The sequence below is a fragment of the Polaromonas sp. genome, from assembly GCF_049790275.1.
Lineage (GTDB): Bacteria > Pseudomonadota > Gammaproteobacteria > Burkholderiales > Burkholderiaceae_C > Polaromonas.
Genome location: NZ_JBAQYR010000088.1, coordinates 1 through 101,967, shown reverse-complemented (window position 1 = coordinate 101,967; position 101,967 = coordinate 1). Strand labels below are relative to the sequence as shown.

The 101,967-nt window shown below is 62.4% G+C and carries 94 protein-coding genes, 1 tRNA gene and 2 pseudogenes; 44 read left to right on the top strand and 53 right to left on the bottom strand.

The window, feature by feature from the left end:
- A pseudogene (locus WA904_RS12105) lies at window positions 1-351 on the bottom strand (hypothetical protein); the annotation flags it as partial.
- A gap of 88 nt (window positions 352-439) precedes the next feature.
- On the bottom strand, window positions 440-1,012 hold the full coding sequence (locus WA904_RS12100) for a DUF3455 domain-containing protein (protein WP_425197369.1): 573 nt from the start codon (window positions 1,010-1,012) through the stop codon (window positions 440-442).
- 197 nt (window positions 1,013-1,209) lie between these two features.
- On the opposite strand from WA904_RS12100, the gene WA904_RS12095 reads away from it, so the two are divergent.
- The 7 genes from WA904_RS12095 (at window position 1,210) to WA904_RS12065 (ending at window position 5,983) form a co-directional block, all read left to right on the top strand.
- Window positions 1,210-1,809: an RNA polymerase sigma factor gene (locus WA904_RS12095; RefSeq protein ID WP_425197368.1), complete on the top strand. Its 600-nt coding sequence runs from the start codon at window positions 1,210-1,212 to the stop codon at window positions 1,807-1,809.
- On the top strand, window positions 1,806-2,549 hold the full coding sequence (locus WA904_RS12090; protein ID WP_425197366.1) for an anti-sigma factor: 744 nt from the start codon (window positions 1,806-1,808) through the stop codon (window positions 2,547-2,549). Before WA904_RS12095 ends, WA904_RS12090 begins: the two co-directional genes overlap by 4 nt.
- Before the next feature lie 40 nt (window positions 2,550-2,589).
- Window positions 2,590-3,354 carry an alpha/beta hydrolase gene (locus WA904_RS12085; protein ID WP_425197370.1) on the top strand — a complete coding sequence of 255 codons (765 nt, stop codon included), beginning with the start codon at window positions 2,590-2,592 and terminating at the stop codon, window positions 3,352-3,354.
- A gap of 185 nt (window positions 3,355-3,539) precedes the next feature.
- On the top strand, window positions 3,540-3,998 hold the full coding sequence (locus WA904_RS12080) for a tetratricopeptide repeat protein (RefSeq protein WP_425197365.1): 459 nt from the start codon (window positions 3,540-3,542) through the stop codon (window positions 3,996-3,998).
- A gap of 76 nt (window positions 3,999-4,074) precedes the next feature.
- Window positions 4,075-4,755, top strand: coding sequence for a cupredoxin domain-containing protein (locus WA904_RS12075; protein ID WP_425197364.1), 681 nt, complete (start codon window positions 4,075-4,077; stop codon window positions 4,753-4,755).
- Window positions 4,756-4,819: 64 nt separating this feature from the next.
- On the top strand, window positions 4,820-5,122 hold the full coding sequence (locus tag WA904_RS12070; protein ID WP_425197363.1) for a hypothetical protein: 303 nt from the start codon (window positions 4,820-4,822) through the stop codon (window positions 5,120-5,122).
- A 15-nt stretch (window positions 5,123-5,137) separates the two neighbouring features.
- The gene (locus tag WA904_RS12065) at window positions 5,138-5,983 is read left to right on the top strand and encodes an enoyl-CoA hydratase-related protein (RefSeq protein ID WP_425197362.1); all 846 of its coding nucleotides are present in this window, start codon (window positions 5,138-5,140) and stop codon (window positions 5,981-5,983) included.
- Window positions 5,984-6,044: 61 nt separating this feature from the next.
- Here WA904_RS12065 and queF read toward each other — a convergent pair whose 3' ends face one another.
- The 7 genes from queF to WA904_RS12030 form a co-directional block, all read right to left on the bottom strand.
- Complete coding sequence (gene queF, locus WA904_RS12060) at window positions 6,045-6,872, bottom strand: NADPH-dependent 7-cyano-7-deazaguanine reductase QueF (RefSeq protein ID WP_425197361.1); 828 nt, start codon at window positions 6,870-6,872, stop codon at window positions 6,045-6,047.
- Window positions 6,869-7,771 (bottom strand): alpha/beta fold hydrolase, encoded by a 903-nt coding sequence (locus WA904_RS12055; RefSeq protein WP_425197360.1) that lies wholly within the window; start codon window positions 7,769-7,771, stop codon window positions 6,869-6,871. Before WA904_RS12055 ends, queF begins: the two co-directional genes overlap by 4 nt.
- A gap of 138 nt (window positions 7,772-7,909) precedes the next feature.
- On the bottom strand, window positions 7,910-8,734 hold the full coding sequence (locus tag WA904_RS12050) for a 2OG-Fe(II) oxygenase (protein WP_425197359.1): 825 nt from the start codon (window positions 8,732-8,734) through the stop codon (window positions 7,910-7,912).
- 3 nt (window positions 8,735-8,737) lie between these two features.
- Window positions 8,738-9,514, bottom strand: coding sequence for a peroxide stress protein YaaA (gene yaaA, locus WA904_RS12045; RefSeq protein ID WP_425197358.1), 777 nt, complete (start codon window positions 9,512-9,514; stop codon window positions 8,738-8,740).
- A 97-nt stretch (window positions 9,515-9,611) separates the two neighbouring features.
- On the bottom strand, window positions 9,612-10,202 hold the full coding sequence (locus WA904_RS12040) for a DUF3501 family protein (RefSeq protein WP_425197357.1): 591 nt from the start codon (window positions 10,200-10,202) through the stop codon (window positions 9,612-9,614).
- A 17-nt stretch (window positions 10,203-10,219) separates the two neighbouring features.
- Window positions 10,220-11,569: a (Fe-S)-binding protein gene (locus WA904_RS12035; protein ID WP_425197356.1), complete on the bottom strand. Its 1,350-nt coding sequence runs from the start codon at window positions 11,567-11,569 to the stop codon at window positions 10,220-10,222.
- A 212-nt stretch (window positions 11,570-11,781) separates the two neighbouring features.
- Complete coding sequence (locus WA904_RS12030) at window positions 11,782-12,204, bottom strand: rubrerythrin family protein (RefSeq protein WP_077593639.1); 423 nt, start codon at window positions 12,202-12,204, stop codon at window positions 11,782-11,784.
- A gap of 306 nt (window positions 12,205-12,510) precedes the next feature.
- Between WA904_RS12030 and WA904_RS12025 the strand changes: the two genes are divergently transcribed.
- The 4 genes from WA904_RS12025 to WA904_RS12010 all read left to right on the top strand — a co-directional run bounded on the left by WA904_RS12025 (window position 12,511) and on the right by WA904_RS12010 (window position 18,206).
- On the top strand, window positions 12,511-13,158 hold the full coding sequence (locus WA904_RS12025) for a VOC family protein (RefSeq protein WP_425197355.1): 648 nt from the start codon (window positions 12,511-12,513) through the stop codon (window positions 13,156-13,158).
- A gap of 95 nt (window positions 13,159-13,253) precedes the next feature.
- On the top strand, window positions 13,254-14,978 hold the full coding sequence (locus WA904_RS12020; RefSeq protein WP_425197354.1) for an FAD-dependent oxidoreductase: 1,725 nt from the start codon (window positions 13,254-13,256) through the stop codon (window positions 14,976-14,978).
- 17 nt (window positions 14,979-14,995) lie between these two features.
- Entirely contained in the window at window positions 14,996-15,205 is a 210-nt protein-coding gene (locus WA904_RS12015; protein ID WP_425197353.1) for a DUF2783 domain-containing protein, read from the top strand.
- A gap of 94 nt (window positions 15,206-15,299) precedes the next feature.
- Complete coding sequence (locus WA904_RS12010) at window positions 15,300-18,206, top strand: valine--tRNA ligase (RefSeq protein WP_425197352.1); 2,907 nt, start codon at window positions 15,300-15,302, stop codon at window positions 18,204-18,206.
- Between the two features lie 130 nt (window positions 18,207-18,336).
- On the opposite strand, the gene WA904_RS12005 is transcribed toward WA904_RS12010, so the two are convergent.
- Entirely contained in the window at window positions 18,337-19,356 is a 1,020-nt protein-coding gene (locus tag WA904_RS12005; protein WP_425197351.1) for an NAD(P)-dependent oxidoreductase, read from the bottom strand.
- A 92-nt stretch (window positions 19,357-19,448) separates the two neighbouring features.
- On the opposite strand from WA904_RS12005, the gene galU reads away from it, so the two are divergent.
- Window positions 19,449-20,378: a UTP--glucose-1-phosphate uridylyltransferase GalU gene (gene galU, locus WA904_RS12000; protein WP_425197350.1), complete on the top strand. Its 930-nt coding sequence runs from the start codon at window positions 19,449-19,451 to the stop codon at window positions 20,376-20,378.
- 21 nt (window positions 20,379-20,399) lie between these two features.
- On the opposite strand, the gene WA904_RS11995 is transcribed toward galU, so the two are convergent.
- From WA904_RS11995 to WA904_RS11980, 4 genes are all read right to left on the bottom strand, one after another.
- Window positions 20,400-20,627 (bottom strand): sulfurtransferase TusA family protein, encoded by a 228-nt coding sequence (locus WA904_RS11995; RefSeq protein WP_348065616.1) that lies wholly within the window; start codon window positions 20,625-20,627, stop codon window positions 20,400-20,402.
- A gap of 238 nt (window positions 20,628-20,865) precedes the next feature.
- Entirely contained in the window at window positions 20,866-21,438 is a 573-nt protein-coding gene (locus WA904_RS11990; protein ID WP_425197349.1) for a hypothetical protein, read from the bottom strand.
- 69 nt (window positions 21,439-21,507) lie between these two features.
- Window positions 21,508-21,729: a CsbD family protein gene (locus WA904_RS11985; RefSeq protein ID WP_425197348.1), complete on the bottom strand. Its 222-nt coding sequence runs from the start codon at window positions 21,727-21,729 to the stop codon at window positions 21,508-21,510.
- 179 nt (window positions 21,730-21,908) lie between these two features.
- A complete protein-coding gene (locus WA904_RS11980) occupies window positions 21,909-23,519 on the bottom strand; it encodes an ABC transporter permease (RefSeq protein ID WP_425197347.1) in 1,611 nt (536 codons plus the stop codon).
- A gap of 115 nt (window positions 23,520-23,634) precedes the next feature.
- Between WA904_RS11980 and WA904_RS11975 the strand changes: the two genes are divergently transcribed.
- Window positions 23,635-24,699: an ABC transporter ATP-binding protein gene (locus WA904_RS11975; protein WP_425197346.1), complete on the top strand. Its 1,065-nt coding sequence runs from the start codon at window positions 23,635-23,637 to the stop codon at window positions 24,697-24,699.
- Window positions 24,700-24,715: 16 nt separating this feature from the next.
- Here WA904_RS11975 and WA904_RS11970 read toward each other — a convergent pair whose 3' ends face one another.
- The 6 genes from WA904_RS11970 to WA904_RS11945 are packed head-to-tail and all read right to left on the bottom strand — an operon-like array spanning window position 24,716 to window position 29,334.
- Window positions 24,716-25,459 carry a lysophospholipid acyltransferase family protein gene (locus tag WA904_RS11970; RefSeq protein ID WP_425197345.1) on the bottom strand — a complete coding sequence of 248 codons (744 nt, stop codon included), beginning with the start codon at window positions 25,457-25,459 and terminating at the stop codon, window positions 24,716-24,718.
- Between the two features lie 5 nt (window positions 25,460-25,464).
- On the bottom strand, window positions 25,465-26,757 hold the full coding sequence (locus WA904_RS11965; protein ID WP_425197344.1) for a dihydroorotase: 1,293 nt from the start codon (window positions 26,755-26,757) through the stop codon (window positions 25,465-25,467).
- Window positions 26,758-26,803: 46 nt separating this feature from the next.
- Window positions 26,804-27,766: an aspartate carbamoyltransferase catalytic subunit gene (locus WA904_RS11960; protein ID WP_425197343.1), complete on the bottom strand. Its 963-nt coding sequence runs from the start codon at window positions 27,764-27,766 to the stop codon at window positions 26,804-26,806.
- 58 nt (window positions 27,767-27,824) lie between these two features.
- Window positions 27,825-28,337: a bifunctional pyr operon transcriptional regulator/uracil phosphoribosyltransferase PyrR gene (gene pyrR, locus WA904_RS11955; RefSeq protein ID WP_425197342.1), complete on the bottom strand. Its 513-nt coding sequence runs from the start codon at window positions 28,335-28,337 to the stop codon at window positions 27,825-27,827.
- Complete coding sequence (gene ruvX / locus WA904_RS11950) at window positions 28,334-28,747, bottom strand: Holliday junction resolvase RuvX (protein ID WP_425197341.1); 414 nt, start codon at window positions 28,745-28,747, stop codon at window positions 28,334-28,336. The genes pyrR and ruvX overlap by 4 nt, the downstream gene beginning before the upstream one ends.
- Entirely contained in the window at window positions 28,747-29,334 is a 588-nt protein-coding gene (locus WA904_RS11945) for a YqgE/AlgH family protein (RefSeq protein ID WP_425197340.1), read from the bottom strand. The genes ruvX and WA904_RS11945 overlap by 1 nt, the downstream gene beginning before the upstream one ends.
- Window positions 29,335-29,442: 108 nt before the next feature.
- Here WA904_RS11945 and WA904_RS11940 point away from each other — a divergent pair, with 108 nt between their 5' ends.
- A complete protein-coding gene (locus WA904_RS11940) occupies window positions 29,443-30,927 on the top strand; it encodes a cryptochrome/photolyase family protein (protein ID WP_425197339.1) in 1,485 nt (494 codons plus the stop codon).
- A gap of 86 nt (window positions 30,928-31,013) precedes the next feature.
- On the opposite strand, the gene WA904_RS11935 is transcribed toward WA904_RS11940, so the two are convergent.
- The 6 genes from WA904_RS11935 to WA904_RS11910 form a co-directional block, all read right to left on the bottom strand.
- Window positions 31,014-37,094 carry an Hpt domain-containing protein gene (locus tag WA904_RS11935; RefSeq protein WP_425197338.1) on the bottom strand — a complete coding sequence of 2,027 codons (6,081 nt, stop codon included), beginning with the start codon at window positions 37,092-37,094 and terminating at the stop codon, window positions 31,014-31,016.
- A gap of 57 nt (window positions 37,095-37,151) precedes the next feature.
- Window positions 37,152-39,398, bottom strand: coding sequence for a methyl-accepting chemotaxis protein (locus WA904_RS11930; protein ID WP_425197337.1), 2,247 nt, complete (start codon window positions 39,396-39,398; stop codon window positions 37,152-37,154).
- A 33-nt stretch (window positions 39,399-39,431) separates the two neighbouring features.
- Complete coding sequence (locus tag WA904_RS11925; protein WP_425197336.1) at window positions 39,432-39,962, bottom strand: chemotaxis protein CheW; 531 nt, start codon at window positions 39,960-39,962, stop codon at window positions 39,432-39,434.
- A 23-nt stretch (window positions 39,963-39,985) separates the two neighbouring features.
- A complete protein-coding gene (locus WA904_RS11920; protein ID WP_348065588.1) occupies window positions 39,986-40,351 on the bottom strand; it encodes a response regulator transcription factor in 366 nt (121 codons plus the stop codon).
- Window positions 40,351-40,749 (bottom strand): response regulator, encoded by a 399-nt coding sequence (locus tag WA904_RS11915; protein ID WP_096699843.1) that lies wholly within the window; start codon window positions 40,747-40,749, stop codon window positions 40,351-40,353. Before WA904_RS11915 ends, WA904_RS11920 begins: the two co-directional genes overlap by 1 nt.
- Before the next feature lie 78 nt (window positions 40,750-40,827).
- Window positions 40,828-40,989, bottom strand: coding sequence for a rubredoxin (locus tag WA904_RS11910; RefSeq protein WP_170954847.1), 162 nt, complete (start codon window positions 40,987-40,989; stop codon window positions 40,828-40,830).
- Between the two features lie 95 nt (window positions 40,990-41,084).
- Between WA904_RS11910 and thiD the strand changes: the two genes are divergently transcribed.
- Together thiD and hemL are read left to right on the top strand one after the other, a co-directional pair.
- A complete protein-coding gene (gene thiD, locus WA904_RS11905; protein ID WP_425197335.1) occupies window positions 41,085-42,044 on the top strand; it encodes a bifunctional hydroxymethylpyrimidine kinase/phosphomethylpyrimidine kinase in 960 nt (319 codons plus the stop codon).
- On the top strand, window positions 42,028-43,350 hold the full coding sequence (gene hemL / locus WA904_RS11900; RefSeq protein WP_425197334.1) for a glutamate-1-semialdehyde 2,1-aminomutase: 1,323 nt from the start codon (window positions 42,028-42,030) through the stop codon (window positions 43,348-43,350). The genes thiD and hemL overlap by 17 nt, the downstream gene beginning before the upstream one ends.
- Window positions 43,351-43,475: 125 nt before the next feature.
- Here hemL and WA904_RS11895 read toward each other — a convergent pair whose 3' ends face one another.
- The 4 genes from WA904_RS11895 to dusB are packed head-to-tail and all read right to left on the bottom strand — an operon-like array spanning window position 43,476 to window position 46,813.
- Entirely contained in the window at window positions 43,476-43,871 is a 396-nt protein-coding gene (locus WA904_RS11895; RefSeq protein ID WP_425197333.1) for a YccF domain-containing protein, read from the bottom strand.
- A 27-nt stretch (window positions 43,872-43,898) separates the two neighbouring features.
- Window positions 43,899-45,470 (bottom strand): bifunctional phosphoribosylaminoimidazolecarboxamide formyltransferase/IMP cyclohydrolase, encoded by a 1,572-nt coding sequence (gene purH, locus WA904_RS11890; protein ID WP_425197332.1) that lies wholly within the window; start codon window positions 45,468-45,470, stop codon window positions 43,899-43,901.
- 39 nt (window positions 45,471-45,509) lie between these two features.
- Window positions 45,510-45,746 carry a Fis family transcriptional regulator gene (locus tag WA904_RS11885; RefSeq protein ID WP_007864972.1) on the bottom strand — a complete coding sequence of 79 codons (237 nt, stop codon included), beginning with the start codon at window positions 45,744-45,746 and terminating at the stop codon, window positions 45,510-45,512.
- Window positions 45,743-46,813 (bottom strand): tRNA dihydrouridine synthase DusB, encoded by a 1,071-nt coding sequence (dusB, locus tag WA904_RS11880; RefSeq protein ID WP_425197331.1) that lies wholly within the window; start codon window positions 46,811-46,813, stop codon window positions 45,743-45,745. Before dusB ends, WA904_RS11885 begins: the two co-directional genes overlap by 4 nt.
- Window positions 46,814-46,961: 148 nt before the next feature.
- On the opposite strand from dusB, the gene WA904_RS11875 reads away from it, so the two are divergent.
- Window positions 46,962-47,444: a YqaA family protein gene (locus tag WA904_RS11875; RefSeq protein ID WP_425197330.1), complete on the top strand. Its 483-nt coding sequence runs from the start codon at window positions 46,962-46,964 to the stop codon at window positions 47,442-47,444.
- Window positions 47,445-47,568: 124 nt separating this feature from the next.
- Here WA904_RS11875 and WA904_RS11870 read toward each other — a convergent pair whose 3' ends face one another.
- Together WA904_RS11870 and ychF are read right to left on the bottom strand one after the other, a co-directional pair.
- Complete coding sequence (locus WA904_RS11870; RefSeq protein WP_425197329.1) at window positions 47,569-48,318, bottom strand: rRNA pseudouridine synthase; 750 nt, start codon at window positions 48,316-48,318, stop codon at window positions 47,569-47,571.
- Between the two features lie 118 nt (window positions 48,319-48,436).
- On the bottom strand, window positions 48,437-49,528 hold the full coding sequence (gene ychF / locus WA904_RS11865) for a redox-regulated ATPase YchF (RefSeq protein WP_425197328.1): 1,092 nt from the start codon (window positions 49,526-49,528) through the stop codon (window positions 48,437-48,439).
- Between the two features lie 31 nt (window positions 49,529-49,559).
- Between ychF and WA904_RS11860 the strand changes: the two genes are divergently transcribed.
- Entirely contained in the window at window positions 49,560-51,368 is a 1,809-nt protein-coding gene (locus WA904_RS11860; RefSeq protein WP_425197327.1) for a sensor domain-containing diguanylate cyclase, read from the top strand.
- Here the strand turns inward: WA904_RS11860 and WA904_RS11855 are convergent.
- Window positions 51,353-52,261: an MOSC domain-containing protein gene (locus WA904_RS11855; RefSeq protein ID WP_425197326.1), complete on the bottom strand. Its 909-nt coding sequence runs from the start codon at window positions 52,259-52,261 to the stop codon at window positions 51,353-51,355. The genes WA904_RS11860 and WA904_RS11855 overlap by 16 nt on opposite strands.
- A gap of 77 nt (window positions 52,262-52,338) precedes the next feature.
- Between WA904_RS11855 and WA904_RS11850 the strand changes: the two genes are divergently transcribed.
- From WA904_RS11850 to WA904_RS11840, 3 genes are all read left to right on the top strand, one after another.
- A complete protein-coding gene (locus tag WA904_RS11850; protein ID WP_425197325.1) occupies window positions 52,339-53,475 on the top strand; it encodes an FAD-dependent monooxygenase in 1,137 nt (378 codons plus the stop codon).
- A gap of 42 nt (window positions 53,476-53,517) precedes the next feature.
- The gene (locus WA904_RS11845; RefSeq protein WP_425197324.1) at window positions 53,518-54,234 is read left to right on the top strand and encodes a DsbC family protein; all 717 of its coding nucleotides are present in this window, start codon (window positions 53,518-53,520) and stop codon (window positions 54,232-54,234) included.
- A gap of 151 nt (window positions 54,235-54,385) precedes the next feature.
- Window positions 54,386-56,206: a M61 family metallopeptidase gene (locus tag WA904_RS11840; RefSeq protein WP_425197323.1), complete on the top strand. Its 1,821-nt coding sequence runs from the start codon at window positions 54,386-54,388 to the stop codon at window positions 56,204-56,206.
- Between the two features lie 21 nt (window positions 56,207-56,227).
- On the opposite strand, the gene WA904_RS11835 is transcribed toward WA904_RS11840, so the two are convergent.
- The 4 genes from WA904_RS11835 to WA904_RS11820 form a co-directional block, all read right to left on the bottom strand.
- Window positions 56,228-56,740: a hypothetical protein gene (locus tag WA904_RS11835; RefSeq protein WP_425197322.1), complete on the bottom strand. Its 513-nt coding sequence runs from the start codon at window positions 56,738-56,740 to the stop codon at window positions 56,228-56,230.
- Window positions 56,741-56,850: 110 nt separating this feature from the next.
- Window positions 56,851-58,143, bottom strand: a complete 1,293-nt coding sequence (paaK, locus tag WA904_RS11830; protein WP_425197321.1) for a phenylacetate--CoA ligase PaaK — start codon at window positions 58,141-58,143, stop codon at window positions 56,851-56,853.
- Window positions 58,140-58,586, bottom strand: coding sequence for a hydroxyphenylacetyl-CoA thioesterase PaaI (gene paaI / locus WA904_RS11825; protein WP_425197320.1), 447 nt, complete (start codon window positions 58,584-58,586; stop codon window positions 58,140-58,142). The genes paaK and paaI overlap by 4 nt, the downstream gene beginning before the upstream one ends.
- Window positions 58,587-59,402 (bottom strand): enoyl-CoA hydratase-related protein, encoded by an 816-nt coding sequence (locus WA904_RS11820; protein WP_425197319.1) that lies wholly within the window; start codon window positions 59,400-59,402, stop codon window positions 58,587-58,589.
- A 111-nt stretch (window positions 59,403-59,513) separates the two neighbouring features.
- Here WA904_RS11820 and WA904_RS11815 point away from each other — a divergent pair, with 111 nt between their 5' ends.
- From WA904_RS11815 to mdoH, 9 genes are all read left to right on the top strand, one after another.
- Window positions 59,514-60,290 (top strand): enoyl-CoA hydratase, encoded by a 777-nt coding sequence (locus WA904_RS11815; RefSeq protein ID WP_425197318.1) that lies wholly within the window; start codon window positions 59,514-59,516, stop codon window positions 60,288-60,290.
- 175 nt (window positions 60,291-60,465) lie between these two features.
- Window positions 60,466-60,542 (top strand) — tRNA-Met (locus WA904_RS11810).
- 69 nt (window positions 60,543-60,611) lie between these two features.
- Window positions 60,612-61,079 (top strand): hypothetical protein, encoded by a 468-nt coding sequence (locus tag WA904_RS11805; RefSeq protein WP_425197317.1) that lies wholly within the window; start codon window positions 60,612-60,614, stop codon window positions 61,077-61,079.
- Between the two features lie 79 nt (window positions 61,080-61,158).
- Window positions 61,159-62,505: a tRNA (N6-isopentenyl adenosine(37)-C2)-methylthiotransferase MiaB gene (gene miaB, locus WA904_RS11800; RefSeq protein WP_425197316.1), complete on the top strand. Its 1,347-nt coding sequence runs from the start codon at window positions 61,159-61,161 to the stop codon at window positions 62,503-62,505.
- Window positions 62,506-62,541: 36 nt separating this feature from the next.
- Window positions 62,542-63,963 (top strand): ATP-binding protein, encoded by a 1,422-nt coding sequence (locus tag WA904_RS11795; protein WP_425197315.1) that lies wholly within the window; start codon window positions 62,542-62,544, stop codon window positions 63,961-63,963.
- Entirely contained in the window at window positions 63,947-64,579 is a 633-nt protein-coding gene (locus WA904_RS11790; RefSeq protein WP_425197314.1) for a hypothetical protein, read from the top strand. The genes WA904_RS11795 and WA904_RS11790 overlap by 17 nt, the downstream gene beginning before the upstream one ends.
- Window positions 64,576-65,994 (top strand): sigma 54-interacting transcriptional regulator, encoded by a 1,419-nt coding sequence (locus tag WA904_RS11785; RefSeq protein ID WP_425197313.1) that lies wholly within the window; start codon window positions 64,576-64,578, stop codon window positions 65,992-65,994. The genes WA904_RS11790 and WA904_RS11785 overlap by 4 nt, the downstream gene beginning before the upstream one ends.
- Window positions 65,995-66,155: 161 nt before the next feature.
- On the top strand, window positions 66,156-67,733 hold the full coding sequence (locus WA904_RS11780) for a glucan biosynthesis protein G (protein WP_425197312.1): 1,578 nt from the start codon (window positions 66,156-66,158) through the stop codon (window positions 67,731-67,733).
- The gene (gene mdoH / locus WA904_RS11775; protein WP_425197311.1) at window positions 67,709-69,706 is read left to right on the top strand and encodes a glucans biosynthesis glucosyltransferase MdoH; all 1,998 of its coding nucleotides are present in this window, start codon (window positions 67,709-67,711) and stop codon (window positions 69,704-69,706) included. Before WA904_RS11780 ends, mdoH begins: the two co-directional genes overlap by 25 nt.
- Before the next feature lie 101 nt (window positions 69,707-69,807).
- On the opposite strand, the gene ffh is transcribed toward mdoH, so the two are convergent.
- On the bottom strand, window positions 69,808-71,166 hold the full coding sequence (gene ffh / locus WA904_RS11770) for a signal recognition particle protein (RefSeq protein WP_425197310.1): 1,359 nt from the start codon (window positions 71,164-71,166) through the stop codon (window positions 69,808-69,810).
- Window positions 71,167-71,242: 76 nt separating this feature from the next.
- On the opposite strand from ffh, the gene WA904_RS11765 reads away from it, so the two are divergent.
- The 9 genes from WA904_RS11765 to WA904_RS11725 all read left to right on the top strand — a co-directional run bounded on the left by WA904_RS11765 (window position 71,243) and on the right by WA904_RS11725 (window position 81,297).
- Window positions 71,243-72,043: a cytochrome C assembly family protein gene (locus WA904_RS11765; protein ID WP_425197309.1), complete on the top strand. Its 801-nt coding sequence runs from the start codon at window positions 71,243-71,245 to the stop codon at window positions 72,041-72,043.
- The gene (locus WA904_RS11760) at window positions 72,040-72,279 is read left to right on the top strand and encodes a PP0621 family protein (protein ID WP_425197308.1); all 240 of its coding nucleotides are present in this window, start codon (window positions 72,040-72,042) and stop codon (window positions 72,277-72,279) included. The genes WA904_RS11765 and WA904_RS11760 overlap by 4 nt, the downstream gene beginning before the upstream one ends.
- Window positions 72,276-74,006, top strand: coding sequence for an ATP-binding protein (locus WA904_RS11755; protein ID WP_425197307.1), 1,731 nt, complete (start codon window positions 72,276-72,278; stop codon window positions 74,004-74,006). Before WA904_RS11760 ends, WA904_RS11755 begins: the two co-directional genes overlap by 4 nt.
- Before the next feature lie 15 nt (window positions 74,007-74,021).
- Window positions 74,022-75,413, top strand: coding sequence for a sigma-54-dependent transcriptional regulator (locus WA904_RS11750; protein ID WP_425197306.1), 1,392 nt, complete (start codon window positions 74,022-74,024; stop codon window positions 75,411-75,413).
- Window positions 75,400-75,987, top strand: a complete 588-nt coding sequence (gene ampD / locus WA904_RS11745; RefSeq protein ID WP_425197305.1) for a 1,6-anhydro-N-acetylmuramyl-L-alanine amidase AmpD — start codon at window positions 75,400-75,402, stop codon at window positions 75,985-75,987. The genes WA904_RS11750 and ampD overlap by 14 nt, the downstream gene beginning before the upstream one ends.
- Before the next feature lie 409 nt (window positions 75,988-76,396).
- On the top strand, window positions 76,397-79,303 hold the full coding sequence (locus WA904_RS11740) for a ribonucleoside-diphosphate reductase subunit alpha (RefSeq protein WP_425197304.1): 2,907 nt from the start codon (window positions 76,397-76,399) through the stop codon (window positions 79,301-79,303).
- A gap of 134 nt (window positions 79,304-79,437) precedes the next feature.
- The gene (locus WA904_RS11735) at window positions 79,438-80,643 is read left to right on the top strand and encodes a ribonucleotide-diphosphate reductase subunit beta (RefSeq protein ID WP_425197303.1); all 1,206 of its coding nucleotides are present in this window, start codon (window positions 79,438-79,440) and stop codon (window positions 80,641-80,643) included.
- A 37-nt stretch (window positions 80,644-80,680) separates the two neighbouring features.
- Window positions 80,681-80,815: a hypothetical protein gene (locus tag WA904_RS11730; protein ID WP_425197302.1), complete on the top strand. Its 135-nt coding sequence runs from the start codon at window positions 80,681-80,683 to the stop codon at window positions 80,813-80,815.
- Window positions 80,816-80,829: 14 nt separating this feature from the next.
- Complete coding sequence (locus WA904_RS11725) at window positions 80,830-81,297, top strand: histone H1-like DNA-binding protein (protein ID WP_296922388.1); 468 nt, start codon at window positions 80,830-80,832, stop codon at window positions 81,295-81,297.
- A 131-nt stretch (window positions 81,298-81,428) separates the two neighbouring features.
- Here the strand turns inward: WA904_RS11725 and WA904_RS11720 are convergent, their stop codons facing one another.
- From WA904_RS11720 to WA904_RS11685, 8 genes are all read right to left on the bottom strand, one after another.
- A complete protein-coding gene (locus WA904_RS11720) occupies window positions 81,429-82,331 on the bottom strand; it encodes a carbohydrate kinase family protein (RefSeq protein WP_425197301.1) in 903 nt (300 codons plus the stop codon).
- A 16-nt stretch (window positions 82,332-82,347) separates the two neighbouring features.
- Window positions 82,348-83,391: a DUF3426 domain-containing protein gene (locus tag WA904_RS11715; RefSeq protein WP_425197300.1), complete on the bottom strand. Its 1,044-nt coding sequence runs from the start codon at window positions 83,389-83,391 to the stop codon at window positions 82,348-82,350.
- 43 nt (window positions 83,392-83,434) lie between these two features.
- Window positions 83,435-84,325 (bottom strand): 50S ribosomal protein L11 methyltransferase, encoded by an 891-nt coding sequence (prmA, locus tag WA904_RS11710; RefSeq protein ID WP_425197299.1) that lies wholly within the window; start codon window positions 84,323-84,325, stop codon window positions 83,435-83,437.
- 146 nt (window positions 84,326-84,471) lie between these two features.
- A complete protein-coding gene (accC, locus tag WA904_RS11705; RefSeq protein ID WP_425197298.1) occupies window positions 84,472-85,821 on the bottom strand; it encodes an acetyl-CoA carboxylase biotin carboxylase subunit in 1,350 nt (449 codons plus the stop codon).
- A gap of 7 nt (window positions 85,822-85,828) precedes the next feature.
- Window positions 85,829-86,278, bottom strand: a complete 450-nt coding sequence (accB, locus tag WA904_RS11700; RefSeq protein ID WP_425197297.1) for an acetyl-CoA carboxylase biotin carboxyl carrier protein — start codon at window positions 86,276-86,278, stop codon at window positions 85,829-85,831.
- 146 nt (window positions 86,279-86,424) lie between these two features.
- Complete coding sequence (gene aroQ / locus WA904_RS11695) at window positions 86,425-86,868, bottom strand: type II 3-dehydroquinate dehydratase (RefSeq protein ID WP_425197296.1); 444 nt, start codon at window positions 86,866-86,868, stop codon at window positions 86,425-86,427.
- Window positions 86,869-86,956: 88 nt separating this feature from the next.
- Window positions 86,957-87,496, bottom strand: a complete 540-nt coding sequence (locus WA904_RS11690; RefSeq protein ID WP_425197295.1) for a TlpA family protein disulfide reductase — start codon at window positions 87,494-87,496, stop codon at window positions 86,957-86,959.
- Window positions 87,493-88,101, bottom strand: coding sequence for a hypothetical protein (locus WA904_RS11685; protein WP_425197294.1), 609 nt, complete (start codon window positions 88,099-88,101; stop codon window positions 87,493-87,495). The genes WA904_RS11690 and WA904_RS11685 overlap by 4 nt, the downstream gene beginning before the upstream one ends.
- A 235-nt stretch (window positions 88,102-88,336) precedes the next feature.
- On the opposite strand from WA904_RS11685, the gene mpl reads away from it, so the two are divergent.
- The gene (gene mpl, locus WA904_RS11680) at window positions 88,337-89,758 is read left to right on the top strand and encodes a UDP-N-acetylmuramate:L-alanyl-gamma-D-glutamyl-meso-diaminopimelate ligase (RefSeq protein ID WP_425197293.1); all 1,422 of its coding nucleotides are present in this window, start codon (window positions 88,337-88,339) and stop codon (window positions 89,756-89,758) included.
- 79 nt (window positions 89,759-89,837) lie between these two features.
- On the opposite strand, the gene WA904_RS11675 is transcribed toward mpl, so the two are convergent.
- The 7 genes from WA904_RS11675 to rodA all read right to left on the bottom strand — a co-directional run bounded on the left by WA904_RS11675 (window position 89,838) and on the right by rodA (window position 97,393).
- Window positions 89,838-90,149, bottom strand: a complete 312-nt coding sequence (locus WA904_RS11675; protein WP_425197292.1) for a hypothetical protein — start codon at window positions 90,147-90,149, stop codon at window positions 89,838-89,840.
- A gap of 104 nt (window positions 90,150-90,253) precedes the next feature.
- Window positions 90,254-91,282: a hypothetical protein gene (locus tag WA904_RS11670; RefSeq protein ID WP_425197291.1), complete on the bottom strand. Its 1,029-nt coding sequence runs from the start codon at window positions 91,280-91,282 to the stop codon at window positions 90,254-90,256.
- Between the two features lie 129 nt (window positions 91,283-91,411).
- The gene (locus WA904_RS11665) at window positions 91,412-92,536 is read right to left on the bottom strand and encodes a 3-deoxy-7-phosphoheptulonate synthase (protein ID WP_425197290.1); all 1,125 of its coding nucleotides are present in this window, start codon (window positions 92,534-92,536) and stop codon (window positions 91,412-91,414) included.
- 373 nt (window positions 92,537-92,909) lie between these two features.
- Entirely contained in the window at window positions 92,910-93,488 is a 579-nt protein-coding gene (locus WA904_RS11660) for a hypothetical protein (protein ID WP_425197289.1), read from the bottom strand.
- A 19-nt stretch (window positions 93,489-93,507) separates the two neighbouring features.
- A complete protein-coding gene (gene tldD, locus WA904_RS11655; protein ID WP_425197288.1) occupies window positions 93,508-95,046 on the bottom strand; it encodes a metalloprotease TldD in 1,539 nt (512 codons plus the stop codon).
- A 117-nt stretch (window positions 95,047-95,163) separates the two neighbouring features.
- A complete protein-coding gene (locus WA904_RS11650; protein WP_425197287.1) occupies window positions 95,164-96,036 on the bottom strand; it encodes an NAD(P)-dependent oxidoreductase in 873 nt (290 codons plus the stop codon).
- Window positions 96,037-96,238: 202 nt separating this feature from the next.
- Complete coding sequence (rodA, locus tag WA904_RS11645; RefSeq protein ID WP_425197286.1) at window positions 96,239-97,393, bottom strand: rod shape-determining protein RodA; 1,155 nt, start codon at window positions 97,391-97,393, stop codon at window positions 96,239-96,241.
- A 645-nt stretch (window positions 97,394-98,038) separates the two neighbouring features.
- Here rodA and WA904_RS11640 point away from each other — a divergent pair.
- The 4 genes and pseudogenes from WA904_RS11640 to aroE all read left to right on the top strand — a co-directional run.
- Window positions 98,039-98,623, top strand: a complete 585-nt coding sequence (locus tag WA904_RS11640) for a YqiA/YcfP family alpha/beta fold hydrolase (protein WP_425197285.1) — start codon at window positions 98,039-98,041, stop codon at window positions 98,621-98,623.
- Window positions 98,624-98,679: 56 nt separating this feature from the next.
- Window positions 98,680-100,737 carry a ribonuclease catalytic domain-containing protein gene (locus WA904_RS11635; RefSeq protein WP_425197284.1) on the top strand — a complete coding sequence of 686 codons (2,058 nt, stop codon included), beginning with the start codon at window positions 98,680-98,682 and terminating at the stop codon, window positions 100,735-100,737.
- 18 nt (window positions 100,738-100,755) lie between these two features.
- Window positions 100,756-101,604, top strand: coding sequence for an energy transducer TonB (locus tag WA904_RS11630; protein WP_425197283.1), 849 nt, complete (start codon window positions 100,756-100,758; stop codon window positions 101,602-101,604).
- Window positions 101,601-101,967, top strand: a pseudogene (aroE, locus tag WA904_RS11625) (shikimate dehydrogenase); the annotation flags it as partial. The gene WA904_RS11630 and the pseudogene aroE, both read left to right, overlap by 4 nt.

Sequence of the window (101,967 nt, the reverse complement as noted above, 5' to 3'; positions counted from 1 at the left end):
GTCCGGCACCGCGGCGTCGGCACCAGGCTCTGCGCCGGGCCGGCTGGGCTCGAACCCCTGTATCTGCTCGTTAACTCGCCAGTACACGCCGCTTACCAGGATGCCGTAACGCGCGGCCGCGTTCTGGCCGATCGCTGCGCCCAGGGTGACCAGTTGCCCGGGGCGGCCTTCGCGGTTGTGCATGAAGTCGGTGGAGAGATCCATCAGCACGGAGTACATGTGGCCGCGCCTGTCATTGCGCACCACGCGAAAGCGGTAACTTGCCGACAGGATGCCGTGGGCCTGCATGGTGACCTTGATGGCTTCATACAGCATCTCGCGCCGGAACTCCATGCGCTCGTCAAGGTTCATCTTGACAGGCGCAGTCTCCGGCCCGTCAGAGGCGGACTTTGAACGCTTCCCCGGGGTGAATAAATTTCTGAGTGCAGACATGCCGGTATCAGGGAAGAGTGGCGGTGAAGAAAACATAGTCTGCGGTGTAGCCTTCCCTGACACGTTTTCCCGCATCGGCCTGGGCTGCGCAGCCGCGCGCCGGTGCATTGCCGCCTTCGGTGTTAAGGCGCTGTACGCTGGTGATGCCGGCCATCCTGCCGCTGCCACCGGCTGATCTGGCGGACAGCAGCAACAGCGGAATATCGGCTGCACGCTCGCCATTGGCGCGGGCCTTGACGGTTCCCAGGGTTTTGCTGCCGTCCAGCGCCGTCCAGTTCGGGCCCGCACCGTGCGTGCCGACCTTCTCGTCTTTCTGGTTGAAAAGATCCGCTTCAGGCGCCACAAACACCCAGGCCCATCCGCCCTTTCCGTCGGCGCGGCATTCGTAGATCTGCGAGCCCACGGCGTGCCAGGTAAAAGCGACGCGTTCGTTGCCAGCCGGCTGGAGCGCGGCAGGCGCGGGCTTGCCTGCATCGGCAGGCCCGGCCGGCGAAGAAGCGCAGGCGCCGAGTAGGCCCGTACAAAGCATGGCCAGGACCATGCCCGAGCTGGAAAGCGGTGTTGCGAAAACAGATGTCATGACGATCTCCTGAAAAAAGTGAATTTGCAGACGGACAGGCAGGCCGTCCGGGAAATGCGGCCCGGCGCCGTGGCATGCAGCCGCCCTGCCTGCCCATGACAAACGCTGCGTTTGGCCAAGCGGATGCAGGAATCCAGATTTTTTTTGTGCGAAGCCGGGCGCTTGCCGCCATGGCAGAACTCCCTATACTCACCCGCATGAAACCGGACACCCCCAGCCTGGAAGCGTTGATTGCAGCTGCGGCGCAGGGCGACCATGCCTGCTTCGCCGAAGTCTATGAACGCACGCACCTGCATCTGTTTGGCGTTGCCGTCCGTATATTGGGTCAAGGACAGGCGGCCGAAGATGTGCTGCAAGAGGCGTATGTGAGCATCTGGAAAAGTGCCGGCAGCTACCGCAGCGAGGTAGGCGGGCAAACCATTCAACCCATGACGTGGCTCATCGCCATCGTCCGCAACAAGGCGCTGGACGCCTTGCGCGCCCGCACGCGCCGCCGCGAAAGCGAGCTGCCCGAGTCGGGCGACGTCGATGAAGACGACGTCCAGTCCGTCGGCAACCCGGCACCCAGCGCCATGCAATTGCTCGAACAGGCCAGCCAGGCCCTGCACATCGAAGGCTGCATGGGTGCGCTCGACGGCAGCTACCGGCAAAGCCTGGCCCTGGCGTATTACCAGGGTTTGAGCCACACCGAAGTGGCCGCGCAAATGGGCGCGCCGCTGGGCTCGGTGAAAGCCTGGATACGGCGCGGGCTGGAAAAGCTCAAGGGCTGCCTGGCGGCGCAGGGGGTGGTGGCATGAGATATACCAGCCCCGACCTGCTCGAGCACCTGGCCTCGTCTTATGTGCTGGGCACCCTGGGCGGCGGCGCGCGCCGCCGTTTTGAGCGGTTGCAGCGCGACCGCGCCGATGTGCGCGTGCGGGTCACGCAGTGGGAGGCACGGCTGGGCCAGCTCGCCGTGTCGGTGCCGGTGCACCAACCCTCACCCCGGGTATGGGCCGCAATCGCAGCGCGCACGCGGCCGGCAAAGTCGCAACACGCATCGCAGGCCAAAGCCGGCTGGCTGGGCTGGCTCAAGCCTGCAGGCTTTGGTGTGGGCGGCCTTGCCGCCGGTGTGATTGCCGCCAGCGTCCTGTTTGTGACGGCACCGGGCATTTTCATGTCCAGCGACCAGATCGCCATGCGCACCGGCGAAAAACTACCGCAAAGTTATGTGGGCCTGCTGACCGATGCCCAGGGCAACGGCAAGCTGCTGGTCAGCTCGCTGCGCCACGGAAAAACCATGACGGTCAAGGTCATCGGCCCGATCACCCCGCCGGCCGGCGGCACGCTGGTACTGTGGGCCGTGCCCGCCAGCGGCCCGGCCCTTGCACTGGGGCCCGTGCCCACCAGTGGGTCGGCGGTGTCCATGCTGCCCGACACCTCCGAGAAGCTGTTGTCCAAGGTCAGCAAGCTGGTGGTGACGCTGGAGACGAATGCGGCGGCTGCCGCCCCGAGCGGACCTGTGGTGTTCAGCGGCAACTGCGCCAAGTTGTGGTGAGCCGGACCGGACGCCGGTTTTTCAGCTGGCCTGCGAGCCGATGGTGCGAGTGATCACCCTACTCGCGGCGCTTGTGGTGCTGGGCTACCTGGCACTTTGCGCGGCGCTGTTTATATTTCAGCGTTCGCTGATTTATTACCCCCAACCCAGGTCCATGGGTACCGCCGCGACAACGCTCCATTTCAAAGTCACCGACGCAGACCTGGTGGTGACTGCCCGGCAAATGGCCAGCCCCAACGCCATCCTCTATTTCGGAGGCAATGCCGAAGACGTTTCGTCGAACCTGCAGTCTTTTTCGGCGGCATTTCCCGCACACGCCATTTACCTGCTCCACTACAGGGGCTACGGGGGAAGCACCGGAAGTCCAACAGAAAAAGCGATACAAAGCGACGCCCTGGCCCTGTTTGACCATGTCCGCAAGAAACACCCGAACGTCATGGTCATCGGCCGGAGTCTGGGTTCGGGTGTTGCCGTTCAGGTTGCAAGCCAAAGACCTGTTTCCCGTCTTGTGCTCGTCACGCCCTACAACAGCCTGCAGGAACTGGCCGTCCGTCAGTTCCCGTACTTCCCGGTCAAATGGCTGCTCACCGACAGGTTTGAGTCCGGGGAGTACGCGCCGCAGGTCACGGCACCCACTTTGCTCGTCACGGCCGAACACGACGAGGTCATTCCCATGTGGAGCTCGAGACAACTGTTTGCTCGCTTCAACCAAGGCTCAGCCAGATTTGAAATCCTGCCCGGAACGTCCCACAACACTGTCTCCATGAGTCCCCGGTACCTGGAGCTTCTGCAATCGATACTGTGAATCGGAAAGAAAGCAACTGCTTTGAACAATGATTGCGGAAGTGCCCTTCTCCTCGCTGCACGCGATAGCCGGCCGCGATTACAAATAAATTACAACTCCCCCTGCATCCGTTTTCTGGTTTCTTTCGTTTGTCTTAGGTGCTGATTTGCAGCGCATTTTTTCAACCGCTATCCAAGGAGCCCGACATGAACACTTTTTCCATCCGCAAACTGATTGCATTGCCGATCCTGGGCCTGGCTTTCGCCGGTGCTGCGCTGGCAGCCGATATCCAGACCACTCCTGTTGAAAACGCACGCCTTGACGATTTTGCTGCCGGCAAAAAAGCCATGGAAGCCAAAAAATGGGCCGAGGCTGCCAGCAGCTTCAGCAAGGTCGTCGCGCAGAACCCGAAGAACGCCGACGCCTACAACTACCTCGGTTATTCCAATCGCTGGATGGGCAAATACGACGAGGCTTTTGCCGCCTATGGCAAGGCGCTGGCGCTGGACCCGAAGCACCGCGGCGCGCTGGAGTACTCGGGCATTGCCTACCTGAAGACCGGCCAGAAAGCCCAGGCCGAAGCCCAGCTTGCCAAACTGCAGGCCATCTGCAGCAGCTGTGAAGAAACCGCCGACCTGGCCAAGGCGATTGCAGCCGCCAAATAAGCGCTCGCGGGTCCTGCCATCCCGTTCGAATCGGGATGGCGCCCTTCAGTCCCCCTTCACTGGCCGGAGAAAATTCATGACCTGCATCAAACCCCTGCCCCTGCTGCAATCCGCTCTTTTTTTGATAGCTGCTTGCGCTCTTTCCACAACGGCTGCAGCCGGAAATCTTGCAGTGTTGGTGCTTGACAAGGAAGGCAAGCCGGCGCCTGACGCCGTGGTGGTGGTGGTGCCGGCCAGCAAAACCGCTACGCCTAAAAATCCGCTGCCCAGCCAGGTCACGATTCACCAGGAAAAAATGCGATTTGTTCCGGCCGTCAGCCTGGTGGCCGTGGGCGCCAAAGCCCAGTTCATCAACAACGACCCCTGGGAACACCATGTGCGCGCTTCGGCTGCCGGTGCGGCCCAGTTCAATGCCGCGGCCAGCGGCGGTTTCGAGTTGCGCCTGGACGGCAAGCCCGAGGGCAAACCCGCCAAAACCGCAGAAGCCACTTTCAGCAAACCCGGCGCCGTGCTGCTGGGCTGCCACATCCACGGCTCCATGCGCGGGCATGTGTACGTGAGCGACTCCCCCTGGGCGGCACTGACCGGCACCGACGGCGTGGCGCAGCTGGAGCAGGTGCCCGAAGGCGCGGCACAGATCAGGGTGTGGCATGCCGACCAGCTGATCGACATTGCCCCGCAGGCCTATGCCGTGACGGCCTCACCCGGCAAGTTGACCCTGCAACTGGGCGTGGTGCCGCGCCGACGCCGGATCTAGACATCGGAAGACGTTGACAGCAACTTACTCAAAACTTACATTGAAGCCTCTGCACGGAGGCTTCATGGCGCACCCTTCAACTTCCCCGGCAAGCTGGCACCTCACCCTGGCAGGGCTGCAACGCATCAAGCAGTGGCACCTGAACCATCAAGGCAGCCATCCGCTGGAGCACCAGCTCTGGGACGCCGTGCTGACGCTGTGGGTCATGGGCTGGGTTGGCTGGTTGCCAGCCTTTGTGCTGGAAGTCCCGCTGGCTTACCCCTTGTGTCTGCTCGGCATGCTTGTGCCGCAGCTGTATGTGCGCTGGCGGGTACATGCCCATACCCGCGGCCGTCTCAGGTGCGACTGGCTGGAACTGGCACACTGAATTACATTGGCAGGCATGAACCCACTGACCTGCTTTTCCCTTTCCATCACCGACCACATCGCGCACCTGGTGCTCAACCGCCCAGAGGCGATGAACACCATGCACCCGACCTTCTGGCGCGAGCTTGATGAAGTGCTCACCCACATCCACAAGGCCGGCGATGCGCGTGTGCTGGTGATTTCCAGCACCGGCAAACATTTCAGTGCCGGCATGGCGCTGGAAACCTTCTCGGGCGCCATCGCCATGGACGACCAGAGCCCCGAAGGCCGCGCCGCGATCTTCGACCTGCTGGCCGACATGCAGGCCACCTTCACCAAGTTGGAAACCCTGCGCATACCGGTGATCGCGGCCATCCAGGGCGGCTGCATTGGCGGTGCGGTCGACATGGTGACCGCCTGCTGCCTGCGCTACGCAACGAGCGATGCTTTTTTCTGCATCCAGGAAATCAACATCGGCATGGTGGCCGACGTCGGCACCCTGCAACGCCTGCCCAAGCTGGTGCCGCTGGCGGTGGTCAAGGAGCTGGCCTACACCGGGCGGCGCCTCAGCGCGGCCAAGGCGCTGGGTTACGGCCTGGTCAACGAAGTCTTCGACTCACCCGAAGCCATGCTGGCTGGTGCGCTGCAATGCGCGAAAGAGATTGCCGCCAAACCGCCGGTGGCGATTTGGGGCACCAAGCAGGCGATTCACTATACCCGCGACCATTCGGTGGATGACGCGCTCAAGCAAATGGGCTGGCTGCAGGGCGCGATCTGGAGCAACCAGCATGTGCGTGAATCGGTGACAGCCATGAAGGAAAAGCGCGCGGGCGAGTTCAGCGCACTGCCGCCGCTCAAGTTCTTCAATGAAATCGGGCTTTAGCCCTTATCGTACGGGCGCAAGCAGCTATTGATTAGATAGCATCAGCGACGAGATGCGGCGCCTACTGCCGCGCCGTCCGGATATTCGCCGGCATGGGCTGCGGATAACTCGTGCGAAACGGGTTGATGTCCAGCCCGCCGCGCCGCGTGTAACGCGCGTAGACCGACAGCTTGAGCGGCCGGCAGCGTGTCCAGATGTCCATGAAGATGCGCTCCACGCATTGCTCATGGAACTCGTTGTGGTTGCGAAAACTCACGATGTACTGCAGCAGGCCTTCCTGGTCGATGGGTGCGCCGGCGTAGCTGATCTGCACGCTGCCCCAGTCGGGCTGGCCCGTGACCAGGCAGTTGCTCTTGAGCAGGTTGGACACCAGGGTTTCGGTGACCGGCGGCTCTTCGTGGTCGGCAAACAGCAGCTCGGGCGCCGGTGTGTAGTGCTGGCATTCGACGTCGAGCCGGTCCAGGTTCAGGCCGTCGAGTTCGTGCACGGGTTCCTGGTCAAACAGCTCCGGCCCCAGCGTCTTGACACCCACGCCCGCACCGACCACGGCGTTGAGGTCGGCGCGGATGCGCTCGCGCACTTCGCGGGCGTCCAGGAAACGCGTGCTGTTGAAGCTGCCCAGGTACAGCTTGAAGGACTTGCTCTCGACGATGTTGGGCGACTCGCAAGGCACGGTGATGTGCGCCAGCGCTACCTGCGGTTTGCCGCGCTGGTTGAGCCAGCTCAGCTCGAACACGGTCCACATGTCGGCGCCCAGGAAAGGCAACTGCTCGCCCAGGCCCAGCTCTTCGCGCTTGACGGCACGGGGGATGGGAAACAGCAGCGAGGCGTCGTACTGGTCAATGTAGGGCGTGGGCTTGCCCAGTTGTGATTTGTCAGGGGTGTTCATGATGTGGCCTCCGCGGCCTTGAGGTGGGGAATCAACGGCTCCAGCAAACGCTCGACCACACCTTTGGGCAGGTCGTGGCCCATGCCCTCGATGCCGATCAGGCGGGCGCCGGGAATGCGGCGCGCGGTGTCTTCCCCGCAAGCAAACGGTACCAGCGGGTCGGCCTTGCCATGCACCACCAGCGTGGGCAGGCACAGGCCTCCCAATTCCGCAGCGCGCCGGCTGTCGGCGGCGATGGCCACCATCTGCCGCACCGTGCCCGCGGGATGAAAACCTCGCCGTGCAGCCGACATGATGCGTTCACGCAGCTCGGCATCGTCCACCGGAAAACCCGGGCTGCCAATCGCCTTGAAGAGCCGGACGTAATGGTCCGTCACCGAGGAGATATCCTTGCCGTCCGGCCGGCTCATCAGCACGCGCATGACACGCGGCTCGGCCTGGGGCAGCCCGCGCGCGCCACTGGAGCTCATGACGCTGGTCAGGCTCAGCACACGTCCCGGGGCTGCCAGCGCCACCCGCTGCGCGATCATGCCGCCCATGCTGACACCCACCACATGCGCCTTCTGCACACCCAGCGCGTCCAGCACCGCCAGCGCATCGGCTGCCATGTCGTGCAGGCCATATGGTGCCTTCACGGCGAGCCCCAGCTTGTACTTGAGGCCTTCCCATACCAGGTTGGGATGGCCCAGGTGGTCGAATTTCTGCGACAGGCCGATGTCGCGGTTGTCCAGGCGAATCACGCGGTAGCCGGCGTCCACCAGTGCCTGTACCAGCGCCGGCGGCCAGGCCACCAACTGCATGCCCAGGCCCATGATGAGAAGAACCACGGGGCGGCCGGTCGTGTCGCCCTCATGGGTATCTTCGATTTCGATATCTATGCCGTTAGCTCTGATTTTCATAAAGGCATTATGAACACCCCTGTCAGCGCGAAGTAGACGGACTCCTCAGCAGGGGCCGCGGAACTGGCTTCGCCAGGCCGCAGGCGCCGCCCCCTTGAGGGGGGAACAGGCTACACGCAGTGAGCCTGGACGGGGGTGTTAAATGAACTGTTTTTCGCGCAGCCATTTGGTGGCCACCCATTTTTCCCCGGCCAGCACCGGCGCGCCGCCATGCAGGCTGAGCGTCGAGGCGTGCGGCTGGTCATAGCTAAAAAAAACCGCATGGCCGCGCTGTGGCGCCACTTCCAGGCCGACATCGGGGAAAACCGTCGCGCCGCCGGCTTCCGGCGCGCTGAGGTAAAGAATCAGGGTCGCCACCCGCTGGCCACCGCGCTGCAGGATGGTCGGTGTGCCCGGCTCGGCGGGGTCGAAGTAATCATAGTGCGGCTTGTATTCGGCACCCGGCAGGTACTGCAGCACCTGCAGGCCCTCCCCGTTTTCCACCGGCCAGTCCAGCAGGCGTGCCAGGCGCGCCTCGATGCGGTTCACCAGTTCATTTTCGCCGCGCGTGAAAAACATGCCGCGGCTGGTGCGGTCGTCGTTGAGTTCCTCACCGCCGGTCTTGACGGCCACGGTCAGCGAACGCGACAGGCGTGGCCTGGCGGCTTCCATCAAGGCGCTGCATTCGTCGTCGCCGAGTACATTGCCGAACACCACGATGTGCGGCTGGCTCATCTGCATCAGCACATCGACCTGCCGGTCGCCGGCGTCGATCCGCAGGGCAGAGCCCAGGACGGGCAGCGGCACCGGCACGGGTGCCTTCAAGGTGCCGGCGATGACGCCGCGTGCCACGTCGGTTTGCCAGCCTGCAGCGCGCATGGCCTTGAGCATGGTGGCGACCGAGTGACCCAGGCCAGCCTGCGTGCGCACCCAGGCCTGCACCTGGGGCGTCACGCGTTGGGGCTGGTCCGGGGAAAGGCGCATGGTTCAGTCGTTCTGGTGCCGGCGAAACACCAGCCGGTCCGGCCCAGACACCGCGGGCGCAAAACGATAACCTTCGGCCGCGAAGCCCTCGAGCTTCCGGACCGTGGCCAGCTTTTTCCCGATGGCGTAACGCGCCATCAGGCCGCGCGCGCGTTTGGCGTTGAAGCTGATGATCTTGTACTTGCCGCCCCTGTACTCCTCGAAGACGCAGCTGACCACGCGGGCCTTGAGCGCCTTGCGATCCACTGCCTTGAAATACTCCTCGCTGGCGAGGTTGACGATGACGGGCGAAGTGTCGGCTGCCGCGCGCTCGTTGAGGTAGCCGGCGATCTGCGCGCCCCAGAACTGGTAAAGGTTGCTGCCCTGCGCCGTGCCCAGGCGCGTTCCCATCTCCAGCCGGTAGGGCTGCATCAGGTCCAGCGGACGCAGCACGCCATACAGGCCACTTAGGATGCAGACGTGCTTCTGGGCCCAGTCGAGTTCTTTGGCCTTCAGGCTTTTCGCATCCAGCCCGCCATACACGTCGCCATTGAAGGCCAGCACCGCCTGCCGGGCATTCTTCTCGGTGAACTTCGGCGACCAGGCCTGGTAACGCGCCACATTCAGGCCGGCCAAAGTGTCCGAGAGCGACATCAGTTCGCTCACTTGCGCAGGTGTTTTCTCCCTGAGTACCTTGATCAGCTGGCTGGATTGTTTGACGAACAGGGGCTGGGTATGGGTGGCAACGTGGGGCGGTGTCTCGAAATCCAGGGACTTCGCGGGCGAGAGTAAAAAAAGCATGGAGGGTGCGCGCAGTGAAATAAGGCAATCCCCGACTTTACGACAGCGCGGCACCCCTGTGGCCGCTAGCGCCAGGCTAGCGCCAGGGGGTGCCTGTTCAGCGCAGGTCGCTCGCCAGCGAGGCCAGGGTTTCGGCGGGAATCGTCACATGCGCGGGGTAATAGGTGTGGTCGCAGCCGAGCTTGACGCTGGCACCGGCCTTGACCGCCGCACACATGACCGGGTTGAGCTCGAAGCGCACAAAATGCACGGCCGATGTCTTCTCGTCGTTTTCTCTAGCCATGTCTTCGTCCGCAATCGCATACACCCGGGCGCGGCCTTCGACCTCGACAAAGAGGTGGTCTTCCACACCGATCAACCGGGCCAGCTCGCGTTTGCGCTCGTTGACGTCGGGGTACTCGATCAGCATGGTCGCCTTCCAGTTGCTGCCCTCGGGCACCAGCGGCGCGTAGGCTTCAATTTCCTGGTCAATGGCCTCTGCCTCAAAGATTTTTTCGAGACGCAGCATTTCCTGGATCTGGTAGCGAATGCTGGTTTCGCTCTCGAACTGTACGTTGATGTGTTCGCCCAGATGCACGCTGCGCAGCTGGCGATGCGCCATGATGGCGGCCTTGTTTTCCTTGCGGTACTGGCTGTAGGCCTCCAGTGTCATGAGGCTGTCGCGGGTGATTTTTCCGGTGACTTGCATGGCGTTTCCTTTGGCGGCTACTTCAGTCCGTAGGCGGTACGGACCAGGGTCAGCGGGTGTTTCTGCGGCGGCGCCCCGAGCTGGTTGACCTCGAAACCCTGGGCGATGTGGTGGCCGCCCAGTGGACAGTCGCTGCTGATCACGTCGGGCAAGCCGCCATCCTTGTGATTGGCCATGGCCTTGAACAGTGGCTTGCCGATTTTCATGGCCTGCTGGTGATAGGGCACTTTCACGCCGAAGGTGCCGGCGTGGCCCGAGCAACGCTCGTGCGTGTGCACGCTGGTGCCCGGCACCATCTTGAGCATTTCCTCGGTTTTCTTGCCGATGTTCTGTACCCGGCCATGGCAGGGAATCTGGTAGCTGATCTTGCCCAGCGGCACCGGAAATTCGGTCTTGAGCAGGCCGTCTCGCTTGCGCGCCATCAGGTACTCGAACGGGTCCCACATGTGTTCCTTGACGAGCTGCACGTCGGCGTCGTCGGGGTACATCAGCGGTATCTCCTGCTTGAACATCAGGGTACAACTGGGCACGGCGCTCAGGATGGCAAAGCCCTCCCGCGCATAACGGGCCAGCACCGGAATGTTGGCCTCCTTGCTGGCGTTGACCGAGTCCAGGTCGCCAAGCTCCAGCTTGGGCATGCCGCAGCATTTTTCCTTTTCGACCAGCACGTAAGGCACTTCGTTGTGGTCCAGCACCTTGAGCAGGTCGTGGCCGATGCCGGGTTCGTTGTAGTTGATATAGCAGGTGGAATAAATCACTACCTTGCCGGGTGTCTTGGCGCCGTCTTTCACCGCGTGCGGCGGCGACTCCAGTGCGCCGGCGCGGAATTTTTTTGTCGCCAGCTCGGGCAGCCAGGCATTTTTGTCGACGCCCAATACTTTTTCCATCACGGCGCGGGCTGGCTTGGTTTTGTTCACCGCATTGGCCACCTGAACCACGATGGGAATGCCGGCAAACTGGCCGTGTACGTCGGTGGACGACAGGAATTTTTCACCCATGCCCACGTCGCCGTTCTTGAACTTGATGGCCTTGGCACGCAGCATGGTGTGCGGAAAGTCGAGGTTGAACTCGTGTGGCGGCACATAGGGGCACTTGGTCATGTAGCAGAGGTCGCACATGTAGCACTGGTCGACCACCTTCATGTAATCCTTCTTGTCCACACCGTCGACTTCGCCGGTCTTGCTTTCGTCGACCAGGTCGAACAGCGTGGGGAAGGCACCGCACAGGCTTACACAGCGCCGGCATCCATGGCAGATGTCGAAGATGCGCTCCATCTCATGAAGCGTCGCGTCTTCGTTGTAAAAGTCAGGGTTTTTCCAGTCGATGGCATGGCGCGTGGGCGCCTGCAGATTGCCTTCTGTTGCCATTGGCTTACCTCTTCTATGGGAGCTTTGGTGGGTGGGGCTTAGGAAAGAATTCGTTGAATGGAATTTTTACGTAAACCGCCACGCCTTGACGGCGTAGCGAGCGGGTGCAGGGCAAGGCGCGGGTGTCGGGCAACCGGAATGTGCTTAAGGCACATGAGGATTGCCCGAGCGGGACCCGCAACGCCGCCATGCGCCTGCGCAGTAGCCGGCTATCAGTCCACCAGTTCGGCGAGCGCCTTGGTATAGCGGTTCGCGTGCGAGCGCTCTGCCTTGGCCAGCGTTTCAAACCAGTCGGCCACTTCGTCATGGCCTTCGTCACGAGCGGTTTTGGCCATGCCGGGGTACATGTCGGTGTACTCGTGGGTCTCGCCTGCAACGGCGGATGCCAGGTTCTGGCGGGTGGCGCCGAAGGGCATGCCGGTGGCCGGGTCGCCGCACTGCTCGAGCCACTCGAGGTGGCCGTGTGCGTGGCCGGTTTCGCCTTCCGCGGTGGAGCGGAACAGCGCTGCGACATCAGGCTGGCCTTCAACGTCAGCCTTGTTTGCGAAATACAGATAACGGCGGTTGGCCTGTGATTCGCCGGCGAATGCGGCCTTCAGGTTTTCTTCCGTCTTGGAGCCTTTGAGAGCAGCCATGGAAATCTCCTTCGTGGTTGTAAAAGTCATGCATGCCCCGGCGTTTGTCGCCAAAGACCAGAACACCATAGCCCCATTGGAGGGCGAGGTCTAATTGCTTGGCTCAATATAAAAAGATGGAGAAAGCTATCAACTTGTTGCAATTGGTAATTATTCTGAACTCATCAGTGCCCATGCGGGGAGAGTGCAAGCTTGGCAGGGGTCAATCATTACGTTATAGTAAATGCATTATGAATAGGTGAATTTCAAATCCCAAAGTGTGGGGTTCGCAATGCACTGAAAACCCCTTCAAATCCGGAGATTGCCATGTCTGCCCTGATGAGTCCCCCCAGCCCGCTTTTTTCCGCCACATCCACGCTGCCGGCGCCGGCGCCCGTCCAGCAGTTGCACCACTACGCCTACCGCGCCAAAGATGCAGAGGAAACGCGGCACTTCTATGAAGACATCCTGGGCCTGCCGCTGTACCACATCATTCAGAGCGACCACGTGCCCAGTACTGGCGAGTACTGCCCCTACACCCACTTTTTCTTCCGCCTGCAGGACGGCTCTTTCATTGCGTTTTTCGACTTGGGCAATGACGAGGCGGCCCTGCCCTCACCGAACACGCCGCTGTGGGTCAACCACATCTCGTTTCGCGTCAACACGGTGGCCGACCTGGAAGCGATGAAAGCGCGGCTGGAGGCCGACGGCATCGAAGTGCTGGGCGTGACCGACCACCACATCTTCAAGAGCATCTACTTCTTCGACCCGAACGGTGTGCGCCTGGAGCTCACGGCGCAACTTGCCGATGAGTTCCAGATGCTGCAGGAGAGCAAAACCGCGCACGCCCGCCTGGCCGAGTGGACAGCGCGCAAGGAGCAGTGGCGCAAGGAAAAAGCCGCCGGCAAGGCGCTGGAAGCGCTCAAACCGCAGCAAAACGACAGGCCAGAAGTGGGCGGCAGGCCGGTGGCCTGAGCCGTACTTGCTCCCTATTTAATAGCTATTGGCGCCCGTCCCAAAAGGGCTGGAGCCACAAATCATTGATAAAACAAACGGGAAAGGCGCAAGCCATGCTGGAGACAAAAACCGCCTACACCCCATCGGCGTTCACCAACGGCTACGAGTTCACTCAGGGAGCGGGCTACGCCCTGCCTGAATACCCGTTTGTCGCGCCGTCCGAACTGAATTCGAAAGAAATCACACGCCACCCGGTCGTCATTGTGGGCGGCGGCATCACCGGCCTGAGCCTGGCCTGCGCGCTGGCACGTTACGGCGTCAAGGCCGTGCTGCTGGACGAAGACAACACCGTGGGCGTCAAGGGTGCCTCCTCGCGCGGCATTTGCTACACGCAGAAGTCGCTGGAGATCTTCCACCGGCTCGGCATCTACGAACGCATTGCCGCCAAGGGTGTGCAGTGGAGCGTAGGCCGCACCTTTGCAGGCAAGGACGAGGTGTACTCCTTTGACTTGCGCCAGCAAAGCAACTTCAACCTCTCGACCCAGCCGCCATTCATCAACATCCAGCAGTTCTACATCGAGGGTTACCTGGTCGAACGCATTTACGAGCTGGGCCATGTGGACCTGCGCTGGAAATCACGCGTGACCGGCTTCTCCCAGAACGCCGAAGCCGCCACGCTCACGGTGGAAACACCTGCCGGCAGCTACCAGATAGCAGCCGAACATGTGATTGACGCCAGCGGTTCGCACACGCCCTTTCACCAGTGGGCTGGTGCCACCATGCAGACCCGCAACGGCGACGACCGCTGGTGTATTGCCGACGTGCGTTTTTCCAAACATCCACCGGTCGAACGCCACACCTGGATCGAAGCGCCTTTCAACGAAAACCGTGCCGTCTGGCAACACCTGATGGCTGACGACGTCTGGCGCATCGACTACCAGATGGCGCCCAACGCCAACCCCGAAGAAGTCAGCCGTGAAGACGTGGTGCGCCAGCGCCTGCAGCGCCAGTTCGGCGCGGATGTCGAGGTCGAGATCGTCTGGGTCGGTCCCTACGCCTACCGCAGCCGCTGCCTGGACAAGCTGCGCCTGGGCCGGGTGTTTTTCATGGGTGACACGGCAAAAATAGTCAGCCCTTTCGGCGCGCGCGGCGGCAATACCGGCGTGGCCGATGCAGACAACCTGGCCTGGAAGCTGGCCGCCGTGCTGCGCGGCCGGGCCAGCCCAACACTGCTGGAGAGTTACAACGCAGAACGCCTGGAGGCCGCGCAACAAAACGTGCTGGTGACCAACCGCACCGCCCGCTTCCTGCGCCCCGCTGACGGCATGGAACGCTGCTTCCGCACCGCCGCCATTGGCCTGGCAAAGCAATACCCGTTCGCACGCGCACTGGTCAACACGGGTCGCATGGCAGTGGCCAACACCTACACCCAGTCCCGGATCTGCGAAAGCACGGGCGGGCAGTCGGTGCAAAACGTGGCTTTTCGCTGGGCGAACGGCGACCAGGGTTCGGTCAACGACCTGCTGCAGTGGGCCGATGGCGACCTGCTGGTGCTGGTGTTCGGGGAGCTCACGGCCACCGGCCTGGAACGTCTGCAGCGGCTCGCTGAGCACGCGCCTGTGCGCAGCGTACAAGTGCTGGCCCCGGACGACCCGGCGCAAGCGGTGGAACACCTGCGCGACATCAACGCCCGCGGCACCGGCCATTTGCAGGGCGCCTGCCATGTGTTTGGCCACGCCTGGGCCTTGCTGCGGCCGGACGGCTACCTGGCCGCCACCGGCGAGACGGTGGACGGCCAGTTGGTTGCCGCCGTTGAAAAGACCCTGGGCCTGCGTTAGTAGTCAGGATAAACATCATGAAAACCGAAACCGCCCTCAAAACCAGCGCCAACTTTCAGGATGCAGACGCGTTCTACGAATGCCTGCTCGACGCTCACCAGGGGCTGAGCCGCGAGCAGTCCGAGTTGCTCAACGCACGGCTGATCCTGATCCTGGCCAACCAGCTGGGCGACACGCAGTTGCTGCAGGCCTGCATTGCTGCGGCCCGGCAAGCCGAGCCCGCCTGACCGGTTTGGGGCGCCCGGCAGGCCGGTCGAATAAAATCGGGGGAGTTCCTCCAACCCAAGGCGGCATCCGAGCGATGCCGTTTTTCATTGCCCCATGACTGATTCCGCCAAGCCCACGCCCGCAGCCCTCGCCGCCGACACCCCGAGCGCACGGGTGACCGTTCCCACGCCGGGGCTGGACAGCCTGGCCAAATCCTTCGAACCCGCCGCCATCGAGCGCCAGTGGGCACCGCTGTGGGAAGCCAGCGGTTTGTACGAGCCGACGCTAGACGCCGCGAAACCCTCTTTTTCCATTCAGTTGCCGCCGCCCAATGTGACCGGCACCCTGCACATGGGCCACGCCTTCAATCAGACCATCATGGATTCGCTGACGCGTTACCACCGCATGCGCGGCCACAACACGCTGTGGGTGCCAGGCACCGACCACGCAGGCATTGCCACACAAATCGTCGTGGAGCGCAAGCTGCAGGGCGAAGGCAAAAGCCGGCATGACCTGGGCCGCGAAAAGTTTGCCGAAAAGGTGTGGGAGTGGAAGGAAGAGTCGGGCACCACCATCACGCGCCAGATGCGCCGCATGGGCGATTCGGTGGCCTGGAAGCATGAGTACTTCACGATGGACCCGAAGATGTCCAAAGTGGTCACCTCGACCTTTGTGCAGCTGTACGAACAGGGCCTGATCTACCGCGGCAAGCGTCTGGTCAACTGGGACCCAATCCTCAAATCCGCCGTGTCGGATCTGGAAGTTGAAAGCGAAGAGGAAGACGGTTTCCTCTGGCACATCTCTTACCCCTTGGTTGACGGCACCGGTTCGCTGACAGTCGCCACAACGCGTCCTGAAACCATGCTGGGCGACGTGGCGGTGATGGTGCATCCGGAAGATGAACGCTACAAGCACCTGATCGGCAAGTTCGTGAAGCTGCCGCTGTGCGACCGCGACATTCCGGTGATTGCCGATGACTACGTGGACAAGGCCTTCGGTACCGGCGTGGTGAAGGTCACGCCGGCGCACGACACCAATGACTATGCAGTCGGACAACGCCATCAGTTGCCCATGATCGGCGTGCTGACGCTCGACGCAGCCATCAACGACAACGCACCTGAGAAATACCGCGGCATGGACCGCTTCGTGGCACGCAAGGCTGTGGTGGCCGACCTCGAAGCCCAGGGCCTCCTGGTCGAAGTCAAAAAACACAAGCTCATGGTGCCGCGCTGCGCCCGCACCGGCCAGGTCATCGAGCCCATGTTGACCGACCAGTGGTTTGTTGCGATGACCAAGGTCAGCGACCAGGACCCCACGGGCAAGTCCATCGCACGAAAAGCGATTGACGCTGTCGAGAGCGGCGCGGTGAAGTTTGTCCCCGAGCAGTGGGTCAACACCTACAACCAGTGGATGGGCAACATCCAGGACTGGTGCATCTCGCGCCAGCTCTGGTGGGGCCACCAGATTCCGGCCTGGTACGACGAAGACGGCAAGGTGTACGTCGCGGAAAACGAAGCTGCAGCACAAGCACAGGCCCCGGGCAAAACCCTGCGCCGTGACGAAGACGTGCTCGACACCTGGTACTCGTCAGCGCTCGTGCCCTTCTCCTCACTGGGCTGGCCCGAGAAAACGAAAGAGCTGGATCTCTTTTTGCCGTCCAGCGTGCTCGTCACGGGCTACGACATCATCTTCTTCTGGGTCGCGCGGATGATCATGATGACCACGCATTTCACTGGCCAGGTGCCCTTCCACCATGTTTACATCCACGGCCTGGTGAAAGATGCGCAGGGCAAAAAAATGAGCAAGTCCGAAGGCAACGTGCTGGACCCGGTGGACCTGATCGATGGTATTGAACTGGCGCCGCTGCTCGACAAGCGCTCGCAAGGCCTGCGCAAACCGGAAACAGCGCCGCAAGTGCGCAAGAACACCGAAAAGGAATTTCCGGCGGGCATTCCAGCCTACGGCGCCGACGCGTTGCGTTTCACCTTTGCCTCGCTGGCCAGCCTGGGCCGCAGCATCAACTTTGACAGCAAGCGCTGCGAGGGCTACCGCAACTTCTGCAACAAGCTCTGGAATGCCACACGCTTCACGCTGATGAATTGCGAAGGCCAGGACTGCGGACTTGCCGAGCACACCAAGGAACAATGCGCACCCGGTGCCGAGTTCCACAACTACCTGACCTTCTCGCAGGCGGACCGCTGGATTTCATCGACGCTGCAACGTGTGGAAGCCGATGTGGCCAAAGGGTTTGCCGAGTACCGCCTCGACAACGTGGCCGGCAGCATTTACCAGTTTGTCTGGGACGAGTTCTGTGACTGGTACCTGGAGATTGCCAAGGTGCAGATCCAGAACGGCACGCCGGCCGAACAGCGCGCCACACGCCGCACACTGATCCGCACGCTGGAAGCCATCCTGCGCCTGGCGCATCCCGTGGTTCCTTTCATCACCGAAGAGCTGTGGCAAAAGGTTGCCCCGGTGGCGGGGCTGAAAAAAGGCGAGTACATCGGCCAGTCCGCTTACCCGCAAAGCCAGGCCGCCAAAATCGATGCGCAGGCCGAAGCGCATGTGGCCAAGCTCAAGACACTGGTGGACGCCTGCCGCAACCTGCGCGGCGAAATGAAGGTGTCGCCGGCCACGCGGCTGCCGCTGTTCGTGGTGGGCGACAGCGCCTTCATGAACCAGTCGGCGCCCGTGATCAAGGCGCTGGCCAAGCTCAGCGAAGTCAAGGTGTTTGAAAGCGAAGCCGAATGGGCCACTGCGGCCCAGGCGGCACCCGTCGCCGTAGTTGGCGAGGCACGCGTGTGCCTGCACATGGAAGTGGATGTTGCCGCAGAAAAAACGCGGCTGGGCAAGGAAGCGACCCGGCTGGAAGGCGAACTGGTCAAGGTCAAAGCCAAACTCGCCAACGAGGCTTTTGTGACCAAGGTGCCGCCGGCCGTGCTGGAGCAGGAACGCAAGCGCTTGACCGAGTTCACCGCGACGCTGGAAAAAATCCGCGAACAGTTGGCTCGGCTCAACTAAGACCACCCTGCCGAGCGCGGGGGATCCATTCAAGCAGGGGCCGCGGGTCCGGCTTGGCCGGCCCGCAGGCGCAGCGGCCCCCTCGGGGGGGCAGAGAGCTACACGCAGTGAGCGAACGTGGGGGCCACGTCTACCGGGCCACGAACTCCGGCTCAGACCACTGGGAAGGCGACACGGCGCCGGGCAACTCCAGGTCCATGGGGGCGCTGAGCACGGAATCTGCATTGCGCTGCCGCCCGGCCATGATGGCTTCATGCATGCGGTGCGCCACATACCAGCTCGAACGCAGGCGCGCCTCGCGGGTATGTGAACCCAGGCGCGGTGTGATGAACAGGTTTTTCAGCCCCCGAACGGGGGAGCCATCGCGCGTGAAGTTGTCCTCGGCGCCATCCAGGATGCAGGCCTCGATGCGGCCATCGCACAGGGCTGCCGCCAGAGCGGTTTCGTCAAACAGCGCACTGCGGCTGATGCCTACCCACAGCTGCCCGTGTTTACAGGCAGCCAGCAGCTTGTCGTTGACGAAACTGCGAAAACGGGCGGCGTACAGCATCTGCACCGACACCGCATCGGACTGGCTCACCAGTTCGGTCAGGGTCACGGGCTGAATGCGCAAACGCTCCCAGATGGGCGCGGTATGGTGGACCGCCGGGTCATAACCGATTAAACGCACGCCCAGGCCCGTCAGCATGCCCGCCAGCGTGTGCGCGGTCGGAGCCAGCCCCAGAATGCCCACCGTGCTGCCATGCAGCTCGCGGCCCATCTGGGTGGACGGATGGCGCTTGCCCATCAGCGCCGACACAACGCCGCGGCGATAGAGCAGCAGCAGGCTGCTCAGCAGGTATTCGGCGTTGGAGCGCACATTGGCACTGCTGGCATGGATGACCTTGATGCCGCGCTCCTTGCAAGCCTCCAAGTCGGTGTTGTCGGTCCCCACATGCAGCCGGCCAACCGCCTTGAGCTTGGGCATGAAGTCGAGGAATTCGCGGGTAACGACGGTTTGCCGCGGAAACACGATGCCGCGGCTCTTGTAGGCGGCCTTGCGCAGCACCACCAGATCGTCCGCCAGTTCGGGACGGTATTCCACGCTGTGCCGGGTTTCAAGCCAAGCCATAGCTTCTGGAACCAATGCATCAAGAAGTAAGATGTCCACGCAGCGCCCTTGTTTACTGTTATTCTTTTCTGTCCTGCTTCTGACAATGTGTCAGCAACGCAACACTCTAGCCCCATTCCCAACACACGTAAATGAAAAAAGTCACAACTTTAAAGAAGGCGGTTTTCCCGGTTGCTGGTCTTGGAACGCGGTTTTTGCCTGCCACCAAAGCCCAGCCCAAGGAAATGCTACCCGTCGTGGACAAGCCGCTGATCCAGTACGCGGTGGAAGAAGCCTACGCAGCTGGCATACGCCACATGATTTTTGTTACAGGACGCAATAAACGGGCCATCGAAGATCACTTCGATACTGCCTATGAACTTGAAACCGAGCTCGAGGCCGCCAAGAAGCACCACCTGTTGGAACTCGTCCGCTCCATGAACCCTGGCGACATGGATTTCTCCTATGTGCGCCAGCCGCGTTCACTGGGCTTGGGCCATGCAGTGCTGTGCGCCGAGCATCTGGTCGGCGACGAACCTTTTGCAGTCCTGCTGGCTGACGACCTGATGGTGGGCAAACCTCCGGTCCTGGCGCAAATGGCCGCCAAATTTGAGCAGATCCAGCAATCCATCCTGGCGGTGCAGGAAGTACCGCTGGAGCAAACCAGACGCTACGGTATCGTGGCCACGGAGCCCGTCGTCGACGGCCTGATGAAAGTCATCAAGATGGTGGAAAAGCCTGCGCCGGAAGTCGCGCCCTCACGCATGGGGGTGGCCGGGCGCTACATCCTGACGCCTGCCGTTTTCAGGCATATTCGCAGCCAGCCTACCGGCGTGGGAGGGGAAATCCAGCTCACCGACGGCATTGCGGGGCTGATGGCCGAGGAAGGTGTTTATGCCTACCAATACAGCGGCAAGCGGTATGACTGCGGCAGCAAGGAAGGCTTCCTGGAGGCCACGGTCGAGCTGGCCCTGCAACATTCCGAAGTGGGTGCTTATTTCAGGAACTACCTCGAAAACCTGCAGATCGGCTGGTCAGGCAAGGAACGCAGGAAAGAAAATCTGGTCGCCCTCAGCGATTAGGCCTGCTACCAGGGCGTCGCCTTAGCGGCGCTTGAGCACGTGGATGAAGTCGCCGCCCTCCGTCTGCTGCTCGACCAGTTCGTTGCCGGTCTGCTTGGCAAACGCCATGAAGTCGCGTGTCGAACCGGCGTCGGTCGAAACCACGCGGAGCAACTGACCGCTGCTCATCTCGGCCAGGGCCTTTTTGGCCTTCAGGATGGGCAAGGGGCAATTCAGCCCGCGGGTATCTAGCTCTTTGTCGATGTGCATGCGTGTGTCCTTGGATGCTGCGATTTTAAGCAGTTCCGGCGCATGCGGCTGCCCCACCTGGCCGTCCACCCTGCCTGCAACCAAATCACCATGTCGAACGCTATAAAAAATATAGCTGCCTGCGCTCGACAGATAAGGGTTAGAGGCCAATTTCACCAAGAAATAAAAAAAACCCGGCCCTGCGTGGCAGGTCCGGGAATTTGGCGAACGAGGGCAAACTTGCTGATTCCTGACAGTCTTACTTCATGCCGAACTTTGCCTTGGCGTCGTTCTGGCAAGCGTCCTTGGCATTGCCGGACATCGCATCGCAACGTTCCTTCGCTGCCTTGTATTGCGCGTCATTTTTGTCACTCGCCGCGTCTTTTTTGGCATCTGCCATGGCGCCGGCCTTGTCCTTATTGGCGTCGGCACTGGCCCTGCTGACCTTGGCATCCGCCTTGGCGGAAGTGCGGGCAGCCTTGGCGTCTTTCATGCACACATCCTTGGTGTTGCCCGCCATGTCGTCGCATTTTTCCTTGGCGAGTTCGTAGGCAGCGTCGGCTTTGGCATCAAGGACTTTCTGGTCCTGGCGTGGACCAGGCTTGTACTGGGCCTCCAGCTCGGCTTTGGCCACTTTTTCAGCGCCCTTGGCTTCAGCCTGGCAGATATCCTTGGCATTGGCGGACAAGGTAGCGCATTTTTCGCGGCTGGCCTTGTAGTCGGCTTCCACATGGTCTTTCTGCGCCTTGTACTCTTGCTTGGTCAGCGCCATCGCATTTCCGGCGAAGACGCAACTTGCCGCCAGCGTCAACATGATGAGTTTCGATTTCATGATGGTTTCCTCTTTGGATGAAGTTGATGTTTTGGAATGGATGCCGGCCCGGAACGAGCCAGGGCTCACTCAGTAGCGTTCGAAGAAATTGGTGGGATTGCGTTCCTGGAAAGCGTTGAGCTGCTTCTCGGCCTCGTCCCGGGCAATGCCGTGGCGTTCCTGGATGCGGCCGAGCAATTGGTCGCGCTTGCCGGCGATGATGTCGAGGTCATCGTCGGTGAGCTTGCCCCACTGTTCCTTGACTTTGCCCTTGAACTGCGTCCAGTTGCCTTCGATACGATCTTGGTTCATGGTGGCTCCTTGATATGGATGTATGCCGCATGAGTCGAACACCCCTGCGGCTGGGAACTCCAATCTAAAGCACCCGTTTCGCAGACGGGTAGGCACGCAGGGGCGGCAGGCGTAGGTGACTGCCTACAGCCGCGGAAGGCCTGGAACGCCCCTGAAAATGCGGGAGCTGCGCCTCTCTGCTAGCGCGTTCGCAATGAGCGCCCCAGCAACAGCACAGGCAGCAAACCCACCAGCACCAGGGCCAGCGCAGGCAGGGCCGCCTCGCCGAGCCGCTCGTCGCGGGCGAGCTGGTAGGTCACCACCGCCAGCGTGTCGCTGTTGAAAGGGCGCAGCACCAGGGTGGCAGGCAACTCCTTCATCACATCGACAAACACCAGTAAGGCAGCGGCACCCACGGACCGTTTGAGAAGAGGCCAATGCACCCTGGCCAGCAAACCGGTGCCGGTGACACCCAGCATGTGTGCGCTGTCATCAAAACTGGCAGGTATCCGCGAGTAGCCGCTTTGCACGGACTGCAGTGCCACCGCGGTGAAGCGCACGAGGTAAGCCCAGACAATGCCCAGCGCCGTCCCGGTGATCCAGTAGCCCGCGGACGTTTGAGGCGCCGCGGCCTGCAGCCAGCCCACAGGCAACAGCAGGCCGACCACGATGACCGCACCCGGCACCGCGTAGCCCAGGCTCGCCAGCTGCGCAGCAGCACGCGTCAGGAAGCGGGGCTGACGGCGCAAGGCAAAGCTCAAACCCAGCGCCACGCCGGTCGCCAGCACGGCACTCAGGCCGCCCAGACTCACGCTGTTCAGCGACCAGCGTGCAAACTGCGTCCACGGCAACTGGCCCCAACCGGCAATGAGCGGACGCAATATGAACAGCACCGGCAGGAAAAACCCGAGCGCTATCGGTAGCGCACACAAGGCCCACGCCAGACCGGCGCGCATGCCGCGCAAAGGAGCCGGCGCAGCATCCGCGGCACCGGCGCGTCCGCCGCGGCTGCCGGCAAACCGCATGCGCTTTTGCGCGTGGTGTTCGATCTTCAGCAAAACGGCCACGGTCAGCAGCAGCACCGTGGCCAGCTGGGCCGCTGCGAGGCGGTTGTCCATGGCCAGCCAGGCCTTGTAGATGCCGGCGGTGAAGGTCTGGATGCCGAAGTAGCTGGACACACCAAAGTCGGCCAGCGTCTCCATCAGCGCAAGCGCAACGCCAGCCGCCACAGCCGGCCGGGCCAACGGCAAGGCCACTTCGCGAATACGGCGCGGCAGGGGCGCGCCGAGCAGGCGGGCAGCTTCCATCAAATGCACCGCCCGCTCGGAAAGTGCGGTGCGCGCCAGCAGGTACACATAGGGATAAAGCGTGACCGTGAAAACCAGCACGGCCCCGCCCAGGCTGCGAATTTCAGGCAGTACCCGGCCTTCCAGCCCGAAGCCCGCACGCAGCCAGCCCTGCAAGGGCCCTGCGTATTGCAGGAAGTCGGTGTAGGCATAAGCTACCACATAGGCCGGCATGGCCAGCGGCAGCAGCAGCGCCCACGCAAAGAACCGCCGACCTGGAAACTCAAACAGCGTTACCGCACACGCCGTCCCCATGCCGACCAGCGCCACCCCCAAGCCCACGGCCAGGCACAGCAGCACGGAAGTGAAGGCGTATTCGGGCAGAACCGTTTGCAGCATCTCCCGCAGGATGGGCAGGGACTGGTTGTCCAGCTCCAGCCAGGACAGCATCACCGCCAGCACCGGCAGCGTGAGCACAGCCATCAGCAGAAACAGCAGGACAGGCGGGATGAGGCGACGAAGCATGAAGTCCAAAAAGAAGAGTGGCTTTTCGCCGATCAGGCCGGGTACCCATAACCGTTCGCACACCCGGCGACCGGGCGAGTGCAAATGAGAATTGTAAGCATCTACAATTGCAACCATGTTCCTGGAACTTTCCCACCTGGTGGTGCATTACGCGGGCCGCTCCGGCCCGGCCGTCAACGATGTATCGTTGGGCCTGCGCGCCGGGGAAATTGGCGTGTTGATCGGCCCTTCCGGCTGCGGAAAAACCACCCTGCTGCGAGCCGTGGCCGGCCTGGAGCGTGCCCAGGACGGCGCCATTTCGCTGGCACAGGAAGTCGTCAGCAGCGGCAAGCAGCATGTGCCTGCGGAACAGCGCCGCATCGGCATGGTGTTTCAGGACTACGCCCTGTTCCCGCACCTGGATGTGGGCCGCAACGTGGCTTTTGGCCTGGCACACCTCAAGCCTGCAGAGCGCCAGGAACGCGTCGGCGAGGTGCTGGAGATGGTCGGCCTCGGCAAGGCACAGAAACGTTTCCCGCATGAACTGTCAGGCGGCCAGCAACAACGCGTGGCCCTGGCACGCGCACTGGCCCCGAAGCCGCGCCTGCTGCTGCTGGACGAACCCTTTTCCAACCTGGACGTAGACCTGCGCGAACGCCTGGCGCATGAGGTGCGTGGTATTTTGAAACTGGCCGGTGCCACGGCGCTGTTCGTGACGCACGACCAGCTCGAGGCCTTTGCCATCGGTGACCGGATCGGCGTCATGCATGAAGGCCAGCTGCATCAGTGGGATGAGGCCTATGAGCTGTACCACCGGCCGGCAACCCGTTTTGTGGCCGACTTCATCGGGCATGGCGTCTTCACGCACGCCCAGATCACCCAGCGGGGCGACAACGTGGTGGTCCACACGGCCCTGGGCGATCTGAGCGATATGCTGGAATGCCCGCTGCCCAGCGCCTACCCCGATGGTTTGTGCGACGTGCTGCTGCGCGCCGATGACATCGTGCACGACGATGCCGCCCCGGTGAAAGCGCAGATTCTGCGCAAGGCCTTTCGCGGCTCGGAATTTTTATACACGCTTCAGCTCAAAAGCGGCGAAACCCTGATGGCACATGTGCCCTCGCACCACGACCATGCGCTTGGCGAATGGATAGGGATTCGCGCCGAGGTCGACCACGTCGTCACTTTCCGGCGCGACTAGCGTCGTCAGCAAGCTGTCAACGCCCCTCGCGCAGCAGACGCTCCACTTCCTTTTGCAGATCGGCCGCCCAGGTACGCCTGTCACGCCCCTGGCAACGCTGCGGTTCCCCGAAAACGACCTCCGCGCGCAGGTGACCGACATTCAGTGTTTCCCAGATCGACACGAAAATCGAATCATCATCGATATAGCGCGGTGCAAAACTGGTCTGCCCCGTACCGGCGTCCACGAAGCGCAGCGCCACCGGCTGCACCGGCGCGTCCGTCACGATGGCTGCCTGCAGCAAATTGGCATGAAAGGGTTTGAGCTTCGTGCCGTCGCCAGTTGTTCCTTCCGGAAAAACAGCGAGCACATCGCCAAGCTTCAACCGTTCGGCCATGTGATGGACGACGCGGTGTGCATCGCGCCGCGATTCGCGCTCGATGTACAGGGTACCCGCACCACCGGCGAGCGTGCCGACCAGCGGCCAGTGTTTGATGTCCGACTTGGAGATGAACCGGCAATAGCGCGAAGCATGCAACACCACAATGTCCAGCCAGGACAGGTGGTTGGCCACCAGAAGCCCCGGGCCGTCTGCCACGGGTGTCCCCCTGACAGCCAATTCGATGCCAACCAGCCTCAACATCGCCATCGCCCAGACCTGAACCCGTGCTTCCTTCGCAGGCTGTCCGAGCCGGGGAAACAGCGTCAGGATGGTCCATATGCCACCTGCAATATGCGCCAGGGCGCGCAACAGGCGACCTGCCGCCCTCACCTGCCGCATCCCGCTCAGGCCTCGTACGCGACTTGCCCGCCCACCAGCGTCCAGCGCACGCGGGCTGGCAGCTGGTAGCCGGAAAACGGCGTGTGTTTGCCCTGGCTGCGCAAGGTGTCGAGCTGGACTGTCCATTCGGACTGCGGGTCGAACACACAGACGTCAGCCACACCGCCCTTGACCAGTTGCCCGGCGCTGGCTTGAAAGCTGCCCAAGGCCCCGCCCAGTATCCGGGCCGGTTCGCTGGTCAGTACGGCCAGCGCGCGCGACAGGCCCACCCCGCTGTCCTCGCCCCATTTGCATGCCAGGCCCAGCAATAGCTCCAACCCGGTAGCGCCCGGTTCGGCCTCGGCGAAAGGAAGCGTCTTCGCATCAGCTTCGACCGGGGTGTGGTCAGATACCAGCGCGTCGATGGTGCCGTCAAGCAGTGCCTGGCGCAGCGCATCGCGGTCACGCTGCTGACGCAGCGGCGGATTCAGGCGCATGCGGCTGTCAAAGTAGCCAATATCGGTGTCGGTCAGGTGCAGGCTGTTGATGCTGACATCAGCGGTGACGCCCAGGCCATCTGCCTTCGCCTTGGCGAGCAGGGCCACGCCCGCCGCACTGCTGATGCGGCAGACGTGCACACGAGCACCGGTCACCCGCACCAGCTCGAACAGCGTATGCAGCGCAATGGTTTCAGCCACCACGGGAACACCACTCAGGCCCAGGCGGGTCGCCAGTGCGCCGCTGGCTGCCACGCCGCCCCCCAGCCAGCTGTCCTGCGGACGCAGCCAGACGGTGTAGCCAAAACTGGCGGCATATTGCAGGGCACGCAACAGCACCTGGGCGTTGGCCAGCGGCACTTCGGCCTGGCTGAACCCGACACAGCCGGCCTCCGTCAGCTCGACCATCTCCGTCAGCGCTTCGCCCTGCAAGGCACGCGTCAGCGCGCCCAGCGGAAATACCCGCGACTGGTGCAGCTTTTCGGCGCGGAACTTGAGCATCTCGACAAGTCCGGGCTCGTCGAGCACCGGGTCGGTGTCGGGCGGGCACACCAGGCTGGTGACGCCGCCGGCAACGGCCGCCGCGAGTTCGCTCTCGAGCATGCCCTCATGTTCGTAGCCGGGCTCGCGCAGGCGGGCTGACAGGTCTATCAGACCGGGCGCAACGATGCAACCCGTTGCATCGATGATGCGGTTGGGCGCAAAGTCAGAAACCGCATTTTTCAGCGACAGGATACGGCCGGCGGCAATCGCCACATCGCCCTTTTCGTCAAGGCCAGAGGCCGGATCAATGACGCGCCCGTTTTTAATGAGTATCTTCATGCTTTTTCTCCGGAGCGCGCAAAACGACAAGCGTGGGGGCTCATATTCATGCTTCGTTCCCGGCAACAATGCTCATCACCGCCATACGCACGGCGATACCAAAAGTGACCTGCGGCAGGATCACGCTTTGCGCGCCATCGACCACCGCTGAGTCGATTTCGACGCCGCGGTTGATCGGGCCGGGATGCATGACGATGGCGTCCGGTTTGGCCAGCTGCAGCTTCTCGTTGGTCAACCCAAAACTCTTGAAAAATTCGTGGCTGCTGGGCAGCAGGGCCCCAGACATGCGTTCGTTCTGGAGCCTGAGCATGATCACCACATCGGCTCCCTTGATGCCTTCCTCCAGGGTGTGGCACACGCGCACACCCATCTGTGCCATGTCGGCCGGCACCAGGGTTTTAGGACCGACGACCCGGACTTCCGGGCAGCCCAGCGTGGTCAATGCATGGATGTCAGAACGGGCAACGCGCGAGTGCAGCACATCACCGACAATCGCCACCGTCAGCTTGCTGAAGTCCTTTTTGTAGTGGCGGATGGTGTACATGTCCAGCAGGCCCTGGGTGGGGTGGGCATGGCGGCCATCGCCGGCATTGATCACATGGACATGCGGTGCCACGTGCTGGGCAATCAGGTAGGGCGCACCCGATTCGCTGTGGCGCACGACAAACAGGTCGGCCGCCATCGCACTCAGGTTGGAGATCGTGTCGAGCAGCGACTCGCCTTTGGAGGCCGACGACCGCGCAATGTCGAGATTGATCACATCGGCCGACAGCCGGGTGGCCGCAATCTCGAAGGTGGTGCGGGTGCGGGTGGAGTTTTCGAAGAAGAGATTGAAAACACTTTTGCCGCGCAGCAAAGGCACCTTTTTGACCTCGCGATCGCTGACGCTGACAAAATTGGCGGCGGTGTCCAGGATGTGCGTCAGGGTGGCTTTGGGCAGCCCCTCAATAGACAGCAGGTGAATCAGTTCACCGTTTTTGTTGAGCTGCGGGTTTCGTCGGTACAACACAATCAGGCCTTTCGCAGGACGACAGGAATGCAGGCGGAAAAACCGTCGGTGCGGGCGGTCATGGTGTCACCCCCTGCACCTGGAAGCTGAACCGGCCATCGTCACTGCGCGCCAGCGCCAATGACTGCGACGCCGGAAGCGCCACCCGGGCGGCGGCAAAGTCGGCCTGTATCGGCAACTCCCGACCGCCCCGGTCAACCAGCACCACCAGCTTGACGCTGGCCGGCCGGCCGTAGTCGAACAGCTCGTTGAGCACTGCGCGAATGGTGCGGCCGGTGTAAAGCACGTCGTCAAGCACGATCAGGTCGGCGCCGTTGACATCGAAAGGCAGCACGGTTTGGCCGCTGGCTGACAGGCCGCGCTGGGAAAAATCATCGCGATGCATGGCCGAAGACAGTGTGCCGGGTGCGTCGGTCAAGCCCAGGTCAGCGCACAGGCGTTCGGTCAGCCAGACGCCGCCGGAAGCCACTCCCACCAGCCTGGGCGGGTGGTCGTATGTTGTCAAAAGCTGGCGCATGTTGCGCAAGACCTCTTGGTAGAGCGCTTCGGCATCCAGGGTCAGGCTGGTCATGAAAGACTCCTTAAAAACTGCTCGAGGATTATGCAGGCAGACGCCGCATCCGCATCCGGGGCGCCCTGCGACAGGGCTTCGGTGGTGCTGTAGCGCTCATCGACCTCGAACACCTGCAAACCAAAACGGCCACGCAACTGGCGGGCGAACTTGCGGGCCCGTGCGGTGTTGTCATGACTGGCGCCATCCGGATGGAAGGGAATGCCGACCACCAGCGCATCAGGCTGCCATTCCCTGATTTTCAGGGCGATGGCCGGGAACCGGGCCTCACCTTCCGCGGCAATACTTCCCCGCGGTGTCGCGGTGCGCGTGAGCCGGTTTCCGGTGGCGACGCCGGTACGTTTGAGACCAAAATCAAAAGCGAGAAATGTTTGCAGCTCAGTGGTCACGGCGGGCCGGGCCACGTCCATCACGCGTGCCCTGCATCGGGCGACAGCATCCAGCTCTGCAGACCGAGCAGCAGGAGCGCCTTGTCATAGCGCTGCTCGACCGGGGTGTCGAAAATCAGCGACAGGTCGGCTTCCACGGTCAGCCAGCTGTTGTCTGAAATCTCGGACTCCAGCTGTCCCTGCCCCCAGGCCGAGTAACCGAGGGAGACAAACACCTTGCGCGGCCCGGCACCCGTCGAGAGGGCTTCCAGCACATCCTTGGAAGTGGTCATCTCCAGCCCGCCCGGAATCGTCATGGTCGAGGCGTACGCCGATTCGCTGCCTTCCAGCATGCATTCGTGGAGCACAAAGCCGCGCTCCGTCTGCACCGGCCCACCCTGGAACACCGGGGCGTCGGTCAGGTCGCCGCGCCGCAAAGGCAGCTCCACCTTGTCGAACAAGCCCTGAAGATTGATGTCGCTGGGCTTGTTGATCACCAACCCCAGTGCGCCGCGGTCACTGTGCTCGCACATGTAGACCACACTTTTTGCAAAAGCCTCATCATCCAGCCCGGGCATGGCAATCAGGAAGTGATGGGTAAGATTGATCGATGCAGAATCCATGGCCATGGGGCAATTTTACGCGTTGCCGGCCCATGCTGGGAGAAAAAGCCGCCGGCAATCAACGCCATGCCGGATGGCCGCAGCACCCATCGCCCCTCTGATGAACCCCGGCGCATGAACAGGAAATACAGCCATGGCCTGGTGTGGTTTCGACGCGACCTGCGCGTTGATGACCACGCAGCGCTTTACCACGCCCTCAAGGCATGCCGGCAGGTTTTTTGCGTTTTCGTGTTTGACCGCGACATTCTGGATGCGCTGCCGCGAGCTGACCGCCGGGTGGAGTTCATTCGCGAGTCGCTGGTGGATCTGGACCGGCAGCTGGCGGAACTGGCCCGTCCGCATGGGCGTTCCAACGTCGGCTTGATCGTGCAGCACGCCCGGGCAACGGAGGCCTTGCCTGCACTGGCGCGAGCACTGTCTGTCGACGCGGTATTTACCAATCACGACGATGAACCGCAGTCGCAGGCACGGGACGCTGTGGTCGCCAAGGCGCTGGCTGCGGATGGCAAGGCCTTTCACAGTTTCAAGGACCATGTCGTTTTTGAGCGCGAGGAAATCATGACACTGGGCGGCAAACCGTACAGTGTTTTCACGCCCTACCAAAACGCGTGGCTCAGGAAGGTGGACGACTTTTACCTCAAGGCCTACCCGGTGCAGCGTTACGCGCCCGCCCTAGCCGCCAGGCCCACGGCCTGCCGAATGGCCGTGCCTGCGCTGGTTGATATCGGTTTTGCGCAGACCAATTTTGCCAAGCTGAGGATTCCCACGGGCAGTCACGGCGGCATGCAGCTGCTGGACGACTTCATGACGCGCATTGACCAGTACCACGCCACGCGTGACTTCCCGGCGGTCAGGGGGCCGAGCTATCTGGGTGTGCATCTGCGCTTTGGCACGGTTTCCATCCGCCGGCTGGCGGCAGCGGCCCTGCAACTGCGGGACCAGGGAAATCCAGGAGCATCGGTCTGGCTCAGCGAACTGATCTGGCGCGATTTTTATGCGCAGATCCTGAGCAATTTTCCGCATGTGGCCGAACGCTCTTTCAAACCTGCCTACGACGCCATCGCCTGGGAACAGGAGCCGCGGGCCAGCACCCTGTTTCAGGCCTGGTGCAAGGGCCGGACGGGCTACCCGCTGATTGACGCCGCCATGGCTCAGATCAACCAGACCGGCTACATGCACAACCGTCTGCGCATGGTCACCGCCAGTTTTCTGGTGAAAGACCTGGGCATCGACTGGCGCCGGGGCGAAAAATATTTCGCCGAACAGCTCAACGATTTTGACCTGTCCGCCAACAACGGCGGCTGGCAATGGGCTTCCAGCAGTGGCTGCGATGCCCAACCTTATTTCCGCATCTTCAATCCGGTGAGCCAGAGCGAGAAATTCGATGCCGACGGAAAGTTCATCCGCAAATACCTGCCGCAGCTGGCCGGCCTGTCCGGAGCCAGCCTGCACAGCCCCTGGCTGGCCACACCCCTGGAGCTGGCTGGTGCCGGTGTTCGCCTGGGCGACAACTATCCTCTCCCCATCGTGCGGCATGACGAAGCACGGGCACTGACTCTGCAGCGATACGCACCCGTCAGAAAATCACCCGCGGGTTGACTTGCTCTTCTTTTAATAGCTGCTTGCGCCTATGCAGAAAGGGCTGAGGCCCGATTTTGCATAAAAATCCGGGCTTCCGCGCCGGACTAGGACACGGCGGCTTCTACGCTGCAGTAATGGCGAATCAGGCTGAGGAGCTCATCTTCGGCATAAGGCTTGCCCAAGTAGTGGTCAACACCCAATTCCTTCGCATGTTCGCGGTGCTTCTCAGCAATTCGCGACGTGATCATGATGATGGGCAGATCACTCAGGCGAACGTCGCCGCGGATGTTGCGCGCCAGGTCAAAGCCGTCCATGCGCGGCATTTCGATATCGGACAGGACCACCGTGGGACGCTCCTCCTGGAGTCGCTCAAGCGCCTGCAATCCATCGGCCGCCATGGACACGCGATAACCTTCACGCTGTAACAGGCGCTGCGTCACGCGGCGCACGGTGATGGAATCGTCAACCACCAAAATCAAGGGAATCTGGGGCGCCGCCGGCACCGGTGAGGAAACCGCCAAGCCCTGGCCATCCGTGGCGCCGGCTCCCGACTGCTCCAGCATGTGCGGTTCGGCACTGTCGGAACTCCAAGCGCGGGCTTGCTGGCCATAAACGAAAGCCAGAGCAACCGGGTTGTAGATGAGAACCACCGCGCCGGAAGCCAGCACGGACATACCCGCCAGACCTGGCAACCGCGACAGCTGCGGCCCGAGGTTTTTAACCACCACCTCCTGGTTGCCCAGAACTTCATCGACGTGCAACGCCAGCCGCTGGGCTGCACTGCGGAAAATAACCACCGGCGCGGTTTTGCCCTGCGGCTCGCTGCTCAGACGGGAAACCTGCAACAAGGCGCCGGCCCAGAAAAACGGAACGGCCTCACCCGCAACGTCCAGCACGCCGCTGTTGTAGGCCTGCTGCAAATCCTTCGCCGAGATCCGGCGCACGGTTTCAACCACGTTGGCCGGCACCCCCACGGAAGATCCGCCGGCACGCAGCATAACCACCTGCGTCACAGCCGTGGTCAGCGGCAGCACCAGCTTGAAATTGGTCCCCTTGCCGGCGACGGTGCTGGTTTCAATGCGGCCACCCAGCGCGTTGACCTCCGAGCGCACGACGTCCATGCCGATCCCGCGTCCGGACAATTCAGTCACCTGGGAGGCTGTGGAGAAGCCTGGCATGAAAATCATGTTGGCCGCTTCATCGTCATTGATCTGCTGGCCCGCGGCGAGCAGGCCTGAGGCCAGTGCTTTCTCCCGGATACGCGTCAGGTTGAGGCCGGCGCCGTCGTCCCGGAACTCCACAGACACGTCATTGCCCGACTGCTGCACGCTCACGGTGATCAGGCCGCTAGGATCTTTGCCCGCATCGGTGCGGGTCTGCATGTCTTCGATGCCGTGAGCCACGCAATTGCGCAGCAGGTGCTCGAATGCCGGCGTCATGCGGTCCAGCATGCCGCGGTCCATTTCAATGGTACCGCCCTGCAAGTCCAGCCGCACCTGCTTGCCGGTTTCCTTCGAAGCCAAGCGCACCACGCGGTAGAGACGTTCGGAAATGCCTTCAAATTCCACCATGCGGGTACGCAGCAGATCGCGCTGCAATTCGCGGGTCTGGCGCGCCTGGGCAATCAGATCATCCTCGGTGGCCTCCACCGTTCGCTGCAAGGTGCGCTGCACCGTCGCGACGTCATTGACCGACTCGGCCATCATGCGGGTCAGTTCCTGCACGCGCGTGAACCGGTCGAACTCCAGCGGATCAAAACCCAGCTGCGCCTCCTTGGCCTGCTGCAGGCGCGACTGCATCTGGGTTTCCGAGTGCAGTTCCACGTCACGCAGCTGTGCGCGCAAACGGTTCAGGTTGCCGCTCAGATCATTCAGCGAACCCCGTAGCTGGTTCAGCTCGGCTTCCAGCCGCGATCGTGTGATCATGACCTCGCCGGCCTGGTTGACCATGCGGTCCAGCAGCTGCGAGCGCACACGTATCGAGCCTGATGCCGCCGGACGCAAAGGCTGCAGGGCCGTGGCCTGGGCCATGGACATCATGACTTTGCGCGAACCCGGCTCGGCCGCAACAGCGGGCTCGGCCTGCGGCGTTGCGGCCGCCTCCAGGACATCCGCTGCCTCGACAGCAACAGGTGGAGACAGGGGAGCCAAGGGCTCCAGCGCCTGGGCCGTCTCGCCCGGATGGCGCAGGGCCTCAAAATTGGCCTGCATCGCATCAAAAGTAGTCAGCAGCGAGTCAAAGTTCTGTGAAGCGACCGCGTCGGAGCCCATATGCTCGATATCAGATTCGATCCTGTGGGCCATTTCCCCAAGCCGCATGGCACCCGCCAAGCGGGCACTGCCCTTGAGCGTATGCAGGGCCCGCAACACTTCATTGCGTGCGCCATGGTTGTCGGGACGCGCCGACCACTGTCGCAGGGCACCGCCCAATTGCGGCATCAGCTCAGAGCCCTCCTCCTCAAAAATCGGAAACAGGTCCGGATCGATCATGTCAACCGCATCGATCTCGTCATCCACGTCTTCATTGAAAGCGGAAGGGGCGGGCGCTGTGGCCGCCGCAGGTGCAACCGGAGGCTGTGCCATGAAAGCGGCTGGCGTAACTGGAACCGCCGCCGTCGGCACGACCGGAGCGGGGGGCGGGTTCACAGTGACTTGGGCTGTCACCGACAAAGGGCGTCCCTGTGGAGGAACAGAGGTGGCCACAGGGGCAGGCGGAACGCTGGCAGCCACCGCAGGTGCTTCAACAGCCAGCGATGCGCTCCGGTCTGGCACGGCATCCTGGCTATCGATGTCCAAGGCGATTTCGTTGCCTTCGTCGGAGAAATCGATCTCGCGCAGTGCCTGCAGGATGGCCGGGTCGGGTTGTTTGAGGAAACCGGCTGCAAACTGATGCAGCAGGCGTCGGATGTCTTCGGCTGCGTTGATGAAGAGCTGGCTGTGCCTGCCACCGCCCTGTCCATGCAGGACTCGCGTCTGCTGCAGGGCGTTCTCAAGTGCACGCGCCATTTCAGACAACGCTTCAAATCCGACCGTCGCCGAGCTACCGGCCAGGGAATGGGTCAACGCCAGGGTGGAGTCCCCGATGGGGTGGTCCGTCTCCATCGTCCACTCCGTCACCTCCGTGACCAGACGCCGGGACCATTCATCGGCTTCATTCAGGTAGACGTTGTAGAGGGGAATGCCAATGCGCAAGGAACCAATCACCTTGACCTGTTCGTCCCCGGCGGCTTCTCCCGATGCGGAATCTTCGAAAGCCACCTCCTCCAGTACGGGGGCCGCAGCACGCACTTGGGTGGGTTCTGACGCAGAAAAATCAAAAATTTCCACATCCAGCGGCGATGCGGCCGAGGCCGACGGCACTGGGGAAACGACGCCTGTGCTGGCAGGCTGGTTCAGAAAATGCGCATCAAAGTCACTGGCCGACAACTCCACCGGATCAGCTGCCGTGGCAGGGGCCAGATCGGGAAGATCCAGCTCGAACATGGCCACAGGAGGAGCCGGCACTGCCGCAGGTGCATTGGCACCGGGCTGCGACAAGGCTGCCAGGCTCTCGAAGTCTATGCCCTGTATTTCAGCCAGCGGCGGCTCCTGAGGCGCGGAAGGCGCTTCGACAACAGACGCTGCGGGTTCGAACACAAAATCCAGGTCCGGCTCCGACGCCTGGGATGCAGGCTCCTGCGCCGTTACAACCGGCGCAACCGGACTCTGGATCGGAATGAAGCGTCCTTCCGTTCGCATGGCATCGGCACTTGCACGAAACACCGACGACGTCCAAGACGTTTCGCGGTTCGCTGCGATATCCTCGATCCAGGCGGCAAACCCGTCCATCGCCTGTACACACAGCGTGCGAAATTCGTCATTCGAAGGTTTTTGCTCCGCCAACCAGCCATTGAGCATTTGCTCCATGGACCATGCCGCTTCACCGAATTCATTGAGCCCGACCATGCGAGAGCTACCCTTGAGCGTGTGGAAGGCCCGGCGCAGTATCGTGAGTTCCCCGATATCCCCGGGTTCGATAGCCAGCGCAGCAAGCGCCGACTGGGCATGGCCGGCGACCTCGCGCGCTTCCTCCAGAAAGATATCGCGCAGATCGTCTTCTTCAAAGTCGTCCGCACCAGCGGTTGAGCCCGCAGGCACCGCTTCAGGCATCGCTGCCGGCGCGGCCGCTGCCACTAGATCGGTCAAGGTACCGGCATTGGCCTGGGGGCTCTGGGTGGTCACGGCCAACGCAGCGTCACGGGCAGTCTGAGCCAGAACGGGCTGATCCGCCAGGGCTGCATGGGTTGCCAGAACGTCCAGTTTGACACTGAGGTTCTCGGCGGAATCACCTGCCTGCGCGTCCTGGACAACCGAAAGTACCTCTTGAGACAGTTCATTGTTGACCGTCACTGCCGCAGCGGCATCCTGCGCCGTGTGAATGCGCCCCATCAAGGGTTTGAGTTCTCCCTTGAGGTCGTCGTATACAAAAAGCTTTTTCGCCAGCGCCGGCTGGTAATTCAGCATGTCGATCAGGAAGCTCAGGGCGCCAAGGTTATTGCCCAACTGCTCGAATGTCCCGGCAGAACGCGCCAGCTGCTCGTCAACTTCGGTCACAAGCATTTGCTCAACGCTCTCGCGCATGCGCAAGACAGCCTGGGAAGCCTGATCCAGACCCAGGACGGACAGCACACCGCGCATCTGCGATAACTGGCCGGGCACTGCGGCGAGGGCCGTTTTTTCCTGTGGATTGCGGAAAAACACGTCCAGCGATTTTTCAAGCTCACTCAGGGAAATACGCAGTTCACCCACGACACTGCCCATGGTCTGCTTGTCGCTGACACGCCGGTACAACTCTTCCATCCAGGGCTCAAGTGGCTGGGCTTCGCCGCCACTTCGGGCGCTGTCGAGCCGCTGGGCCAAGCGTGCCGTCCGGGAGGCCAATTGCGGGTCACTGGGATCGAGGTCATCAAAAGCAGCCTCGAGATAAAGCACGGCCGTAGCCACCTCCAGCGCCAACTCGATGGGAGGCGCCTGGCCGGAACGAACCGTCGCCTCAATGACTTGTGACAACGCCATGGCCAGGGGCTCGCTCGGCGGATGCAGCTTGACCAGCGAGTCCGTGACCAGACTGAACTGGTCAGCCACCGTCTTGAATTTGCCGACATCCCCCGCCGTCAGCGAGGACCAGGTTTCCTTGGCCGAGACAATCCGCTTGCGCGCCTGGGCGAGTAGCGCGGGGTCGAACCGGCCGAACTGGACCGCTTCATAGTCCACCGGTTTGAAGCGGGCCAAACCATAGCTGGCGCGGATGGCGGACAGGACCGGTGCATCGCTGGCCCGCGCAGCCACTGCCTGGGAACAGAAAAAAAGCAGATCCTGCGCCAACCGGTCCGATGCGTTGGTGCCGCCCTTCGCAAACGACGCATACTGCAGGAGAACGCGCGATGCACCGCGTTTCACATAGAGATCAACCTTGAGCAAACCCTGGGCCAGTGCTTCAAAATAGCCCGCCGCAATCTTCCAGAATGCCCTCGGTTCGCCAGCCGGTTCGGCCTGCGCAAATCCCAGGCACATATCCCTGAAGCTCTGGGCAGCCTGCCGATCACCGGTACGCATAATTTTCAGCGCCAGGGGATCGAGCAATTGCCTGGACGCGTCATCGTAGGGGGCAGCCTCACCCGTGACCGGCAGCTCCGGGTCCATCCAGCGCCATTCATACATCCAGAGGTCTGCCGGATGGATGCGATCTGCACCGACCAGCCCCTGAACGTCACGGTACTGAGGGAACAGCGAGACAGCGGATACGGGCTTGTCGGCCAACACGCCTTCCAGGTATTCGGTCAACGCGAAGCTGGCCTGCTCGACTTTGGCAGCCGCTTCCTGGTTGCATTGCTCAGGCCGCTGGACAAACCTCTGCACGGCCGCTTCCATTGAACGCAGTACCAGCGCCGGAGCACCCAGACCCACCATCTCCAGCGCCCCTACGGCCTGGTGCAGCTGCTGGCGTGCGATCCGGAGCTGGCTGGCGTCAAGAGCGGCAAGATCGGAGCCACGCGCCAGCTCGGCGTCGCGTACAAAACGCTTCAGGGCCTTGGCGGAACCATCCAGGGATTTCCGAAGTTCATCCAGTACCCAGGCAAGCGGACCCAGGTCATTGACCACCAAGTCGAGCTCAGCAGGGGATGAATTCGAAGCGTTCGATTGCATAGATGGCAGGCCGGTTCATAAATCGGAGGTCACGGACAAAGACAAATCATGTGTGCGTCAGGCGATCTTGAATCGCGACACCGACTGCCTGAGCTCCTCGGCCATGCGGGACAGGTCGCGCACCTGCTGGGCAGTGGACCGCGTACCTTCTCCGGTTTGCTCCGTCACCGCGAAAATATGCTGGATGTTGCCGGCCACCACGTTGGCCGATTCAGCTTCGCGGGAAGCCGAAGCGGAAATCTGTTCAATCAGGTCAGCGAGCCGGCGTGACACCAGGTCAATCTCGGACAGTGCGGTACCGGCGCTGTCGGACAGTTTGGCCCCTTCAACCACACCCTGTGTCGAGCGTTCCATGGCAGCCACGGCATCCTGGGTGTCGGTCTGAATCGCCTTCACCAGCGCGGAAATCTGGCGCGTCGCATCTGCGGAACGTTCAGCCAGCCGCTGCACCTCCTCGGCCACCACGGAGAAGCCTCGTCCGGCTTCACCGGCCGATGCCGCCTGAATAGCGGCGTTAAGCGCCAGCACGTTGGTCTGCTCGGTAATGTCGGAAATCAGCTCGGTGATTTCGCCAATCTCCTGGGAAGATTCGCCGAGCCGTTTGATCCGCTTGGAAGTTTCCTGAATCTGGTCACGGATCGAATTCATACCGCCAATGGCGTTCTGCACGGCCTGCAGACCCGATTCAGCAGCGCTCAGAGATTGGCGCGCCACCTGGGACGATTCCTGCGCCTGGCTGGACACCTGATTGATTCGGGTCGCCATGTCGAGCACCGACTGGCCGGTTTCACGAATTTCGCGCAGCTGTTCGGTCGAAGCGGCCAGCAGTTCGGTGGAAGTACTTTCCACCTGGGCTGTGGTTTGCGCCACCCGAGTCGCCGTGTTTTGTACGTTACCCACCAGCTGGCGCAACTCCTCCACCGTGTAGTTCACCGAGTCGGCGATAGCGCCAGTGATGTCTTCGGTCACCGTGGCTTCCTGGGTCAGGTCTCCCTCAGCCACTGTCTGCAACTCGTTCATCAAGCGCAAAATGGCGGCCTGGTTGGCGTCGTTGACACGCTTGGCATCCTGCTCCTGTCCTTTGGCTTCGAGCCGCTGGCTTTCAGCAACGCCTTGGCGTTGCCGGCTGTCCAACACCTGCAAACGGGCCAGGCCGGCAGCACACAGCAGGGCGAACGCGGCAGCAACCGCCAACGTTGTCAACGAGCCGGCACTCAGACCCGTCTGCGTGGACAGCTTGCCCTGGATGTCTTCCAGGCCGCGGCGCAAAGCTTCGCTGTCTGAAATGATCGATGCCTGCGCCTCACGTGCCGACACCAGGCCCTGCAAGTTGCCCAAAATCGCACCGGCCTGGACCCGGGTCTGCTCATACAGCGCCATCAGCGCTTCGAGCCGCTCCCGCGTCTGCGGGTCCTTGGAGCCGGCCAAGCGCAGCTCGGGGCTGCCCTCCTGCAGGCCCTGCGCAATTTCCTTGAACGAGTTCAAGTCCTTGCCCAGCAGGAACACGGCTTCCGGGCTCACACCCTCCATCGTCAGGAATTCGTTGGCCGATTTACCAATACGCTGCGTCAACATCACCAGTTGGCCGGCGGCCGAAATTTCTGCCGGTGCCGCGTTCTGTTGGAGCTTGAGCGAAGAAACCGTCTCGGCGATTTCGAGCAGGTCCGACGACTGCCGGTTAATGGTTCGCAGCGCGTTACCCACCTGCGTCAGAATTGCCTGCTGGCCCATCACGGTAGAGGCATTTTTCTCGGCACGCTCCATCAGCGGCGTGACAGTGTCCACATCCGGCTGCAACTCGGCAACCACCGGTTCCAGCCGCAACGACTCATCACCCGCCTTGAGACCCCGAACCGTTTTGGCCAGCACGTCCGAACTTTCGCGCACATCGGGGAAAGCCTGGGCACTGCCCACCAGGGCCTGGGACACCGATTTCGCAAGCCGCTGCGACTGCATCAGCGACTGTCCGGTGGCCGCCACCTGTTGGGCCACCCTGTCGGCCTGATTCAGCGCAACAAAGGTCACCGAACCCAGCACCACGACCGCAAAAGCCAGCAAAATCACCAGAATCCGCTGATGTTCGCCCATGGGCCGGCGCCCCAGGACAGGCAAGGACAGACGCTCGACGTTGTCGAGAGCGCCCTCCTCGGACTGGCTTTCGGGGCCTGCACTGTCACCCAGGCGCCCCGAAGCATCCATGGCCCCTGTCGCCAGAGGATCGACCGACATGTCCAGAGAGACACCATCCATGCTGTCCTCGGGGGGTGCAGGCTTTGTTTTGAACAGCTTCTGAATGACAGACATGGTGAGGCCTTCCTGGGAAAAAACGTAATAGCGCTAGGCGCTGATGGTCAAAAAATGGGCCTGTTGGGCGAGCAGCTGCAGGTTGATTTCCTGCCAACGGGCACCGTTCGAATCGACATAACTGTGGCCAAAAAACTCGGGCGAGTCAGCAGCTTTTTCGGCAAAGTCGGTGAAAGCCTCCGGGTTACGCAGCCCGGCCAGCTTGTCGATCTGCAACGCACAGTTGATTTCCAGGGCGCTGTTCAGGGCAACCAGCCGGGACTCGGTGCGCGCCAGCTCGCTGCGCGGCGGCGGCATTTTTCCGGTCACAAAACTCGCCAGATCGACAACGCCGTACAAGCCTCCCCGCAAATTGGCCACACCGGCAAACCAGGCCTGCGTATAAGGCACATTTTGCGCATTGACCCAGGGGAAAATTTCTCCGGACTGGTTCAGGGGAAACAGGTATTTGTCGCCACCGGCCTCAACGGCGAGCCAGGATGCCGAAACACCTTGGGTTTTGGCGGCTTTCAGCCTGTCGGCCAGGCGGCTTTGCAGTTCTCTCAGTGCTTGTCGGTTGGCCATGCTTTATCGGGATCGGTGCGGGATCAGCCCAGCGCCTTGATTTTGGCCATCAGGTCGTCGGCATCCACCGGTTTGGTGATGTAGTCTTTGGCGCCCTGGCGCATTCCCCAAACACGGTCTGTTTCCTGGTTTTTGCTGGTGCACATGATAATGGGCACGTCAGCGTACAAGGGATCGCGGGTGATGGCGCGCGTGAGCTGGAAGCCATTCTGCCCGGGCATCACCACATCCATCAGGATCAGATCGGGTTTTTCCTCGGCAAGCCGACGAAAGGCATCTTCCGCGTTCTCAGCGGTTTTGACGGAGAAACCGTTTTTGACCAACAGGTCGGTCATGAACATCAACTCCGTTTTAGAGTCATCCACAATCAGAACTTTTTTAATCGCCATCACGCTACTCCTTGTTTTGCGCTGCCAAGTTCCTGCACGGTATGCAGCAACTGGTCTTTGGTAAACGGCTTGGTCAGGTAGTCTTGCGAACCGACCATCCTGCCCCTCGCCTTGTCGAAAACACCGTCTTTGGAAGACAGCATCACAATCGGTACATTTGAGAATTTTGGGTTGCGCTTGATGATCGCGCAGGTCTGGTAACCGTCCAGGCGAGGCATCAGGATGTCGCAGAAGATCAAGTCGGGCAGGTAGTCATTGACCTTGGAAAGCGCGTCAAAACCGTCTTCGGCAAGCAAAACCTCATGCCCGCCCTGCTTCAGGAATATTTCAGCGCTACGCCGGATGGTGTTGCTGTCGTCGATGACCAAAACCTTGAGACCCGAACTGGTAATACTCACTGACTGTGCTCCTAGTAACGCGCCACCGGCACGGTAACGCCCGATGCGCGCTTTTGTTTAGACAACCGGCCCGGCCATTCAGATCTGGACCATTTCGAAGTCTTCCTTGCGCGCCCCGCACTCGGGACAGGTCCAGTTCATCGGCACCTGGGCCCAGGGCGTACCCGCCGCAATCCCGTGTTCTGGCGCGCCAGTCGCTTCGTCATAAATCCACCCACAAATTAAACACATCCAGGTCATTGTTTGAGTCACAGCTTAAGTTGCCTTCGAATAGAATGCAACAATTGTATCGAGGCGGCGTTGCTTATTCGCTTACGAGGCAAAATTCCAGCCCTATGGCAAACCCCACCCCCCCTCCTCTGGACACCCGGCAAATGGAAACAGAGGACAGCGAAACCTCTCCCGCCTGCGTGATGACCTTCAACGCCAACGACCCCAGTGGCGCAGGCGGCCTGACGGCGGACATCAGTGCCATCGCATCGGCTGGCGCCCATGCGCTGGCCGTCGTCACCGGCGCCTATGTACGCGATACCGCCGAGATTTTCGACCATACATCCTTTGACGAAGATGCGGTCACCGAACAGGCCCGCACGGCACTCGAGGACATGCCTGTTGCCGCCATCAAGGTCGGTTTTGTGGGCAGTCCGGAAACCATCAGCGCCATCGCGGAAATTGCATCGGACTATGCAGACGTCCCGCTGATCGCCTACATGCCCAACCTGTCATGGTGGGAAGAAGAGGCGATTGACAGCTACCTGGACGCTTTTCGTGAACTGATGCTGCCGCAAACCACCGTGCTCGTGGGCAACCACAGCAGCCTGTGGCGCTGGCTGCTACCGGACTGGGGTGGCGACAAAAGCCCCACGGCACGCGATATTGCCAAGGCAGCTTCGGAATTCGGTGTGCCTTACACGCTGGTCACGGGCGTGCCCCTGCCCGATCAGTTCATTGACAATGTACTGGCCACCCCGCAAGCCATTCTTTACAGCGAAAAGTTCGAACGTTTTGAAGCGGTATTTGCCGGTGCCGGCGACACGCTGACCGCCGCGCTGTCGGCCCTGCTGGCCAACGGCCACAACCTGCAGGCCGCGACTGCTGAAGCCCTCACCTACCTCGACCACAGCCTGGACGCCGGTTTTCACCCGGGCATGGGCAACATCGTGCCTGACCGGCTGTTCTGGGCACAGGCAGAAGACGACGCAACGGACGCCGGCGACGAAGAAGGCGGCGATCCGGATGACCCCCTGCTCCCCCTGCCTCCCTTCGACCTACCCACCAATGGCACCAAACACTAGTCCCGACAAATCCCGCAATGCAGCGCTGTTCGAGCGCGCCAGAAAACTGATTCCCGGCGGCGTCAATTCGCCGGTACGCGCCTTCAAGGCGGTAGGCGGCACCCCGCGTTTTGTGCAGCGTGCCCAGGGGGCCTACTTCTGGGATGCCGATGGCCAGCGCTACATCGACTACATCGGCTCGTGGGGCCCGATGATTCTGGGCCACGGCCATCCAGCAGTGGTCGAAGCCGTGCAGAAGGCCGTGCTTGAAGGCTTCTCCTATGGCGCGCCGACCGAGCGCGAAGTGGAGTTGGCCGAAGAAATCGTCAAGCTGGTGCCCTCCATTGAGATGCTGCGCCTGGTCAGTTCGGGTACCGAAGCGGGGATGAGCGCGATCCGTCTGGCGCGCGGCGCCACCGGCCGCAGCAAGATCATCAAGTTCGAAGGCTGTTACCACGGCCACGCCGACGCTTTGCTGGTCAAAGCCGGTTCAGGCCTGGCGACGTTTGGCAACCCGACCAGTGCCGGCGTGCCGCCCGAGGTCGTGCAGCACACGCTGGTGCTCGAGTACAACCACATCGCCCAGCTTGAAGAAGCTTTTGCCATCCACGGCAGCAGCACCGCCTGCCTGATCATCGAGCCGATTGCCGGCAATATGAATTTCGTGCGAGCCAGCGTACCTTTCATGAAGCGCTGCCGCGAGTTGTGCACACAGCACGGCGCGTTGCTGGTCTTCGATGAAGTCATGACGGGTTTTCGCGTGGCATTGGGTGGTGCGCAAAGCGTTTATGCGAAAAGCATCCCGGGTTTCCAGCCCGACATGACTGTCATGGGCAAGGTGATCGGCGGCGGCATGCCGCTGGCCGCCTTTGGTGGCACCCGCGCCGTCATGGAACAACTCGCGCCCCAGGGGCCGGTTTATCAGGCCGGCACGTTGTCAGGCAACCCGGTCGCCACGGCTTGCGGTCTGGCCACCCTGAAGGAAATCGGCAAGCCCGGTTTCTACGAAGACCTGGGCCACAAAACACAACGCTTGATCAGTGGCCTGCAAGCCGAAGCCGACAAGGCCGGCGTGGACTTCTGCGGTGACAGCGAGGGAGGCATGTTCGGCTTCTTCCTGCTCAAGGAACTGCCGCAAAACTACGCCAAGGTGATGACCACCGACAACGCGCGCTTCAACACCCTGTTCCACGGCCTGCTGGATCGCGGTATCTACATCGCCCCGGCGCTGTACGAAGCCGGCTTCATGAGTGCCGCCCACACCGATGCGGACATTGCGGAAACAGTGGCAGCGGCTGGCGATGTGTTTAAACTGCTATCAAAATAGAAGCTGCTTGCGCAATACCCATGAGGGCTAGGTGTCATTTAGGCATTTAGCCCTTATTCGATAGGGCGTTTCATGCAGCGATTGTCCCCAGCCACGCCAAAACCGCGCAGTAACCACCAGCGCGACTATTTGGAAACAATGGTTTTGCCAATGGGCGCCAGCGCAATCAGCGCCAACTTCATGTGCTGAATGCCAAACGGGATGCCGATGATGGTGACAAAACAGGCCAACGCAGACATCAAATGCCCGATGGCCAGCCACCAACCGGCCAATACAAACCAGATCACATTGCCCACCAGCCCCAAGGCACCCGTGCCAATGTCATCTCGCTGCGTCAGGTCCTTGCGGCTCACGGCCTCCTTGCCAAAAGGCAAAAACGCAAACTGCCCGATCACAAAACACGCCTTGGCCCACGGCAAGCCCACGATGGTGATGGCAGCCAATGCACCGACCAACCACCAGCCGACTCCCATCAGAAAGCCGCCAAAGATGAACCAAAAAATATTGCCGAGGGTGCGCATGGTGTTGGCCTCCGAAAGCGGCCGGGCTTAGTGCCGGAAGTGCCGCACACCACTCAACACCATCACTACCCCGCGCTCATCAGCCGCCGCGATGACCTCCTCATCCCGCATGCTGCCACCAGGCTGGATCACGCAGGTCGCCCCCACATCGACCACCACGTCAAGGCCATCGCGAAACGGGAAGAAAGCGTCACTGGCCACGGCCGAACCGGCGAGTTCCAGGCCGGCATTGGCAGCCTTGATCGAGGCAATACGCGCCGAATCGATACGACTCATCTGGCCTGCGCCCACACCCAGCGTCATGCCCCCGCCGCAGAACACGATGGCGTTGGACTTGACGTACTTGGCGACCTTCCAGGCAAACAGCAGGTCCTGCAGCTGCGCAGGCGTCGGCTGCAGCTTGCTGACCACTTTCAGGTCGGCCAGCGCCAGTTCGTGGTTGTCGGCGGTCTGCATCAGCAGGCCGGAACCGACACGTTTGACGTCCATCAGGTTGCGGCCCTGCTTCCACGCCGTGTCGCCGCCCGGCGGCAAGTCAATCTGGAGGATGCGCACATTGACCTTGGTCTTGAAAACTTCCAGTGCCGCAGGCGTGAAGGCCGGCGCCATCAGCACCTCGACAAACTGTTTGGCGATCTGCTGCGCGGCCGCTTCGTCCAGCGTGCAGTTCAGCGCAATGATGCCGCCGAAGGCTGAGGTCGGGTCGGTTTTGAAGGCCTTGCTGTAGGCCTCGAGCGCATCCTTGCCCACGGCCACGCCGCAGGGGTTGGCATGTTTGACGATGACGCAGGCCGATTCGGTAAAACTCTTGACGCATTCCCACGCGGCATCGGCATCGGCAATGTTGTTGTACGACAGTTCCTTGCCCTGCAGCTGTCTGGCTGTCACGAGCGAACCCGGCGCCGGATACAGGTCACGGTACAGCGCGGCTTGCTGGTGCGAGTTTTCACCGTACCGCAGGTCCTGTACCTTGACAAAGCGCCCATTGGACTGCCCGGGAAACAGGCTGTGCGTGCCGTCGGGCTGGATGCCCGAGAGGTAATCGCTGATGGCTCCGTCGTATTGGCTGATGCGGTTGAAAGCAGCGACCGACAGGGAAAATTTGGTGGTGTCCGTGAGTTTGCCGACGGCCTTGAGTTCTTCCAGCACGCCGGCGTACTGTGACGCATCGGTCAGGACACCCACATCTTTCCAGTTTTTGGCGGCTGATCGCACCATGGCCGGACCGCCGATGTCGATGTTTTCAATCGCGTCTTCCAGCGTGCAGCCGGCCTTCGCCACCGTGGCTTCAAACGGGTAGAGGTTGACGACCAGCAGGTCGATGGTGTCAATGCCGTGGGTCTTGAGAGCAGCCATGTGTTCGGGCACATCGCGCCGTGCCAGCAGCCCGCCATGCACCATCGGGTGCAGGGTCTTGACGCGGCCATCAAGCATTTCGGGGAAACCCGTCAGTTCGGCAACCTCGGTCACCGGCAGCTTTTCATCGGCCAGCAGCCTGGCGGTACCGCCGGTGGAAATCAGCTTGATGCCCAGCGCGTGCAGCGCACGTGCAAAGTCAACAATGCCGGTTTTGTCGGAGACGGAAATCAGGGCGTTCATGCTTGTCTTTGTTTCTCGGGGATGAAATGCGGCTGCCGATCACTTGATCAGTTTGTGTTCGACGAGTTTTTTGCGCAGGGTGTTGCGGTTCAGGCCCAGCCATTCGGCGGCCCGGGACTGGTTTTGCTCGGCATGTTGCATGACAACTTCCAGCAGCGGTTTTTCCACCACCTTGACCATCATGTCGTACATGCCGTCCGGCTCGGTGCCGCGCAGGTCCTTGAAATAACCCTCCAGGCTGGTGCGTACGCACTCTTCTATGTGTTTCTTGCTCATGCGAGCTCTCCCTCCTTCTTGTCCTGTCTGTCATCGTCGCCGGCCGCCACCTGCACCATGCCCGCAACCACTGCGGGCATGCGGTCCATGCGCGCGCCAAGCTCGTCAAAAAAATCGGCCACCGCCTGCCATTGCGCTTCGCAGTCTTCCAGCAGGTTCATGCGTCCGCGAAAGGCTTCTCCGCCCGGCAAAGGCCTGACGTACCAGCCGATGTGCTTGCGCGCCGTACGCACGCCGCTGAAGGCACCATACAGCTCATAGTGGTCCAGCAGGTGATCCAGCAGCAGGCGCTTGACCTCGGCCACCAGCGGTGGCGCAAGATGCGTGCCGGTCGCCAGGAAATGCGCCATTTCGCGAAATATCCAGGGCCGGCCCTGAGCGGCGCGGCCCACCATCACCGCATCGGCGCGGGTATAAGCCAGCACATCGCGGGCTTTTTCCGGGGTGTGGATGTCGCCATTGGCGACTACGGGGACAGATACCGCGGCCTTCACCGCAGCAATCGTGTCATATTCGGCTCGCCCCTTGTAGCCCTGCTCGCGCGTGCGGCCATGCACCGTGAGCATCTGCACGCCGGCGGACTCGAATGCGCGCGCCAGTACAACGGCATTTTTATGCGAGTCGGCCCAGCCGGTGCGCATTTTCAGGGTCACGGGAACACCGCGTGGCGCGCAGGCGGCCACCACCGCCTCGGCAATGGCGAGCGCCAGCGGCTCGTCCTGCATCAGGGCCGAGCCGGCCCACTTGTTGCAGACCTTCTTGGCCGGGCAACCCATGTTGATGTCGATGATCTGCGCGCCGCGGTCGATGTTGTAGGCTGCGGCCTCGGCCATCATCTGCGCGTCGGTGCCGGCAATCTGCACTGCAATCGGCGCCACTTCACCGTCGTGGTTGGCGCGGCGCGAAGTTTTCAGCGTGTCCCACAGGTCACGCCGCGAAGTCACCATTTCACTGACCGCGTAGCCGGCCCCGCCGGCCTTGCACAGGCGCCGGAACGGCCGGTCGGTCACACCGGCCATCGGCGCGGCAAACAAGTTGTTTGCCAAAACATGGGGGCCAATGTTCATGGAAGGGTGCAGGCGGATGGGATGGTGGATGCGCAAAAACGAGGCATGATTGTACTGCCCAAAATTTCAGCAATCGAAATTTGCACACGGGCACGCAGGCACCTGCCCTACAGACCGGGGGGACGCCCACTGCCTATACTCGCGCCAGATGGAAATATGGATACGACACCTGATTGATGCGCTGGCCCTGCCCGAGTATGGTTTGAGCACAGCGTTCGTGGTTTCGTTCATCTCCGCCACCCTGCTTCCGCTGGGCTCCGAACCGGTGGTGTTCGGCCTGGTCAAGCTCAACCCGCACCTGTTCTGGCCGGCCGTGCTGGTGGCCACGGCGGGCAACACTCTGGGCGGTGCGCTCGACTGGTGGCTGGGTTATGGTGCCCACAAGGTGGTGGACAAATATTCACACTCATCGCACCACGGCCGGGCCATCCGCTGGCTGGAAAAGCTGGGCCCAAGGGCTTGCCTGCTGGCCTGGTTGCCAGCCGTCGGCGACCCGCTTTGCGCGGTGGCCGGCTGGCTCAAATTTCCGTTCTGGCCTTGTGTGGCCTACATGGCCATTGGGAAATTCGCACGTTATGTCACGATGACAGCTGCGCTGGTCTGGGCCTTCCCGGGCGGGTTCAAGTTTTAGCCCCCACGGTTGCTCACTGCGTGTAGCGCCCTGCCCCCCGAGGGGGCCGCTGCGCCTGCGGCCCGGCGAAGCCGGTTCCGCGGCCCCGGCTTGCATTTCAACTTCCAGGTGATCCGGTAAAAAGCTAAAACCGTTCGTGGGGTAGCAGATAGCGCCACTGCCCGGCAGGCAGGCTGCTCATGGGCACACGCCCGACGCGGATGCGCTTCATGGCCTGCACGCTGAGCCCGACGCTTTCACACATGAAGGCGATCTGGCCGGGGCGTTCGCCTTTGAGTGCAAAACGCAGGCGGGTTTCGTTTTGCCAGCTGACCTTGGCCGGCGGCAACAGCACCCCATTGAAGGTAAAGCCGTGGTCGATGCGGTTAAGGCGCTGCAGGCCGCCAGGAGTGATGGTCCCGCTCACATCCACGATGACTTCGTGCTCCATGACCGAAGCGTCCTCGCAGAGCTTGCGCGTCACGCGCCAGTCCTGCGTAAACACGACCAGGCCGCTGGCCGGCGTGGCAAGTGGCGTCGCCAGCGTCAACGCACTGAAATGTTTTTTCAGGGGCCGGATCCCCGAGCGGTCGTCTTTCGTCTGATTGGCCGCCGCCAGCAGCTGCAGCGCCGGACTCGCTGCTCGGCCAGCGCCTGCATCCAGGCCGGCCTCAAAACCTGCGGGCTTGTTCAACAGCAGCGTCACCGGCACGAGTTCGAGCAGGCTGGCGTCGGGGTCGAGTTCGACTTTCTGGTCCAGCACACGGTGCTGCGGCTCCTCGACCACCACGCCATCGACCCGCACCCAGCCACCCTCGATGTACTGCTCGGCTTCCCGGCGTGAGCAGTTGAGCATCTGGGCCAGGCGTTTGGCGAGACGGACGGGTTCGGTCATGGACGCAAGAGGCCTCTGAATGATACGGAACATATGCTACTGAATAGATAGCTGCTTGCACCCGACAGCAAAGGGCTGACGGCACAAAACACTCTCACCCAGGGCCAGCGCCCCTGCCTCAGCTACTGAACAGAAAATTCATCACGTCGCCATCCTTGACGACATATTCCTTGCCTTCGCTGCGCATCTTGCCCGCATCTTTCGCGCCTTGCTCACCCTTGTAAGTGATGAAGTCGTCAAAGGCAATGGTCTGTGCGCGGATGTAGCCCTTCTCGAAATCGGTATGGATCACACCTGCGGCCTGCGGGCCGGTGTCGCCCACATGAATCGTCCAGGCGCGCACTTCCTTCACCCCGGCAGTGAAATAGGTCTGCAGGCCCAGCAGCTTGAAGGCGGCGCGGATCAGCCGGTTCAGGCCGGGTTCTTCCTGGCCGATTTCGGCCAGGAACATGGTCTTGTCCTCATCGCTCATGTCGGCCATCTCGGCTTCCATCTTGGCGCAGATGGCGACCACAGGCGCATTCTGGCTGGCCGCATAGGCACGCAGCTTGTCGAGGAAGGGGTTGTTCTCGAAACCGTCTTCTGCGACATTGCCGACAAACATGGCGGGCTTGGCGGTGATCAGGAAAAACTGCTGCAGCAAAGGCTGCTCTTCCTTGCTGAATTCCAGCGTCCGCACCGGCTTGGCTTCGTTGAGGGCGGCCCGGCATTTTTCCAGGATCGCCACGAGTTTGACGGACTCCTTGTCGCCCGATCGCGCCGTCTTGGTCACGCGGTGCAATGCTTTTTCAACCGCCGCCAGATCGGCCAGACAGAGCTCGGTCTGGATCACCTCGATGTCGGAGATCGGGTCGACCTTGCCAGCCACGTGGATCACGTTGTCATCTTCAAAGCAGCGGACCACATTGACGATGGCGTCGGTTTCGCGAATATGCGCCAGAAACTTGTTGCCCAGGCCTTCGCCGGTGCTGGCGCCGGCCACCAAGCCGGCAATGTCGACAAACTCGACGATCGCGGGCACGATACGTTCGGGATGGATGATTTCGGCAAGCTGGGCCAGCCTCGCGTCGGGCAGCTCGACAATGCCGACATTAGGCTCGATGGTGCAAAACGGGTAGTTCTCCGCTGCAATGCCCGCCTTGGTCAAGGCATTAAAAAGGGTGGATTTTCCCACGTTGGGCAAGCCTACAATACCGCACTTCAGACTCATGACAAACCTTCAAAAACAGGCTGTGAAGTGTATGCGATACGCGGCCAGCCTTCTGGTAGCGTTGCTGCTGGCGGTTCTGTCAGGCCTGTCGGGCACAGCAAGCTTTGCCCAGTCCATCGTCATTCTGGACGACCAGCACCCCGTCGCAGACTTGCAGGCCAGCGGCCTCGTCTGGATGGATGACGACGCCCAGGCCACGATAACGCAGTTGGCGGCCAGCAGAACCCGCCCGTCCATGAGCCCCGCGCAAGCCCACACCGTTTATGCGCTGGGTTCCCAGGCCGCGCTGTGGCAACACTACCGCTTCAAGAAATCGGCCGATTCACGGCAAGACTGGGTGCTGCAGTTTCCCCTGCCCCTGCTGGATCTCGTCACCGTCTTCCAGCAGACCCCCACAGGTGACTGGATCGGCCAGACGGCCGGCGACACCGTAGCCGTTTCCATCTGGCCGGAGCCTGGCCGCTACCCGCAATTCCAGCTGGCGCTAACGAGCGACGGCGTCCACGACGTGTATGTTCGCATCCAGCATGCGACGCGTGTCAACATTCCGGTCAAGGCGATCTCCGGCAAGGCCCGCAACCACCAACTGCAGGTCGAAGCACTGGTCTCCGGCATGGTGCTGGGCGCCCTGCTTTTGCTGATTGTTGCCGGAGCCGCCCAGAGCCTGGTCTACCGCGACCGCGCCTACGGCTGGTATGCCCTGTATGTGTCGGTCATGACACTGGTGGCGGCCACATGGACAGGTGTGGCCGGCCATCTGCTGTGGAGCGATTCCGGTGCCTGGGCAGACCTGGCTCCTGGCTTCCTGAGCATACTGGTGGGAGGCACGGCACCCATGGTCGTGCATCACCTGTGCGGTCCCGGCGCAGGCCAGAAGTGGTTTGAACCGGTGGCGTACTGGCTTGCCGCGGCCAGCCTGCCACTGGCCATCACGTACGCCATGGTGGAGCGTGGGACCGGCGTCATCATTGCGGGCACCTATGTGATGGCGGTTGTGATGCTGGGCATGCGCAGGGCCATCATCGTCTGGAAGGGCAGGGACATGGTGGGGTTCTGGGTGCTTGCGGCCTTCATGCCATTGGCGCTGGCCGCCCTGCTGATGCTGGCCAGCACCACGGGTCTGCTTCCGGTGTCATCGCTATCGCAATACGGGCTCCTGGCCGGCCTGACCCTCCAGGTGCCTTTGCTGCTGGTCGCGTTGAATCTGCGTTCACGCGAGCGCCACAGCATGGAAGCGAGGGAGCAGGCCATGGCGACCCAGGATGCGCTGACCGGTCTGCTGACCCCTCATCTGTTCAGCGACCGGCTTCACCGGGTGGTCTCGCGTGCAACGCGCCACGGGGAACCGGCTGCCGTGGTTTATGTGGAGCTGGCCAACTACGATTACGTCAAGCGCACTTACGGCACCGCCGTGGCCGAACAAAGCCTGCTGCGCAGCGTGATCAAGTTGCGCCGCATCCTGCGGGATGTCGACACCGTCGGGCGGGTGGATGAAGCCAGATTCGGAATGATCCTGGAAGGTGTGTCATCGCGTGAACCGGTCAATGAAATGGCCGCGCGGCTGATCGCTGCGGGACTGATGCCACTCAAAGGACTCAAACCCGACGTTGTCCTGCAGTTTCACGTCGCCGGTGTGCTGCTCAGCGAGAAGCTGGCAGACGGGCCGGAACTCTCGCACGCCCTGGCCCATCTGCTCGACAGCATGGGCGCGCGCACGCGCCGGCCCATCCGTTTCCTGGAACCCGAGCTGACCCGGCCCATGCCGCTGGATGGGGATTCCACGGATGACAGCAACCGCGACCGTGAAAGCGATCCGGTCCGGAATTACCCGAAGTTGTAGTTGGCTGTGACACCCTGCCCGACCTTGAGCAGATGGTCGTTGCCCTGCAGGACGATGGCATTCATGCCGAAGCTCACCGCACCCTTGAGGCGCGACTCCTGCCGGTAAGTCTGCAGCATGTCGCCCACCTCGGGGCTGCTCAGGGCCGTGGCCGGATCGATATTGGGAATCGGGCAGCGCGGGCAAGGTTTGACGGGCTTGAGCTGCACCAGCCCCTGATCTGTGGCAATTTCCAGCAGGTCAAGCCGGTCCTCATCATGCGGCGCGAGTCCGGTGTCGCCGGGCAGGTCACCCAGCACGATGTTGGGCCTGAAACGCGCCATGCCGACTGCCGCTGCACCTGCGGTCTGCAGTTTTTCATTCAACCCTGCAAGCGAGGCTTCGCTGAGCACCAGCACCGGGTAGCCGTCGCTGAACTGGTTGAGGGCCTCCACATCCCCGGTCCATTGCGGGCTGGATGCGCGCTTTTCCTCGGGATCAAAACGCACCAGCCGCGCCTTCACGCCGAGGAAATCGCTGAACCACTGGGCCGCGATCGGCCCCATGTCGTAGGCCTTGACCTCGTCATCCCAGATTTTGACGCGCACCGGCTCCTGCACCTGGTCCAGCGCGATGTGCAGCGCCAGCATGCCCGGGGCGCGCAGCACCATGTCGTGGTACTTGAGCCGGGGCTGGATCAGCGCCATGCGTGGCAGCTCGCGCTGCGTCAGGAAGGAGCCATCCTCATCGACCACCATCCAGGCCCGGTCAAACTCCAGCCCCGTTTCCGTCAATATCGCCTCCTGCACCTGCACGCCCGCACAGGACTTGACGGGATACACCCACAGCCCGGCAATCACGGCCCGGACGTCCTCCGTCCGGGCGCCCGGGGTTTGGCTCAATGATTCACTCACGTGGCAAGTCCTTCACATCAGATGGTTCAAGTTGCGGCAATCCGGGAACGATTTTGCACTGCCTTCTAAAATGAGCCATGTCCAAGCCCTTTGATGTGTGTATCCGCGGTGGCGGAGTGGTCGGCCGAACGCTGGCCCTGTTGCTGGCGCGCGAGCGCCTGCATGTAGCCCTAGTTGCCCGGCCCGCGCCGGCCCGCGATCCGGCAGAAAACCCCGCATCGCAGGATGTGCGGGCTTACGCCCTGAACAGCGCGTCGCGGCAGCTGCTGGCCTCGCTCAGGGCCTGGCCGGATGCGTCGGCCGCCACCCCGGTGCTGGAAATGTGTGTCTGGGGTGACGATGGCGGCCGGCTTGATTTTTCCGCGCCCCCCGCCGAGCCTGACGCGGCCCTGGCCTGGATCGTCGATGTGCCGGCGCTCGAGCAGCAACTGGCCGAAGCGGTGCGTTACCAGCCGCAGATTGAAACACTGGAGGCTCCCGTCAAGGCCGCACTGACCGTCATCTGCGAAGGCCAGAAAAGTACCAGCCGCAACGAGTTCGGCGTGCAATGGATCGTCAAGCCCTATCCGCAAAAAGCCATGGCGGCCCGCCTGCAAAGCGATCGGCCGCATCAGGGCGTGGCCCGCCAGTGGTTCCACAACGGCGAAATTTTGGCTCTTTTGCCGATAGGCGGCGCCGAAGGGAACTCTGTGGCGCTGGTGTGGTCAGTCTCTGTGGAACGCGCCGCCGCGCTGGAAAAGCTGGGTCCGCAAGAGTTCTCTGCGGCGGTGCAAACCGTTTGCGGTGCCGAAGCGGGTTGTCTGGAGCTGGTGAGCAGCCGGACGAGCTGGCCGCTGGCTTTGTCGCGCGCCGAGCGCTGGGTCGGCCCAGGCTGGGCGCTGGCGGGCGACGCCGCACATGCGGTGCATCCGCTGGCCGGCCAGGGGCTGAACCTGGGGCTGGCCGATGCTGCCGGGCTGGCGGCCGTTATCCACGGGCGCGAGTACTGGCGCGGCCTGGGCGACGAAAAACTGCTGCGGCGCTACGAGCGTTCGCGCAAGGCCGATGTGGCGGCCATGGGCGCGGTGACGGATGGTCTGCACAGCCTGTTTGCGCAAGACGATACGCGCTGGCAGGCTGTGCGCAACTGGGGCATGAAGGGTTTTGCACGCAGCGGGCTGCTCAAGGAGTGGGTCATGCGGCAGGCCATGGGTTCACCGCCGGGCCACTCCTAATTGGCCTTTGAGGGCGGGGTAGATTACATAGACTGGAAAACGATGACACTGTTCAAATCAATTCTGACTGGCGCCCTGCTAGCTCTGAGCCTGGGCGCCACAGCGCAGGAAGCGGCCATCCGCAAGAACCTCACCGAGCGGCTGCCCAACCTGCCCAAAATCGATGAGATCAAACAGGCACCCATGGCCGGCCTGTATGAAGTGCGCGTCAACGGCAGCGAGATTTTTTACACGGACGCGGAAGGCAATTACCTGCTCCAGGGCCACCTGATCGACACCAAAGCCAGGCGCAACCTGACGGAAGAACGCGTCGACAAACTCAATGCCGTGGCGTTTGACGCACTCCCGCTCAAGGATGCGTTCACGATTGTGCGCGGCAACGGCAAGCGGAAAATGGCCGTGTTTGAGGACCCGAACTGCGGTTATTGCAAGCGTTTTGAACGCGACATGCAAAAGGTCAGCGACGTCACCGTCTACATGTTTTTGTACCCCATCCTCAGCGCGGACTCCGGCGAAAAGTCAAAAAACATCTGGTGCGCCAAGGACAAGGCCAAAGTCTGGCAAGACCTGATGGTGCGCGACCAGCCGGTGAGCAGCGCCAGCTGCGACACCAGTGCCCTGGGACGCAACATCGAGTTCGGAAAAAAATACCGTATCACCGGTACGCCCACCGTGATTTTCGCCGACGGCTCGCGGGTGCCTGGTGCGATCAGCGCCCGTGAGGTCGAAAAATACCTGGCCGAGGCCAAAGTCCCGTGATCCCGATCCTCCCGTCTCAAGGTATCAACAAAACAGGCCTCCAGCCCTTTGGTGGCGGGCGCTACCAGCTATTTAATCGATAGCAAATCAAGCACCATCTGTTGCACCGGCTGAGGGGCTGGACTTCGCTGATGCAGTATTCTTTGCGCTTATGCCCAAACATCCTGCCAAGCCCTCCGGAAGCTCGCCGGCAGCGGTCCACTACCGCGTCGAGATCGCCGACCTCCATGCCCACCTGTTCCGCATCACGCTGACCATTGCCCAGCCCGCATCGCTGCAGCGGCTGGCCCTGCCGGTGTGGATTCCCGGTAGCTACCTGGTGCGCGAGTTCTCGAAAAACCTGCAGAGCCTGCGGGCCCGGCAGGGCTCACGCGCCCTGCCCGCCAGCCAGGTCGAGCAACTGGACAAATGCAGCTGGCAAGTCCGCTGCAGCCCCGACAGGCCGCTGGTGCTGGGTTATGAGGTGTATGCCAATGACAACTCGGTGCGCACCGCCTCGCTGGACGCCAGACGCGGCTTCTTCAACGGCAGTTCGCTGTGTTTGCAGGTCGAGGGCCATCACCAGGCGCCGCACGGGCTTGAAGTGGTGCCTGCGCCAGCCATCAGCGGCTGGTCCGTGGCCACGGGGCTGAATCCGCTGAAAATCAACAAGCAGGGCTTTGGGACCTACCTCGCCGCCAACTACGACGAACTGGTTGACTGTCCCGTCGAGATGGGAGCCTTCTGGAGCGGCTCTTTTACAGCCTGCGGCGTACCGCACCGCTTTGTAGTGGCCGGGGCCACGGCCAGCTTTGACGGCGCCCGGCTGCTGGCCGATACCCGGAAGATCTGCGAGGCGCAGATCCGCTTCTGGCACGGCAGCAAGAAACCGCCGCACAAAAACTACCTGTTCATGCTCAATGCTGTGGACGACGGCTACGGCGGGCTGGAACACCGCAACTCCACCGCCCTGATCTGCCAGCGCCAGGACCTGCCGCGCCTGGGCAGCAGCAAGCTGCCCGAGGGTTACACCACGCTGCGCGGGCTGATCAGCCACGAATATTTCCACACCTGGAACGTCAAGCGCCTGCGGCCCGCGGAGTTCGGCAGTTATGCCTACGATCGCGAAAATTACACGCAGTTGCTGTGGTTTTTTGAAGGATTCACGAGTTACTACGATGACCTGATCCTGCGCCGGGCCGGACTGATTGATGACACGGCCTACCTCAAACTCCTGAACAAGACCATCAACCAGGTCATGCAGACACCCGGGAGGCTGTTGCAGTCGGCGGCCCAGGCCAGTTTTGACGCCTGGGTCAAGTACTACCGCCAGGACGAAAACACGCCGAACGCCACCGTCAGCTACTACACCAAGGGCGCCCTGATTGCCTTGTGTTTTGACCTGACGCTGCGCACCGAAAGCAAAAGCGCCTCTCCGGCCACCCTGGACGAGGTCATGCACCAGCTGTGGCTGCGTTGCCGGGGCGGCATGATGACCGAAGCGGATTTCGCGGCGGTACTGCAGGAGGTCGGTGGCCGCTCCTACGCGCCGGAAATCGCCAGCTGGGTGCACGGCAAAAGCGAACTCCCGCTGCGCGATCTGTTGCAGCGCCATGGAGTCGCCGTGCTCGATGAACCCTCGCAACTGGCGCAGACCCTGGGCCTGCGCGTGCAGGAGGCGGCGGGGGTACAGATCAAGACCGTGTTGCGCGGCGGCGCGGCAGAGCGTGCGGGATTTGCTGCCGGTGATGAATGGCTGGGCGTCGAACCTTTTGCCGCCGGAAAAAGAAAAACGCCTGCTGAAGGCTGGCGCCTGACCAAGCTCGATGACCTGATGCTGTATGCCGGGGCACAGAAAAAAATGCTGGCCCTGGTTGCGCGCGACAAGCGGCTGCTGCGGCTGGAACTGAGTTTGCCGCCAGCTGCGAACACCTGGCGCCTGGTCTTGCGCGATGCCGCCCAGGTGGTGCCCTGGCTCTCTCCTGCTGCATGAGCCGAAGCCTGGGGACGGCGCTCAGCTTCCCGGCGTGTGCAGTTCGACCTGTGCGATGAAGTTTTCTGCCGCCGAGTTTCCCTTGACATCGCGGACGATGTCCCTGGCGCGTTTGACTGCAGCGACAAAATCCGCAAGAGTCTTGGCAGCCTCGATTTTCATGCACAACACTTCGGCGCTGGGGCCGAGCAGGTCGGTCAGGAGACGCGCGGTAAAGCGCTTGGCTTCCGGCAGTGACACGGCCACCAGGGGCGCTGGCTCGGTGCTGGCCGCCGAAGATCCCGCCTGCTCAGGTGCGACGCCGGCAGTCTCTGCACCACCGACCGGCTCGATAAAACCATCTTGTGACAGTTGCAGCAGCAACTGCTCGCAATCGCCGACCACCAAGGACATGGCTGCGAGCTCCGTGTAGCTGCGTTTTCCATCAATCATGATCAACAGGGATCGCAGCTTGGGTGCCAAACCCGACTGCCGGTTCGCAATCGCCTCCACTCCTTTCGGTGTCTTGTGGTAGATCGCTTGCTTGTCAATCATGGCAACCTCCGGTAACTTGTTGTCAAATCAGTCTAAAACTAAAGTGACACAAGGTCGAGGGGGTGCTTACCCGGGAACAACCCTGAGCCTCGAAGGGCCGCTGCAGCCGCTCAGTGCCTTCGATCCAGTACCCGCTTGGCCTTGCCCAAGCTACGCTCCACCCCGCCCTCGGCACGCAGCTCGATGTCTGCGCTGGTGCCGATGTAGGCCTTGATTTCGTGCTGCAGCAAACGCGCAGCAGCCTGCGCGGGTGCGCTGTCAGGCGCCAGGCCGGGCCGGGTCTCCACCGCCACGCGCAGGCTGTCCAGCACACCATCGCGCGTCAGGATGCACTGGTAGTGCGGTGCGAGCTCGCTGCGCTTGAGGATCAACTCCTCGATCTGTGTGGGGAACACATTGACACCGCGAACAATCATCATGTCGTCGCTGCGCCCGGTGATTTTTTCCATGCGCCGCATGCTGCGTGCTGTGCCGGGCAACAGGCGTGTCAGGTCGCGTGTGCGGTAACGGATGATGGGCAGTGCTTCCTTGCTCAAGCTGGTGAACACCAGCTCGCCGATCTCGCCGTCGGGCAACAACTCGCCGCTAAGGGGGTCGATGATCTCGGGGTAAAAATGGTCTTCCCAGATGGTCGGACCGTCCTTGGTTTCCACACATTCGCTGGCCACGCCTGGGCCGATGACTTCGCTCAAGCCGTAAATATCCACAGCGTCCATGCCCATGCGCTTTTCTATCGCATGGCGCATGTCGTTGGTCCAGGGCTCGGCGCCGAAGATGCCGGTACGCAGGCTGCTTTCGGCGGCGGACAGGCCCTGCTTTTCGAACTCGTCGGCAATCGCCAGCATGTAGCTGGGCGTCACCATGATGATGTCGGGCTTGAAGTCGGTGATCAGCTGCACTTGGCGTTCGGTCTGTCCGCCGCCAAAAGGCACCACGGTCAGGCCCAGTTTCTCGGCGCCGTAATGGGCACCGAGCCCACCCGTGAACAGGCCGTAACCGTAGCTGATATGCACCAGGTCACCCGGCCGCGCACCGGCCGCGCGTATGCTGCGCGCCACACAGCCGGCCCACATGTCCACATCGTTCTGCGTATACGCCACCACGGTCGGCTTGCCGGTGGTGCCGCTGGACGCATGGATCCGCACGCACTGCTCGCGCGGCACCGCCAGCATGCCGAAGGGATAACTCTCACGCAGGTCGTGTTTGGTGGTGAAAGGGAATTTCGCCAAGTCGGCCAGCGTCCTGCAGTCGCCGGGATGCACCCCGGCCGCATCGAACTTGGCCTTGTACACCGGTGAATGGGCGTAAGCGTGCTGCAGCGTGGACTGCAGGCGCTTGAGCTGCAGGGCGCGCAGTTCGTCGAGGCCGGCCTTTTCTATCGCTTCAAGCGGAAAACTTTTCATGCGGCCTCCGCTGCGGGGCCAGGAATCACGCTGCCTGCAATCTGCGCACTCTTGCCGCGGAACATGGCCACCACCTCGCCGCGCTGGTTGCTGACCTTCATGTCGTAAATGCCGTGCCGGCCCTGCAGGGCCTGCTCCACACCCTCGCAAGTCAGCACATCGCCGAGCTGGCCGGGTTTGAGGAACTCGATGCTGCAGCCCGCCGCCACCGCCACCTTGTTGTGGCTGTTGCAGGCAAAGGCAAAGGTGGAGTCTGCCAGCGTGAAGATCAGCCCGCCGTGGCAGATCTTGTGGCCATTGAGCATGGGTTCGCGCACGGCCATGCGCATCACTGCGCGGCCAGGCGCGCAGGACAGCAGCTCCATCTGCATGAATTCCCTTGAAGCCCTGTCGGCGGCAAACATGGATTCGCCCACAGCTTGGGCCAGTTGCTGGGCATCCATCTAATTGCCCCTGAACGCCGCCGGGCGTTTTTCGAGAAAAGCCATCACGCCTTCGATGTAGTCATGGGTCCGGCCCAGCGCTGACTGGGTGTCGCGCTCATTGTCCAGCTGCGTGTCCAGGTCACGGCTGGCGCCCTCGCCGAGCAGGCGTCGCGTTTCGACCATGGCGCGGGTCGGCATCTGCGCTAGCCGCGCGGCCAGTTGCATGGCCTTGTCCAGGCAGTCTTCGCCCTCCCCTGCCACGTCCCAGATCATTCCCCACTCTTTCGCGTCCTTCGCGCTGAGCTTGTCGCCCAGCATGGCCAGGCCCATCGCCCGCGCCAGGCCCAGACGCTTGACCAGGAACCAGGAACCGCCCGCATCGGGCACCAGACCAATCTTGCTGAAGGCCTGGATGAAGCTGGCGCCCGGCGCGGCAATCGCCAAGTCGCAGGTCATGGCCAGCGAAGCACCGGCGCCGGCGGCCACACCATTGACCGCGGCAATTGTCGGAACACGCAGCTTCTGCAGGCGCCGCACCGTTGGGTTGAAGGCCTGGTCAATGATGGGGCCGGGATCGGCACGCTGGACCAGGTTCGGCCCGGGCGCGAAATCAAACTCGGCCAGGTCAGCACCGGCGCAGAAACCCCGGCCGGCGCCGGTAATCACCAGCGCGCGCAGCGATGTATCGGCTTCTATCCTGTCCAGCGTGTCCCAGAGCTGCTGGTGCATCTGGCGCGTGAAACTGTTCAGGGCCTGTGGCCGGTTCAGCGTCACCAGCGCCACGGCGCCGTGTATGGAAAAAAGAACCGTCGGTTCGGAAGGGGCATCGGTCATGTCTGTCTCCTGTTCTTGAATTTAGCATTAACCGACCCGACGGTCGGTTAATGTTTTCCCTTGCCCGCCAGAGCCTGGGCGCATGGCATGATTCAGACACAAGGACTTGCCATGACTTACGAACTCATTCTGACCAAAACCGAAGGCCGTGTGGCCATCATCACCCTGAACCGGCCCAAGCAGCTCAATGCCCTGAACGACCAGTTGATGGACGAACTGGGCGCGGCGCTGAAGGCTTTTGATGTGGACGACAACATCGGCTGCATGATCCTGACCGGCAGCGAAAAGGCCTTTGCGGCCGGTGCCGACATTGGCGCCATGGCGAGCTACAGCTTTGCCGACGTCTACAAGGGCGACTACATCACGCGCAACTGGGAACAGATCCGCAGCATCCGCAAGCCGGTGATTGCCGCGGTCAGCGGCTTTGCGCTGGGCGGCGGTTGTGAACTGGCGATGATGTGCGACTTCATCATTGCCGCGGACAACGCCAGATTCGGCCAGCCGGAAATCAAGCTCGGCATCATTCCGGGCGCCGGCGGCACGCAGCGCCTGCCGCGAGCGGTCGGCAAGGCCAAGGCCATGGACCTGATCCTGACCGGACGCATGATGGATGCCGTGGAAGCCGAACGCAGCGGCCTGGCCAGTCGCGTCGTTCCGCTGGACAAACTGATGGATGAAGCGCTGGGCGCGGCGCTGCAGATTTGCGACTACGGCCAAATTGCCGTGATGGCCGCCAAGGAGGCGGTCAACCGCGCCTACGAAGGCACGCTGGCCGACGGCATCATGTTCGAACGGCGCCTGTTCCACGCCGCCTTCGCCACCGAGGACCAGAAGGAAGGCATGGACGCTTTTGTCAACAAGCGCAAGGCCGCATTTAAAAATCGATAGCGTAACGGGGACTCCCGGCGCTTTCAGAAGTTTAATTACCGGGATGCAGGGCAAGGCGCACGGAGCGCAGGACACCGGAATGCACTTCGGTGCATGAGGATTCCGAGCACCGCGCAACGCCACCATGCGCCCGGCAATTAGACTTATGAAAGGGCCGCTATAATATCGGTCGCGCGGTGATATAGCTCAGTTGGTTAGAGCGCAGCATTCATAATGCTGATGTCGGTGGTTCAAGTCCACCTATCACCACCACGGTTTCCCGGAGCCCCAGAGGTATGATCCTCTGGGGCTTTGTTACTTCACAGCCTCTGGACATACACCATGAAACGCTGCCCGTTTTCCTCTTCCACGACCCTCCCGGGAACCATGCTGGCACTTGTGCTGACCATGGGCAGCCTGCTGGCGACCCCGGCGATGGCGCAAACTGACGAGGTTGCGGGTGTGCGCAACTTCCCCAAAGCCGCCCAGCGCGGCCTGCTGGTGGTGCAAACCCCGCCCGAGATCAAACTGAACGGCAAGGCCGACCGCCTGTCTCCTGGTGCACGCATCCGCAACAGCAGCAACCACTTTGTGCTGTCGGGCGCCTTGCTGGGCCAGGAACTTCTCGTCAATTACACGCGGGACAGCGCCGGCTTGGTGTATGAGGTCTGGGTGCTGACTGCCGAGGAAGCCAAGGAAAAACGCGCCGGTCTGCAGACGCGCAACTTCATCTTCAGTTCGGAAGCCGAAACCGCCACCCAGGACGACGGCAAGACGCCTTACAACCAGTTGCCCAGCTACAAGCAGTAAACCTGCTTTTCTGCAAGCCAAATCGGCCTTCAGCCCTTATCCCATGGGCGCAAGCGGCTCCCAATTCGGTAGCAATTTCATGAGCAAAAAAGTCTTTATCAAAACCTTCGGGTGCCAGATGAACGAGTACGACTCGGACAAGATGTCCGACGTGCTGCACGCCGCCGAGGGCTACGAGCCCACCAGCAATGTCGATGAAGCCGACCTGATCCTGTTCAACACCTGTTCGGTGCGCGAAAAGGCGCAGGAAAAGGTGTTCAGCGACCTCGGCCGCGTCAAGCACCTGAAGAAAAAAGGCGTGCTGATAGGCGTTGGCGGCTGTGTCGCCAGCCAGGAAGGCGCGGCCATCATTGAGCGCGCGCCTTATGTGGACGTGGTGTTCGGCCCGCAGACCCTGCACCGCCTGCCCGACCTGCTGAACAGGCGCATGAGCCTGGGCAAATCGCAGGTGGACATCAGCTTTCCCGAGATCGAAAAATTCGATCACCTGCCGCCGGCCCGCATCGAGGGTGCCAGCGCCTTCGTCAGCATCATGGAAGGCTGCTCCAAGTATTGCAGCTACTGCGTGGTGCCTTACACCCGCGGCGAAGAAGTTTCGCGGCCATTCGAAGACGTGCTGGTTGAAGTGGCAGGCCTGGCGGACCAAGGCGTGCGTGAAGTGACCCTGCTGGGCCAGAACGTCAACGCCTATCGGGGTCCCATGGGCGGCACGGCAGAGATTGCCGACTTCGCCACCCTGCTCGAATATGTGTCCGACATTCCCGGCATAGAGCGTATCCGTTACGTTACCAGCCATCCCAACGAGTTCACCCAGCGCCTGATCGACGCCTACGGCAAGCTGCCCAAGCTGGTGAACCACCTGCACCTGCCGGTGCAGCACGGATCGGACCGCATCCTGATGGCCATGAAACGTGGCTACACGGCGATGGAATACAAAAGCACCGTCCGCAAGCTGCGCGCTATCCGCCCCGAACTCGCGATGAGCAGCGACTTCATCGTCGGTTTCCCCGGCGAGACCGAAGAGGACTTCAGCAAGATGATGAAGCTGATCGACGACGTCGGCTACGACACTTCGTTCAGCTTCATCTTCAGCCCGCGGCCTGGCACGCCGGCTGCCAACCTGGCCGACGACACCCCGCATGAGGTCAAGCTCGCCCGTTTGCAGCGCCTGCAGGCCGCCCTCGACGACAGCGTGCGCGCCATCAGCGCCAGCCGCCAGGGCACGGTGCAGCGCATCCTCGTCGAGGGTGCCTCGCGCAAGGATGCGTCCGAACTGATGGGCCGCACCGAATGCAACCGCGTCGTCAACTTCACCGGCTCCCCGCGCCTGATCGGCCAGATGATTGACGTCACCATCACGCAAGCCTCGCAGCGTTCGCTGCGCGGTGAGGTGCTGCGTCATGATGAAGCAGCCCTGACCGTTTGAGACTGCGCGCATCTCCCCGGCCGGCACGGATAACCCATGCTTGAGCGCGTTTCCTTCCGCCAGCTGCTGGTTGTCGCGTTTTTGCTGATTGCTTCCCTGCTGGCTGCCGCCTCCCTTCGCGCGCTGTTCACATTGGAACAGCTGACGATGCAAAGCCGCGACGGTGCCGTGCGCGCGCTGGATCTCAGCGCGGCCGCCCAGTCACTGAGCGAACGCAGTGTCGCCATGGAGCGAACCGCGCGCCAGTCGCTGGTGCTCGCCGACCGTGTGCTGCGGCAACGGTTCGACGAAGCTGCTGGCGAAGCACGCCAGGTGCTGGCACGGCTGGGGTCGCAAGACGTCCCCGAGGCCCTGGCCAACGACTGGAGGGACCATCTTGAGGCCGTCACCCGGCTGCTGTCCGGCCCGCCCGACACGGCACTCGACAGGGACAGGCAGGTGGCAGACGAATTCCGCGAACTGGACCGCATCAATGCAGCCATCGCACAGCAGGTGCGGCAAACCATTGCCACACAGAACCGCAGCCTGCTCGACACACTGGAAACACGCCGGAGGCAATTGACGCAGCAGGTCATAGGCGCGATCGGGCTGGCCGTCCTGATGGCACTGGCCTTCGGCATCTGGCTCACGCGGCCGCTGAACCGCCTGGAAAAGGCCATCATCGGCCTGGGTGAAAACCGCCTGGATGAGGCCATCCGCATTGACGGGCCGGCCGACTTGCAGCTTGTCGGACAGCGGCTGGACTGGCTGCGCCTCCGGCTGGTGGAACTGGACGCCGACAAGTCGCGTTTTTTGCGCCATGTTTCGCACGAACTCAAGACGCCGCTGGCCTCGCTGCGCGAAGGTGTGTCGCTGCTCGAAGACGGTGTGGCCGGCGAACTCAGCGCCAACCAGCGCGAGGTCGCCAAAATCCTGCGCCACAACACCAGCCTGTTGCAAGGCCAGATCGAGGATCTGCTGCGCTTCAATGCCGCGGCGTTCGAGGCTCGCCAGCTGCGTCGGGAAAAAACGGACCTGCTGCAGCTGATCGAGGAACAGGTCGAAAGCCAGCGCCTGCAGTGGCGTGCCCGCGACCTTCAGGTCAGCGTCGAGGGCAAGGCAGTACAGGCCGAGGTGGACCGCGACAAACTCGGCACCGTGATGGCCAACCTGCTGTCCAACGCCATCCGGTTTTCCCCTACCGGGGGCAGGATACGCATCCGGCTGAGCCGGCTTGCCGAAGTTGTCCGCATCGACCTGGAGGACGAAGGCCCGGGCATTGCGCTGGACGACCAGGCGCGGATTTTCGAACCCTTTTACCGGGGCGAGCGGCAACCGCCGCAGGCGGTACGCGGCAGCGGCATCGGCCTGTCCATCGTCCACGAATACATCGCTGCACACGGAGGCCGGGTGCAATTGCTGCCGGACGGACCTGGTGCACACTTCAGGATAGAACTTCCCCATGCTTTCAAGATTTGAGGCCTTCGGCCATCCCCTTCGCCATGCCGCCGCCTGGGCCCTGGCCATCAGCCTGAGCGCGGGCTGCGCCGCGCCCGCGCCGTCTTCCCCCATGCCGGGCAAAACGGCAAACCCGGCACCCGCTGGGCCGCCAACACAGGCCGCGCCTGCGGCGCCTGCCGAGAAGGACAGTGAAGTGTTGACGCCCCTGCTGGCCTATGCGGACCGTGCGCGCACCCTGCAGGGTGCAGAACTGGCGCAGGAAATCACCCGCCTGGCCGACCCCTCGCTACCCGCCGACCAGGTGCGGCTGGCCCTGGCGCTGAGCCAGACCCGGCAGCTTTACGACCTCGTGCGTGCCCAGGAGTTGCTGCAGCGGGTACTGGCCAACGCGGGCGCCGAAGCACGGCCCCTGCACCCTGTTGCCCGCCTTTTGGCCGCCCGCCTTTCCGAACAAAGGCGTGTCGAAGACCTGCTCGACCGCCAGAACCAGCAGCTGCGCGACCTGCAGCGCCGCCTTGAGCAAACCCAGGAAAAACTCGATGCGCTCAAGGAAATCGAACGCAGCCTGAACAGCCGTCCGCCGGCTGCACCGGCGGCGTCCCCCGCAAGCCGCCCGCGGCCACCCGGATCATGAACGCCAACGGCGCCCACCTGCTGGTTGTCGATGATGACGCCGACATGCTGCGTCTGCTGACCATGCGGCTGACGGCCGCAGGCTACCGTGTCAGCGCCGTCAGCTCGGCCGAGGCGGCCTTGAGCCAGCTCGACATCGAGCGTCCGCAACTGGTGCTCAGCGATGTGCGCCTGCCCGGCAAGGACGGCCTGGCGCTGTTTGACGAGATCCGCAGTCAGCACCCCTCGTTGCCCGTCATCCTGCTGACAGCCCATGGCACGATTCCGGACGCGGTGGAAGCCACCGAACGCGGTGTCTTCACCTACCTGACCAAACCATTCGACGGCAAGGGGCTGCTTGACAAGATCGCGCAGGCGCTGGCACTGAGCGCACCGGCACCGGTCGTACAGGCGGGCCAGGCACCGGTCTGGCAAAGCGGCTTCATCAGCCGCTCCAGCCGCATAGCCGAAACCCTGGCCGAGGCACGCATGGTGGCCCGCTCGGACGCCAGCGTGATGCTGCGCGGTGAAAGCGGCACCGGCAAGGAATTGCTGGCCCAGGCCATCCACCAGGCCAGTCCGCGCGCGGCCCATCCCTTTATTGCCGTGAATTGCGGCGCCATTCCCGAGGCACTGCTTGAGTCGGAGCTTTTTGGCCATGTCAAAGGCGCGTTCACCGATGCCTCGGCCAACCACAAGGGCCTGTTCCAGGCGGCCGAAGGCGGCACCCTGCTGCTGGACGAGATTGGTGACATGCCGCTGGCGCTGCAGGTCAAGCTGCTGCGTGTGCTGCAGGAGCGGGTGGTCCGGCCGCTTGGTTCCAGCCAGTCGATCCCGGTCAATGTGCGCATCCTGTCGGCCACGCACCGCGACCTGGACGCGGCCATGGCCGAAGGCCAGTTTCGCAGCGACCTGTATTACCGGCTCAATGTCGTCACACTGACCTTGCCGCCCCTGTCTGAAAGGCGCGAAGACATCGCGCTGCTGGCCAACCACTTCCTGGTCAAGCTGGCGGAAAAATACGGCAAGCGCCTGAGCGGTTTTGCGCCGGAGGCGCTCAAGGCCCTGAGCACCGCGGCTTGGCCGGGCAATGTGCGCCAGCTCTACAACGTGGTCGAGCAGGTCTGCGCGCTGGCCAGCACACCGCTGATCCCGCTGACCCTGATCCAGCGCGCCTTGCGCTCGCCGAGCGTGCAGGTGCTCACTTTGGCGGAAGCACGCCAGCGCTTCGAACGCGAATACCTGGTCGGCCTGCTCAAACTGACCGATGGCAACGTCGCCGATGCAGCCCGGCTGGCGGACCGCAACCGCACCGAGTTTTACCGCCTGATGCAAAAACACAGCCTCACGCCCGGTCACTTCAAGGCTGATGCGTCGCTGCCGCCAGAGTCTGTCGCCGGAGAGCGACACGGCCAAGCCCCTGATTCCAAATACTAATTTCCCGATGCAGTGTCTGGCTGTCGCCGACAGGCGACAGAAAACGGGGGTAAACCCGCTGTTTTGCCTCTCCCCATCGGGCACAAATCGATGAAATTGATTTAAACCGTTGATTTAAAAAGGTTTTTCCAGGTTGGCACAGGGTTTGCCCTAGTCAACCGATGCAAGCTGTTTTACCCCACCCCGCCGTACCGCCCTTCTGGGCGTTGTCGGCCCGCCTTTTCGCCCTGCTCGGACTGTGTTCAGGACTGGCCAGCGCCCATGCCTGGTCACTGGATGATGTTGCCAAGCTGGCCCGCGAACGGGCCAATACACCCCGTCAACAGGGGCGTCCCGCATTGCCGGCAGAACTGGTCGGCATGGAATACGACGCCCTGCGCGACATCCGCTTCAAGGACGACAAGGCTTTGTGGCGGGCTGACCAGCTGCCCTACGAGGCCAAGTTTTTCCATGTCGGCCGGCAGGCCGAACCGGTGCGTATCCACGAGTTGTCTGCCGTGGGCAACAAGACCCTGCCTTACAGCGCCGACAACTTCACCTACGGGAAAAACAAGCTGGAGCCGGCGCGCTGGGGCGACATCGGGTATGCCGGTTTTCGCATCCACACTGCGCTGAACTCGCCGGCCTACAAGGACGAACTGATTACCTTCCTGGGTGCCAGCTATTTTCGCGCCCTGGGCGCCGGCCAGCGTTATGGCCTGTCGGCCCGCGGGTTGGCAGTCGACCCGACCGGCGCAAAACAGGAAGAGTTTCCGCGCTTCACGGATTTCTGGCTGGAAAAACCGGCCGCCGACGCCAAGCAGATCACGGTCTACGCGCTGCTGGATTCGGCGCGCATGACCGGCGCCTACCGCTTTGACATCCGCCCCGGCGAGCAGACCGTCACCGAAGTGCATGCCCGCATCTTCATGCGTGCGGGTGCCGGCCCCCGCGTCGCCACCCTGGGCGTGGCGCCGCTGACCAGCATGTTTTACTTCGGTGAAAACCAGCCCCGTCCCGGCGACTTCCGGCCCGAAGTGCATGATTCGGACGGCTTGATGGTCGCCACCGGTGACGGTGAATGGCTGTGGCGTCCGCTGCAAAACCCGGCCTCACCGCTGGTGTCTTCCTTCGGCATGAAAAGCCTCAAGGGCTTTGGCCTGATGCAGCGTGACCGCGTCTTCAGCAGTTACGAAGACACCGAAGCCAGTTATGAACTCAGGCCCAGCGCGTGGGTCACCCCGCTGGGCGAGTGGGGTGCAGGCCGTGTCGAGCTACTGCAGTTCGGAATACCCGACGAAACCCATGACAACGTTGCCGCCTATTGGGTCCCGGAAAACATGCCGGCACCCGGCCAATCACTGGATATTGCTTACCGGATCGCCTGGCAGGGAAAAAACCAGCAACGGCCGCCGAACGGCTGGGTCACCCAGTCACGCCGCGGCATCGGCTTCAGCAAGCTCAACGCCGAGGAGCTGGGCCGGCAAACACAGTTTGTCATCGACTTTGCCGGACCCGCACTGGACGCTCTGCCCGCAGACGCCCAGGTCAAGGCCATCACCACGGCCAGCAGCAACGCCCGCGTGCTGGAAAGCATCGCCCACCGGAATCCGGCTACCGGCACCTGGCGCGTCAGCCTGCGTGTGCAGCGACTGGACGCCTCTCCCAACCAGCCCGCCCAGCCGATTGAGCTGCGCGCCTTCCTCCAACACGACACCAACACACTGACCGAAACATGGACCAACCTGATCACACTCTGAACGCCCCGAACCCGGGCCGGCGCAGCTTGCTGCGCGAGGAACGCCATCCGAACTCCGTGACTGCGCCGCCGATACACCGCGGCAGCATGGTGCCGCGGCCATGGCGCGGTTTCTGGAACAGCCTGGGCACTGCCGTGCTGCTCCCGCTGCTGGGAAAAGGCGAAGCTGCGGCACCGCCCGCACCTGCCAGTGCAGAACGCCAGCCCTGGCAGCAGGCAGCCCGGCGCCGTCGCGCGGTGTTTGTGCTGCTGACCGTGCTCAGCACGGCAGTGGCCACCCGCCTGTTTGCCGGCATGCAGCCCGACTACGACAGCGCATGGCTGCAATACGGCCAGATCACGCTGTTTGCGCTTTTGTCCGCCTGGGTGGTGACCGGCTTCATGACGGCCATGATGGGTTTTTACGTAACGGTGCGCGGAGACAAACATGCGCTGTCGGCCAAAAAGGTGCAGCACCACACGCTGGCGGCAAGCACCCGTACGGCGATCATCATGCCGATCTGCAATGAAGATGTGCGCACCGTGTTTGCAGGCTTGCGCGCCACCTGCGAGTCGGTGGCCGCCACCGGACACGTCCAGGCCTTCGATGTATTTGTGCTGTCCGACACCAGCGATCCGGCCACCCAGAAATCCGAACGCGCCGCGTGGGAAGACCTGCGCACCCAGCTGGCCACCCATCCGGACCAGCCGCAAATCGAGGTCTACTACCGTCTGCGCAAACGCCGCACCGACCGCAAGGCCGGCAATGTGGCCGACTTCTGCCGCCGCTGGGGCAGGGACTACCGCTACATGGTGGTGCTCGATGCCGACAGCGTGATGAGCGGTGACTGCCTGGTGTCCATGGTCAAGCTCATGGAAGCCAACCCGACGGCCGGCATCATCCAGACCGCCACCCAGGCCATCGGCCACATGACGCTGCATGCACGCGCACAGCAGTTCGCCTCGCGTGTGACCGGCCGCCTGTTCACATTGGGCATGCAGTTCTGGCAAATGGGCGAGTCGCACTACTGGGGCCACAACGCCATCATCCGCATAGAACCCTTCATGCAGCATTGCGCACTGGCGCATATCTCCGGAACAGGCGGCATGTCGGGCAGCATCATGTCGCATGACTTTGTCGAAGCCGCGCTGATGCGCCGGGCCGGTTACCACGTCTGGCTGGTCGCGGACCTGGTGGGCAGCTACGAGCAGCAGCCGCCCGATTTGCTGGCCGAGCTGCAGCGCGACCGCCGCTGGTGCCAGGGCAACCTGCAGAACTCTCGCCTGATTGCCGAGCCCGGCATTCACCCGGTGCACCGCTCCATGTTCGGCACAGGTGCGATGGCTTACCTGTCGGCGCCTTTGTGGCTGTGTTTCCTCACGATGGGAACGGCACTCTGGCTGTCGGGCTCGCCCATGGTCAGCAACTGGGCGCTGCTGCCCGGCGAGCTGGTGACCTTGTGGGCCTGGACGCTGTGCATGCTGTTCCTGCCACGCGTGCTGGGCCTTGTCGCCGTGTTGATCAATCGCCAGCAGCAGGCCTACGGCGGCACGGCCAGCCTGCTGCGCAGCGCGTTGCTGGAAACACTGATCGCCCTGCTGCAGGCCCCCATCCGCATGCTGGCGCACTCGATGTTTGTGCTGGTCGCGCTGACCGGTCTCAAGCTGGAATGGAAATCGCCGCCGCGCGAAGCAGCAGCGGTTCCATGGCGCACCGCACTGCAGCAGCTCTCGCCCATGAGCCTGGTGATTGTTCTGCTGGCAGCCGGCATCACGCTGATTGACCCGAGCGCACTGGTCTGGCTGCTGCCCGTGGGCCTGCCCCTGCTGCTTGCCATTCCCATGACGGTGCTGACCAGCCAGGTGGGCATGGGCACCGCCATGCGCACCAACAACTATCTGCTGATTCCCGAAGAATCGAAATCACCGGCGGTTCTGCGCCGCGCCTGGCTGCATGCCAGCCAGCAACCACGGCGCAGGATCAGGGCCATCTGAATCTGCCGGGACGGCTCGAAACAAACGCTATGTATTTAATAGCTGCCTGCGCCCGCGGGATAAGGGCTGGGGTCTGTTTTCTCTTGTAGAAACGGGAGAAATCAGAACTTCGGCATGCCTTTCATGCCGCCCATGCGTTTCATCATTTTCATCATGCCGCCGCCCTTCATCTTTTTCATCATGCCCTGCATCTGCTCGAACTCGTTGAGCAGTCGGTTCACGTCCTGAACCTGCACGCCCGAACCGGCGGCAATGCGGCGCTTGCGTGTGGCTTTGATCAGTTCAGGCTTGCGGCGCTCCAGCGGCGTCATGCTCTGAATGATGCCTTCCTTGCGGCGAATGTCTTTTTCGGCCTTGTCCATGTCGACCTGGCCGGCCTTGGCCGCCATCTGCGCCGGCAGCTTGTCGAGCAGGCTGGACAGGCCACCCATGCTTTTCATCTGCTGCAGTTGGCTTAAAAAATCGTTGAGGTCAAAACCGCTGCCGGACTTCATCTTGGCGGCGAGTTTTTGCGCCGCCGCCATGTCCACGCCAGCCGTGACCTGCTCGACCAAAGCCACGATGTCGCCCATACCCAGGATGCGCCCGGCGTGACGCTGCGCATCGAAGACTTCCAGTCCGTCAATTTTTTCGCTGGTGCCCGAGAACTTGATCGGTGCGCCGGTAATCTGCCGCACGCTGAGTGCCGCGCCACCGCGCGAGTCGCCGTCGGTCTTGGTCAGGATGATGCCGGTCAGCGGCAGCGCTTCCTTGAAAGCTTTGGCCGTATTGATCGCGTCCTGGCCCTGCATAGCATCAACGACGAACAAGGTTTCGACCGGATTCAGCGCCGCGTGCAGACCCTTGATCTCAGCCATCAGGGCTTCATCAATCGCCAGCCGGCCCGCGGTATCGACCAGCAGCACGTCGAAGAAATGCTTGCGGGCATAGTCCAGGGCGGCCAGGGCGATGTCGACCGGCTTCTGGTCGGCCGAGCTTGGGAACCACTCGGCACCGGCCTGCTTCGTGACGGTCTTGAGCTGTTCAATGGCCGCGGGACGGTAGACGTCACCCGACACCGTCAGTACTTTCTTTTTACGCTTCTCGATCAGGTGTTTGGCCAGCTTGGCCGTGGTGGTGGTTTTACCAGCGCCCTGCAGGCCAGCCATCAGGATCACGGCCGGCGGCTGGGCCGCCAGGTTGATGTCGCTGACGCCCTCGCCCATGGTGGCTGCCAGCTCGCGGTTGACGATGCTAACCAGCACCTGCCCCGGCGACAGCGACGCCATGACCTCCTGGCCCAGCGCCTTCTCCTTGACGCGGGCGATGAAGTCGCGCACCACAGGCAAAGCCACATCGGCCTCCAGGAGTGCCATGCGCACCTCGCGCAGCATGTCCTGGACGTTGGACTCGGTGATGCGGGCCTGGCCTCGCATCTCCTGGACGAGACGGGAAAGTTTGTCGGTAAGGGCAGAGGCCATGAATAAGCTCCACAGCTGGAGCGAAAAGGAGGTGAAAGAAGGACCAGGCGTCTGGCCCAGAAGCTAAACTGTAGCCATGATTTTAACTTTGAGCGCCTCGTGGGGGCTGGCCATGGCCATAGGCGCCGCGCTGGCCTACGCCATTCTGGCGCTGGCCACCCCGCGTTTGAGCAATGGCGCCACGCGCGGCGTGCTGTTCATGGCCTGGCTGCTGCATGCCCTCACCCTGGCAGAAGGCCTGCTCGGTGATCCCCCGCGCTTTGGTTTCGCGCCAGCCCTGTCCATGACCGTCTGGCTGGTACTGAGCGTCTATGCCGTGGAAAGCCGGCTGTTTCCGCAACTCAAGGCGCGCTGGGCCCTGGCCGGCCTGGGCAGCGTCGCCGTCGCACTCGCGCTGGTATTTCCCGGGACCCCCTACCATGTGATCGCATCTCCCTGGCTGCCCCTGCACTGGGCACTGGGCATTGCTTCCTACGGGCTGTTCGCTGCAGCCGTGGTACATGGCTGGCTGATGAACCGGTCCGAACGCTCCATCCGTTCGGCCACGCAACCCGACACGGGCGTGCCACTGTTGACGCTCGAACGGCTGACCTTTCGTTTTGTACAGGCCGGCTTTGTGCTGCTGACCGCCACACTGCTGGTGGGCTGGCTGTTTGCCGAAACCCTTTATGGTCCCGGGCTGGCAGGGCAATGGAACCACAAAACCATTTTTTCGGTGCTGGCTTGGGTTACCTTCGCCGGCCTGCTCGCAGGCAGGGCGCGTCTGGGCTGGCGTGGACGCCAGGCGGTGCGGCTGCTCTATTTAGGGTCGGGCCTGTTGCTGCTTGGTTATGCGGGCTCGCGTTTTGTCCTTGAAGTCATTCTGAAGCGCGTATGAAATACCTGATCGTGATTGCGCTGGCGCTGGTGGTAGTCTGGATCTGGCGGAGCAACCGGCAGGCCGGACAACAGGACCGTCCGCCACGGCAGCCCGCCGTCCGCCCCGACCCGCCGGTCACCGAAGTGGTGGCCTGTGCAGTCTGCGCGGTACATCTGCCCCGTGCTGAAGCTCTTCCCGGCGGCCAGGGGTTTTACTGCAGCGACGCACATCGCCGGCAGGCTGAGGGCGGATGAGAAAAGACCCCGCCGAAGCACCCAGCTCCTGGTTCGGTCCGGTAGAAAAGCAGGCGGGCGCCTGGGAGTCGGAACCCGGCGGCGAATCTTTTGGCCGCCTGTGGCGCGCCTTCATGGCAGCGCGTGTCATGTTGGCCGGTGTGCTGCTCGCCCTGCAGGCATTCATTTATGCCTTGGGTCAACCGGTCGGCCAGGCCATGGCCACACTGTGTGTGGCCTATTTTGTGGCGACACTGGCGGTGCGTGTATGGGCACATCCGAAGCCGCCGGGCAGCAACTTCGACGCACAGTGGGTATCCACGGTCGGGGTCGATGTGCTGACGTTTTCGGCGCTCAATTTTCTGCAGTCCGGCGCCATCAACTACACCGCGCTGTTTGCCCTGCCGGTATTGCTGTCCTCTGTACTGGGGCCCATCTTGCTGGCGCTCGGCACCGCCGCGAGTGTGACGCTGCTGTTGCTGGCCGAGGCCTGGTGGTCTTCCCTGCAGTTGCAGGGCGATTCGACGGCGCGTTTTCTCCAGGCCGGCCTCAGCGGTTCCGGCTTTTTCATCATTGCCCTGCTGGCCAACCAGTTGGCCCTGCGCCTGTCGCGCGAAGAAAAGCGCGCCAGGAGCAGCCAGTCGGCCGCGCGCATGCAGACCCAGGTCAATGAATTGGTCATCGATACCCTGGTCGACGGCGTGCTGGTGATCGACACGCACGGCATTGTCCGGGCGGCCAACCCTGCCTCGCAGCGTTTGCTGGCCACCGAGGGGGCCGCCCGTTCAGCTCCTTTTGTACTGGCCGCTGAGGCGGCATGGCAACCACTGGCCGACCTGGCGCAAATGACCTTCGGGGAGCACAGCCCCCAACAGGCCGATGTGAGCCTGGAGCACGCCTCACGCCACGCCCGTCGCCTGCAGGTGCGCACGCGGCTGGCCGCCTCTCGCGATGGCTCGCACGAAAGCCTGTGTGTGATGTTTCTGGAAGACCTGCGTGAAATGGAGGCGCGGGTGCGTACGGAAAAAATGGCGGCAATGGGACGCATGTCTGCCGCGGTGGCCCACGAAATCAGGAATCCGCTGGCCGCCATCACGCAGGCTAACGCCCTGCTGGAAGAGGACCTGTCCGATCCCGGGCACCGGCAACTGACGAGCATGGTGCGGCAAAACGCGCAACGGCTTGCGCGGATTGTCGAGGAAATCCTCAACATCTCGCGTGTCCAGGAGCAGGCACCTCTGGAACAGACCGACAGCCTGCCGCTCGACGGTATGGTGCAGCAGATCTGCTCCGATTGGGCACAGCAAACCGCATCAGGTCACCGACTGCAGGTGCGCGCAGGCGCCGGGCGGACTGCCGTGTTGTTCGAAGCCGAACACCTGCGCCGCCTGATGGTCAATCTTCTCGACAATGCCGCGCGTTATGCCAGCGCAACGAACGGCGCCATACAGGTCGCCACCGACATCACGGCATCAGGACAAGCCCGGCTGTCCATCTGGAGCGATGGACAGCCCCTCGAAAAAACCGTGCAGTCGCATCTGTTCGAGCCCTTTTTCTCGTCGGAAAGCCGCTCCAGCGGCTTGGGCCTGTATATCTGCAGGGAACTCTGCGAACGCCACGGTGCACTGATAGGCTACCAGCGGGTCATGCACGGTACCGTGGAAGGCAACGAGTTTTTTGTCCTCTTCCGGTCCGCGCGGGCTGGAGAGGCTTTCCCCCGGACAGGTTTTGACACAATGTCGGTCTGAACTGACGAGCACACCATGACCCTCCCGACTCCGGCGCACATACTGGTGGTGGACGATGAGCCCGACCTGCGCACTCTTTACGAACTCACGTTGCTGCGCGAAGGTTATCGCGTCGAGGCGGCGTCCGACCTGGCCCAGGCACGCGCCCAGTTGCAACAACAGCGCTTCGACGCGGTGATCACCGACATGCGCCTGCCGGACGGGCTGGGACTGGAGCTGCTGCGTGACATGCTGGCCCAGCAACGCTCAGAGCGCTGTGTGGTCATCACAGCCCACGGATCTGCCGAAAACGCAGTGGAAGCGCTGAAGGCCGGCGCCTTTGACTACCTGACCAAGCCGGTGGACCTCAAGCAGTTCCGCAGCGTGGTGGCTGCGGCCGTCCAGGAACGCGGCAAACCCGACAGTGAAGCAGTCCCGGCCCTGGCGAAAGCAGCCCGGCCCGGGGAAGCGGCGCCTACCCTGCAACGCCTGGTCGGCGAATCGGCCGTGATGCAGGCGGTCAAGGCGCGCATCGTCAAGGTTGCCAGCAGCATGGCTCCGGTATTGATCCAGGGCGAGTCAGGCACCGGCAAGGAACTGGTCGCGCGTGCCGTGCACGACTGCAGCCATCGCGCGGCGGGACCGTTTGTCGCCGTCAACTGCGGGGCCATCCCGGAAAACCTGCTGGAGGCAGAGTTTTTCGGGGCACGCAAAGGGGCCTATACCGGCTCGGCACAAGACAGGCTGGGCTATTTTCAGTCAGCCAAAGGAGGCACCCTTTTTCTCGACGAAATCGGCGACCTGCCGCTGGCCATGCAGTCCAAGCTGCTGCGCGCGATTCAGGAGCGGGTCGTCCGGCCGCTCGGATCCACGCAGGAGGACATGGTCGACGTACGCATCGTCAGCGCCACCCACAAGGACCTGAGTGCGGCGGTGACGGCCGGTACCTTCCGTCAGGATTTGTACTACCGGCTGAACGTGATCGAAATCAGCGTGCCGCCGTTGCGCGAACGCCGTGAAGACCTGCCGGCCCTGTGCAAGGAGCTGCTGGGAAGGATTTGCAGGGAATCGGGTTTCGGCATGCCGGACATTTCAGGCCAGGTCCTGGCCACCTTGCAGCGACATCCCTTCAACGGTAATGTCAGGGAGCTCGAAAACATCCTGCACCGTGCCGTTGCGCTCGGTGACAGTGGCGACCTGCACCTCGAATCCCCGCCGGCCGAATATGTCGCCGTGCCGGAAAACCTCCAGGACTTCCTTGACGGACAGGAACGCAACATCCTGTCCAAGGTCCTGCAGGAAACCGGCTTCAACCGCACGGCGGCGGCGGCCAAGCTCGGTATCAGCCTGCGCCAGATCCGCTATCGCATCGCCCGCCTGAATATCGTGACGCCCAATGGCGATGAAGCGCCCGATGAGCAGGCCTGAAGCAGCGCAGGCGCTGTGGCGGCAAGGCTGGTACCGTTATGCCAGGTCGCTGGCTTCCCCCAACTTTGGTCCGCGCCCCACGGCAAGCGTCATCGACCTGATCGTTGTCCACTCGATCAGCCTGCCACCGGGTGAATTTGGCACCGGCCATGTGCAGCGCCTGTTCACCAACACGCTGGATTGGGATGCGCATCCCTATTTCCAGAGCCTGCGGGGGTTGCAGGTGTCCTCCCATTTCTTCATCACCCGCTCCGGCGAGCTGTGGCAGTTTGTCAGCTGCGATGCGCGCGCCTGGCATGCGGGCGAGTCCAGCTACCGCGGCAGGAGCAGTTGCAACGACGACTCGATCGGCATAGAACTCGAAGGGCTGGAAGGGGGGGAGTTCGAAGCCGCACAATACGAAACCCTGGCGAGCATTTGTTCGGCGCTGCTGCGCCATTATCCGGTGGCCTATCTTGCCGGCCACGAACACATCGCGCCCGGGCGCAAACTCGATCCGGGCGCAGGCTTCGACTGGACCAGGCTGCAAGCTTCGCTGGGTTTACCGGCTAAGTGTTTTCCCGCAAGGCCCTGACAGCCCTGGCGGTGCCAGCCCGGGCGCGGTCCGCGAATATCAGCGACCATCAGTACACCTGATCGCCTCGCAAGGCGCGTGAACACATGGTCGGACGCGTCCGGCCGATCAATGCCCAGCTTCGGGGCACCCAGGAAGACCCGGGCTTGTGCATTTTTTCCTGCAGAAAAAAGCCACAAAAAGTAACCCGCGCGTGACGGGGCGACGAAGGGCCGATACACTACCTGTAGTGCTTGAAATCACTCCAGACCCTAGGTATAGTGTCTTAGCCCATATTCCCCACGGATGGATTCAGGTGCTCACAGCCCAAGGAAAGCCCGCCACCAAGCCAGCCACAGGCAACAGTCCGCCCTTCGCCCTTCCCTGAATCACATCGAACTCACCAACAACAAAGCACAACGAGGAAAACATGCAAACAGCCCAACACGCAGCTCCCGCTCCCGCCGGCATGCCCGCCGCACCCCAGTCTCCTGCCAGCAGCGCCCACGCCAGTTCCCTGGCCCACTACCAGATCATTCGCCGCAACGGCGCCGTGGTTCCGTTTGAGCCGAACAAGATCGCCGTGGCGATGATGAAAGCCTTTCTGGCGGTGCACGGCACCCAGGGCGCGGCCTCGGCCAGCGTGCGCGAAACCGTCGACGGACTGACCCAGGCCGTCATGCGTGCACTGATGCGCTCACGTCCCGGTGGCGGCACCTTCCATATAGAAGACGTGCAGGACCAGGTCGAACTGGGCCTGATGCGCGGTGGCCATCATGAGATTGCCCGCGCCTATGTGCTGTACCGCGAAAAACGCACCCAGGAGCGCGCCCGCCAGCCGCAGACCCCGGTGACGCAGGCTCCGCAGCTGCACGTACTGGACGGCGGCCAGAAAATTTCCCTGGACATCGGCAAACTGCAGGCCCTGATCGAAGCGTCCTGCGCCGGACTGGGTGCCGATGTCAAGCCCGACCCCATCGTTGCCGAGACCATGCGCAACCTGTACGACGGCGTTCCCATCGACGAGGTCTACAAGGCCTCCATCCTGGCGGCCCGCACCCTGATCGAGAAGGACCCCGATTACACCTACGCCACCGCACGCCTGCTGCTGCACACCATCCGCCGCGAAGTGCTGGGCGAGGAAGTCACACAGGAAGACATGGCCACGCGTTATGCCGAATACTTCCCGGAGTTCATCGCCAAAGGCGTGGCGAACGAGCTGCTCGATGAAAAACTGCAGCAGTTTGACCTCGCCCGCCTCGGTGCCGCGCTCAAGCCCGAACGCGACCTGAAGTTTGACTACCTCGGCCTGCAGACCCTGTTCGACCGCTACTTCCTGCACGTGCGCAAGCAGCGCATCGAACTGCCGCAGGCGTTCTTCATGCGCGTGGCCATGGGCCTGTCGCTTGACGAGATCGACCGCGAAGCCCGCGCCATCGAGTTCTACGAAATCATGTCCTCGTTCGACTTCATGTCGAGCACGCCGACCCTGTTCAACGCCGGCACGCTGCGTTCGCAGCTGTCGTCCTGCTACCTGACCACGGTGGCCGACGACCTGGGCGGCATCTACGACGCCATCAAGGAAAACGCGCTGCTGTCGAAGTTCGCCGGCGGCCTGGGCAACGACTGGACGCCGGTGCGCGCGCTCGGTGCCCACATCAAGGGCACCAACGGCGAGTCGCAAGGCGTCGTGCCCTTTCTCAAGGTGGTCAACGACACCGCCGTGGCGGTCAACCAGGGCGGTAAGCGCAAGGGCGCGGTCTGCGCCTACCTGGAAACCTGGCACCTGGACATCGAGGAGTTCCTGGAACTGCGCAAGAACACCGGCGACGACCGCCGCCGCACGCACGACATGAACACCGCCAACTGGATTCCCGACCTGTTCATGCGCCGCGTGATGGAAAAAGGCAGCTGGACGCTGTTCTCGCCATCGGACACGCCGGATCTGCACGACAAGTTCGGCATCGAGTTCGAAAAGGCCTATACCGCCTACGAAGCCAAAGCCGAACGCGGCGAAATCAAGCCCGCCCGCAAGCTGCTGGCCATCGACATGTGGCGCAAGATGCTCTCGATGCTGTTCGAGACCGGCCATCCCTGGATCACCTTCAAGGACGCCTGCAATGTGCGCTCACCCCAGCAGCACGTGGGTGTCGTTCATTCGTCCAACCTGTGCACCGAAATCACGCTCAACACCAGCGACACCGAAACCGCGGTCTGCAACCTCGGCTCCGTGAATCTGGTGCAGCACCTGAAAGACGGCGCGGTCGACCACGAAAAACTCAAGAAAACCATCACCACGGCCATGCGCATGCTCGACAACGTGATCGACATCAATTACTACGCCGTCAAGAAGGCCCGCGACTCCAACATGCGGCATCGTCCGGTGGGCCTGGGCATCATGGGCTTCCAGGACTGTCTCTACGAGCTGCGAATTCCCTACGCCTCGGATGCGGCCGTCGAATTCGCCGACAAATCCATGGAAGCGGTCTGCTACCACGCCTACTGGGCCTCCACCGAGCTGGCAAAAGAGCGCGGCAAGTACACCAGCTACAAAGGCTCGCTGTGGGACCAAGGCATCCTGCCGCTGGACACGCTGGACCTGCTGGCCAAGCAACGCGGCGGGTATCTGGAAGTGGATCGCTCGGCCACGCTGGACTGGGACGCGCTACGTCAGAAGATCGCCAAAGACGGCATGCGCAACTCCAACTGCGTGGCCATCGCGCCGACCGCCACCATCTCCAACATCATCGGCGTCGATGCCTGCATCGAACCCTGCTTCGGCAACCTCTCGGTCAAATCCAACCTGTCCGGCGAATTCACCGTGATCAACCACTACCTGGTGCGCGACCTCAAGCGCCTGGGCCTGTGGGACGACGTAATGGTGGTGGATCTCAAACACTTTGACGGATCGCTGCGTCCCATCGATCGCGTTCCACAGGATGTCAAGGCGCTCTATGCCACGGCTTTCGAAGTCGACGCCACCTGGCTGGTCGAAGCGGCCTCACGCCGCCAGAAATGGATAGACCAGGCACAGTCCCTCAACATCTACATGGCAGGCGCCTCCGGCAAGAAGCTTGACGACACTTACAAGCTGGCATGGCTGCGCGGCCTGAAAACCACCTACTACCTGCGCACCATGAGCGCCACGCACGCCGAGAAGTCCACGGTGAAAGCCGGCAAGATGAACGCCGTCGCCTCCGGCAATACCAGTGACACCGGCAGCATGAATGCACTTGATGCGGCGGCAGCCACAGCGCAGGCGCAGATGAGTGCATCGCCTGCGACCGACATCAAGTTTTGCGCGATCGATGATCCTGGTTGTGAGGCTTGCCAATAACAAAAACGGATCAGCGCACCGGAATTTCCGGTGCCTGATTCGATGTAATTGAGCAACACTAATTTATAGCGATGTGAATGAACACTTTTCATTTTGTATCGCTGCTTTCATAATCCAACTTATTGGAAACACCTATGTTGACCTGGGACGAAGAAGCTAAACCATCGTTGCAAAAATCTTTGACCAGCGGCCTTCCTGAAGGCCGCTCGATGGAACTTCCGCCTCTTTCTTTGCAGTCCCATACTGCACCGCGCGTGCTGGACGACAGCGCCCTGGCCTCCTCAGGTACACGTGCAGCACCAGCAGTCGTTGCCCCGACAGCCCATCGCGTCAAGGCCGCTGACAAACGCATCATCAACGGCCAGACTGACGTGAACCAGCTGGTTCCGTTCAAGTACAAATGGGCCTGGGAGAAATACCTTGCGAGCTGCGCCAACCATTGGATGCCGCAGGAAGTGAACATGACGCGCGACATCGCGTTATGGAAAGACCCGAACGGCCTGACCGAAGACGAACGCCGCCTGGTCAAGCGCAACCTCGGCTTTTTTGTCACGGCCGACTCGCTGGCTGCCAACAACATCGTGCTGGGCACCTACCGCCACATCACGGCGCCGGAGTGCCGCCAGTTCCTGCTGCGCCAGGCGTTCGAAGAAGCCATTCACACCCACGCCTACCAGTACATCACCGAGTCGCTGGGCCTGGACGAAAGCGAGATCTTCAACGCCTACAACGAAGTGCAGTCGATCAAGGACAAGGACCAGTTCCTGATTCCCTTCATTGATGCCATCTCCGACCCCAGTTTCAAAACCGGCACCCAGGAAGCCGACCAGACCCTGCTGAAGTCCCTGATCGTGTTTGCCTGCCTGATGGAAGGCCTCTTCTTCTACGTCGGCTTCACGCAAATCCTCGCGCTAGGCCGGCAGAACAAGATGACCGGCGCGGCCGAGCAATACCAGTACATCCTGCGCGACGAGTCCATGCACTGCAACTTCGGCATCGACCTGATCAACCAGCTCAAGCTGGAAAATCCGTTGCTCTGGACCGCCGACTTCAAGGCCGAAATCAAGGCCCTGTTCATGAAGGCGGTCGAGCTTGAATACCGCTACGCAGAGGACACCATGCCGCGCGGCGTGCTGGGCCTCAATGCGTCCATGTTCAAGGGCTACCTGCGCTATATTGCCAACCGCCGGGCCACGCAGATCGGCCTGGAAACGCTATTTCCGAACGAAGAAAATCCGTTCCCTTGGATGAGCGAAATGATTGACCTGAAAAAGGAACGCAACTTTTTCGAAACCCGTGTGATCGAGTACCAGTCCGGTGGCGCTCTGTCCTGGGACTGAACAGGCAACAGGTACAACAATGATTTCCAGACTTGCAATGACCAACGACGCCACCGAAGAGTGCGCGCTGGGCTTTGCTCCCGTGTTCGCGGCGCTGGGCTCGGTTCGCCGACAGCCCAACGCCGTGAATCGCTTCGCGTACTCCAAACGTGAAGTGCTCTTTGCAATGTGATCAAGGAGAAAACTATGGCAACTGCGAAAAAATCTGCGGCTAAAAAAGCTGCTCCGAAGAAAGCCCCTGCTAAAAAAGTAGCGGCGAAAAAAGCGCCTGCTAAAAAAGTAGCAGCAAAGAAAGCCCCGGCCAAAAAAGCGCCAGCGAAAAAAGTAGCAGCTAAAAAAGCTCCTGCGAAAAAAGCGCCAGCGAAAAAAGCCCCGGCCAAGAAAGTAGCGGCCAAAAAGCCAGCTGCTAAAAAAGCAGCAGCGAAAAAGCCTGCGGCTAAAAAAGTAGCGAAAAAAGCGCCAGCGAAGAAAGCTGCTGCGAAGAAACCCGCTGCCAAAAAGCCAGCAGCCAAGAAAGCAGCGAAAAAGCCCGCTGCGAAGAAAGCCGCGAAAAAACCCGCTGCCAAAGCTCCTGCTGCACCGGCTGCCCCTGCGGCTCAGACTACTCTGAACCCGCAAGCTGCCTGGCCGTTTCCGACAGCCAGCAAGCCGTAATCAGTCAGGCACTTTTGCTTGGAGCCCGACATCGCAAGGTGCCGGGCTTTTTCTTTGGCTGAAAGAGTTTTTGAAGCAACGCAGGCAAGAAGCTATCAAATCAATAGCATCCTGCGCCCGTCGCTCATGGGCTAGAGGCCTGTTTGCGCAGATGTCAGCGTGTAGTTCTGGCCGCCCCGGTAGGCTATCTTGTGGGCGCCAACGCGATTACCCAGCTCGGCGCAGCGCGCCAGGGGCCAGCCCTTTTCGAGACCAAACAGCAACGCACCGCGGAAGGCATCGCCGCATCCCGTTGGGTCCACCACTTCGCTGGCTTTCACCGGCGCCACCAGTGTCTTCTCGCCGGCCACCCAGACTTCGCAGCCCTCGCCGCCCAGGGTCACGACCAGGCCCTCGACTTGCCGCGAGATCTCGGCGCAGGACAGCCCGGTACGGTCACACAGCAGCTTGGCTTCATAGTCGTTGACCGTGACCCAGGTTGCCAGCTCGACGAAGTGCGCCAGGTCCTTGCCGTCGAACATCGGCAGGCCCTGGCCGGGATCAAACACAAAAGGAATGCCGGCCGCCTTGAACTGTTCAGCGTGCTGCAGCATCGCGTCACGTCCATCCGGAGAGATGATGCCGATGTTGATGTCGGCCCGCGCCGCGATTTTCGTCGTGTGCGCCTGCCCCATGGCACCTGGATGGAAAGCGGTGATCTGGTTGTTGTCGCGGTCCGTCATGATCATGGCCTGGGCGGTATAGGTGTCGCCTACCTCACGGACAAATTCGGTACTGATGCCCAGTGTGTTCAGGCGCGCCACGTACTCTGCGCCGTCGCTGCCGACGGTGGCCATGGGCAAGGGCGTGCCACCCAGCTGCTGCAGGCTGTAGGCAATATTGCCGGCACAGCCGCCAAACTCCCGGCGCAATGCCGGCACCAGGAAAGACACATTGAGGATGTGCAACTGGTCGGGCAGGATCTGCTCGGCAAAACGCCCCTCGAAAGTCATGATGGTATCGAAGGCCAGGGAACCACAAATTACAGCAGGCATGGGTGTCTCAGTTCAGTCAGGGATAAAAAGCAAGGACGCGGTAACCTGCAATACGCAGCGGACCGGAGGGGATGATTGCAGGGGCCGGAGAGGTGCCGGACTCCGGCGGGGGTTTCGAAACGCCGATGGCGACCGCACCTGAAAATTCAGCGCCCGCTGCCAGTGTGGAGTTCGTTGCACCGAGTTCCGCGGGGGTCAACACACGCCGCAGCTGCGCCTGATCCTGGGTATCGGTCAAGGTCAGCTCCAGCGAAGGCAGGGCCAGCGCCATGGCACCCGCGTTCCTGATCACCACCTTGAGCCGGTAGGCATCCGTCGCCATCTTGTTGAAGGAAGAACTCTCGATCACCACCGACTCGATCTGTTGCGGCGGCCTGATCTCGCAATGCAGGTAGGCGCACAACGCATGCAGGCCCGGGCTGAGCCACGGCTGCGACACGGCCAGCGCATTTCTTTGAAACAGGGCAACCTGCAACAGCAGGACGGCCAGCAGCACACATGCGGCCAGGCCGAGTGCCCAGCGCAGTGCTGGCCGGCGCCAGAACGCATCGCGCCTGGCCTGGCGCACAAACGATACCTCGTGGGTACGGTCGGGTTCAGGTGCCTCCGACTCGCCAAAGGCGCTTTCCGTACGCATCGTTCGTGCTGCCGGAGGCACATCCACGGAAAAATCGGACGGCTCCGGGCTCACGGAAAACGCAAACACATCAGCGGCGAGGTCGGGAGAGGGAGAGACCTGGACCTCCGGCAAGGAAACAGGTGCAGCAGCGGGAAGCTCTTCTTCCTGCAGAACAACAGGCTCGACTGTTTCGGGGTCTGCAGAAGCTGCCACCAGCATGGGCGCCACGGCCGCAGCGCTGCCGGTTTCCTCCTGAGCGTCCTGCGAGGCGGCAATGGCACTCGAAGCTGATGCCTGGGACACGTAGGGCTGCAAATTGGCAGCGGCGTCGAAAACCTCGGAACAATGTCCGCAACGTACCCAGCCCTGCGAAATCTTGAGTTGGTCAGCCACGACTTTGAACATCGTGCCGCAGGCGGAACAGCGCGTAATCAGGCTCATTTAGTGCCGTATTGTACGGGGGCCACGCGGCGCAATGACCCGGTCAGAGCCTGGCTGTCATCAGGATCCAGCCCTCTTCCTGGTCAGCCACCTGCAGCTGGCAGTAAGGTGCATACGCGAGCTTGAGCTCGTCTGCCTGCCGCTCCAGAATGCCGGCCAGCACCAGTGCACCGCCGGGAGCCACGTGCGCGCACAGCAAGGGCGCCAGCACCTTGAGCGGCGTGGCCAGAATGTTGGCCAGCACGGTCTGGTAACTGCCTTCGGCCTTGTCGGGCAAGCCAACGTTCAGCGTGACGTGGTTGGCTTCGGCGTTGGCCCGCGTGGACTGCACGGCCGCTTCATCAATATCCACCGCGTCAATGGTTGCGGCACCAAACTTGGCGGCGCCGATGGCGAGAATGCCGGAGCCACAGCCGTAGTCGAGGACACGGCCCAAAGATTTTCCTGCAGCGCCCTGGCTGGCTATCCAGCGCAGGCACATGCGCGTGGTCGGATGTGTGCCCGTGCCGAAGGCCAGGCCAGGATCCAGACGGATCACCTGCTGCGCCTGCGCAGGCGGCTCGTGCCAGCTCGGCACAATCCAGAATTCGGGGGTGATTTCCACTGGCGCAAACTGGGACTGCGTGAGCCTCACCCAGTCCTGCTCGGGGACCGGTTGAATAGCCACCAGCCGGCAGCCGGCAAAAAAGTCCTGCGCGGCCAGTACAACGGCGGCGTCGCGCGCACCTGCCTCCTCCGAAAAAAGCGACACCACGCGAGAGCGTTCCCAGCCCGCTTTCGGCGGCGGCATGCCAGGCTCGCCGAACAGGGCCTGCTCGGCAGCGGTCTGTGCGTCGGCGTCTTCCACCGACACGCTGAGCGCATCCAGCGCATCCAGCGCTTCGCTGAGGGTTTCGACCTGAGCAACAGGAGCCAACAAGATCAGTTCAAACATAATTTATTGCCCGACGAGGCGCTACGCGCAGTTACCATGCACTCTTTTCAAACAGGGGCCGCGGATCCGGCTTCGCCGGTCCGCAGGCGCAGAGCGGCCCCCTCGGGGGGGCAGGAAGCGACACGCAGTGCGCGACCGTGGGGGCCTCACCTGTCCCGCTGCGACAACCACTCTTCAAGGTAATGGATATTGGTGCCGCCATCCATGAACTTGGCATCGACCATCAGTTCGCGGTGCAATGCAATGTTGGTGTTGATGCCCTCGACCACGGTCTCGGCCAGCGCCGTGCGCATGCGGGCGAGCGCCTGTTCACGCGTGTCGCCGTGAACAATGATCTTGCCGATCATCGAGTCGTAATTGGGCGGCACAAAATAGTTGGCGTAGATGTGCGAATCCACCCGCACGCCCGGCCCGCCCGGCGTGTGCCAGGTAGTGATGCGTCCGGGAGAAGGAACAAACTTGTAGGGGTCTTCCGCATTGATGCGGCATTCAATGGCATGGCCCTTGATTTCTATCTGGCGCTGGGTGAACGGCAGTTTTTCACCAGCCGCCACCTCGATCTGCGTCCTCACAATGTCCACACCGGTCACCCACTCGGTCACGGGGTGCTCGACCTGGACCCGCGTGTTCATCTCGATGAAGTAGAACTCGCCGTTTTCATACAGAAACTCGAAGGTGCCCGCACCGCGGTAACCAATCTTCTTGACGGCCGCCACGCAGCGCTCGCCAATGCGTTCGATCAGCTTGCGCGGAATGCCCGGCGCCGGCGCCTCTTCAATGACTTTCTGGTGGCGCCGCTGCATGGAGCAATCACGCTCACCGAGCCAGACCGCATTCTTGTGTTGGTCGGCCAGGATCTGGATTTCGATATGGCGCGGGTTCTGCAGGAATTTTTCCATGTAGACCTCGGGATTGCCAAAGGCAGCGCCCGCTTCGGCCTTGGTGGTCTGCACCGCATGCAGCAGCGCCGCCTCGGTGTGCACCACCCGCATGCCGCGCCCGCCGCCGCCACCGGCCGCCTTGATGATCACCGGGTAACCCACCTGCTTGGCGGTACGCTTGATCACCGCCGCATCGTCCGGCAAGGCGCCTTCCGAGCCGGGCACACAGGGCACACCGGCCTTGATCATGGTCTGCTTGGCCGAGACCTTGTCGCCCATGATGCGGATCGACTCTGGCGTCGGGCCTATGAATTTGAAGCCGCTTTTCTCCACGCGCTCGGCGAAGTCGGCGTTTTCGCTCAGGAAACCGTAACCGGGGTGGATGGCCTCGGCATCCGTCACCTCAGCGGCCGAAATAATGGCCGGCATGTTGAGGTAACTCAGCGCCGAGGGCGCCGGGCCGATGCAGACCGACTCGTCGGCCAGCTTGATGTACTTGGCCTCGCGGTCGGCTTCCGAATAAACCATCACGGCCTTGACGCCGAGTTCCCGGCAGGCGCGCTGGATACGCAGTGCGATTTCGCCGCGGTTGGCGATCAGTATCTTTTTGAACATGCGGCGATCACTCGATCATGAAGAGTGGTTGTCCGTATTCCACCGCCTGGCCGTTCTCGCACAGGATGCGGGTGATGGTGCCGGATTTGTCCGCTTCGATTTCATTGAGGATTTTCATCGCCTCGATGATGCAGATGGTTTCGCCTTCCTTGACCTGGCTGCCCACTTCCACGTACGCCTTGGCGCCGGGGCTGGAGGAGCGGTAGAAGGTGCCCACCATGGGAGACTTGACCGCATGGCCGACTGGCGCGGCAGGTGCCGCTTCCACCGGTGCTGCCGGTGCGGCGGCGGGACCAGCCGCCGTCGCAGGCGCCATGGCCACTGGCGCCTGCATCACCATGGGCGTGCCGCCCGACTTGACAATGCGTACCTTGCCTTCAGCCTCGGTGATTTCCAGTTCGGACACATTGGACTCGGAAACGAGGTCAATCAGTGTCTTGAGTTTTCTTAGATCCATGGTTTCTCCAACGACGGTGGGTGCTCAAACGCACACCTCTGACATTCATTCTTGCTGGCAGGATGACAGGCGGGCAAGGCGTTTATTTGCGCCTAAACCCCGCTTTGTACACCTTTCGGCGTCTAAAAATCAGTAGTTTTATTAATTCAGGCTGTTTTGGCCAGACGGGAAAGGGCGAAGTCTACCGCATAGCGATAACCCGCCGGACCAAAACCTGCCATCACGGCTTCGGCCAGGTCAGAGAAATAGGAATGGTGGCGGAAAGCTTCACGCCGGTGAACGTTCGACAAATGGACCTCGATGAATGGCAGGGCGACGGCCGCAATGGCATCGCGAATTGCCACACTGGTGTGGGTAAAGGCTGCCGGATTGATGACAATGAAAGCTGTCCCGTCAACACGCGCCTGCTGGACCCGGTCCACCAACGCTCCCTCGTGGTTGCTCTGAAAAGTCTGGAGCAAAACACCGCGATCTGCAGCGAACTTGACCAAATCTTCATTAATCTGGTCCAAAGTCGTCGATCCATAAATCTGCGGCTCTCTAGTGCCAAGCAAATTCAGGTTGGGTCCATGCAATACCAGTACGCTCATCACGCTCCTCCTCCCGACCAGCGCCGGGCAAGAACGAACTTTACCCCAGTTCCAGCTGGTTACAAGGATTCAGGAAACCCGATCTGTATCAGCCCAGCTGGGCCCACTGGGCCAGGTCTTCGGGTGAAACCTTGCCGCTCCTGCGATGCAGCAATTGACCCGATACGCCAAACACAACAGTGAACGGTAGCCCTCCGGACAGGTTACCCAGGGATTTGCTGAGTTCCGTGCCCGCGAAACCAGCCATGGCCACCGGAAAACTGAGAGGTTTGTGCTGCAGCCAGGTGCGTACCGCCGCCGGCTGATCAACGGCCAATCCCACAACTTGCCAGCTTTTAGACTTATTTTCTTGATAAAAGCGATCAAGAAGTGGCAGCTCCTCGATACAGGGTGGACACCAGGTGGCCCAGAAATTGACCAGCAGGGGCTTGCCGGAAAAACTGGCCAGTGCCAGCCGGGCACCGTCCGGGGTATCGAAAATTTGCGCCCAGAAAGGTCCGGGAACGCCTTCCGGCCCACCGGTACCCGCGGCCTGGTTGGGCGCGGAGGTTTGCCACCAGGCCACCCCGGCGCCGGCCAGCGCGGCCAAGGCCGCCGCGCCGCCAAGCATCAGCTGCCTGCGTTTCATGAGGAGGAGTCCGGGCCGGTCATCAGCAATTTTTGCACGTCCGCCAAGTCCCCGCGTGGCTTGCGACCTTTGGCATCGGGGCGCAAGGCACCGCGCAAATGGTCGTGGTCGTAAATCATCAGGTGCACCCCCACGGTTTCCTGCAGCGGCTTGCACAGGCTGCGCACACTGAGGGCTTCCACACTGTCGCCGGTAAAACCGGTCACGGTACGCGGTTCGTAGTCGACTTGGTGCTCGATCAACGCGATTTCTGCGGATTTGGGGTCGTCGCAAAAGAGCTGGATATAAATGTCGGAGAGCCGCGTCGCCGTACCGTGCCAGACCGCGCCGCCCAGGTAGGGTCGGAACGCGGCCATGCGCTTCATCCACGTCAGGGCCAGTTCGCGCAGCGCGTCCAGTTCCGCCGGCTGGGTGTCGGCGCAAAACAGTGCGATGTATTCGCGCACTGCATCTTCCACCTCGTCATTGCCGGGCAGTTCGCTGCGACCAGGCAAATTCATTTGCTTGACGGCGCAGCGCTTGGCGGGGCCATATTCCAGCCCCTCTTCGACGACCAGCGCAGCAGCGGTGGCGGCGATTTCGAGTTTCAGAGTATGCGGGCTCATGGTATTTTTCGGCGAAGTGACGGGTTGACCCGGCGGGGATGGCCCCTGCCGCGGCTACCCAAGTTGCAGACGGTCCTCAGGCCGCTTCAGCCCCGGTCCGGCCACTATCGAATTGATAGCTTGCAGCGCTTGTCGCATAAGGATTGGGGGGCTTTTTTACCATATTTTCCGGTCACCCTCCGCAAAAATGGCAGGCCGCGGCGGCGCAGCCGGCTTGCCTCCTAGAATACCCTGCATGCACATACACATCCTCGGAATTTGCGGCACCTTCATGGGTGGCCTGGCCGCACTGGCACGCGAGGCCGGGCACAAGGTGACCGGTTGCGACACCGGCGTCTATCCCCCCATGAGCGATCAGTTGCGCGCGCTGGGGATCGAGTTGATCGAAGGTTACGGCGCCGACCAGATGGCGTTTGCACCCGACGTGTTCGTGGTCGGCAACGTGGTGTCCCGCGCCCATGACGCCAGCGGCGAACCCAAATTCCCCCTGATGGAAGCCATTCTGGACGCCGGCGTACCTTACACCAGCGGACCGCAGTGGTTGTCCGGCCATGTGCTGCACCATCCGACGCACCACCCCACCGGTCCCCGCCATGTGCTGGCGGTGGCCGGCACCCACGGCAAAACCACCACGACGGCCATGCTGAGCTGGATTCTTGAATGTGCCGGCCTGCAGCCGGGCTTTCTGGTCGGCGGCGTGCCGCTTAATTTCGGCGTGTCGGCCCGCCTTGGCACCGGCAACACCTTTGTGATCGAGGCCGACGAATATGACACCGCGTTTTTCGACAAGCGCAGCAAGTTCGTCCACTACCGGCCGCGCACCGCCATCCTGAACAACCTTGAGTTCGACCACGCCGACATCTTTGACAACCTCGCGGCGATCGAGCGCCAGTTCCACCACCTGGTGCGCACGGTGCCCGGCACCGGCCGGATTGTTGTCAATGCCCGCGAAGACAGCCTGGCCCGTGTGCTGGCCCAGGGCTGCTGGAGTGAGCGGGTACTTTTCGGCGGCGCTGCGGCCGAAGGCTTCTCGGCCCAGGGGGAACCCGACGCTTTCGACGTGTTCCGGGACGGCCGCAAGGTGGCACGGGTCGAGTGGGCCATCGGCGGCATGCACAACCAGCTCAATGCACTGGCCGCCATTGCCGCGGCCGAGCATGTGGGCGTGGCGCCAGAAGCCGCCGCCGAGGCCTTGCGCAGCTTCGAGAACGTCAGGCGCCGCATGGAGGTGCGCGGCACAGTGGCACGCGCCGGCGGCACCATCACCGTGTATGACGATTTTGCGCACCACCCGACAGCCATTCACACCACCATCGACGGCCTGCGGCGCCAATTGGCCAGCACGGGGGGGGGCCAGCGCATCCTGGCCATCTTCGAGCCGCGCAGCAACACCATGAAGCTGGGCACCATGACGGCGCAACTGCCCTGGAGCCTGGAGCAGGCCGACCTGGCTTTCTGCCACGCCGGTGGACTGGACTGGGACGCCCGGGCTGCGCTGGCGCCCATGGGTGAACGCGCGCAGGTGGCAGACACCATCGACCAGCTGGTGACACAGGTCCAGGCGGCCGCCAGACCCGGCGACCATCTGCTGTGCATGAGCAACGGCGGCTTTGGCGGTATTCATGCCAGGCTGCTGGCAGCCTTGAATGCGGAATAATTTGCTACGCTTTTGATAGCTTCTTGCGCCCGTGCCTGAAGGGCTGGAGGGCTGGAGGCCAAAATGGCACTGAAAGATGCTAGTAACTGATCGCCATGGCCGCCACGTCGATGTGGATCACCGGCTTGGCCAGCGAGGCACTGGCGGCGCGTGCAAAAGCCTGCGCCCAGGCGGCATCGGCAAACTGCCCGGGGCCTGCGGCTTGGGCCACCACCAGCACCTTGTCGGCCATCAGCAATTTGCCGGTAGGCCGCAGGGGCTCGCAGTCCATCCGGGTGAACTGCTCATCAAGCCAGGCCCTGGCCGCATCGTGCGGCATGGGTTGCACTTCATTGAGGTCTACCCGCAAGGGCGGGCTGTTTTTGAAGGCCACGGTGACTTCGCTGCGCATGGCTGCCTCGGTATCAAAAAAAGGGAGGTCTCAGCATGAACGCCGTCGCTGCATCGGGCAATCCGCTAAAACCCGCGCACCTGCCCCGGGAACAGCGCACTAACTTATTTGCGCCCCAGCTGCGCCGGTGCGGTCAGATCCCGCCGGGGTACGGCACTGGCGTTGACGCTGGCGGACCGCGCCGCAGCTGCAGCCTGGGCCAGCCCGTTGTGCTTTTTACCGGGCAGGCTGTCCTCACCAACAGAAAAAGCAGCCGTACCGGCCTTGTCCGGCGTGGTGGTGACTGAACCGGCGAAATACAGGCTGGCCAGGTCCCGCGCCAGCTGGCCGGGCGCCAGCGCGGTGCGGCGCTGCAGGGCGTCAAAATCCCCACCTTCGACCGACAGCTCGCGCAGGAGCAACAACTGCGAGTCCCTGAGCCAGCGCGTGGGCACAGCCGGCGCGTGGCGAAAATAGACCGGCCTGCTGCGATACCGCGGCGGCAGCACATCGCGCTCGGTACGCTGCGCATAGATCCAGCGCAGTTGTGTCAGGCTGCTGCGCAGAAAATGCGCGGGGATATCGTGCGCCTCCAGGGGGCGCCTGTCCCAGTGGGCCTGCTCAAAATCGACGGGATCGGCCCGGCGTGCAATCCCGATGCGCCATTCGTGAAAATCCATCACTGCCAATAGCGCACCCTTCTGGCTGACGTGGTAAATGCCGGGCAGCAGTTCGCTTTCGCGCGCGATCAGTTGCCCCCCCAGCGCAAACTGCGAACGCAGGGGCCGAAGCCAGCTCTCGAATTGCTGCAGGGCCTGGTGAAGACTGGCCGCCGAGTTCAGGTCGAAGGTGTGCTTGGGGTCGAAATCACTGGAGGCCAGCGGCAGGGCAAAGGCAATCGGCCGGTCTACCTCGTCCAGATCAAGCTGCACAGCCCGCTCAGTCGGCAAGCCAGCCAGGATTTTCAGGGTGTCAGCACCTACCAGCCGGCACTTTTCGCCGGCAACCAGCCAGCCGTCGGCCTCCGCGAAGGCACCAACGCGCCAGGAGGGTCCCCCCTTGGGCATCAGGGCGAGCTGTGAAGAAAGCTGATCACGCTGCTCGGGTGTGAACCCGGCCAGACCTAACCAGAGAACAGGTTGCTCAAAAGACATGATGCTTTCATTGATCGACTGCTCTGGTTCTTGAGCGGTAACGCAGTGGTTCCGGCCGATATGTAACGGCAGGCTAACAATTTAACATCAATTGACCGGCAAACCATCCCTCAAATGGGGGAGCAAGCGTCAAGCGTTGCGCCGGAGCTTCACCGCCTCCGACAACACATCCAGCAGTTTCAGCGAATCGTCCCAGCTCAGGCAGGCGTCCGTGATGCTTTTGCCGTACTCCAGCTTCTTTGCATCGTCCTTGCCCGGTGTGAATTTCTGGGCACCGGGCTGCAGGTGGCTTTCCACCATCAGGCCAAACACCTGCCGCGAGCCTCCCGCCACCTGGGCAGCAATGTCGCGTGCCACATCCAGCTGCTTTTCGTGCTGCTTGGAGCTGTTGGCATGGCTGCAATCGACCATCAGCGTGGCCGGCAGTTTCGCCGCTTCCAGTTCCTTGCAGGCTGCACCCACGCTGGCCGCATCGTAGTTGGGCGCCTTGCCGCCGCGCAGGATCACATGGCAGTCCTTGTTGCCGCTGGTCTGCACAATCGCCACCTGGCCGTTCTTGTGCACCGACAGGAAGTGATGGCCGCGTGCGGCCGCCTGGATCGCGTCGGTGGCAATGCGGATGTTGCCGTCGGTGCCGTTCTTGAAGCCGATGGGCGCCGACAGGCCGGACGCCAGTTCGCGGTGCACCTGGCTTTCCGTCGTGCGCGCGCCGATGGCGCCCCAGGCGATCAGGTCGCCGATGTACTGCGGCGAGATCACGTCCAGGAACTCGCTGCCGGCCGGCAGGCCCAGGCGATTGATGTCGATCAGCAGTTGCCGCGCGATGCGCAGGCCTTCGTCGATGCGGTAGGTTTCATCCAGGTAAGGATCGTTGATCAGGCCTTTCCAGCCCACCGTGGTGCGCGGTTTTTCAAAGTACACGCGCATCACGATTTCCAGCGTGCCCGCATATTTTTCGCGCTGCACGGCCAGGCGGCGCGCATAGTCGAGCGCCGCTGCCGGATCATGGATGGAACACGGGCCGATCACCACGAGCAGGCGGTCGTCCTTGCCCGCCATGATGCGGTGGATGTTGCCACGTGTCTGGGTGATCAGCGATTCAACGGCGGTGCCGCTGATCGGGAAGAAGCGGATCAAATGCTCGGGCGGGGGTAACACAGTGATGTCCTTGATACGTTCGTCGTCTGTCTCGCTGGTTTTGTCGACAGGGCTCGCATACCAGGCATCGCTGGCTGGGTTGGCTTTGGCATTCATGGCTGGCTTCCTTTTAGAACGTTCAAAATCGATTCGGCAAATGGACAAGGCAAAAAAAAACCGCCGGGGCCCGGCGGTTTTCAAGAAACTGTTGCGTCATTTTCTGCTTACGCGAGGATCTCTCTACCGCCGGAGGCGCTTGAGAACCAAAAGTAAGCAAAATAAGATTTCGCGGAGGTCATGGCTGGAATGTAGCACAAGCCGCAGCGCGGGCGAAACAACAAGCGCGCGGGCCTTCTCCACACCATCCGAGATCGCGGGAAGGTATCTCCTTTCAAGCAGGGGCCGCGGGTCCCGCTTTGCCGGCCCGCAGGCGCAGTGGCCCCCTCGGGGGGCAGGAAGCGACACGCAGTGCGCGACCGTGGGGGCCGGTCTAGCCGCGCAGGCGCTCCCACCAGGTTCTGGCCCGCGCCGCCCGCACTTCATCGAAGGCCGCGGCGGTGGAGTCGCCCGCCTCCTTCCCGGCCAGCTGTTCGTACATGTCGATCAGCAGCATGCCCTCGCCCAGCGTGCGCCATCCCACCAGTTCGAAGTCTTCAAAGCTGATGGCCTTGATCTGTCCCGACGCCGACGCGGCCTTCGGCGTCGCCGCAAGCAGCCACTCGCCGATCAGCACACGGAAGTTGTTCAGCGCAGCCAGATAGGAAGCGTATTCGTAGAGGCCCCGCCAGGCGGGCGACAGCGCGATCACCAGCGCGCGATGTTCTCGCAGGATGGTCATCAGGTCCATCAATGCCGGAGCCTGGGCCGCCGGGTCGGCAGCGCGCTTGAGGCCGGACAGCACGGCTTCGATGCTTGCCGCCAGGCCACCCATGCCGTCAGCCAGTTGCAGCGACTCCTCGTCGGCCATGGCCGAACGCAGAAAATGGCTGAGTTCGCCAAAACTCTGGATGCTGGGAAGCTGCGTTGACGGATTGATCGGCAACGCCGAGTTGGGCGAGGAGTCACTCATGGACAGATCTGCAAAGGTGTCAGGCTGTGCCGCCCACCGTCAGGCCGTCAATGCGCAGGGTCGGCTGGCCGACACCCACCGGCACACTCTGGCCTTCCTTGCCGCAGGTGCCGACGCCGCTGTCGAGCTGCATGTCGTTGGCAATCATGGTGACCCGGGTCAGCGCATCCGGGCCGTTGCCGACAATCGTCGCACCCTTGACCGGATACAGGATCTTGCCGTTTTCAACCCAGAAGGCCTCGCTCGCGGAGAACACGAACTTGCCCGAGGTGATGTCCACCTGGCCGCCGCCGAAATTGGTGGCGTACAGGCCTTTCTTGATGCTGGCGACAATTTCTTCCGGCGCCTTGTCGCCGCCCAGCATGTAGGTGTTGGTCATGCGCGGCATCGGCACATGGGCATAACTTTCGCGGCGGCCGTTGCCGGTGGGCTTCACGCCGGACAGGCGCGCGTTCAGCGAGTCCTGGATGTAGCCTTTGAGGATGCCGTCCTCGATCAGCACGTTGCGCTGGCTGGCGTGGCCTTCGTCATCGACGTTGAGCGAGCCGCGGCGGTCGGCAATCGTGCCGTCGTCCAGCACAGTCACCCCCTTGGCTGCCACACGTTCACCGATACGGCCCGAAAACGCGCTTGATCCTTTGCGGTTGAAGTCGCCTTCCAGGCCGTGGCCGATGGCTTCGTGCAGCAGGATGCCGGGCCAGCCGGGGCCCAGCACCACGGTCATTTCGCCGGCCGGGGCCGGTCGCGCCTCCAGGTTGGACAGGGCCGCGGTCACCGCGTCATTGACGTATTCGTTGATCTGCGCCTCGTCGAAATAGGCCAGGCCGAAACGGCCACCGCCGCCACCCGACCCCATTTCGCGGCGGCTCACACCGGCGACTTTTTTCTCGGCGATCACGGTGACCGACAGGCGCACCAGCGGCCGCACGTCAGCGGCCAGCGTGCCGTCGGCGCGCGCGACCATCACCACGTCGTATTCGCTGGCCAGTCCGGCCATGACCTGCACGATGCGCGGGTCCCTGGCCTTGGCGAGCTTTTCCACCCGCTCCAGCAGCTTGACCTTGGCCGTGCTGTCCAGCGTCGCAATCGGGTCCATGTCCCGGTACAGTGATCGGCCGGGCGCGACCTTGCGCGACGGCACCTTGACGCGGCCGACGCGGGTGGCCCCCGAGATGGTGCGCACAGTGCGTGCCGCATCCAGCAGCGACGCCTCGGAGATATCGTCGGAATAGGCAAACGCGGTTTTTTCGCCGCTGACCGCACGCACGCCCACCCCCTGGTCGATGCTGAAGGAGCCGGTTTTGACGATGCCTTCCTCCAGGCTCCAGCCCTCGCTGCGCGTGTACTGGAAGTACAGGTCGGCGTCGTCGACGCCGTGCGAGGTGATTTCACCCAGGGCCCGGCTCAGATGCGCCTCGGTCAGCCCGAACGGCGCCAGCAACAGCTTTTGCGCGATCGCCAGCCGTTCCGACGTGGCGTCGGAGTTGGGGCGGCTGGCGGAGGCAGAGGCAGGTGCTGGCTTGCGGGCAGACGAAGGCGAGGATTTGAGTGCGGTCATGGGCTCATTGTAGGCAGTCTGCCCCCAGCCTCCTTGCAGGAAGGCTTCTGCACAGCGGAACAGACATTACCCCAAAAGCAGGCCATCACGCCCTGCCCGCCGCCTGTGGTGCCGGGTTTACCGGCTGGCCAGGTGCTTGAAAATCGCGGCGTCATCCAGGCCGGCCAGCCCCGCCTCATGAGCCTCGGCAAAAACCTGGCTCGTCCGCGCGCCCAGCGGGCCTTCAAAGCCGGCTGCGCGCGCCGCTTCAACCGCCAAACGGGTGTCTTTTTCGAGCAGGGTCACGTGTGCGCGCGGCGCATAGTCGCCCGCCAAGGCCCGGCGCATGCGGTCCGACCCTATCCAGCTCTGGCCGCTGGACTGCTCGATGACATCCAGGGTGCGCTCCGGGTCCAGCCCCAAGCGCCCGGCCAGGGCCAGCACTTCGGCCGCCCCCACGAGGTTGATGCCGGCCAGCAGGTTGTTGACCAGCTTGGTACGGGCTCCGTCCCCCGGCGTCTCGCTGATGCGAAACAGCTTGCCGGACAAAGCTTGCAGCAGGCCCGCCTGCTGCTCGTACACCGCGGCAGGGCAAGCCACCATCAGGCTCATCGTGCCATCGCGCGCCCGCGCCGGCCCGCCCGACATGGGCGCATCCACCGTGTGCACCCCCAGCGCAGCCAGCCGGGTGGCAAAAGACTCGACATCCTGCGGCGCAATCGTCGGGCACAGCAGCACGGTATGCCCCGGCTGCAACATGCAGGCCAGGCCCTGTGCGCCGAACAGCACTTCTTCGGTTTGCACCGCATCCACCACGCAGACCGCAAACGCTATTGAATTCATAGCTGCCTGCGCAGGTACAGCAAGGACCGAAGCCCCTTTTTTCTCCAGATCGGCAACCCTGGCCGGATCGATGTCGCACACCTGCACCGCCCAGCCCTGCGCCAGCAGGTTGGCGGCCATGGCCCCGCCCATGTTGCCGACACCGATGATGGTGACTGTGGGTCTCACGTTGACGCCTCAGCTGCACTACCAGCAAACATCCCTGGAAGTTTCGGCGTCTTCGCAGTCCTTCGCCTTGTCGATCCCCGCAGAGCGGGGCTTCGGCGCAGCGCCCGTGCCAGCGCAGCTGCACAGCGAAGCCGAAGCACTGCAGCGCCTCCACTGCGCCCGTTCCGGGGCGCGACGTTCCGGCGCTGCCTCGCCAGGAGGCTCATGACTGCACCAGGCGTTTGGCCTTGGAGATCGACATCAGGATCCCGACTGCCAGCCCCAGGGTGACCATGGCCGTGCCGCCGTAGCTGATGAAGGGCAAGGGCACACCCACCACCGGCAGGATGCCGCTGACCATGCCCATGTTGACGAAGGCATAGGTGAAAAAAATCATGGTGATGGCGCCCGCCAGCAGCCGCGCGAACAACGTGGGTGCTTCCAGCGCAATAAGCAGGCCGCGGAAAATCAGGAAAACAAAGGCGCCAATCAGCGCCAGGTTGCCCAGCAGCCCGAATTCCTCGGAGTAGGCGGCAAAAATGAAATCGGTGGTGCGCTCGGGAATGAATTCCAGATGGGTTTGCGTGCCCTGCATGAAACCCTTGCCCAGCACGCCCCCCGAGCCGATGGCGATCATGCCCTGGATAATGTGAAAGCCCTTGCCCAGCGGGTCGCGGGTCGGGTCAAGCAGTGTACAGATGCGCTGCTGCTGGTAGTCATGCAGCACCGGCCAGCGCATGCCGTCGGCGCACAGCTGCGGCTCGAACCAGACCACCAGGCAGATGCCGGTCAGCCCGATCAATACGGGTGGGGCAATCAGCTTCCAGCTCAAGCCCGCAAAAAAAATCACCGCCAGCCCCGCGGCCAGCACCAGCAGCGAGGTGCCCAGGTCGGGCTGCTTCATGATCAGGCCCACTGGTACCACCAGCAGCAGGCAGGCCACCAGGAAGTCAAAGGGCCGCAGCTGGCCCTCGCGTTTCTGGAACCACCAGGCCAGCATCAGCGGCATGGCTATTTTCAGGATCTCGCTGGGCTGGATCACGATGCCCAGGTTGATCCAGCGTTTGGCGCCTTTCTTGGTGATGCCGAAAATCGCCACCGCCACCAGCAGGGCCACGCCGGCCACATACAAGGGCACCGCAAAAGCCATCAGGCGCTGCGGCGGAATCTGCGCCACGACAAACATGATGGCGCCCGCAATCAACATATTGCGACCATGGTCCACGAAACGGGTCCCGTGATCGAAGCCTGACGAATACATGATCATCAGGCCCGCACAGGCCAGCAAGAAAACCGCAAATGCCAATGGCCCGTCAAAGCCCCGGAACATCGGGGCGGCGCGCTGGAGAAGAGAGGGTTTGTCGAAAACAGCGGACATGAGGAGGGATTATCTGCCAGCCTTGCACTGGCGGTTTGTGAATTGAAGTTAACCCGGCATCACGCTGCGCCGGTGGTCCGCTGTGGACAGTAGGCGCAACTCCCCACTCCCTCCCCCCGCCCTCCCTCGCCCCGCTGGGCGATGGCGGGGGCTTCATTTGGCCAGGTGTGCTGCTGCCGCGTGCAAACATGACTGCCACGTTCTCCGACATGACGTGCTTTGCGCGTCATGTCTCCCCGTATCCGTATCCGCTCCCGTATTCGCTTACACCCGTCGGGCTGGGCCGAGCAGCGCAGACGGAAGCGGGATCAGGGCGGCAGTTGTCCGAGCGCAGCGAGTTCTGCCGACCCCCGCCGGAGTCGAACAGCGCAGGTTACCTGGAGCGAAGCGGAAGGACCCAGACCATCGGGTCGCCTTTTTCTTTGCTTACTTTCTTTTTGGCGACGCAAAAAGAAAGTAAGTTGCCGCCGGGCAACCCCCGGCTTGCTGGTGAACTGCAAACAAGCGAAGAGCTGAAGTAGTTAGCAGACATGGATCCCGGATCAAGTCCGGGATGACAGGCAGCGCCATAAATTTGCTACAAGTTCAATAGCTGCTCACGCGCGCCAGTCATTGGCCAAAGCCATTTTTTACGTAGAATTCATCATGCCCACCACCCACCTCCTCTACCTCCACGGTTTCCGCTCCTCCCCCCAGTCCGCCAAAGCCCGGCAGGTCGCAACGTGGATGCAAAACCGCCACCCTGACGTCGTCTGGTGGTGCCCGCAGCTGCCCCCGTCGCCACGCGAGGCCATGCAAAAGGTGGCCGACGGTATCGCCGGCTGGCCCCGTGACACCATGGCGGTGATGGGTTCGTCGCTGGGGGGCTTTTATGCAACGCACGTGGCCGAAAACTGCGCCTGCAAGGCCGCGCTGCTCAACCCGGCGGTGAATCCGGCACGCGACCTCGCCGGCTACATCGGAGAACAGACCGTCTGGCACAACCCGAATGAGCGTTTTTTCTTCGAGCCGCGGTTTGTCGACGAGCTGCGTGCCCTGGAGCACGGCCCCGTGGCACGGCCGGAAAACTACTTCGCCATCATCGCCAAGGGCGACGAGGTGCTGGACTGGCGCGAAATGACCGGCCGCTACCCGGGCGCACGCATCAAGCTGCTGGAAGGCGGTGACCATGCGATCAGCGACTTCGACAGGCATCTGCCGGAAGCCATGGATTTTCTGGCACTGGGTTGAAGGCGCTGTTCTGAGCCGGCTGATTACACTAGCCGGAGTAACCAAAGGATGTCGTTTTGTTTGTATTGTTTGAAGAGGCCGGCAAGTTTCTGGCCGGCCGCATTTTGTCCGAAGCCGACACCTCGCTGCAGGTCGAGCTCGACTCGGGCAAACGTGTCAAGGTCAAGGCGGCCAACGCACTGCTGAAATTTGAAAAACCGACGCCCGCGCAGCTGGTCAGCGCTGGCCAGGGCCTGAGCCAGGAGATTGAACTCGACCTGGCCTGGGAATTTGCGAGCGAGGAAGAATTCGGCTTTGCCGACCTGGCGCGTGACTATTTCAGTGCCGACCCTGCAAAACCAGCATCCACCGAGCAGCAGGCTGCAGCCCTGTTTCGCCTGTTCGAGGCACCCCACTATTTCAGGCGCGCCGGCAAGGGCCGCTTCCGGAAAGCGCCGGCCGAGATCCTTCAGCAGGCACTGGCCGCCATAGAAAAGAAAAAGCAGGTCGTCGCGCAGATCAGCGCCTGGGCCGAAGAACTCGCCCGGGGCCAGTGCCCGGCGCCGGTGCGCGAGCAGCTCTACAGGATTTTGTTCAAGCCCGACAAGAACAGCCCCGAATACAAGGCCGTGGTCGAGGCCTCGCGTTCTGCGCACAAGGCGCCGCTGGACTTGCTGCAGCAGTCGGGCGCGATTGCCTCGCCCTACCAGTTCCACTGGAAACGCTTCCTGTTTGAAAACTTCCCGAAAGGCACGGGTTTCCCGGCCGTGCAGGCGCCCAGGATTGCGGACGAGCTGCCGCTTGCCGACGTCCGGGCGTTTTCCATCGACGACTCCAGCACCACCGAGATCGACGACGCGCTGTCGGTGCAGGGCCTGGGCAGCGGTACGGTCACGCTGGGCATCCACATTGCCGCACCCGGCCTCGCGGTGCTGCCGGGCAGCCCGGTGGACGCGGTCGGGCGCGTGCGCCTGTCCACTGTCTACATGCCGGGTTACAAGCTGACCATGCTGCCCGACGAGGTGGTGCAAAGCTACACGCTGCAGGAAGGGCGCAACTGCCCGGCCCTGTCGCTGTATGTGACCTTCGACGAAGCCACGCTGGTGATCAGTGAGTCGGTGACGCGGCTGGAACAGGTGCCCATCGTGAGCAACCTGCGCCACGACAAGCTCGACGCCACCTTCAACGAAGCGTTCTTTGAAGCAGCGCAGACCGCGCCGCCGGCCGGCGTCCCCTGGGGCGTGGAGCTGGCCTTCTTGCACCGGCTGGCCCTGCACCTGAAGGCCCAGCGCGAAGTGGTGCGCGGCAAGCCGGAAAACTTCAACCGGCCCGACTACAACTTCTCGCTCGACATCGCACCGGGCAAGGAGCCGGAAGGCAACGAGACGGTCAGCATCAGCATCCGCAAACGCGGCGCGCCGCTGGACCTGATCGTCGCCGAGGCCATGATCCTGGCCAACAGCACCTGGGGTGAATGGCTGGCCACACACGGCGTGCCCGGCATCTACCGCAGCCAGGCAAGCCTGCTGCCCGGCGTCAAGGTGCGCATGGGCACCAAGGCCCTGCCGCATGCCGGCATTGGCGTCAAGAGTTACGCCTGGGCCACCTCGCCGCTGCGCCGCTACACCGACCTGGTCAACCAGTGGCAGATCATCGCCTGCGTCAAACACGGCCGCACGGCCGCGCTGGCAGCACCCTTCAAGCCGAAAGACGCAGAACTGTTTTCCATCATCTCGGGCTTTGACGGTGCCTACAGCGCCTACAACGGTTTCCAGGCCGGCATCGAGCGTTACTGGACGCTCAAGTACCTGCAACAGAACAAGATCACCGAACTGACGGCGACGGCCTTCAAGGACAACCTGGTGCGTGCCGACGACCTGCCGCTGGTATTGCCGGCCGCCGGTGCCCAGGGGCTGCCGCGCGGCGCGAAGGTGCGCATCCGGCTGGGCGACATCGACGAGATCACGCTGGATGTGAACAGCACGGTGGTCGAACGCCTTGACGTGGTGGTGGACGACGCTGCCGCCGAACAGGTGGAAGAAGAAGACAACGAATCGGAAATCGCCGCTGGTCCGATTTCCATTGCCGTCGATCTGAACGAGCCGGCCGACGACGCTGCCGCTGCGGCAGCTTAGCCCCGATAATCCAATCCTGTGAAATCCCCCAGCACCCTGCAAATCGCCCTGGGCGTATCCATCGCCGTGCATGCGGTCCTGCTGACCGTGCGTTTTGTCGATCCGGAACGTTTCAACCGCATTTTTCAGGACACCCCGCTGGAAGTGATCCTGGTCAACGCCAAAAGCAATGAACGGCCCGACCAGGCCAAGGCCATTGCCCAGGCCTCGCTGGCCGGCGGCGGCGAGGCGGAAAAAGGCCGCGCCACCAGCCCCCTGCCGCCTTCGGCGCTGACGGAGCTCGGCGATGCGAGTGAAGATGCGCAGCGCAAGGTCGAGGCCATGCAGGAGCAGCAGACCCTGCTGCTGGCGCAGCTCAAGAAACAGCTGGCCGCCATGCCGCCGCCCGACCCCAAGGTAGCGGCCACCGATGCGGCCCACGTTGAACGCGAGGAAAAACGCAAGCAGCTGATCAAGATCCTGGCCGAGATCGAGCGCCGCATCAATGAAGAAAATGCCCGGCCCAAGAAGCGCTACATCAGCCCGGCCACCCGCGAGGAGGTGTATGCGATCTACTACGACACGCTGCGCCGGAAAATCGAGGAAAAGGGCACGGTGAATTTCCCGGAAATGGCCGGCAAGAAGCTGTATGGCGAACTCACCATGATTCTCACCGTGAACTTCGACGGGCGCGTCCTGTCCACCGAAGTGGCCGAGACCTCGGGCAACCTGACGCTGGACCGGCGCGCGCAAAGCATTGCGCGCAGCACCGGGCCGTTTGACCGCTTCAGCGACGCCATGCGCCGCAAGGCCGACCAGATCGTGGTGGTTTCGCGCTTCAAGTTCACGCGCGACGAAACGCTGGAAACCAAGCTCACAGACCGATGAGCGGCCCCATGGATCACTATTGCGTCCTCGGCAACCCGGTTGAACACAGCAAGTCACCTGCCATTCATGCACGTTTTGCGGAGCTGACCGGACAGGCCGTGGACTACAGCAAGCTGCTGGCGCCGCTGGACGGTTTTTCCGGCACGCTGCAGCGCTGGATAGCCGGCGGCGGACGCGGCTGCAACGTGACCGTGCCCTTCAAGTTCGAAGCCTTCCGGCTAGCCACCAGCGCCACCGAACGCGCGCAGCTGGCGCAGGCAGCTAACACCCTGAAGTTCGACGGCTGGCTGATCGCCGCCGACAACACTGACGGCATGGGCCTCGTCAATGACATCCAGAACAACGCAGGCCTCCGCCTGGCCG

Excerpts from the sequence above, each read along its gene's own strand:
- thiD (WP_425197335.1), top strand. The coding sequence starts at position 41,085 with ATGGCAAACCCCACCCCCCCTCCTCTGGACACCCGGCAAATGGAAACA.
- WA904_RS11815 (WP_425197318.1), top strand. The coding sequence starts at position 59,514 with ATGACTTACGAACTCATTCTGACCAAAACCGAAGGCCGTGTGGCCATC.
- ffh (WP_425197310.1), bottom strand. The coding sequence starts at position 71,166 with ATGGCCTCTGCCCTTACCGACAAACTTTCCCGTCTCGTCCAGGAGATG.
- WA904_RS11795 (WP_425197315.1), top strand. The coding sequence starts at position 62,542 with ATGCTTGAGCGCGTTTCCTTCCGCCAGCTGCTGGTTGTCGCGTTTTTG.
- WA904_RS12015 (WP_425197353.1), top strand. The coding sequence starts at position 14,996 with ATGAAAACCGAAACCGCCCTCAAAACCAGCGCCAACTTTCAGGATGCA.
- pyrR (WP_425197342.1), bottom strand. The coding sequence starts at position 28,337 with ATGACCAGCCTGACCCTGGATGCCGAAGCGCTCTACCAAGAGGTCTTG.
- WA904_RS11945 (WP_425197340.1), bottom strand. The coding sequence starts at position 29,334 with ATGGCCATGGATTCTGCATCGATCAATCTTACCCATCACTTCCTGATT.
- WA904_RS12080 (WP_425197365.1), top strand. The coding sequence starts at position 3,540 with ATGAACACTTTTTCCATCCGCAAACTGATTGCATTGCCGATCCTGGGC.
- WA904_RS12020 (WP_425197354.1), top strand. The coding sequence starts at position 13,254 with ATGCTGGAGACAAAAACCGCCTACACCCCATCGGCGTTCACCAACGGC.
- mpl (WP_425197293.1), top strand. The coding sequence starts at position 88,337 with ATGCACATACACATCCTCGGAATTTGCGGCACCTTCATGGGTGGCCTG.
- WA904_RS11720 (WP_425197301.1), bottom strand. The coding sequence starts at position 82,331 with ATGCCTGCTGTAATTTGTGGTTCCCTGGCCTTCGATACCATCATGACT.
- WA904_RS11730 (WP_425197302.1), top strand. The coding sequence starts at position 80,681 with ATGACCAACGACGCCACCGAAGAGTGCGCGCTGGGCTTTGCTCCCGTG.
- mdoH (WP_425197311.1), top strand. The coding sequence starts at position 67,709 with ATGGACCAACCTGATCACACTCTGAACGCCCCGAACCCGGGCCGGCGC.
- WA904_RS11790 (WP_425197314.1), top strand. The coding sequence starts at position 63,947 with ATGCTTTCAAGATTTGAGGCCTTCGGCCATCCCCTTCGCCATGCCGCC.
- WA904_RS12010 (WP_425197352.1), top strand. The coding sequence starts at position 15,300 with ATGACTGATTCCGCCAAGCCCACGCCCGCAGCCCTCGCCGCCGACACC.
- WA904_RS11910 (WP_170954847.1), bottom strand. The coding sequence starts at position 40,989 with ATGACCTGGATGTGTTTAATTTGTGGGTGGATTTATGACGAAGCGACT.
- WA904_RS12040 (WP_425197357.1), bottom strand. The coding sequence starts at position 10,202 with ATGCAAGTCACCGGAAAAATCACCCGCGACAGCCTCATGACACTGGAG.
- WA904_RS11985 (WP_425197348.1), bottom strand. The coding sequence starts at position 21,729 with ATGAACCAAGATCGTATCGAAGGCAACTGGACGCAGTTCAAGGGCAAA.
- aroQ (WP_425197296.1), bottom strand. The coding sequence starts at position 86,868 with ATGAGCGTACTGGTATTGCATGGACCCAACCTGAATTTGCTTGGCACT.
- WA904_RS11895 (WP_425197333.1), bottom strand. The coding sequence starts at position 43,871 with ATGCGCACCCTCGGCAATATTTTTTGGTTCATCTTTGGCGGCTTTCTG.
- WA904_RS11665 (WP_425197290.1), bottom strand. The coding sequence starts at position 92,536 with ATGAATGCCAAAGCCAACCCAGCCAGCGATGCCTGGTATGCGAGCCCT.
- hemL (WP_425197334.1), top strand. The coding sequence starts at position 42,028 with ATGGCACCAAACACTAGTCCCGACAAATCCCGCAATGCAGCGCTGTTC.
- miaB (WP_425197316.1), top strand. The coding sequence starts at position 61,159 with ATGAGCAAAAAAGTCTTTATCAAAACCTTCGGGTGCCAGATGAACGAG.
- WA904_RS11640 (WP_425197285.1), top strand. The coding sequence starts at position 98,039 with ATGCCCACCACCCACCTCCTCTACCTCCACGGTTTCCGCTCCTCCCCC.
- queF (WP_425197361.1), bottom strand. The coding sequence starts at position 6,872 with ATGAACACCCCTGACAAATCACAACTGGGCAAGCCCACGCCCTACATT.
- WA904_RS11965 (WP_425197344.1), bottom strand. The coding sequence starts at position 26,757 with ATGAAGATACTCATTAAAAACGGGCGCGTCATTGATCCGGCCTCTGGC.
- WA904_RS11980 (WP_425197347.1), bottom strand. The coding sequence starts at position 23,519 with ATGCTTCGTCGCCTCATCCCGCCTGTCCTGCTGTTTCTGCTGATGGCT.
- WA904_RS11805 (WP_425197317.1), top strand. The coding sequence starts at position 60,612 with ATGAAACGCTGCCCGTTTTCCTCTTCCACGACCCTCCCGGGAACCATG.
- WA904_RS12085 (WP_425197370.1), top strand. The coding sequence starts at position 2,590 with ATGGTGCGAGTGATCACCCTACTCGCGGCGCTTGTGGTGCTGGGCTAC.
- tldD (WP_425197288.1), bottom strand. The coding sequence starts at position 95,046 with ATGACCGCACTCAAATCCTCGCCTTCGTCTGCCCGCAAGCCAGCACCT.
- rodA (WP_425197286.1), bottom strand. The coding sequence starts at position 97,393 with ATGTCCGCTGTTTTCGACAAACCCTCTCTTCTCCAGCGCGCCGCCCCG.
- accB (WP_425197297.1), bottom strand. The coding sequence starts at position 86,278 with ATGGATCTAAGAAAACTCAAGACACTGATTGACCTCGTTTCCGAGTCC.
- WA904_RS12025 (WP_425197355.1), top strand. The coding sequence starts at position 12,511 with ATGTCTGCCCTGATGAGTCCCCCCAGCCCGCTTTTTTCCGCCACATCC.
- WA904_RS11685 (WP_425197294.1), bottom strand. The coding sequence starts at position 88,101 with ATGAGCCCGCATACTCTGAAACTCGAAATCGCCGCCACCGCTGCTGCG.
- ampD (WP_425197305.1), top strand. The coding sequence starts at position 75,400 with ATGAGCAGGCCTGAAGCAGCGCAGGCGCTGTGGCGGCAAGGCTGGTAC.
- WA904_RS11820 (WP_425197319.1), bottom strand. The coding sequence starts at position 59,402 with ATGACCGATGCCCCTTCCGAACCGACGGTTCTTTTTTCCATACACGGC.
- WA904_RS11920 (WP_348065588.1), bottom strand. The coding sequence starts at position 40,351 with ATGGCGATTAAAAAAGTTCTGATTGTGGATGACTCTAAAACGGAGTTG.
- WA904_RS12035 (WP_425197356.1), bottom strand. The coding sequence starts at position 11,569 with ATGGCAACAGAAGGCAATCTGCAGGCGCCCACGCGCCATGCCATCGAC.
- WA904_RS12050 (WP_425197359.1), bottom strand. The coding sequence starts at position 8,734 with ATGCGCCTTTCCCCGGACCAGCCCCAACGCGTGACGCCCCAGGTGCAG.
- WA904_RS12100 (WP_425197369.1), bottom strand. The coding sequence starts at position 1,012 with ATGACATCTGTTTTCGCAACACCGCTTTCCAGCTCGGGCATGGTCCTG.
- WA904_RS11670 (WP_425197291.1), bottom strand. The coding sequence starts at position 91,282 with ATGTCTTTTGAGCAACCTGTTCTCTGGTTAGGTCTGGCCGGGTTCACA.
- WA904_RS11785 (WP_425197313.1), top strand. The coding sequence starts at position 64,576 with ATGAACGCCAACGGCGCCCACCTGCTGGTTGTCGATGATGACGCCGAC.
- WA904_RS11845 (WP_425197324.1), top strand. The coding sequence starts at position 53,518 with ATGACACTGTTCAAATCAATTCTGACTGGCGCCCTGCTAGCTCTGAGC.
- WA904_RS12030 (WP_077593639.1), bottom strand. The coding sequence starts at position 12,204 with ATGGCTGCTCTCAAAGGCTCCAAGACGGAAGAAAACCTGAAGGCCGCA.
- WA904_RS11690 (WP_425197295.1), bottom strand. The coding sequence starts at position 87,496 with ATGAAACGCAGGCAGCTGATGCTTGGCGGCGCGGCGGCCTTGGCCGCG.
- purH (WP_425197332.1), bottom strand. The coding sequence starts at position 45,470 with ATGAACGCCCTGATTTCCGTCTCCGACAAAACCGGCATTGTTGACTTT.
- WA904_RS11970 (WP_425197345.1), bottom strand. The coding sequence starts at position 25,459 with ATGCGGCAGGTGAGGGCGGCAGGTCGCCTGTTGCGCGCCCTGGCGCAT.
- WA904_RS11780 (WP_425197312.1), top strand. The coding sequence starts at position 66,156 with ATGCAAGCTGTTTTACCCCACCCCGCCGTACCGCCCTTCTGGGCGTTG.
- paaK (WP_425197321.1), bottom strand. The coding sequence starts at position 58,143 with ATGAAAAGTTTTCCGCTTGAAGCGATAGAAAAGGCCGGCCTCGACGAA.
- WA904_RS11875 (WP_425197330.1), top strand. The coding sequence starts at position 46,962 with ATGGAAATATGGATACGACACCTGATTGATGCGCTGGCCCTGCCCGAG.
- WA904_RS11860 (WP_425197327.1), top strand. The coding sequence starts at position 49,560 with ATGCGATACGCGGCCAGCCTTCTGGTAGCGTTGCTGCTGGCGGTTCTG.
- accC (WP_425197298.1), bottom strand. The coding sequence starts at position 85,821 with ATGTTCAAAAAGATACTGATCGCCAACCGCGGCGAAATCGCACTGCGT.
- WA904_RS11995 (WP_348065616.1), bottom strand. The coding sequence starts at position 20,627 with ATGCACATCGACAAAGAGCTAGATACCCGCGGGCTGAATTGCCCCTTG.
- WA904_RS11715 (WP_425197300.1), bottom strand. The coding sequence starts at position 83,391 with ATGAGCCTGATTACGCGCTGTTCCGCCTGCGGCACGATGTTCAAAGTC.
- WA904_RS11940 (WP_425197339.1), top strand. The coding sequence starts at position 29,443 with ATGAACAGGAAATACAGCCATGGCCTGGTGTGGTTTCGACGCGACCTG.
- WA904_RS11975 (WP_425197346.1), top strand. The coding sequence starts at position 23,635 with ATGTTCCTGGAACTTTCCCACCTGGTGGTGCATTACGCGGGCCGCTCC.
- prmA (WP_425197299.1), bottom strand. The coding sequence starts at position 84,325 with ATGTTTGAACTGATCTTGTTGGCTCCTGTTGCTCAGGTCGAAACCCTC.
- WA904_RS11760 (WP_425197308.1), top strand. The coding sequence starts at position 72,040 with ATGAAATACCTGATCGTGATTGCGCTGGCGCTGGTGGTAGTCTGGATC.
- WA904_RS12095 (WP_425197368.1), top strand. The coding sequence starts at position 1,210 with ATGAAACCGGACACCCCCAGCCTGGAAGCGTTGATTGCAGCTGCGGCG.
- ychF (WP_425197328.1), bottom strand. The coding sequence starts at position 49,528 with ATGAGTCTGAAGTGCGGTATTGTAGGCTTGCCCAACGTGGGAAAATCC.
- WA904_RS11660 (WP_425197289.1), bottom strand. The coding sequence starts at position 93,488 with ATGAGTGACTCCTCGCCCAACTCGGCGTTGCCGATCAATCCGTCAACG.
- WA904_RS11765 (WP_425197309.1), top strand. The coding sequence starts at position 71,243 with ATGATTTTAACTTTGAGCGCCTCGTGGGGGCTGGCCATGGCCATAGGC.
- WA904_RS11755 (WP_425197307.1), top strand. The coding sequence starts at position 72,276 with ATGAGAAAAGACCCCGCCGAAGCACCCAGCTCCTGGTTCGGTCCGGTA.
- ruvX (WP_425197341.1), bottom strand. The coding sequence starts at position 28,747 with ATGGACGTGGCCCGGCCCGCCGTGACCACTGAGCTGCAAACATTTCTC.
- WA904_RS11885 (WP_007864972.1), bottom strand. The coding sequence starts at position 45,746 with ATGAGCAAGAAACACATAGAAGAGTGCGTACGCACCAGCCTGGAGGGT.
- WA904_RS11930 (WP_425197337.1), bottom strand. The coding sequence starts at position 39,398 with ATGTCTGTCATTCAGAAGCTGTTCAAAACAAAGCCTGCACCCCCCGAG.
- WA904_RS12090 (WP_425197366.1), top strand. The coding sequence starts at position 1,806 with ATGAGATATACCAGCCCCGACCTGCTCGAGCACCTGGCCTCGTCTTAT.
- WA904_RS11740 (WP_425197304.1), top strand. The coding sequence starts at position 76,397 with ATGCAAACAGCCCAACACGCAGCTCCCGCTCCCGCCGGCATGCCCGCC.
- WA904_RS11850 (WP_425197325.1), top strand. The coding sequence starts at position 52,339 with ATGTCCAAGCCCTTTGATGTGTGTATCCGCGGTGGCGGAGTGGTCGGC.
- WA904_RS11870 (WP_425197329.1), bottom strand. The coding sequence starts at position 48,318 with ATGACCGAACCCGTCCGTCTCGCCAAACGCCTGGCCCAGATGCTCAAC.
- galU (WP_425197350.1), top strand. The coding sequence starts at position 19,449 with ATGAAAAAAGTCACAACTTTAAAGAAGGCGGTTTTCCCGGTTGCTGGT.
- WA904_RS12070 (WP_425197363.1), top strand. The coding sequence starts at position 4,820 with ATGGCGCACCCTTCAACTTCCCCGGCAAGCTGGCACCTCACCCTGGCA.
- WA904_RS11750 (WP_425197306.1), top strand. The coding sequence starts at position 74,022 with ATGACCCTCCCGACTCCGGCGCACATACTGGTGGTGGACGATGAGCCC.
- WA904_RS11735 (WP_425197303.1), top strand. The coding sequence starts at position 79,438 with ATGTTGACCTGGGACGAAGAAGCTAAACCATCGTTGCAAAAATCTTTG.
- WA904_RS12075 (WP_425197364.1), top strand. The coding sequence starts at position 4,075 with ATGACCTGCATCAAACCCCTGCCCCTGCTGCAATCCGCTCTTTTTTTG.
- WA904_RS11990 (WP_425197349.1), bottom strand. The coding sequence starts at position 21,438 with ATGAAATCGAAACTCATCATGTTGACGCTGGCGGCAAGTTGCGTCTTC.
- WA904_RS11925 (WP_425197336.1), bottom strand. The coding sequence starts at position 39,962 with ATGGCCAACCGACAAGCACTGAGAGAACTGCAAAGCCGCCTGGCCGAC.
- WA904_RS11835 (WP_425197322.1), bottom strand. The coding sequence starts at position 56,740 with ATGATTGACAAGCAAGCGATCTACCACAAGACACCGAAAGGAGTGGAG.
- WA904_RS11935 (WP_425197338.1), bottom strand. The coding sequence starts at position 37,094 with ATGCAATCGAACGCTTCGAATTCATCCCCTGCTGAGCTCGACTTGGTG.
- dusB (WP_425197331.1), bottom strand. The coding sequence starts at position 46,813 with ATGAACATTGGCCCCCATGTTTTGGCAAACAACTTGTTTGCCGCGCCG.
- WA904_RS11840 (WP_425197323.1), top strand. The coding sequence starts at position 54,386 with ATGCCCAAACATCCTGCCAAGCCCTCCGGAAGCTCGCCGGCAGCGGTC.
- WA904_RS11725 (WP_296922388.1), top strand. The coding sequence starts at position 80,830 with ATGGCAACTGCGAAAAAATCTGCGGCTAAAAAAGCTGCTCCGAAGAAA.
- WA904_RS11675 (WP_425197292.1), bottom strand. The coding sequence starts at position 90,149 with ATGCGCAGCGAAGTCACCGTGGCCTTCAAAAACAGCCCGCCCTTGCGG.
- WA904_RS12065 (WP_425197362.1), top strand. The coding sequence starts at position 5,138 with ATGAACCCACTGACCTGCTTTTCCCTTTCCATCACCGACCACATCGCG.
- WA904_RS12055 (WP_425197360.1), bottom strand. The coding sequence starts at position 7,771 with ATGAAAATCAGAGCTAACGGCATAGATATCGAAATCGAAGATACCCAT.
- yaaA (WP_425197358.1), bottom strand. The coding sequence starts at position 9,514 with ATGCTTTTTTTACTCTCGCCCGCGAAGTCCCTGGATTTCGAGACACCG.
- paaI (WP_425197320.1), bottom strand. The coding sequence starts at position 58,586 with ATGGATGCCCAGCAACTGGCCCAAGCTGTGGGCGAATCCATGTTTGCC.